Annotated in this window: 94 protein-coding genes, 1 tRNA gene, 2 pseudogenes and 2 riboswitches (2 of these 99 only partly in view); of the genes and pseudogenes, 58 read left to right on the forward strand and 39 right to left on the reverse strand. The window is 67.2% G+C overall.

Features of this window, described 5'->3' with window-relative positions; translation table 11 throughout:
- A protein-coding gene (locus CFB81_RS00290) for a sensor histidine kinase (protein ID WP_089434329.1) crosses the window boundary here: on the reverse strand, positions 1-16 show its 5' end (the start). 1,469 nt of this gene lie to the left of the window's left edge; only the first 16 of its 1,485 coding nucleotides appear in the window; its start codon is at positions 14-16; the stop codon falls past the left edge of the window.
- A 124-nt stretch (positions 17-140) separates the two neighbouring features.
- On the reverse strand, positions 141-833 hold the full coding sequence (locus tag CFB81_RS00295; protein WP_006401494.1) for a response regulator transcription factor: 693 nt from the start codon (positions 831-833) through the stop codon (positions 141-143).
- Positions 834-955: 122 nt separating this feature from the next.
- Here CFB81_RS00295 and CFB81_RS00300 point away from each other — a divergent pair, with 122 nt between their 5' ends.
- On the forward strand, positions 956-1,186 hold the full coding sequence (locus tag CFB81_RS00300; RefSeq protein ID WP_006401493.1) for a DUF3717 domain-containing protein: 231 nt from the start codon (positions 956-958) through the stop codon (positions 1,184-1,186).
- 92 nt (positions 1,187-1,278) lie between these two features.
- On the opposite strand, the gene CFB81_RS00305 is transcribed toward CFB81_RS00300, so the two are convergent.
- Both CFB81_RS00305 and phhA read right to left on the reverse strand, forming a co-directional pair.
- A complete protein-coding gene (locus tag CFB81_RS00305; protein WP_256122001.1) occupies positions 1,279-1,656 on the reverse strand; it encodes a 4a-hydroxytetrahydrobiopterin dehydratase in 378 nt (125 codons plus the stop codon).
- Between the two features lie 76 nt (positions 1,657-1,732).
- Positions 1,733-2,626, reverse strand: coding sequence for a phenylalanine 4-monooxygenase (gene phhA, locus CFB81_RS00310; protein ID WP_218829335.1), 894 nt, complete (start codon positions 2,624-2,626; stop codon positions 1,733-1,735).
- A gap of 138 nt (positions 2,627-2,764) precedes the next feature.
- On the opposite strand from phhA, the gene CFB81_RS00315 reads away from it, so the two are divergent.
- Positions 2,765-3,250: an Lrp/AsnC family transcriptional regulator gene (locus tag CFB81_RS00315; protein ID WP_006408082.1), complete on the forward strand. Its 486-nt coding sequence runs from the start codon at positions 2,765-2,767 to the stop codon at positions 3,248-3,250.
- Between the two features lie 66 nt (positions 3,251-3,316).
- On the opposite strand, the gene CFB81_RS00320 is transcribed toward CFB81_RS00315, so the two are convergent.
- From CFB81_RS00320 to CFB81_RS00340, 4 genes are all read right to left on the reverse strand, one after another.
- On the reverse strand, positions 3,317-3,850 hold the full coding sequence (locus tag CFB81_RS00320; protein WP_069618793.1) for a class IV adenylate cyclase: 534 nt from the start codon (positions 3,848-3,850) through the stop codon (positions 3,317-3,319).
- A 133-nt stretch (positions 3,851-3,983) separates the two neighbouring features.
- Positions 3,984-4,790: a hypothetical protein gene (locus tag CFB81_RS00325; RefSeq protein ID WP_179235890.1), complete on the reverse strand. Its 807-nt coding sequence runs from the start codon at positions 4,788-4,790 to the stop codon at positions 3,984-3,986.
- A gap of 1 nt (position 4,791) precedes the next feature.
- Positions 4,792-5,793, reverse strand: a complete 1,002-nt coding sequence (locus tag CFB81_RS35185; protein WP_143328552.1) for a hypothetical protein — start codon at positions 5,791-5,793, stop codon at positions 4,792-4,794.
- A 147-nt stretch (positions 5,794-5,940) separates the two neighbouring features.
- Positions 5,941-6,840, reverse strand: a complete 900-nt coding sequence (locus CFB81_RS00340) for a LysR family transcriptional regulator (RefSeq protein ID WP_089434333.1) — start codon at positions 6,838-6,840, stop codon at positions 5,941-5,943.
- A gap of 162 nt (positions 6,841-7,002) precedes the next feature.
- On the opposite strand from CFB81_RS00340, the gene CFB81_RS00345 reads away from it, so the two are divergent.
- From CFB81_RS00345 to CFB81_RS00470, 26 genes are all read left to right on the forward strand, one after another.
- Positions 7,003-8,688: a GMC family oxidoreductase gene (locus CFB81_RS00345; protein WP_089434334.1), complete on the forward strand. Its 1,686-nt coding sequence runs from the start codon at positions 7,003-7,005 to the stop codon at positions 8,686-8,688.
- Positions 8,689-9,118: 430 nt separating this feature from the next.
- Positions 9,119-9,898, forward strand: coding sequence for an ABC transporter ATP-binding protein (locus tag CFB81_RS00350; protein ID WP_006477266.1), 780 nt, complete (start codon positions 9,119-9,121; stop codon positions 9,896-9,898).
- Positions 9,895-10,650: an ABC transporter ATP-binding protein gene (locus CFB81_RS00355; protein ID WP_050015804.1), complete on the forward strand. Its 756-nt coding sequence runs from the start codon at positions 9,895-9,897 to the stop codon at positions 10,648-10,650. The genes CFB81_RS00350 and CFB81_RS00355 overlap by 4 nt, the downstream gene beginning before the upstream one ends.
- A 77-nt stretch (positions 10,651-10,727) precedes the next feature.
- Positions 10,728-11,927, forward strand: coding sequence for an ABC transporter substrate-binding protein (locus CFB81_RS00360; RefSeq protein ID WP_069618790.1), 1,200 nt, complete (start codon positions 10,728-10,730; stop codon positions 11,925-11,927).
- 129 nt (positions 11,928-12,056) lie between these two features.
- Complete coding sequence (locus CFB81_RS00365; RefSeq protein WP_089434335.1) at positions 12,057-12,941, forward strand: branched-chain amino acid ABC transporter permease; 885 nt, start codon at positions 12,057-12,059, stop codon at positions 12,939-12,941.
- Entirely contained in the window at positions 12,941-13,918 is a 978-nt protein-coding gene (locus tag CFB81_RS00370; RefSeq protein WP_069618788.1) for a branched-chain amino acid ABC transporter permease, read from the forward strand. The genes CFB81_RS00365 and CFB81_RS00370 overlap by 1 nt, the downstream gene beginning before the upstream one ends.
- A 792-nt stretch (positions 13,919-14,710) precedes the next feature.
- A complete protein-coding gene (locus CFB81_RS35980; protein ID WP_176730207.1) occupies positions 14,711-14,878 on the forward strand; it encodes a hypothetical protein in 168 nt (55 codons plus the stop codon).
- Between the two features lie 101 nt (positions 14,879-14,979).
- Positions 14,980-16,137: an ABC transporter substrate-binding protein gene (locus tag CFB81_RS00375; protein ID WP_069618787.1), complete on the forward strand. Its 1,158-nt coding sequence runs from the start codon at positions 14,980-14,982 to the stop codon at positions 16,135-16,137.
- Between the two features lie 170 nt (positions 16,138-16,307).
- Positions 16,308-17,363, forward strand: a complete 1,056-nt coding sequence (locus tag CFB81_RS00380; RefSeq protein WP_089434337.1) for a branched-chain amino acid ABC transporter permease — start codon at positions 16,308-16,310, stop codon at positions 17,361-17,363.
- A gap of 4 nt (positions 17,364-17,367) precedes the next feature.
- A complete protein-coding gene (locus tag CFB81_RS00385; protein ID WP_089434338.1) occupies positions 17,368-19,152 on the forward strand; it encodes an ATP-binding cassette domain-containing protein in 1,785 nt (594 codons plus the stop codon).
- Positions 19,152-19,907, forward strand: a complete 756-nt coding sequence (locus CFB81_RS00390) for an ABC transporter ATP-binding protein (RefSeq protein WP_089434339.1) — start codon at positions 19,152-19,154, stop codon at positions 19,905-19,907. Before CFB81_RS00385 ends, CFB81_RS00390 begins: the two co-directional genes overlap by 1 nt.
- 514 nt (positions 19,908-20,421) lie before the next feature.
- Positions 20,422-22,401, forward strand: a complete 1,980-nt coding sequence (gene mnmG / locus CFB81_RS00395) for a tRNA uridine-5-carboxymethylaminomethyl(34) synthesis enzyme MnmG (RefSeq protein WP_089434340.1) — start codon at positions 20,422-20,424, stop codon at positions 22,399-22,401.
- Entirely contained in the window at positions 22,398-23,084 is a 687-nt protein-coding gene (gene rsmG, locus CFB81_RS00400; RefSeq protein WP_089434341.1) for a 16S rRNA (guanine(527)-N(7))-methyltransferase RsmG, read from the forward strand. Before mnmG ends, rsmG begins: the two co-directional genes overlap by 4 nt.
- Positions 23,085-23,135: 51 nt before the next feature.
- Positions 23,136-23,915: a ParA family protein gene (locus tag CFB81_RS00405; RefSeq protein WP_050015824.1), complete on the forward strand. Its 780-nt coding sequence runs from the start codon at positions 23,136-23,138 to the stop codon at positions 23,913-23,915.
- Positions 23,916-23,946: 31 nt separating this feature from the next.
- Positions 23,947-24,840, forward strand: coding sequence for a ParB/RepB/Spo0J family partition protein (locus CFB81_RS00410; RefSeq protein ID WP_069618782.1), 894 nt, complete (start codon positions 23,947-23,949; stop codon positions 24,838-24,840).
- Between the two features lie 10 nt (positions 24,841-24,850).
- Positions 24,851-25,981 (forward strand): SLC13 family permease, encoded by a 1,131-nt coding sequence (locus CFB81_RS00415; protein ID WP_069618781.1) that lies wholly within the window; start codon positions 24,851-24,853, stop codon positions 25,979-25,981.
- Between the two features lie 568 nt (positions 25,982-26,549).
- A complete protein-coding gene (locus CFB81_RS00425) occupies positions 26,550-27,074 on the forward strand; it encodes an ATP synthase subunit I (protein ID WP_050015828.1) in 525 nt (174 codons plus the stop codon).
- Positions 27,075-27,184: 110 nt separating this feature from the next.
- Entirely contained in the window at positions 27,185-28,036 is an 852-nt protein-coding gene (gene atpB, locus CFB81_RS00430) for a F0F1 ATP synthase subunit A (protein WP_006477281.1), read from the forward strand.
- A gap of 75 nt (positions 28,037-28,111) precedes the next feature.
- Positions 28,112-28,381, forward strand: coding sequence for a F0F1 ATP synthase subunit C (gene atpE / locus CFB81_RS00435; RefSeq protein WP_006482730.1), 270 nt, complete (start codon positions 28,112-28,114; stop codon positions 28,379-28,381).
- A 129-nt stretch (positions 28,382-28,510) separates the two neighbouring features.
- Complete coding sequence (locus tag CFB81_RS00440) at positions 28,511-28,981, forward strand: F0F1 ATP synthase subunit B (protein WP_006477283.1); 471 nt, start codon at positions 28,511-28,513, stop codon at positions 28,979-28,981.
- Between the two features lie 2 nt (positions 28,982-28,983).
- Complete coding sequence (locus CFB81_RS00445) at positions 28,984-29,523, forward strand: F0F1 ATP synthase subunit delta (protein WP_014895498.1); 540 nt, start codon at positions 28,984-28,986, stop codon at positions 29,521-29,523.
- A gap of 44 nt (positions 29,524-29,567) precedes the next feature.
- Positions 29,568-31,109 carry a F0F1 ATP synthase subunit alpha gene (gene atpA / locus CFB81_RS00450; RefSeq protein ID WP_006756467.1) on the forward strand — a complete coding sequence of 514 codons (1,542 nt, stop codon included), beginning with the start codon at positions 29,568-29,570 and terminating at the stop codon, positions 31,107-31,109.
- Between the two features lie 118 nt (positions 31,110-31,227).
- Entirely contained in the window at positions 31,228-32,103 is an 876-nt protein-coding gene (atpG, locus tag CFB81_RS00455) for a F0F1 ATP synthase subunit gamma (RefSeq protein ID WP_034209645.1), read from the forward strand.
- A 66-nt stretch (positions 32,104-32,169) separates the two neighbouring features.
- Positions 32,170-33,564: a F0F1 ATP synthase subunit beta gene (gene atpD, locus CFB81_RS00460; RefSeq protein ID WP_034188169.1), complete on the forward strand. Its 1,395-nt coding sequence runs from the start codon at positions 32,170-32,172 to the stop codon at positions 33,562-33,564.
- A 121-nt stretch (positions 33,565-33,685) separates the two neighbouring features.
- Positions 33,686-34,111: a F0F1 ATP synthase subunit epsilon gene (locus CFB81_RS00465; protein ID WP_006477288.1), complete on the forward strand. Its 426-nt coding sequence runs from the start codon at positions 33,686-33,688 to the stop codon at positions 34,109-34,111.
- A 256-nt stretch (positions 34,112-34,367) separates the two neighbouring features.
- Positions 34,368-36,095, forward strand: coding sequence for an AMP-binding protein (locus CFB81_RS00470; RefSeq protein WP_089434342.1), 1,728 nt, complete (start codon positions 34,368-34,370; stop codon positions 36,093-36,095).
- A gap of 735 nt (positions 36,096-36,830) precedes the next feature.
- On the opposite strand, the gene CFB81_RS00485 is transcribed toward CFB81_RS00470, so the two are convergent.
- Positions 36,831-37,643: a transporter substrate-binding domain-containing protein gene (locus CFB81_RS00485; protein ID WP_089434344.1), complete on the reverse strand. Its 813-nt coding sequence runs from the start codon at positions 37,641-37,643 to the stop codon at positions 36,831-36,833.
- Between the two features lie 149 nt (positions 37,644-37,792).
- Here CFB81_RS00485 and hemE point away from each other — a divergent pair, with 149 nt between their 5' ends.
- From hemE to CFB81_RS00505, 4 genes are all read left to right on the forward strand, one after another.
- The gene (hemE, locus tag CFB81_RS00490; protein ID WP_306427145.1) at positions 37,793-38,887 is read left to right on the forward strand and encodes a uroporphyrinogen decarboxylase; all 1,095 of its coding nucleotides are present in this window, start codon (positions 37,793-37,795) and stop codon (positions 38,885-38,887) included.
- Between the two features lie 451 nt (positions 38,888-39,338).
- Positions 39,339-41,600: a primosomal protein N' gene (locus CFB81_RS00495; RefSeq protein ID WP_089434346.1), complete on the forward strand. Its 2,262-nt coding sequence runs from the start codon at positions 39,339-39,341 to the stop codon at positions 41,598-41,600.
- A gap of 431 nt (positions 41,601-42,031) precedes the next feature.
- The gene (putA, locus tag CFB81_RS00500; RefSeq protein WP_089434347.1) at positions 42,032-45,964 is read left to right on the forward strand and encodes a trifunctional transcriptional regulator/proline dehydrogenase/L-glutamate gamma-semialdehyde dehydrogenase; all 3,933 of its coding nucleotides are present in this window, start codon (positions 42,032-42,034) and stop codon (positions 45,962-45,964) included.
- Between the two features lie 84 nt (positions 45,965-46,048).
- Entirely contained in the window at positions 46,049-47,188 is a 1,140-nt protein-coding gene (locus CFB81_RS00505) for a branched-chain amino acid ABC transporter substrate-binding protein (RefSeq protein ID WP_050015844.1), read from the forward strand.
- 130 nt (positions 47,189-47,318) lie between these two features.
- Here CFB81_RS00505 and CFB81_RS00510 read toward each other — a convergent pair whose 3' ends face one another.
- Positions 47,319-48,827 (reverse strand): class I adenylate-forming enzyme family protein, encoded by a 1,509-nt coding sequence (locus CFB81_RS00510; RefSeq protein ID WP_089434348.1) that lies wholly within the window; start codon positions 48,825-48,827, stop codon positions 47,319-47,321.
- 50 nt (positions 48,828-48,877) lie between these two features.
- Positions 48,878-50,530 (reverse strand): acyl-CoA dehydrogenase family protein, encoded by a 1,653-nt coding sequence (locus CFB81_RS00515; RefSeq protein WP_089434349.1) that lies wholly within the window; start codon positions 50,528-50,530, stop codon positions 48,878-48,880.
- 121 nt (positions 50,531-50,651) lie between these two features.
- On the opposite strand from CFB81_RS00515, the gene CFB81_RS00520 reads away from it, so the two are divergent.
- From CFB81_RS00520 to CFB81_RS00535, 4 genes are all read left to right on the forward strand, one after another.
- The gene (locus tag CFB81_RS00520; RefSeq protein ID WP_069618773.1) at positions 50,652-51,320 is read left to right on the forward strand and encodes a TetR/AcrR family transcriptional regulator; all 669 of its coding nucleotides are present in this window, start codon (positions 50,652-50,654) and stop codon (positions 51,318-51,320) included.
- A 208-nt stretch (positions 51,321-51,528) separates the two neighbouring features.
- Positions 51,529-52,683, forward strand: coding sequence for a pyridoxal phosphate-dependent aminotransferase (locus tag CFB81_RS00525; protein WP_011694020.1), 1,155 nt, complete (start codon positions 51,529-51,531; stop codon positions 52,681-52,683).
- A gap of 49 nt (positions 52,684-52,732) precedes the next feature.
- Complete coding sequence (locus CFB81_RS00530) at positions 52,733-53,521, forward strand: ABC transporter substrate-binding protein (protein ID WP_089434426.1); 789 nt, start codon at positions 52,733-52,735, stop codon at positions 53,519-53,521.
- Between the two features lie 15 nt (positions 53,522-53,536).
- Complete coding sequence (locus CFB81_RS00535) at positions 53,537-54,967, forward strand: FAD-binding oxidoreductase (RefSeq protein ID WP_089434350.1); 1,431 nt, start codon at positions 53,537-53,539, stop codon at positions 54,965-54,967.
- A gap of 45 nt (positions 54,968-55,012) precedes the next feature.
- Here the strand turns inward: CFB81_RS00535 and CFB81_RS00540 are convergent, their stop codons facing one another.
- Entirely contained in the window at positions 55,013-55,585 is a 573-nt protein-coding gene (locus CFB81_RS00540; protein ID WP_069618771.1) for a PadR family transcriptional regulator, read from the reverse strand.
- Between the two features lie 68 nt (positions 55,586-55,653).
- Positions 55,654-56,085 (reverse strand): Cd(II)/Pb(II)-responsive transcriptional regulator, encoded by a 432-nt coding sequence (gene cadR / locus CFB81_RS00545; RefSeq protein ID WP_006477300.1) that lies wholly within the window; start codon positions 56,083-56,085, stop codon positions 55,654-55,656.
- Positions 56,086-56,167: 82 nt separating this feature from the next.
- On the opposite strand from cadR, the gene CFB81_RS00550 reads away from it, so the two are divergent.
- Both CFB81_RS00550 and CFB81_RS00555 read left to right on the forward strand, forming a co-directional pair.
- Positions 56,168-58,660 (forward strand): heavy metal translocating P-type ATPase, encoded by a 2,493-nt coding sequence (locus tag CFB81_RS00550; RefSeq protein WP_089434351.1) that lies wholly within the window; start codon positions 56,168-56,170, stop codon positions 58,658-58,660.
- 10 nt (positions 58,661-58,670) lie between these two features.
- Positions 58,671-59,033 carry a zinc ribbon domain-containing protein gene (locus CFB81_RS00555; protein WP_089434352.1) on the forward strand — a complete coding sequence of 121 codons (363 nt, stop codon included), beginning with the start codon at positions 58,671-58,673 and terminating at the stop codon, positions 59,031-59,033.
- 159 nt (positions 59,034-59,192) lie between these two features.
- Here the strand turns inward: CFB81_RS00555 and CFB81_RS00560 are convergent, their stop codons facing one another.
- A complete protein-coding gene (locus CFB81_RS00560; RefSeq protein WP_089434353.1) occupies positions 59,193-60,074 on the reverse strand; it encodes a GyrI-like domain-containing protein in 882 nt (293 codons plus the stop codon).
- A 275-nt stretch (positions 60,075-60,349) separates the two neighbouring features.
- On the opposite strand from CFB81_RS00560, the gene CFB81_RS00565 reads away from it, so the two are divergent.
- From CFB81_RS00565 to eutC, 4 genes are all read left to right on the forward strand, one after another.
- Positions 60,350-61,813: a mechanosensitive ion channel gene (locus CFB81_RS00565; RefSeq protein WP_069618768.1), complete on the forward strand. Its 1,464-nt coding sequence runs from the start codon at positions 60,350-60,352 to the stop codon at positions 61,811-61,813.
- A gap of 209 nt (positions 61,814-62,022) precedes the next feature.
- Positions 62,023-63,435: an ethanolamine permease gene (gene eat / locus CFB81_RS00570; RefSeq protein ID WP_089434354.1), complete on the forward strand. Its 1,413-nt coding sequence runs from the start codon at positions 62,023-62,025 to the stop codon at positions 63,433-63,435.
- Between the two features lie 100 nt (positions 63,436-63,535).
- Positions 63,536-64,933, forward strand: coding sequence for an ethanolamine ammonia-lyase subunit EutB (locus CFB81_RS00575; protein ID WP_069618766.1), 1,398 nt, complete (start codon positions 63,536-63,538; stop codon positions 64,931-64,933).
- Complete coding sequence (eutC, locus tag CFB81_RS00580) at positions 64,930-65,727, forward strand: ethanolamine ammonia-lyase subunit EutC (RefSeq protein ID WP_069618765.1); 798 nt, start codon at positions 64,930-64,932, stop codon at positions 65,725-65,727. Before CFB81_RS00575 ends, eutC begins: the two co-directional genes overlap by 4 nt.
- Here eutC and CFB81_RS00585 read toward each other — a convergent pair.
- Positions 65,720-66,604 (reverse strand): LysR family transcriptional regulator, encoded by an 885-nt coding sequence (locus tag CFB81_RS00585; RefSeq protein WP_069618838.1) that lies wholly within the window; start codon positions 66,602-66,604, stop codon positions 65,720-65,722. The two genes, eutC and CFB81_RS00585, sit on opposite strands and share 8 nt — an antisense overlap.
- Positions 66,605-66,761: 157 nt before the next feature.
- Here CFB81_RS00585 and CFB81_RS00590 point away from each other — a divergent pair, with 157 nt between their 5' ends.
- On the forward strand, positions 66,762-68,375 hold the full coding sequence (locus tag CFB81_RS00590; RefSeq protein ID WP_089434355.1) for an MFS transporter: 1,614 nt from the start codon (positions 66,762-66,764) through the stop codon (positions 68,373-68,375).
- Between the two features lie 218 nt (positions 68,376-68,593).
- Here CFB81_RS00590 and CFB81_RS00595 read toward each other — a convergent pair whose 3' ends face one another.
- Positions 68,594-69,022, reverse strand: coding sequence for a pyridoxamine 5'-phosphate oxidase family protein (locus CFB81_RS00595; RefSeq protein ID WP_089434428.1), 429 nt, complete (start codon positions 69,020-69,022; stop codon positions 68,594-68,596).
- A gap of 331 nt (positions 69,023-69,353) precedes the next feature.
- On the opposite strand from CFB81_RS00595, the gene CFB81_RS00600 reads away from it, so the two are divergent.
- The 3 genes from CFB81_RS00600 (at position 69,354) to CFB81_RS00610 (ending at position 72,834) form a co-directional block, all read left to right on the forward strand.
- Positions 69,354-70,880 carry an aldehyde dehydrogenase family protein gene (locus CFB81_RS00600; RefSeq protein WP_089434427.1) on the forward strand — a complete coding sequence of 509 codons (1,527 nt, stop codon included), beginning with the start codon at positions 69,354-69,356 and terminating at the stop codon, positions 70,878-70,880.
- A 180-nt stretch (positions 70,881-71,060) separates the two neighbouring features.
- Positions 71,061-71,612 (forward strand): hypothetical protein, encoded by a 552-nt coding sequence (locus tag CFB81_RS00605; protein ID WP_089434356.1) that lies wholly within the window; start codon positions 71,061-71,063, stop codon positions 71,610-71,612.
- Between the two features lie 205 nt (positions 71,613-71,817).
- A complete protein-coding gene (locus CFB81_RS00610; protein ID WP_069618761.1) occupies positions 71,818-72,834 on the forward strand; it encodes a helix-turn-helix domain-containing protein in 1,017 nt (338 codons plus the stop codon).
- A 196-nt stretch (positions 72,835-73,030) separates the two neighbouring features.
- Here the strand turns inward: CFB81_RS00610 and CFB81_RS00615 are convergent, their stop codons facing one another.
- Entirely contained in the window at positions 73,031-74,158 is a 1,128-nt protein-coding gene (locus CFB81_RS00615) for an ADP-heptose--LPS heptosyltransferase (protein ID WP_089434429.1), read from the reverse strand.
- A gap of 11 nt (positions 74,159-74,169) precedes the next feature.
- Positions 74,170-75,873 (reverse strand): thiamine pyrophosphate-binding protein, encoded by a 1,704-nt coding sequence (locus CFB81_RS00620; protein WP_089434357.1) that lies wholly within the window; start codon positions 75,871-75,873, stop codon positions 74,170-74,172.
- Between the two features lie 291 nt (positions 75,874-76,164).
- On the opposite strand from CFB81_RS00620, the gene CFB81_RS00625 reads away from it, so the two are divergent.
- From CFB81_RS00625 to CFB81_RS00640, 4 genes are all read left to right on the forward strand, one after another.
- A complete protein-coding gene (locus tag CFB81_RS00625) occupies positions 76,165-76,626 on the forward strand; it encodes a hypothetical protein (RefSeq protein ID WP_069618758.1) in 462 nt (153 codons plus the stop codon).
- On the forward strand, positions 76,623-76,907 hold the full coding sequence (locus CFB81_RS00630; protein WP_089434358.1) for a type II toxin-antitoxin system RelE/ParE family toxin: 285 nt from the start codon (positions 76,623-76,625) through the stop codon (positions 76,905-76,907). Before CFB81_RS00625 ends, CFB81_RS00630 begins: the two co-directional genes overlap by 4 nt.
- A gap of 119 nt (positions 76,908-77,026) precedes the next feature.
- Positions 77,027-77,263: a type II toxin-antitoxin system VapB family antitoxin gene (vapB, locus tag CFB81_RS00635; RefSeq protein WP_069618836.1), complete on the forward strand. Its 237-nt coding sequence runs from the start codon at positions 77,027-77,029 to the stop codon at positions 77,261-77,263.
- Complete coding sequence (locus CFB81_RS00640; protein WP_069618756.1) at positions 77,263-77,664, forward strand: type II toxin-antitoxin system VapC family toxin; 402 nt, start codon at positions 77,263-77,265, stop codon at positions 77,662-77,664. Before vapB ends, CFB81_RS00640 begins: the two co-directional genes overlap by 1 nt.
- A 67-nt stretch (positions 77,665-77,731) precedes the next feature.
- Here CFB81_RS00640 and CFB81_RS00645 read toward each other — a convergent pair whose 3' ends face one another.
- From CFB81_RS00645 to CFB81_RS00680, 8 genes and pseudogenes are all read right to left on the reverse strand, one after another.
- Positions 77,732-79,120, reverse strand: coding sequence for an L-serine ammonia-lyase (locus CFB81_RS00645; protein WP_069618755.1), 1,389 nt, complete (start codon positions 79,118-79,120; stop codon positions 77,732-77,734).
- 30 nt (positions 79,121-79,150) lie between these two features.
- Positions 79,151-80,293: an alginate lyase family protein gene (locus tag CFB81_RS00650; RefSeq protein ID WP_089434430.1), complete on the reverse strand. Its 1,143-nt coding sequence runs from the start codon at positions 80,291-80,293 to the stop codon at positions 79,151-79,153.
- A 154-nt stretch (positions 80,294-80,447) separates the two neighbouring features.
- Positions 80,448-83,375, reverse strand: coding sequence for an aminomethyl-transferring glycine dehydrogenase (gcvP, locus tag CFB81_RS00655; protein WP_089434359.1), 2,928 nt, complete (start codon positions 83,373-83,375; stop codon positions 80,448-80,450).
- 61 nt (positions 83,376-83,436) lie between these two features.
- Positions 83,437-83,817: a glycine cleavage system protein GcvH gene (gcvH, locus tag CFB81_RS00660; RefSeq protein WP_069618752.1), complete on the reverse strand. Its 381-nt coding sequence runs from the start codon at positions 83,815-83,817 to the stop codon at positions 83,437-83,439.
- Positions 83,818-83,941: 124 nt separating this feature from the next.
- Complete coding sequence (gcvT, locus tag CFB81_RS00665; RefSeq protein WP_069618751.1) at positions 83,942-85,060, reverse strand: glycine cleavage system aminomethyltransferase GcvT; 1,119 nt, start codon at positions 85,058-85,060, stop codon at positions 83,942-83,944.
- A gap of 83 nt (positions 85,061-85,143) precedes the next feature.
- Positions 85,144-85,277, reverse strand: a riboswitch (glycine riboswitch).
- 31 nt (positions 85,278-85,308) lie between these two features.
- Positions 85,309-85,412: riboswitch (glycine riboswitch) on the reverse strand.
- 114 nt (positions 85,413-85,526) lie between these two features.
- On the reverse strand, positions 85,527-85,892 hold the full coding sequence (locus CFB81_RS00670; protein ID WP_089434360.1) for a hypothetical protein: 366 nt from the start codon (positions 85,890-85,892) through the stop codon (positions 85,527-85,529).
- A gap of 277 nt (positions 85,893-86,169) precedes the next feature.
- Positions 86,170-87,222: an oxidoreductase gene (locus CFB81_RS00675; protein ID WP_069618750.1), complete on the reverse strand. Its 1,053-nt coding sequence runs from the start codon at positions 87,220-87,222 to the stop codon at positions 86,170-86,172.
- A 241-nt stretch (positions 87,223-87,463) separates the two neighbouring features.
- Positions 87,464-87,646 (reverse strand): annotated as a pseudogene (locus CFB81_RS00680) (SGNH/GDSL hydrolase family protein); the annotation flags it as partial.
- A gap of 311 nt (positions 87,647-87,957) precedes the next feature.
- Here CFB81_RS00680 and CFB81_RS00685 point away from each other — a divergent pair.
- A complete protein-coding gene (locus CFB81_RS00685) occupies positions 87,958-90,045 on the forward strand; it encodes a UvrD-helicase domain-containing protein (protein WP_034195655.1) in 2,088 nt (695 codons plus the stop codon).
- Positions 90,046-90,157: 112 nt separating this feature from the next.
- Here CFB81_RS00685 and CFB81_RS00690 read toward each other — a convergent pair whose 3' ends face one another.
- On the reverse strand, positions 90,158-91,045 hold the full coding sequence (locus CFB81_RS00690) for a cytochrome c5 family protein (protein WP_089434361.1): 888 nt from the start codon (positions 91,043-91,045) through the stop codon (positions 90,158-90,160).
- 251 nt (positions 91,046-91,296) lie between these two features.
- On the opposite strand from CFB81_RS00690, the gene CFB81_RS00695 reads away from it, so the two are divergent.
- A tRNA-Arg gene (locus tag CFB81_RS00695) sits at positions 91,297-91,372 on the forward strand.
- Between the two features lie 54 nt (positions 91,373-91,426).
- Here the strand turns inward: CFB81_RS00695 and CFB81_RS00700 are convergent.
- Positions 91,427-92,155, reverse strand: a pseudogene (locus tag CFB81_RS00700) (site-specific integrase); the annotation flags it as partial.
- 29 nt (positions 92,156-92,184) lie between these two features.
- On the opposite strand from CFB81_RS00700, the gene CFB81_RS00705 reads away from it, so the two are divergent.
- On the forward strand, positions 92,185-93,237 hold the full coding sequence (locus tag CFB81_RS00705; protein ID WP_089434362.1) for a phage portal protein: 1,053 nt from the start codon (positions 92,185-92,187) through the stop codon (positions 93,235-93,237).
- Between the two features lie 483 nt (positions 93,238-93,720).
- Positions 93,721-94,938, forward strand: a complete 1,218-nt coding sequence (locus CFB81_RS35195) for a PIN domain-containing protein (RefSeq protein ID WP_143328553.1) — start codon at positions 93,721-93,723, stop codon at positions 94,936-94,938.
- Positions 94,939-94,997: 59 nt separating this feature from the next.
- Here the strand turns inward: CFB81_RS35195 and CFB81_RS35985 are convergent, their stop codons facing one another.
- The 3 genes from CFB81_RS35985 to CFB81_RS00715 form a co-directional block, all read right to left on the reverse strand.
- Entirely contained in the window at positions 94,998-95,159 is a 162-nt protein-coding gene (locus CFB81_RS35985; RefSeq protein ID WP_179235884.1) for a hypothetical protein, read from the reverse strand.
- Positions 95,160-95,188: 29 nt separating this feature from the next.
- On the reverse strand, positions 95,189-95,806 hold the full coding sequence (locus CFB81_RS35200; RefSeq protein WP_143328554.1) for an HNH endonuclease: 618 nt from the start codon (positions 95,804-95,806) through the stop codon (positions 95,189-95,191).
- Positions 95,807-96,281: 475 nt separating this feature from the next.
- Entirely contained in the window at positions 96,282-97,082 is an 801-nt protein-coding gene (locus CFB81_RS00715) for a TIGR04255 family protein (RefSeq protein ID WP_143328555.1), read from the reverse strand.
- 534 nt (positions 97,083-97,616) lie between these two features.
- Here CFB81_RS00715 and CFB81_RS00720 point away from each other — a divergent pair.
- Entirely contained in the window at positions 97,617-99,164 is a 1,548-nt protein-coding gene (locus CFB81_RS00720) for a TIGR04222 domain-containing membrane protein (RefSeq protein ID WP_089434365.1), read from the forward strand.
- Between the two features lie 70 nt (positions 99,165-99,234).
- Here the strand turns inward: CFB81_RS00720 and CFB81_RS00725 are convergent, their stop codons facing one another.
- From CFB81_RS00725 to CFB81_RS00755, 7 genes are all read right to left on the reverse strand, one after another.
- On the reverse strand, positions 99,235-102,603 hold the full coding sequence (locus CFB81_RS00725; protein WP_089434366.1) for a glycosyltransferase: 3,369 nt from the start codon (positions 102,601-102,603) through the stop codon (positions 99,235-99,237).
- A 2-nt stretch (positions 102,604-102,605) separates the two neighbouring features.
- Complete coding sequence (rffA, locus tag CFB81_RS00730) at positions 102,606-103,763, reverse strand: dTDP-4-amino-4,6-dideoxygalactose transaminase (protein ID WP_089434367.1); 1,158 nt, start codon at positions 103,761-103,763, stop codon at positions 102,606-102,608.
- A gap of 56 nt (positions 103,764-103,819) precedes the next feature.
- Entirely contained in the window at positions 103,820-104,467 is a 648-nt protein-coding gene (locus CFB81_RS00735) for a class I SAM-dependent methyltransferase (RefSeq protein WP_089434368.1), read from the reverse strand.
- Positions 104,468-104,477: 10 nt separating this feature from the next.
- Positions 104,478-105,200 (reverse strand): WbqC family protein, encoded by a 723-nt coding sequence (locus tag CFB81_RS00740; RefSeq protein ID WP_089434369.1) that lies wholly within the window; start codon positions 105,198-105,200, stop codon positions 104,478-104,480.
- Positions 105,197-106,582, reverse strand: a complete 1,386-nt coding sequence (locus CFB81_RS00745) for an FAD-binding oxidoreductase (protein WP_089434370.1) — start codon at positions 106,580-106,582, stop codon at positions 105,197-105,199. Before CFB81_RS00745 ends, CFB81_RS00740 begins: the two co-directional genes overlap by 4 nt.
- The gene (locus CFB81_RS00750) at positions 106,579-107,364 is read right to left on the reverse strand and encodes a TylF/MycF/NovP-related O-methyltransferase (RefSeq protein WP_089434371.1); all 786 of its coding nucleotides are present in this window, start codon (positions 107,362-107,364) and stop codon (positions 106,579-106,581) included. Before CFB81_RS00750 ends, CFB81_RS00745 begins: the two co-directional genes overlap by 4 nt.
- Positions 107,365-107,508: 144 nt before the next feature.
- Entirely contained in the window at positions 107,509-107,772 is a 264-nt protein-coding gene (locus CFB81_RS00755; RefSeq protein WP_089434372.1) for a hypothetical protein, read from the reverse strand.
- Between CFB81_RS00755 and CFB81_RS00760 the strand changes: the two genes are divergently transcribed.
- From CFB81_RS00760 to CFB81_RS00770, 3 genes are all read left to right on the forward strand, one after another.
- The gene (locus tag CFB81_RS00760; protein WP_089434373.1) at positions 107,771-109,543 is read left to right on the forward strand and encodes a tetratricopeptide repeat protein; all 1,773 of its coding nucleotides are present in this window, start codon (positions 107,771-107,773) and stop codon (positions 109,541-109,543) included. The genes CFB81_RS00755 and CFB81_RS00760 overlap by 2 nt on opposite strands.
- 199 nt (positions 109,544-109,742) lie before the next feature.
- Entirely contained in the window at positions 109,743-111,941 is a 2,199-nt protein-coding gene (locus tag CFB81_RS00765) for a tetratricopeptide repeat protein (RefSeq protein WP_089434374.1), read from the forward strand.
- Positions 111,938-114,424, forward strand: a complete 2,487-nt coding sequence (locus tag CFB81_RS00770; protein ID WP_089434375.1) for a tetratricopeptide repeat protein — start codon at positions 111,938-111,940, stop codon at positions 114,422-114,424. Before CFB81_RS00765 ends, CFB81_RS00770 begins: the two co-directional genes overlap by 4 nt.
- Before the next feature lie 231 nt (positions 114,425-114,655).
- On the opposite strand, the gene CFB81_RS00775 is transcribed toward CFB81_RS00770, so the two are convergent.
- Positions 114,656-114,776, reverse strand: partial view of a flagellar protein FliT gene (locus tag CFB81_RS00775; RefSeq protein WP_069618713.1) — the final stretch only. Its footprint extends 176 nt past the window's final position; only the last 121 of its 297 coding nucleotides appear in the window; the start codon falls outside the window, past its right edge; its stop codon occupies positions 114,656-114,658.

Here is a 114,776-nt window from a genome sequence, read left to right on the forward strand (position 1 = left end):
CCGGATCAGAAGACATTTCGACGGGCAAAGGGATAAGCGCCGCTCACGGGGAGCGGCGCGGTCGTGCGCCGGGAACGGCAACGCGAAGCGGCGCGCATGGCGCCGGCGGCACGCGGCCGGCCGGCGCGGCGTCGCTCAGCTCAGACGCTCGCCGTCTGGCGGATTTCCTGCAGCAGGTAGCCGAAGCCGCGGACCGTGACGATTTCGACGCGGCACTGCTCGAGTTTCTTGCGGACGCGGTGTACGTAGACTTCGATCGCGGTGTCGCCGAGATCGCCGCCGAAGTGCGTGAGGTGATCCTGCAACTGCGCCTTGCTGACGACGCGGCCGTGACGCAGCAGCAGCATTTCCAGCACCGCGAATTCGCGCGGCGACAGTTCGAGCGGCTTGTCGTCGTTGAAGATGCGGCGGTCGACGCCCGACAGGCGGACGCCGCCGAGCGACACTTCGGGACGCGGCATGTCGCTGTGCGGGCCGCTGCGGCGCATCACCGCGCGGATGCGCGCCTCGAGCTCGGCCGGCTCGAACGGCTTGAGCATGTAATCGTCGGCGCCGGAGTTCAGGCCCTGGATCCGGTCGTTCAACTCGTCGCGGGCGGTCAGCACGATCACGGGCGTGTGGCGGTTGGTCTGGCGAAAGCGCGTGAGCAGCGTCATGCCGTCGATGCCCGGCAGGCCGAGGTCGAGGATCACGAGTTCGTGGCGGTTCTGTGCCAGCGCCTGTTCGGCAAAGATGCCGTCATGCACCATGTCGACGGTGAAGCCAGCCTGCTCGAGGCTGCTCTGGATACCGCGTGCGATGGGGCGGTCGTCTTCGATCAGAAGGAGTCGCATGAAGTTCGCTCAAGTACAATGGGTTGGCGGTTCAGGCACGCGGACAGCACGAAGCCGTTTCCACAGGAACGCCGCATCGCCTGACATCAAGCATGGCGGCCAGCGAACGATTAAATCCAATCATGTCCGATATTTCGATCCACGACCTCGAAGCCGCGATCAATTTCTGGCGCGCCCGCTCGCCGTCGAGCGGCGACGAACTCAAACTCTGCGAAGAGGCCAGCGCGCTCTCCAAGCCGTATGCGCTGCTGATTGTACAGCGCGAAAGCGCGCTGCAACTGGAAGGATTGGACCCCAAGGCGAGGAAAGCGTACGAGACTTACGTGCGCCTTAAGGATGGCTTGGAAAGCTGAAGGCTTTCGCTGAGTACATCCTAGAAAACGTTCAGCGAAATGAAAAGTTGACGCGCCGCGCACCGGAAGGCGCGCGGCGGCGAAGGCGGGACTCAGGCGCCCGGTTGCGCGTGCGCGGCGGCGCCGTCGATGAACCGCGCGAGTTCGATGTCGCGTTCGGTCAGGCCGTCGGCGTCGTGGGTCGACAGCGTGACGTCGACGCGGTTGTACACGTTGAACCATTCCGGATGGTGGTTCATCTCCTGCGCCTTGATCGCGACACGCGTCATGAAGCCGAATGCCTCGTTGAAATCGGCGAAGCGCAGGCGGCGCTGGATCGCGTCGCGGCCCGGCACGGCCGTCCACTGCGGCAGGCCTTCGAGCCGGGTCTTGCGTTCTTCGGATGTGAGCTTGTGGATCATCTTGCACCTCTCGTTCGGTAACGGCGCCCGCGCGCGGCTGCGCCGCGCGGCGAAGCCGGCATCGTTCATTGTTCCATAGTTGCGGAAAGGGCGACGGGCGGCCGGCCGACGGTCGTCGGCACCCCGTGCCGCGGCGCCCCGCGCGTTACGCGTCGGCGTCGTCGGGCCACCCTTCGCCCGTGCCGCGATGCAGCACACGATCGGTGTCGAGCACCGCGCCGGCCGCGAATTCGGGCAACCCCGCGAGCCGGTCGGCCAGCGCGCGGCCATCGACGTCGGCGAGCGCGAACAGCTGCGCGAAATCGTCGATCACGAAGTAGGTCTTCTGGAACGTGTCGATCCGGTACTTCGTGCGCATCACGCGCTCCAGGTCGAACCCGAGCCGGTTCGGCGCCGCGCTTTCGAGGCTGTACAGGCTTTCGCCCTTGCTCGACACGATCCCGGCGCCGTAGATCGACAGCCCGTTCGTGCCGCGCGGGTCGCGGATCAGCCCGAATTCCACCGTATACCAATAGAGGCGCGCGAGCCGCGCCAGCGCCGCTTCGTCGTCGGCGACCGCGAGCGCGGTGCGGCCGTACGCCTGCATGTAGTCGGCGAACACCGGATCGATCAGCAGCGGCACGTGGCCGAACAGGTCGTGGAAGCAGTCGGGTTCCTGCAGGTAGTCGAGCTGGTCGGGACGGCGCATCCACCAGGTGACCGGGAAACGCCGGTTCGCGAGATGCGCGAAGAACACGCGGTCTGGCACGAGGCCGGGCACCGCGACGATTTCCCAGCCGGTCGCGGGCTTCAACTGGCGATTCACGTCGGCGAACGACGGCACGCGATCGGCCGGCAGCGCGATCTTGCCGAGCCCGGCGACGAACGCGTCGCACGCGCGGCCGCGCAGCAGCGCCGACTGGCGCGCATAGAGCTGCTTCCACACCGCGTGGTCGACCTGGCCGTAGCGCTGCAGCGGCTGGTCGATGGTGAAATCGGCGCGGGTTTCGAGGCCCGCGTCGAACTGCTCCTGCAGTTTCGCGGTGACGACGGTGGACATGATCAGGCTCGGCACGCTGTGGTTGGGACCATGCAAGTGTAGAGCGGACGACGCGCGGATTGGGCGCATAGTTGGCATAAATTTGCTTTATGATGCGATAATCGCGCATCAAATCACGTATCAATGCGGAGAATGCTCATGCTGGAACTCGATCACTTCGATCTCGCGCTGCTGGACGTGCTGCAGCGCTTCGGTCGCGCGACGCATCAGCAGCTGGGCGAGGAGGTGCCGCTGTCGCCGTCGCAGATCGGTCGGCGGCTGCAGCGGCTGGAAGCGGCCGGCGTGATCGAAGGCTACCGCGTGATGCTGCGGCCCGAAAAACTCGGGCTCGGCGTGACCGCGTTCACGAGCCTGAAGCTCAAGCATCACGGCGATTCGATCATCGAGCAGTTCCAGCAGCAGATCGACGTGCTGCCCGAAGTGCTCGAATGCCATGCGGTGGTGGGCGATGCCGACTACCTGCTGCGGATCGTCGCGCCGGATCTGAACGCGCTGTCGCAGTTCGTGATGAAGAAGCTGATGCGCGTGCCGGGCGTCGACAGCGTGCGCTCGAACATCGTACTGACGACCTTCAAGCGCAACGGTGCGTTGCCGCTCGCGCATCTGGCGCCGGGCGCCGCGTGACGGGGAGGCGGCCACGGCATCGGCGCTGAAGGCGGCACGCGCGGTACCACCTTCGACGGGGCCGGATCAGGCCGTTTCGGGCTGGGCGTCGGCGTTCAACAGATCGACGTACGCGACCGCGACGAGATCGTCCTGCGCGACGCCGAGTTTCGCGAACACCTCGTGCGCTTCGGCTTCGCCGCCCGCTTCATCATCGTCGGGGCCGAGCACGACTTCGAGTTCGATGAAATCGCCGAGGCCGTCGACGCGGTCGAGGTGGATGCGCGTGCGGCCGGCGAGGTATACGTGCCGCTCCTTCGTCACGATCCCGCGGGTGGTCAGCGCGGTCGCGAGCAGCGAATGCATCGCGTCGGGGTTCGTCACCGGGCTGCGCGTGTAGTACGACGCCTTCGGGCCGTCGCGATCGTCGCGCTGGTAGAAGATCAGCTCGGCCGGCGTGCCGTCCTCGAAGCGGCGCAGCTTGAGCCGCCCGCGCGGCACGTCATAGAAGAAATCCTGCTGGCGGTAGAAGAGCGGGGCTTCGGTCGCGAGCTGGGCCGCCCGTTCGCGCAGGCGGTCGAATTCGCGGGCGCGGGCTTTGATCTCGATGTTGCGGGCCATGCGGGTCTCCTTTAATCGGGGTCTCGCGGTGTGCGAACGCACAATCTAGCAAAAAGCCTGCGGTGGTGGCGTGACGTGGGCGGCGAGTCGACTGGATGCGGGGGGCGCGACGCAATGCGCGTCGTGCAGGGGATCAGCGTGCGCGCCGAAACGATGCCAGTTTCGCCCACAAGCGGCACAGGAGGAAGGTGCGGCGGAGCGCCTGGGCTTTCTCGTATTCCTGGTTGACGAAACGTCGGCCGGTTTGGCGTTCATATCGGTACAACTCATACAGGTAGGCCAGTTTCGGCCCAACGAAGACGGCGGCGACGTAAGAAAATAACAGCGCGTACAGTGATGTCGCAATCAGAAGCGCGCTGCTATTTTTGCCGATGTAGGTATTCAGAGCAATCGGCAGGTTGACGGTCAGGGCGATGGTCGCCGGCGCGAGCGTGCTCGTGGGAACGGTCCTGCCGCAGTTGGGATCGATCGTGAACGAGCGGGTATCGGCCAGATATTCGTTATTTTTGAAACGGCGATCGGGATGGCGCCTCAGTTCGCGGAGTTTGAGGGCAAACGGCAACGCGAGTGAGGACAGCGCGGTGGCGTGATAAAGAAAAACAAAAAACAAGTATGGCTTGCTGGACGCTGGTTTTTCGATGAGCGACCACGCGCTCAATAGGGCGGTACCTGGCAGAAGTCCTGCCACGACTACGATATAGAACATGATCGCCGCCAGCGAGCGTACGGACAGCGTGGAGCGGTATTTGATGTGGTATCCGGCAGCCAGCCCAGCGACAAGGAGCGCAAGCATGGGCCAGCTCTTGAGCTGGAACGCGATGCCATTTGCGTCCGCGATGACGCTCAGGAAGAGGCCGAAGATCATGATGCTGCCGGGGCCAAGGCAAAGTGGGGCATGGCAGAGAAGCGGCCGGGCGCGCTCGAGGTCGGGAAACATCATGTTAGTTGTCCAGCAGGCGTTGAACCCGCGATTCTGCGAGGTTAGGACCAGTGGACATGTTCCAGGCTACTTGCGCGACGAATCCGGTTCCGAAGGCGATCAGGATGACTGGGAGGGCGTTAAGGCCACCCCAGAGCAGGCCTATGGACATAATCATCGAAACGCCAAACCCGATCGCATTCCCGCTTTGACTACGTGCAGACGCGAGCACGAACGCACGACTATCGAATCTCAACGCGCCCTGCGTATCCCGGCTGATACTGGCCGCCATGTCGAGTGCCAGACTCGGCGCGAACGTCAGAACGCCGCTGCCGATCAGGCTGCCGGCGTACAAGTGCCTCAGTGGCGAAATCCTGGGCGTCAGCTTTTTGAGATCCGCCGCCTTGAGCGCTGCGGTCGTGGTTTGCGTGCGCGGATTGTGCTTTGCATGGGGTCCGAGCGCCGGCTGGACGGTCTGAATCGGCATGTTGCTTATGCGCAGCTTCGGACGAGGTTTTCCCTTCCCCGTGGTGTTGCCGTCATAGAGCGTGACGTAATGGTTGATTCTCACGCTTGGCGAAGCGCGGCGAATCAACGTCTGCGCGCCCGCATCGATATTTCTTTGCAGGGAGAGCGCATGCGCCGCATGGGTGGCGCCGAGCCCGGTGTTGAGGTTTCCGATAATGCTTTCCGGGCCTACCAGGTTGTTGCGGCCTTCTTCGTAAAGACGGGCGAGCGTTCCTGGATCGCCGGAACGGCCGCGGTCTGCGAAGTCATGCACCCAGTCGGACGCGGAACACTGGCCCGATGTAACGAGTGCGCTCAGGAGCGGGTCCGCAAGATGCGGATCGATATCGAAATCGCCGCTGAAAGAATCGTCGCCGATCAGCCAACCGTTGCGCTGATGCGTGCGAATGCTTGTATGGGCGGGCGTATGGTCAGCGAGTGTGCGGCGATGGCGTCGCAATGCATCGCATACCGCGAAGCTTTGCGAGCGGGCGTGATCGGCGAGCGGACCGGTCATGTGTGGATTTCCCGTTTTCGATAGACGAATCAACGAGATTACAAACGTCTTTCAGCGACATCAATTGGACCGGAACGAAAGTTGAAAGGCCGGTCGATGCTCGCGCAATCTTTTCACCCGGCAGCCGGTCAGCACGATGAGCGCTGCTCATATCGCCCACTGCGCGTCGATCAACCGCAGCGCGGCCGCGATCGCCGGCTCGTCGCGCCGCTCGGCGAGCGTCACGAACGTCAGCTCGGTCGGCACCGTCACGCGTTCGACGATCGTCAGCGCATGCGCGTGCGCCTCGGCCAGCGCGATCGAATCGCGCGCGAGCGTCAACCCGATCCCCGATTTGACGAGGTCGAGCATCGATTGCTCCTGGTCGACCTCGGCGACCTTCATCGGCTGCGCGCCGGCCGTCGCGAAGCGGCGCGACAGCAGCCGATGGTGCGCGGACGCGGGCGGCGTCCAGATCCACGGCAGCGCGGCGAGCGCGCGCCAGTCGTGCGCGCGCTGTACGCGCTCCTTCCAGCCGGCCGGCGCGAGCACGCGGTATTCGAAGCGCGTGAGCGTGACGGTGTGGAACAGCGCGCCGTCGCGCGGCGAATCGTCGTCGGGCCGGCCGATGTAGTAGCCGACGTCGAGCGCCTGCGCGCGCACCTGTTCGAGCACCCAGCCCGACATCCCGTGGCGCAGCGCCGTTTCGATCTGCGGATGGGTCTCGACCAGCGCGCGCAGGAAGCCGCCGAGCCGCAGGAAACCGGGATCGAGGATCGTGCCGATCCGCAGCCGGCCGCGCACCTCGTGCCGCAGCGCGGCAGCGGCGCGCTGCACGTCGGCGGCCGCGGCGAGCGCGCGCTCCGCGTGCGGCAGCAGCGTCTGCCCGTCGCGCGTGAGCGCGAGCCCGCGCGACGTGCGCGTGAACAGCACGACGCCGAGCGTTTCCTGCAGATGCTTGATCTGCAGGCTGACGGCCGGCTGCGTCAGATGCAGCTGCACGGCGGCGCGCGTCAGGTTGCCTTCGCGGGCGACCGTCGCGAACGCGCGAAGCAGGGTGAGATCCATCGTCGTGATATGAGCGTGGCTTATAACGCGGTTCAGCATAACTCATTGGATCGGCGGCCGGGCGCGGGAGTACGCTGCTTCGATCGCGTCGTCCGCGACGCACTATGCTGAAAGCGACGCGCGGAATCGATGCGCGGTACACAACAAATCAGGAGACACGCCGTGAGTACTCAACGCACGCTCGAGGGCGAATTCGACTATGTGATCGTCGGCGCGGGCACCGCGGGCTGCGTGCTCGCGAACCGCCTGACCGAGGATCCCGACATCAGCGTGCTGCTGCTCGAAGCGGGCGGCAAGGACGACTATCACTGGATCCATATCCCGGTCGGCTATCTGTACTGCATCGGCAACCCGCGCACCGACTGGCTGTACAAGACGCAGCCCGAGGCGGCGCTCAACGGCCGCGCACTGTCGTATCCGCGCGGCCGCGTGCTCGGCGGCTGCTCGTCGATCAACGGGATGATCTACATGCGCGGCCAGCGCGAGGATTACGACAACTGGGCGCACGAAACCGGCGACGCCGGCTGGTCGTGGGACAGCGTACTGCCGATCTTCAAGCGCAGCGAGGATCACCATGCGGGCGCAAGCGATGCGCACGGCGCGGGCGGCTACTGGCGCGTCGAGAAGCAGCGGCTGCGCTGGGAGATTCTCGAATCGTTCGCGCAGGCCGCGCAGCAGACGGGCATTCCCGCCACCGACGATTTCAACCGCGGCGACAATGCCGGGGTCGGCTACTTCGAAGTGAACCAGAAGCGCGGCGTGCGCTGGAATACGTCGAAGGCGTTCCTGCGGCCCGCGATGGCGCGCCCGAACCTGACCGTGATCACCGGCGCGCATGCGCAGCGCGTGATCTTCGACGGGCGGCGCGCGGTCGGCGTCGAGTACCGCGGCGGCGGCGCCGATTACGTCGCGCGGGCACGTTCGGAAGTGCTGCTGACGTCGGGCGCGGTGAACTCGCCGCAACTGCTCGAACTGTCGGGTGTCGGCGACGGCCGGCGGCTGCAGGCGCTCGGCATCGACGTCGTGCAGGATCTGCCGGGCGTCGGCGAGAACCTGCAGGATCACCTGCAATTGCGGATGGCGTTTCGCGTCGACGGCGTGCGCACGCTCAACACCCTGTCCGCGCACTGGTGGGGCAAGCTGATGATCGGCGCCGAATATGCGCTGCTGCAGCGCGGTCCGATGTCGATGGCGCCGTCGCAGCTCGGCGCGTTCGCGAAATCGGATCCGGACGATCCCGCGCTCACGCGCCCCGATCTCCAGTACCACGTGCAGCCGCTGTCGCTCGAACGCTTTGGCGAGCCGCTGCACGGCTTCAACGCGTTTACGGCGTCGGTCTGCCATTTGCGGCCGACCTCGCGCGGCAGCGTGCACGTCACGAGCGCCGATCCGGGCAGCGCACCGACGATCGCGCCGAACTATCTGTCGACCGATCACGATCGTCACGTCGCCGCGAACGCGCTGCGCCTCACGCGCCGGATCGCATCCGCGCCGGCGCTCGCGCGCTATCGCCCCGAGGAAATCCTGCCGGGCCTGCAGTACCGGACCGAGGCCGAGCTGATCGACGCGGCCGGCGTCGTCGGCACGACGATCTTCCATCCGGTCGGCACGTGCCGTATGGGGCGGGCGGGGGATGAACGCGCGGTGGTCGACAGCCGGCTGCGCGTGCGCGGCATCGCGGGGTTGCGGATCGTCGATGCGTCGGTGATGCCGTTCATCACGTCGGGCAACACCAATTCGCCGACGCTGATGATCGCCGAGCGCGCGAGCGACATGATTCGCGCCGACCGCCGTGCGGCGCGCGAAACGACGTCGGTGCGAACCGAGGCCGCGGCGACGGCTGCATGACGGCTCGCTGACCCGCGCGCCAGCGGGCCGTCACGCGGATGCCCGCTGATTCGCTATGCGAAACAAGCTGCCGGCGCGTCCGCTCGAACGGCAAGATCCGTGCAAGCCGCGCCGTCGCGCGGCTTTTTTCATCGCGCGCGTGCCAGGCCATGCAGCAGTCAACGCGTGATGATGCACGTATCAAAAAAGCACGGTGAATGACCGCGCGCCGTCGCGTCCGATAGGGCGGCGACCCCTATAAGTGCAAATCCCGATGATTGCACTGCACCAACGGCGCGACAATGTTGCGCAATGTGCATACGCGTCGGCGCGGGAGACCACCCTCGAGGCGTACCACGGCGCCCGGAGCAGCCCGCTGATCCGCTGACCTGTTCGCGGCCGCTTGCGCCAGGCTTCCCGGTGCTTCGCCTGACTTCGTACGGAAGGGAACATGATTCTCGGCGACACGATTCTGGAAACACGCGGACTGACGAAGGAATTCAGGGGCTTTACCGCCGTGAACGGCGTCAACCTGCGTGTGCGTCGCGGCGCGATCCACGCATTGATCGGGCCGAACGGCGCGGGCAAGACCACCTGTTTCAACCTCCTCACCAAATTTCTGACGCCGACGGCCGGCCAGATCGTCTTCAACGGCATCGACATTACCGACGAGCGGCCCGCGCAGGTCGCGCGGCGCGGCATCATCCGCTCGTTCCAGATCTCGGCCGTGTTTCCGCACCTGACCGCGCTGCAGAACGTGCGCATCGGCCTGCAACGCGCGCTCGGCACCGAATTCCATTTCTGGCGCAGCGAACGCACGCTAAAGCGGCTCGACGATCGCGCGATGGACCTGCTCACGCAGGTCGGCCTCACCGATTTCGCGCACGTGCCGACCGTCGAGCTGGCCTACGGCCGCAAGCGCGCGCTCGAGATCGCGACGACGCTGGCGATGGAGCCCGAACTGATGCTGCTCGACGAGCCCACGCAGGGGATGGGCCACGAGGACGTCGACCGCGTGACCGCGCTGATCAAGAAGGTCGCGAGCGGCCGCACGATCCTGATGGTGGAACACAACATGAACGTGATCGCGGGGATCTCCGACACGATCACCGTCCTGCAACGCGGCGAGGTGCTGGCCGAAGGCTCGTATGCGGAAGTGTCGAAGAATCCGCTCGTCATCGAAGCCTACATGGGCAGCGCCGACGCGGCGCTCGCGGGGGCGCACGCATGAAGCACAGCGAACGGGAGGAACGCGAATTGAGCGGCGTCGAGAGCGGTACGCCTGCGCTGGAAATCACGGGCCTGGAGGCCTGGTACGGGGAATCCCACATATTGCACGGCGTCGACCTGACCGTGCATCGCGGCGAGGTCGTCACGCTGCTCGGCCGCAACGGCGCGGGCCGCACGACGACGCTGCGCGCGATCATGGGCCTCACGGGCCGCCGCAGCGGGTCGATCAAGGTCGCCGGGCACGAGACGATCGGCCTCGCGACGCATCGCATCGCGCATTACGGCATCGGCTATTGCCCGGAGGAGCGCGGGATCTTCTCGAGCCTGTCGTGCGAGGAGAACCTGATGCTGCCGCCGCTGATCGGGCCGCGCGAGCATTCGATGTCGCTCGACGAGATCTACGCGATGTTCCCGAACCTCGCGTCGCGCCGGCAGAGCCAGGGCACGCGGCTGTCCGGCGGCGAGCAGCAGATGCTCGCGGTCGCGCGAATTTTGCGCACCGGCGCGAACCTGCTGCTGCTCGACGAGATCTCCGAAGGCCTCGCGCCGGTGATCGTACAGGCGCTCGCACGGATGATCGTCGCGCTGAAGGCGCGCGGCTACACGATCGTGATGGTCGAACAGAATTTCCGCTTCGCCGCGCCGCTCGCCGACCGCTTCTACGTGATGGAGCACGGCAGCATCGTCGAGCATTTCCGCGCATCCGAACTGGAAGGCAAGATGCCGACCCTGCACGACCTGCTCGGAGTGTGACGCCGCGTCGTTTCCCTTGCCGCTAGCCGTGGCGGCCCTCGAACAACCACAACGCATCAGAACAACAGGAGACGTCAATGAAAATGAAGACCCTCGCACAGGCCTGTGTCGCGCTCGCGACCGCCGCGTTCGCCGCCGGCGCCGCGCACGCCGCGGATACCGTGAAGATCGGTTTCGTTACCGACATGTCGGGGCTTTATGCGGACATCGACGGCCAGGGCGGTCTCGAGGCGATCCGCATGGCGGTCGCCGACTTCGGCGGCAAGGTGCTCGGCAAGCCGATCGAGGTCGTGTACGCGGATCACCAGAACAAGGCGGACATTGCCGCGTCGAAGGCGCGCGAATGGATCGACCGCGGCGGGCTCGACCTGCTCGTCGGCGGCACGAATTCGGGGACGGCGCTGGCGATGGCCAAGCTCGCCGCGGAGAAGAAGAAGGTCTACATCAACATCGGTGCGGGCGCGGACACGCTGACGAACGAGGAGTGCACGCCGTATACGGTGCACTATGCGTACGACACGATGGCGCTCGCGAAAGGCACCGGCTCGGCGGTGGTGAAGCAGGGCGGCAAGACGTGGTTCTTCCTGACCGCGGACTACGCGTTCGGCAAGGCGCTCGAGAAGAACACGTCGGATGTCGTGAAGGCGAGCGGCGGGCAGGTGCTGGGCGCGGTGCGGCATCCGCTGTCCGCGTCGGATTTCTCGTCGTTCCTGCTGCAGGCGCAATCGTCGAAGGCGCAGATTCTCGGCCTCGCGAACGCGGGCGGCGACACGATCAACTCGATCAAGGCCGCGAAGGAATTCGGCATCACGAAGACGATGAAGCTCGCCGGGCTGCTGATGTTCATCAACGACGTGCACAGCCTCGGCCTCGAGACGACGCAGGGCCTCGTGCTGACCGACAGCTGGTACTGGAACCGCGATGCGGCATCGCGCCAGTGGGCGCAGCGCTACTTCGGCAAGATGAAGAAGATGCCGTCGAGCCTGCAGGCGGCCGACTACTCGTCGGTGACGACCTACCTGAAGGCCGTGCAGGCCGCCGGGACGACCGACTCCGACAAGGTGATGGCCGAGCTGAAGAAGATCAAGATCAGCGACTTCTATGCAAAGGGCTATATCCGCCAGGACGGCAGCATGATCCACGACATGTACCTGATGGAAGTGAAGAAGCCGTCGGAATCGAAGGAGCCGTGGGACTACTACAAGGTGCTCGCGACGATTCCGGGCGAGCAGGCGTTCGGCACCAAGCAGGAAACGCGCTGCGCGTTGTGGAAGTAAGCATCGGATAGCGGCGCGCTCCGGCGCGCCGCACGGTGGCGGTGGCAGCGATGTGCCCCGCTGCGCCGCCCGCGTGCGCGTGGCTCGAAAGTTGCGTACGCAACGAAACTCATTCTGACGGCTAAGTCGATGGAAATCTTTGGCATTCCGTTGCCGGCGATGCTGAGCCAGTTGCTGCTCGGGCTCGTCAACGGCTCGTTCTACGCGATCCTGAGCCTCGGGCTCGCGGTGATCTTCGGGCTGCTCAACGTGATCAACTTCGCGCACGGCGCGCTGTTCATGCTGGGCGCGATGCTCGCGTGGATGGGGCTGTCGTATTTCGCGCTGCCGTACTGGGCGATGCTCGTGCTCGCGCCGTTGATCGTCGGCGCGTTCGGGATCGCGATCGAGCGCTCGATGCTGCGCTGGCTGTACAAGCTCGATCACCTGTACGGGCTGCTGCTCACGTTCGGCCTGACGCTCGTCGTCGAAGGCGTGTTCCGCTCGATCTACGGCGCATCCGGCCAGCCGTACGACGTGCCGTCGCAGCTGTCCGGCGCGACCAACCTCGGCTTCATGTTCCTGCCGAACTATCGCGCGTGGGTCGTCATCGCGTCGCTCGCGGTGTGCCTCGCGACGTGGTTCGTGATCGAGAAGACGCGCCTCGGCGCGTACCTGCGCGCGGGTACCGAGAACCCGAAGCTCGTCGAGGCGTTCGGCGTGAACGTGCCGATGATGATCACGCTCACCTACGGCTTCGGCGTCGCGCTCGCCGCGTTCGCGGGCGTGCTGGCGGCGCCGGTGATCCAGGTGTCGCCGCTGATGGGCCAGCCGATGATCATCACCGTGTTCGCGGTGGTCGTGATCGGCGGAATGGGCTCGATCCTCGGATCGATCGTCACGGGCCTGCTGCTCGGCGTGATCGAGGGCTTCACGCGCGTGTTCTATCCCGAAGCGTCGGCCACCGTCGTGTTCGTGATCATGGCGATCGTGCTGCTGTTCCGCCCGGCGGGCCTCTTCGGCAAGGAAAAATGATGCAGAGAAAAGTGCTCTACGGCGTACTGCTCGCCGCACTGCTCGCCGCGCCGTTCATCGGCGCGTATCCGGTGTTCGTGATGAAGGTGCTCGCGTTCGCGCTGTTCGCGGCCGCGTTCAACCTGCTGATCGGCTATACGGGGCTGCTGTCGTTCGGCCATGCGATGTTCCTCGCGACGGCCGGCTATGCGACCGGCTATTCGATGCAGACGCTCGGTTTCACGCCGGAGCTCGGCGTGCTGGCCGGCACCGTCGCCGCGACGCTGCTCGGGCTCGTCGTCGGGCTGTTCGCGATCCGCCGGCAGGGCATCTACTTCGCGATGATCACGCTCGCGTTCGCGCAGATGGTCTACTTCATCTATCTGCAGGCGCCGTTCACGCACGGCGAGGACGGCCTGCAGGGCGTGCCGCGCGGCCGCCTGTTCGGGCTGCTCGACCTGTCGAACGACGTCACGCTGTACTACGTCGTGCTGGCGGCGGTCGTGGCCGCGTGCGCGTTCATCGTGCGGGTCGTCCATTCGCCGTTCGGCCAGGTGCTCGTCGCCATCAAGGAGAACGAAGCGCGCGCGATCTCGCTCGGCTACGACACCGACCGCTTCAAGCTGCTCGCGTTCGTCCTGTCGGCCGCGCTCGCGGGGCTGGCCGGCTCGTTGAAGGTACTGGTGCTCGGCTTCGAGACGCTGTCGGATGCGTACTGGACGATGTCGGGCCTCGTCGTGCTGATGACGCTCGTCGGCGGGATGGGCACGCTGTTCGGGCCGCTGCTCGGCGCCGCGCTGATCGTCGCGCTGGAAGACCGGCTCGGCGACATCGGCGAATGGCTCGCGTCGACGACCGGCGTCGCGTGGTTTCATTCGCTGGGCGAATCGACGACGATCGTCACCGGCCTGATCTTCATCGCATGCGTGCTGGCGTTCCGGCGCGGCATCGTCGGCGAGATGGTCGCGAGGATCAAGCCGCTCAGGGCGTCGTCGTGAGCATGCCGTGCGCGTCGCCCGCGTTGATGCGAAGCACCATCCGGCGCACGTCGGAAGGGCGTCGCCGCGGGCTCGGGCCATCGCCGCGCGGCAGGCTGGTGCCCCATTTTCGTGCGGCAATGCACCATAGGGGTAAATGCTAAGTTGTCGTGGTGCTTAAGCCTCTTTAAGATTCACCCTAGTTCTGATGCACCGCGAAACGAATTTGCAGGTGGAGAACGAGGAGACAATCGAGGCACAAAGTGCCCGGACCCCAAAGCGCTGTTGGACGGAATCCAACAGCGCTTTTTCATTTGCGTGCACGAATTCCCTCGATGGTGCATCGGCCCGCATGCCGGCCGATGGGGCTGCCTTCCGCGTTTGCATTCGCACCGCGTCTTTCCGCGCTTCGCCGCGTTCCTGTTGTTCCGTTTCCCGCGATCCGTTCGCAGATGATGCGCAATCCTGCACAGGCGCTCCGGGCTTACCCGGTTGGCGTGCGCGAAAGGCGTCCGTTACACTCGGCTTTCGCCGACCGTGCGGTCGGGAAAATCGGTCGGCAGTTCTCCTACAAGCAAAATGCAGAAGAGGGAGTACGGTTGGATGAGCAGCGCAGCACGGTGGACCGGGGCAGGAGACGCGGCGGGCGCCGTTCGTTGGTCATGGGTTGCCCGACGGGTCATCGGGGCATTTCCGAGCCGTTCCGCGGCCTGTATGCGCGTCCCGGCGCCATCGCGGGCCGTTGCGCTCGTGTCCGTCTCTGCATCCGTATGCGCAATCGCATGAGCGGCCGGCTTTCCGATATGTCATCGCTTGCCGCGCGTGCCGACCATCGATGCGCGCGCAACGAGCTTCCGCGCGCTTCCTCATTTCTTCGCTTTCTTCATCCTGACGACACCGCTGCTGCGCATCGTGACGGTCGAACGGCCGTTTCAATCGGCGCGCCGCGCATGGTGGCGTGTCGCGGGAAAACGAGCGTAGGCGCGGTCAGGCGAGATAGTTAAATTATTAACTTGTTTTGGGAACCGGGAGCCGCCCGAGCGACCCGTGGCTTTTTCGAGCAGCGTTTGGAGACAACGTAAATGAAGATGAATCGATGGATGGAGGCCCTGCTTGCCGCGGGCCTCGTGTGTGCGGCGGCCACGGCGTCGGCGCAGGTGAAGATCGGCGTGACGCTGTCGGCCACCGGGCCGGCCGCGTCGCTCGGGATTCCGGAAAAGAACACGATCGCGCTGCTGCCGAAGGAGATCGCGGGCAAGAGCGTGCAATACATCGTGCTGGACGACGCGTCCGACACGAGCCGTGCGGTGCAGAACGTGCGCAAGCTCATCGACGAGGACCACGTCGACGCGATCATCGGCTCGTCCGTCACGCCGAACTCGCTCGCGATGCTCGATCCGGTGTCGCAGGGCAAGACGCCGACGATCTCGCTCGCGGCGAGCGCGCAGATCATCGCGCCGATGGACGCGAAGCGCGCATGGATGTTCAAGGTGCCGCAGAACGACCAGTTGATGGCCGACGCGATCGCCGGCTACATGGCGAAGCACGGCGTGAAGACGGTCGGCTTCATCGGCTTCGCCGATGCGTACGGCGACAGCTGGTACAAGACGTTCGACGCGGCGGCCGCGAAGAACGGGCTGAAGCTCGTGTCGAACGAACGTTACAACCGGACCGACGCGTCGGTGATGGGACAGGTGCTGAAGCTGCTGGGCTCGAACCCGGACGCGGTGCTGATCGCCGGCTCCGGCACGCCGGCGGCGCTGCCGGCCAAGACGCTGAAGGAGCGCGGCTACAAGGGCAAGGTCTACCAGACGCACGGCGTCGCCAACAACGATTTCCTGCGCGTGTGCGGCAAGGATTGCGAAGGCGAGATCCTGCCGGCCGGCCCGGTGCTCGTGACCGACCAGCTGCCCGATTCGAATCCGGTGAAGAAGCCGGCGCTCGGCTACAAGGCCGCGTACGAGAAGGCTTACGGCGCGGGTTCGCTGTCGACCTTCGGCGGCCATGCGTGGGATGCGGGTCTGCTGCTGCAGCGGGCGATCCCGGACGCGCTGAAGAAGGGCCAGCCGGGCACCGAGGCGTTCCGCGAAGCGCTGCGCGCGTCGATCGAAAGCGTGAAGGACCTGCCCGTCTCGCACGGCGTGATCAACATGACGGCGACCGATCACAATGGCTTCGATACGCGTGCACGCGTGATGGTGCAGATCGTCGACGGCAAGTGGAAGTTGCAGGGCGAGTAAGCATCACGTGAAACCGGCACGCGGGGCGCGAACGGCGCCGCGCATGCCGTCGGCAGGGCGGCGCGCGTCACGGCCGCATCCTTGCCGCCTGGAACGGCCGGGGCCCGCCGCGCGCCACGGCCGTTTCCGCCTTTCGTTTCTCCGCAGCATTCTCTCGATACACGAAACGTATGGATCTCTCGATTGCGGCGATCCTCGCGCAAGACGGCATCACGACCGGCGCCATTTATGCATTGTTGTCGCTGGGGCTCGTGCTGGTGTTTTCCGTCACGCGGGTGATCTTCATTCCCCAGGGCGAATTCGTCGCCTACGGTGCGCTCACGCTGGCCGCGTTGCAGGCGCAGAAATTTCCCGCCACCTGCTGGCTGCTGTTCGTGATGGGCATCGCATGCTTCCTGCTCGAAGCCGGCGGCCTGATCCGGCATCGCGAACGCCGCCATCAGCTCGGCCGCACGCTCGCGACGCTCGGCAGCCGCTACATCCTGCTGCCGCTCGCGGTGTTCGCGATCACGCGCAGTTTTGCCGCGCAGCCGATGCCGATGCTCGCGCAGATCGCGCTGACGCTCGCGATCGTCGTGCCGATGGGGCCGTTCGTCTACCGGCTCGTGTACCAGCCGATCGCCGAAGGCACGACGCTGCTGCTGCTGATCGTGTCGGTCGCCGTCCATTTCGCGATGGTCGGCCTCGGCCTCGTGATGTTCGGCGCGGAAGGCTCGCGCACCAACGGGTTCTCGGACGCGTCGCTCGCGATCGGCAGCATGACGGTGTCGGTACAAAGCATCCTGGTCGTCGTCACGGCACTCGTGCTGATCGGCGCGCTCTACGTGTACTTCGGCCGCACGATCGCCGGCAAGGCACTGCGCGCGACGTCGGTGAACCGGCTCGGTGCACGGCTCGTCGGCATCGGCACGACCGAAGCCGGGCGGCTCGCGTTCACGTTCGCGGCGGGGCTCGGCGTGCTGTCCGGGATCCTCGTCGGCCCGCTGACGACGATCTACTACGATTCGGGCTTCTTGATCGGCCTGAAGGGCTTCGTCGGCGCGATCATCGGCGGGCTCGTCAGCTATCCGCTCGCGGCCGCCGGCTCGTTGCTCGTCGGCGTGCTCGAATCGTATTCGTCGTTCTGGGCGAGCGCCTACAAGGAGGTGATCGTGTTCACGCTGATCATTCCGGTGCTGCTGTGGCGGAGCTTCGTGACGCCGCATGCGGAAGAGGAAGAGGAGTGACGCGATGAAGACGATGGTACGCAACAAGACCTTCTGGCTGTTTCTCGTGGTGCTGTTCGCATTGCCGGTGCTGCCCGGCGCGCTGCAGGTGCCCGAATACTGGATCACGCTGCTGAACTACATCGGCTTGTACGCGATCGTCGCGATCGGGCTCGTGCTGCTGACGGGTGTCGGCGGGATGACGAGCTTCGGACAGGCCGCGTTCGTCGGCATCGGCGCGTATGCGACCGCGTTCCTGACGACGCGCTACGGCGTATCGCCGTGGCTCGCGCTGATCGTCGGCGTCGTGCTGACGGCGCTCGTCGCGCTCGTGCTCGGCGCGGTGACGATGCGGCTGTCCGGGCACTTCCTGCCGCTTGGCACGATCGCGTGGGGCCTTGCGCTGTTCTACCTGTTCGGCAACCTCGAACTGCTCGGCAAGTACGACGGGATCAACGGCATTCCGGCGCTGAACCTGTTCGGCATCGTGCTCGAAAGCGGCCGCAGCCTGTATTTCCTGATCTGGGTCGTGGTGCTGGCCGCGATCGTGTCGGTGCAGAACCTGCTCAACAGCAGGCCCGGCCGCGCGATCCGCGCGCTGCGCGGCGGCGGCGTGATGGCCGAGGCGATGGGCGTGAACACCGCGTGGATGCGCGTGGTGATCTTCGTCTACGCGGCCGTGCTCGCGGCGGTATCGGGCTTCCTGTACGCGCACCTGCAGCGCGCGGTGAACCCGACGCCGTTCGGCCTGAACCACGGGATCGAATTCCTGTTCATGGCCGTGGTGGGCGGCGTGTCGCACGTATGGGGCGCGGTGCTCGGCGCGGCGATCCTGACCGTGCTGCAGGATTACCTGCAGACGCTGCTGCCGAAGCTGCTCGGCTCGGAAGGCAACTTCGAGATCATCGTGTTCGGCGTGCTGATGGTGCTGCTGCTGCAGTACGCGCGCCAGGGCGTATGGTCGTTCGTCGCGAGGCTGTTCCCGCGCGGGCCGCGCGCGCATGTGCCGGAGCAGGCCGACCCGCTGCCGCAGCGCGCGAAGCCGGTGGCCGGCGAGCCGCTGCTCGTCGTCGACAACGCACGCAAGCAGTTCGGCGGCCTCGTGGCCGTGAACGATGTCAGCTTCGACGTGAAAGCCGGGCAGATCATCGGGTTGATCGGCCCGAACGGGGCGGGCAAGTCGACTACGTTCAACCTCGTGACCGGCGTGCTGAAGCCGACCGGTGGCGCAATCACGTTCCGCGGCGAGCGCATCGACGGGCTGACGTCGCGTCAGATCGTCCGCCGCGGCATCGGCCGCACGTTCCAGCACGTGAAGCTGCTGCCGCCGATGACGGTGCTCGAGAACGTCGCGATCGGTGCGCATCTGCGCGGTCATACCGGCGTGTGGCGCAGCATTGCGCGGCTCAATGCGCACGAGGAAGCGCAGCTGCTGGCCGAAGCCGCGCGCCAGATCCGCCGTGTCGGACTCGAGACGCACATGTACGACGAAGCGGGGAGTCTCGCGCTTGGTCAGCAGCGGATTCTCGAAATCGCGCGGGCGCTGTGCTGCGATCCGACGCTGCTGCTGCTCGACGAGCCGGCCGCAGGGCTGCGTTACCAGGAGAAGCAGCAACTCGCCGACCTGCTGCGGCGGCTGAAGGCCGAAGGGATGAGCGTGTTGCTCGTGGAACATGACATGGATTTCGTGATGAACCTCACCGATCGACTGGTGGTGATGGAGTTCGGCACGCGGATCGCGGAAGGGCTGCCACAGGATGTGCAGCAGGACCCGGCCGTGCTTGAAGCGTATCTGGGCGGGGTGGAGTGATGACGGACACGACGATGCCGATTCTCGAAGTGCGCGGGCTGGCGGTGCGGTACGGGAAGGTGGGAGCGCTGCACGGTGCGGCAATCAAGGTCGGGGCGGGGCAGATCGTCAGCGTGATTGGCCCGAACGGCGCCGGTAAATCGACGCTGCTGAACGCGATCATGGGGGCGCTGCCGGTCACGGGGCACGCGTCGGGCGCGGTCGTGTATCGCGGCAACGACGTCAGCGCGTTGCCGGTCGAGCAGCGCGTCGCGCGCGGGATGTGCCTCGTACCGGAAAAGCGCGAGCTGTTCAGCACGATGACGGTCGAAGACAACCTCGTGCTCGGCGCGTACCGACGCAAGCAGGCGGGGGAATCGAACTTCCTCGATCAGATCGATCACGTGTTCGCGCTGTTTCCGCGGCTCAAAGAGCGCCGCAGGCAGGCGGCTGGCACGCTGTCCGGTGGGGAACGGCAAATGCTGGCGGTCGGCCGTGCGCTGATGGGCAAGCCCGACCTGCTGATGCTCGACGAGCCGAGCCTCGGGCTGGCGCCGCTGATCGTGAAGGAGATCTTTCATATCATCAGCGCGTTGCGCGGCACCGGCGTGGCGACGCTGCTGATCGAGCAGAATGCACGGGCGGCGCTGCAAATCTCCGACTACGGCTATGTGCTGGAAACGGGCGAGTTTGCACTGGAAGGGCCGGCGGCCGAGCTTGCGCAGAATCCGCGTGTGATCGAGACGTATCTTGGGTTGGCGAAGAAGACGGCTTAATTGCTGGTGCGGTGGACGCAAAACGGGCGGCGTGTTTCACGTGAAACACGCCGTTTTTGTTTGCGAGCCGGGTGCAGTTTCGCGTCTACGGTTCAAGGCCGGGGATAAGTCGGGCGGGAACAGGTGGAAGCGCAGTGCGGTGCCGCGCAGACGGGTTCCACTGGTCGACGGTGCGCCGCACTTCTGTGGACAAGTGCCGGGACAAGCGACGGAAATGCTGTGTGGATAAGGGCACCGGGTCTCGGGTCCGGAGTGCGGGGCCGGCCCACAGACACTGGGCGGTTCGGCTGGGGCACACATGCTTTGCACAGGCTCGACGATGTGCGTTGAATCGTTCATCGGCCACGCTGAACCGGACCTGCGACGGCAAATTTGCGTGTTCCCGACTAAAAAATCGCCGAAATGCACAGGCCCTACCATTCGGACGGCCTTCGGGCGAAAAGCGAACCCGCTATAATTCGGCCCATACATTTCTCAGATAGGTTCGTGCGCAGCTCCGCGTACGGAATCCACCATGCTTTTTCCCACAGAATTTGACGTCATCGTCGTCGGTGGCGGCCATGCCGGCACGGAAGCCGCGCTGGCGTCCGCCCGTATGGGCGCAAAGACACTGCTGCTGACCCACAACATCGAAACGCTTGGGCAGATGAGCTGCAATCCGTCGATCGGCGGCATTGGCAAGGGCCATCTGGTCAAGGAAGTCGACGCGCTGGGCGGTGCAATGGCCGCCGCGACGGATGAAAGCGGTATTCAGTTCCGGATCCTCAATTCGTCGAAGGGGCCGGCCGTGCGCGCGACGCGTGCACAGGCCGATCGCATCCTGTACAAGGCCGCGATCCGCCACCGGCTCGAAAACCAGCCGAACCTGTGGCTGTTCCAGCAGGCCGTCGACGATCTGATGGTCGAAGGCGACCGCGTGGTTGGCGCCGTCACGCAAATCGGTATCCGCTTCCGCGCGCGTGCAGTCGTGCTGACGGCCGGTACGTTCCTCGACGGCAAGATCCACGTCGGCCTGAACAACTATACGGGCGGTCGCGCGGGCGATCCGGCGGCCGTGTCGCTGTCGTCGCGCCTGAAGGAGCTGAAGCTGCCACAGGGCCGGCTGAAGACCGGTACGCCGCCGCGTATCGACGGCCGCACGATCGACTTCTCGAAGCTCGACGAGCAGCCGGGCGACCTCGATCCGATTCCCGTGTTCTCGTTCCTGGGCCGCGCGGAGCAGCATCCGCAGCAGCTGCCGTGCTGGGTTACGCATACGAACGAGCGCACGCACGACATCATTCGCGGCGGTCTCGACCGTTCGCCGATGTACACAGGCGTGATCGAAGGCGTCGGGCCGCGCTATTGCCCGTCGATCGAGGACAAGATCCACCGGTTCGCATCGAAGGAATCGCACCAGATCTTCCTGGAACCGGAAGGGCTGACGACCAATGAGTTCTACCCGAACGGGATCTCGACGAGCTTGCCATTCGATGTTCAGTTGGAGCTCGTGCATTCGATGCGCGGCCTCGAAAACGCGCACATCCTGCGCCCCGGTTACGCGATCGAGTACGACTACTTCGACCCGCGTGCACTGAAGGCGTCGCTCGAGACGAAGGCGATCAACGGACTGTTCTTTGCGGGTCAGATCAACGGGACGACCGGCTACGAAGAAGCGGCGGCGCAGGGTCTGCTGGCCGGCCTTAATGCGGGCCGCTACGTGCAGGAAAAGGATGCGTGGTGCCCGCGTCGTGACCAGGCGTATCTGGGCGTGCTGGTCGACGATCTCGTCACGCGCGGCGTGGCGGAGCCGTACCGGATGTTCACGAGCCGGGCCGAGTATCGCCTGAGCCTGCGCGAAGACAATGCCGACATGCGCCTGACCGAAATCGGCCGCGAGCTTGGGCTGGTGGACGATGCACGTTGGGACGCCTTCAGCCGGAAGCGCGACGCTGTTTCACGTGAAACCGAACGCCTGAAGTCCACGTGGGTTACGCCGAAGACGCTGCCTGCCGAGGAGGCGACCGCGCTGCTCGGCAAGGCGATCGACCACGAATACAGCCTCGCCGAGCTGCTGCGCCGCCCCGGTGTGAGCTACGACGGCGTGTGCGGGCTGAAGGGCGGCGAGTGCGGCCCTGCGGAGCCGTTGACCGACGATCCGGTGCTGCTCGAGCAGATCAAGGAGCAGGTCGAGATCGGTATCAAGTATCAGGGCTATATCGAGCGCCAGGCATCGGAGATCGAGCGCAACGATGCGAACGAGAACACGCGCCTGCCGGACGGTATCGATTACCGCGAGGTTCGCGGTCTGTCGTTCGAGGTGAGTCAGAAGCTCAACGAGTTCCGGCCGGAAACGATCGGGCAGGCGTCCCGCATCTCGGGCGTCACGCCGGCGGCAATCTCGTTGCTGATGGTGCACCTGAAGCGTCGCGGCCTGGGCCGCCGTAGCGGCACGGCTGCAGAGGCCGCTACGGCCGCGGAGCAGGGGGACGACACCGTCCCGACGCAACAATGACGGCGCGTCGCGCGCCGGCGGTTAATCGGGACGTACTGGAACAGATGCTCGTCGAAGGTACGGCGGCACTCGACCTCACGCTGACGGATACGCAACGCAACCAGCTGCTCGACTATGTCGCGCTGCTCGGCAAGTGGAACGCGGTCTACAACCTGACTGCGATCCGCGATCCGAAGCAGATGCTGATCCAGCACATCCTCGATTCGCTTTCCATCGTTCCGCATCTGCGCGGCCGCGCGTCCGCGCGCGTGCTCGACGTCGGCTCGGGCGGCGGGCTGCCCGGTATCGTGCTGGCGATTGTCGAGCCGGGCTGGCAGGTCACGCTGAACGACATCGTGCAGAAGAAATCGGCGTTCCAGACGCAGATGCGCGCGGAGCTGAAGCTCGCGAACCTGTCGGTCGTTACCGGCCGGGTCGAATCGCTGCAGCCGGGTGTCGACGTGCCGGAAAAATTCGACATGATCGTATCGCGCGCTTTCGCGGACCTGTCCGACTTCGTTAAACTTGCTCGACATCTGGTCGCGCCAGGCGGATCGATCTGGGCGATGAAGGGCCTTCATCCGGACGACGAGATTGCACGGTTGCCGGAAGGCAGCCGCGTGAAGCAGACGATCCGGCTGGCGGTGCCGATGCTCGATGCGGAGCGGCATCTGTTCGAAGTGGCCGTCGACGACGCGAATTGAAGGCGCGCGGTAGCGCGCCGTTTGTTTGAAGGTAAAGGGAACACACCAACGATGGCAAAGATCTTCTGCGTTGCGAACCAGAAGGGGGGCGTCGGCAAGACGACGACATCGGTCAATCTCGCCGCAAGCCTTGCAGCGCAGGAGCAACGAGTCCTGTTGATCGATCTCGACCCTCAGGGCAACGCGACGATGGGCAGCGGGATCGACAAGGCCGCCTGCGAAGCAACCGTGTACGAAGTGCTGGTCGACGGCGTGTCGGTCACCGACGCGCGTGTGCGTCCCGAAGGCGTCACGTACGACGTGCTTCCTGCGAACCGCGAGCTGTCCGGCGCCGAGATCGAACTGATCAGTATCGACAACCGCGAGCGCCGGCTGAAGGCCGCGCTCGAGCACGTGGCCGACGACTATGATTTCGTGCTGATCGATTGCCCGCCGACGCTGTCGCTGCTGACGCTGAACGGCCTGTGCGCGGCGCATGGCGTCGTGATCCCGATGCAGTGCGAGTACTTCGCACTGGAAGGGTTGTCGGATCTCGTCAACACGATCAAGCAGGTTCACGCGAACATGAACCGCGACCTGAAGATCATCGGCTTGCTGCGCGTGATGTTCGATCCGCGCATCACGCTGCAGCAGCAAGTTTCCGATCAACTGAAAGCGCACTTCGGCGACAAGGTGTTCGACGCGGTGATTCCGCGCAACGTGCGCCTGGCGGAAGCGCCGAGTTACGGGTTGCCGGGCGTGGTGTTCGATCGCAGCTCGCGTGGCGCGCAGGCGTATATCCAGTTCGGTGCCGAGATGATCGAACGCGTGCGCGCGTTCGAGGTGTCGTGATCCGGACATGAGCGAAGCGAGGAAGAAAGACATGAACGCGGTACCAAAGAAGAAGGGCTTGGGACGTGGCCTCGAAGCGCTGCTCGGCGGCAGTGCCGATATCACCGAAGCGGTGAAGATCGAAGGCGCACCGAACACGCTCGCGCTCGGCAAGCTGCAAGCCGGCAAGTACCAGCCGCGTACGCGGATGGACGAGGGCAGCCTGCAGGAGCTCGCGGCAAGCATTCGCGCGCAGGGCGTGATGCAGCCGATCCTGGTACGGCCCATTTCATCAGACAAATACGAGATCATCGCGGGCGAGCGGCGGTTCCGCGCGGCGCGCCTGGCCGGCCTCGATGAAGTACCCGTGCTGGTGAAGGACGTATCCGATCAGGCCGCCGCCGCGATGGCGCTGATCGAGAACATCCAGCGCGAGGACCTGAATCCGCTTGAAGAGGCGCATGGCATCCAGCGCCTGCTCGACGAGTTCGGTTTCACGCACGAACAGGCCGCCGAATCGGTCGGACGCTCGCGCAGTGCGGTGTCGAACCTGCTGCGCCTGCTGAACCTCGCGTCGCCGGTGCAGACGATGCTGCTGGCCGGCGATCTCGACATGGGGCACGCACGCGCGCTGCTCGCCGTCGATGCGGCCACGCAGATCGCGCTCGCGCACCAGGTGGTCAACAAGCGCATGTCGGTGCGCGAGACCGAGAAGCTCGTCGCACACACGACGAAGGAAGCGCCGGCCGTGAAGGCGCGTGCGAAGGACGATGGCGGTCGCGATACGCGTCGCCTCGAAGAGGAGTTGTCCGACCTGCTCGCGTCGACGGTGAAGATCAAGCTCGGCCGCCGCGGGCGAGGGCAGGTGCTGATCGACTTCGGCAACCTCGATGCGCTCGAGGGCATTCTCGCGCGATTGCGCGGTAACGTCGCAACAGAAGAATAACGGGGCAGGTATGCAGGAAACGGGCGCACCGGCGCCGCGCCGGTGGCTCGGCTGGCTTGCGCAGGAACCGGTACTGGCGGTGCTCGCACTGGGGCTGATCGTGCTGCAATGGGTGCGTCCGCAACCATTTTCGGTCCTCGCCGAACGCGTCGACTGGCAGACGGTCGCGACGCTCGCGGGCTTGCTGATGTTGACGAAGGCGCTCGAGCTGTCCGGCTGCCTGATGTGGCTCGCGCATCGCATCGTGCATCACGTGCATTCCGAGCGCGGGCTCGCGATGCTGCTTGTCGGCTTCGCCGCGGTGTTGTCGATGTGGCTCACCAACGACGTCGCGCTGTTCGTCGTCGTGCCGTTGATGGTGTCGCTGCGCGCGCTGACGCCGCTGCCGTTCCGACGGCTCGTGATCGTCGTCGCGCTGGCCGTCAATGCGGGGTCCGTCGCGACACCGCTCGGCAATCCGCAGAATCTTTTCCTGTGGCAATTGAGCGGCGTGTCGTTCGGTCGCTTCGTCGTCACGCTCGGACCGCTCGCCGTCGCGCTGATGGCGCTGTTGCTGGCGCTGACCGCGGTGATGTTCCGCGCGAAGCCGCTGGACCTGTCCGGCGACGCGGCGGCCTTTCCCGTACAACGCATGCACGCGCTGATCGCGGCGGTGCTGTTCGCCGCGTTCGTGCTGCTCGCCGATGCGCATCATCCGCTGCCGGGCCTCGTCGGAGTCGCGATCGTGCTGCTCGCCGTCAAACGCGACGCAGTCCTGAAGATCGACTGGCTGCTGCTGCTGATCTTCGTGCTGATGTTCGTCGTGCTGCGCAGCGCGGCTGCGCTGCCCGTCGTGCACGACGCGATCGCGCACGCGCAGCTCGATTCGCCGCTGCGCGTCTATGCCGCCGGCGCCGTGCTGTCACAGGTGATCAGCAATGTGCCGGCCGCGATCCTGCTGTCGGAATTCACGCACGACTGGCGCGCGCTTGCCTTCGGCGTATCGGTCGGCGGCTTCGGTTTCGCGATCGGTTCGCTCGCGAACCTGATCGCGGTGCGTCTCGCGAAGGAGCCGCGCATGTGGCTGCCGTTCCACGTCGTTTCGATTCCGTTCGCGCTGGTGAGCGCGGCGCTCGGCGCGTGGCTGCTCATGCACGGTTGAGCGAGGCCGGTGCATGCGGCACAGGCGTGCCGTTCGGGTGCGGTGCGGGGCGCACAGCGTCCGTGGTGATCGAGCGTTGTGGACAAGTGTTGTCATCCACAGTCGAACGCCTGTGGCGGCGCGACAACTGATTGGATGAATCGATGCGCGAACATCCGGTCGAATTTCGCGCGTCGCGTGCGGTGATCCGGTCGCCGCGCGGTGCTTGTTCCGGAGCGTCGCGCCGAGTCGTTCCCGATTGCGGCATTGCACCGGATTCCCGGCGTCGATCGTGCGCGTCCTCCTGGCCCGCCTCGGGCATCGTTTCCCCGCCATTTGCCCCGTCGCCGGACTTTTTCGCGCAAGAAATACCGCTGCAAGAACCCGACCTTACAACTGTCATCGTACGTCGTCGAATCGGGCGTTTTTTCACATCATGAGGCGTCGTTTTACGTAGGTTTTTGTCGCGTCTAAAGCCTTGAATCACTTGCAACTATCGCTTACAATCGCCCGGATTTGTTAGCTAGGCACCCCTGAAAGCTTTCAGAAAGCTTGGGGTCGGGTTCAAGGATTTCAGCGGAAGATTGCGATGGCGGGTCAGGCGCCGGACGACAGGCACGATGATCAGCGCACGCAACGCACCGCTTCGGCGGCCGGCGAGCGGCGTGAATCCGACGATGACTGGGATGTCGAGCAGCAAGATAACAACATCGTTCCGCTGACGCGGGCCGAGGCCGAAAGGCTGTTCGGCCCGAACGTGAGCAAGCCCTCGCGCGTGACCCCCTACAAGGTGGTGTTCGCGCAAGTGGTCCTGTCCCTGGTTGCAACGCTGGCGTGGTGGCTGTTTTCGAAGTCGCCGGGCGCCGCTGCGCAATCCGCGTTTCTGGGCGGAGCGATCGGCTGGGTGCCCAGTGCGGTATTCGTGGCGCGACTGAAGGCAGGTGGCTCGGCCACCGTGATGAGCTGGGTGATGGGCGAAGCCCTGAAACTCGCTCTGACGATCGGGATGTTCACCGCGGTGGCGTTCGGCTGGGCCGGCGTGCACTGGGTGCCGTTCCTCGTCACGTACCTCGTCGTGCTGAAGACGTACTGGATCGCGCTGGCCTGGCGGTAAGGAACAAGCAGCGTGCGGTTTCGACAACGAACCGCACCGGCCCGTTCCCGCAATAGCGTGTTGCGGAACGGGGCAAAACGATTTTCGACAATTTGGGTGGCATTAACGATATGGCAGCTAGCGAAGGCACGCGCGGTCCGGATCCGTCCGAGTACATTGCGCACCACTTGCAGAATTTCTCCACCTCGCATCAGACGTCGATTTTCGACATCCACGTCTGGAATCTCGACACGCTGTTCTGGTCGATCGTTTGCGGCATCGTGACGATCGTCCTGCTGCGTCTGGCCGCCCGCAAGGCGACGTCGGGCGTGCCGGGCCGTTTCCAGTGCGCGATCGAAATGCTCGTCGAAATGGTCGAAGACCAGTCGAAGGCCATCGTCCACGGCAATCGCACCTTCATCGCGCCGCTCGCCCTCACGGTGTTCGTGTGGGTCGCGCTGATGAACTCCCTCGACTTCCTCCCGGTCGACCTGCCGGGCCGCGTGATCGGCCTGCTCGGTCTGTCGGACGTGATTTCCCACCATCGCATCGTCCCGACGGCCGACCTGAACGGCACGCTCGGCATCGCGCTCGGCGTGTTCGTCCTGATGATCTACTACAGCATCAAGATCAAGGGCGCGGGCGGCTTTGCGCATGAGCTGCTGTCGGCCCCGTTCGGCGGCCACCCGGCGCTGTGGATCCCGAACCTCGCGCTCAACATCGTCGAATACGTTGCAAAGACCGTTTCGCTCGGCATGCGGCTGTTCGGCAACATGTACGCGGGTGAGCTGTTGTTCCTGTTGATCGCCCTGCTCGGCAGCATGTGGAGCTTCGGTGGCGACGCAACGTTCCTCGGCTTCGTTGGTCATGTGATCGCGGGTAGCGTCTGGGCAATCTTCCACATCCTGATTGTTCTGTTGCAGGCATTCATTTTCATGATGCTGACGCTGGTGTATCTCGGCCAGGCGCACGACACGCACTAAGCGCGGCGTGCAACAAAGAGTCTTCGTTTTAGTTTTTTAAATCTCAGTTCCAAGTCTTTTCACAAAGGAGTGATCATGCAAGCTTACATCGCCAACATCCAGGGTCTGACCGCCATCGGTATCGGCATCATCATCGGCCTGGGTGCAATCGGCGCCTGTATCGGTATCGCGCTGATGGGTGGCAAGTACATCGAAGCCTGCGCACGTCAGCCGGAACTCATCAACCCGCTGCAAACGAAGATGTTCCTGCTGGCTGGTCTGATCGACGCTGCATTCCTGATCGGCGTTGGTGTCGCAATGCTGTTCGCGTTCGCGAACCCGCTCCTGTCGAAGCTCGCAGGCTAAGGTTCCTCGGAAATATGCGTCCGGCGTGAGCCGGCGCAGGGCGGAACGGAGACTTGGGGCGCTGATCGAATGCAACTCGATGAGCGCCTTACCGTTTCATTTTTCCGGAATAGCAGATAAGGAAACACCGTGAATCTCAACGCAACTCTGTTTGCGCAAATGGTCGTGTTCCTGGTCCTCGCGTGGTTCACGATGAAATTCGTGTGGCCGCCGTTGATCAACGCCCTCGACGAACGTTCGAAGAAGATCGCCGACGGCCTCGCCGCCGCGGAGAAGGGCAAGGCGGAACTCGACGCAGCGCACAAGCGCGTGGACCAGGAACTCGCGCAGGCCCGCAACGACGGCCAGCAGCGCATCGCCGACGCTGAAAAGCGTGCCCAGGCGGTCGCCGAGGAAATCAAGGCCAACGCCCAGGCTGAAGCCGCCCGCATCGTCGCCCAGGCGAAGGCGGAAGCAGAACAGCAAATCGTGAAGGCGCGCGAAGCGCTGCGTGGCGAAGTCGCCGCGCTGGCCGTGAAGGGCGCCGAGCAGATCCTGAAGCGCGAAGTCGATCAAACGGCCCACGCCCAACTGCTGAATCAACTGAAAGCCGAGCTCTGATCATGGCCGAACTTGCAACCATCGCCCGCCCTTACGCAGAAGCGCTGTTCCGCGTGGCCGAGGGCGGTGACATCGCCGCCTGGTCCACGCTCGTGCAAGAGCTGGCCCAGGTTGCGCGTCTGCCGGAAGTGCTGTCGGTCGCGTCGAGCCCGAAGGTGACGCGCACGCAAGTGGCCGAGCTGCTGCTTGCTGCGGTGAAGTCGCCCGTCGCGGCCGGCGCCGAAGCGAAGAACTTCGTGCAGATGCTGGTCGACAATCATCGCATCGCGCTGCTGCCGGAAATTGCCGAGCAGTTCGAGGCGCTCAAGAACGAACGTGAAGGTGCAGCCGACGCCGAGATCGTGAGCGCGTTCCCGCTGAACGGCGCGGATCTCGAAAGCCTCGTCTCGGGCCTCGAACGCAAGTTCAAGCGCAAGCTGAAACCGACGGTCGAAGTCGATTCGTCGCTGATCGGCGGCGTGCGCGTGACGGTCGGCGACGAAGTGCTCGACACCTCGGTTCGCGCGCGCCTCGCATCGATGCAGGCTGCCTTGACCGCCTGAGCGCCACGCCGGCACGCAACAGAATTGACTATCAGGAGCGAATAATGCAACTCAATCCCTCTGAGATCAGCGAGCTGATCAAGAGCCGGATCCAGGGCCTTGAAGCGAGCGCAGACGTTCGCAACCAGGGCACCGTGATCTCCGTGACCGACGGTATCGTGCGTATCCACGGCCTGTCGGACGTGATGCAGGGCGAAATGCTCGAGTTTCCGGGCAACACGTTCGGCCTCGCGCTGAACCTCGAGCGCGACTCGGTCGGCGCGGTGATTCTCGGCGAATACGAACACATCTCGGAAGGCGACATCGTCAAGACGACGGGCCGCATTCTCGAAGTCCCGGTTGGTCCGGAACTCGTCGGCCGCGTGGTCGACGCGCTCGGCAACCCGATCGACGGCAAGGGCCCGGTCAACGCGAAGCTGACCGACGCGATCGAAAAGATCGCCCCGGGCGTGATCTGGCGTAAGTCGGTGTCGCAGCCGGTGCAGACGGGCATCAAGTCGATCGACGCGATGGTGCCGATCGGCCGTGGCCAGCGTGAGCTGATCATCGGCGACCGTCAGTGCGGCAAGACCGCGGTGGCGCTCGACGCGATCATCAACCAGAAGGGCAAGGACCTGATCTGTATCTACGTCGCGATCGGCCAGAAGGCTTCGTCGATCATGAACGTGGTTCGCAAGCTCGAAGAAACGGGCGCGATGGAATACACGATCGTCGTCGCCGCTTCGGCATCGGATTCGGCTGCGATGCAGTACCTGGCACCGTACGCCGGCTGCACGATGGGCGAATACTTCCGCGACCGCGGCCAAGACGCGCTGATCATCTATGACGACTTGACCAAGCAGGCTTGGGCATACCGTCAGATCTCGCTGCTGCTGCGCCGCCCGCCGGGCCGTGAAGCATACCCGGGCGACGTGTTCTATCTGCACTCGCGTCTGCTCGAGCGTGCGGCTCGCGTGTCGGAAGAGTACGTCGAGAAGTTCACGAACGGCGAAGTGAAGGGCAAGAGCGGCTCGCTGACGGCGCTGCCGGTCATCGAAACGCAGGCAGGCGACGTGACCGCGTTCGTTCCGACGAACGTGATCTCGATTACCGACGGCCAGATCTTCCTGGAAACCGACCTGTTCAACGCAGGCATCCGCCCGGCAATCAACGCCGGCGTGTCGGTGTCGCGCGTCGGTGGCGCCGCTCAGACGAAGGTCGTGAAGAAGCTGTCGGGCGGTATCCGTACCGACCTCGCGCAGTACCGTGAACTGGCCGCGTTCGCGCAGTTCGCATCGGACCTCGACGAAGCGACCCGCAAGCAGCTCGAGCGCGGCCGCCGCGTGACGGAACTGCTGAAGCAGCCGCAGTACCAGCCGCTGCAGGTCTGGGAACTGGCCGTGTCGCTGTACGCCGCGAACAACGGCTACCTCGACGATCTCGACGTCAAGCAAGTGCTGTCGTTCGAGAAGGGCCTGCGCGACAACCTGAAGACCAGCCACGCTGACCTCATCAAGCGCATCGAAGACACCAAGGATCTCTCGAAGGACGACGAAGGCGCGCTGCGCGCGGCGATCGAATCCTTCAAGAAGTCCGGTGCCTATTGATCCGCGAGTGACACACCGAGGCCGCGCGGGGGCTGATGTGCCCGCGCCGCTTCGGTGAGCGATGCATGAGCCCCGAGTTAGCGCGAAAGCGCTAACTCGGGGCGCAAAGGAGCAAGCTATGGCTGGAATGAAGGAAATTCGCGGCAAGATCAAGAGCGTGCAGAACACGCGCAAGATCACGAAGGCGATGGAGATGGTCGCTGCATCGAAGATGCGTCGCGCGCAGGAACGCATGCGCGCCGCTCGTCCGTATGCAGACAAGGTCCGTGCCATCGCCGCGCACATGAGCCGTGCGAACCCGGAGTACCGCCACCCGTTCATGGTGGCGAACGACGGCGCGCAGACGGCCGGCATCATCCTCGTCACGACGGACAAGGGTCTGTGCGGTGGTCTGAACACCAACGTGCTGCGTGCGACGGTGCAGAAGTTCAAGGAGCTGGAAGAGAAGGGCCAGAAAGTCGAAGCCACCGCGATCGGCGGCAAGGGTCTCGGGTTCCTGAACCGCTTCGGCGCGAAGGTGATGTCGCAGGTCGTGCACCTCGGCGACACCCCGCACCTGGACAAGCTGATCGGCGCCGTGAAGACGCAGCTCGATCTGTACTCGGAAGGCAAGCTGTCGGCGGTTTATATCGCTTACACGCGCTTCGTCAACACGATGAAGCAGGAAGCCGTGATCGAGCAGCTGCTGCCGCTGTCGTCGGAACACTTCGAAGCCGATGACGGTACGCCGGCGACGTCGTGGGACTACATCTACGAGCCGGACGCGCAGGCAGTCGTCGACGAACTGCTCGTGCGTTACGTCGAGGCGCTGGTGTATCAGGCCGTCGCGGAAAACATGGCGTCCGAGCAATCGGCGCGCATGGTCGCGATGAAGGCCGCGTCCGACAACGCGAAGACGGTGATCAGCGAACTGCAGCTCGTATACAACAAGAGCCGTCAGGCCGCGATCACGAAAGAACTGTCGGAGATCGTCGGCGGCGCAGCCGCTGTTTAAGCGCGCGCCCGGGACGACAACTGCGCCTTTGCGCGAGTAAAGAATCAGGTATTTAAAGGAAAAGCGATGAGTACTGCTGCTTTGGTAGAAGGCAAGATCGTACAGTGCATCGGCGCCGTTATCGACGTGGAATTCCCGCGCGACAGCATGCCGAAGATCTACGACGCGCTCATTCTCGATGGCTCGGAACTGACGCTCGAAGTCCAGCAACAGCTGGGCGACGGCGTGGTCCGTACCATTTGTCTGGGTGCATCCGACGGCTTGCGCCGCGGCCTGACCGTGAAGAACACGGCAAAGCCGATTTCGGTGCCGGTCGGCAAGCCGACCCTCGGCCGAATCATGGACGTGCTCGGCCGTCCGATCGACGAAGCCGGCCCGATCGAAAGCGAACATACGCGCTCGATCCACCAGAAGGCACCGGCGTTCGACGAACTGTCGCCGTCGACCGAACTGCTCGAAACGGGTATCAAGGTCATCGACCTGATCTGCCCGTTCGCGAAGGGCGGCAAGGTTGGCCTGTTCGGCGGTGCCGGCGTGGGCAAGACCGTCAACATGATGGAGCTCATCAACAACATCGCGAAGGAACACGGCGGTTACTCCGTGTTCGCGGGCGTGGGCGAGCGTACCCGTGAAGGGAACGACTTCTACCACGAAATGAAGGACTCGAACGTTCTCGACAAGGTCGCGCTGGTGTACGGCCAGATGAACGAGCCGCCGGGCAACCGTCTGCGCGTCGCGCTGACCGGCCTGACGATGGCCGAGCACTTCCGTGACGAAGGCCTCGACGTGCTGTTCTTCGTCGACAACATCTACCGTTTCACGCTGGCCGGTACCGAAGTGTCGGCACTGCTCGGCCGTATGCCGTCGGCAGTGGGCTATCAGCCGACGCTGGCTGAAGAAATGGGCAAGCTGCAAGAGCGCATCACGTCGACCAAGAAGGGCTCGATTACGTCGGTCCAGGCCGTGTACGTCCCTGCGGACGACTTGACCGACCCGTCGCCGGCGACCACCTTCGGCCACCTGGACGCAACCGTCGTTCTGTCGCGTGACATCGCTTCGCTGGGTATCTACCCGGCGGTCGACCCGCTCGACTCGACGTCGCGCCAGATCGACCCGAACGTGATCGGTGAAGAGCACTACTCGATCACCCGTCGCGTTCAGCAGACGCTGCAGCGCTACAAGGAACTGCGCGACATCATCGCGATTCTGGGCATGGACGAACTGTCGCCGGAAGACAAGCTGTCGGTCGCACGTGCGCGTAAGATCCAGCGTTTCCTGTCGCAGCCGTTCCACGTCGCAGAAGTGTTCACGGGCTCGCCGGGCAAGTACGTGCCGCTGAAGGAAACGATCCGTGGCTTCAAGATGATCGTCGACGGCGAGTGCGACCACCTGCCGGAACAGGCGTTCTACATGGTCGGCACGATCGACGAAGCCTTCGAAAAGGCCAAGAAGATCCAGTAAGGGCTTGAGTGAGTCGCAAGCCGGCGTGTGCCGGCCGGAGCAATAAGTCAGCAATGACTTGTATGCCGGCCGCCCGCGTCGGCCGCAATACGCTCAACCTGTGGATGAGATTGGAGTCGATATGGCAACCATCAAAGTAGACGTCGTCAGCGCGGAAGAGCAGATCTTCTCGGGCGAGGCGAAATTCGTCGCGCTGCCGGGCGAAACGGGTGAGCTGGGTATTCTGCCGGGTCACACGCCACTGATCACGCGGATTCGTCCGGGTGCGGTGCGCATCGAAGTCGAGGGCGGCAACGACGAATTCGTGTTCGTCGCGGGCGGCATTCTCGAAGTGCAGCCGGGCGCCGTGACGGTGCTCGCCGATACCGCGATCCGCGGCAAGGACCTCGACGCGGCGAAAGCCGAGGAAGCGCGCAAGCGTGCCGAGGAAACGCTGCAGAACGCGAAGTCGGACCTCGACCTCGCAAAGGCGCAATCCGAGCTGGCGACCGCGATGGCGCAGCTCGAGGCGATCCAGCGTCTGGCGAAGATCCGCAGCCGGCACTAAGCCGCGCCGCGTATCCCGCGAAAGAAAGCAGCCTTCGGGCTGCTTTTTTTTCGCCCGTCGTTTTCGTCTGTTTTTTTGCGGGCCGGATCGTATCGTCCGGTCGTGCTATTTCACCCGGCCGCCGCGATTCGATGTCAGAGTGTCGTCAGCCGCGCACGGCATCATCCGCGGAGAGGCTATCCGTCGCGACGGCGGCGGAGCGGACCCGCGCGAGCCGCGTGTCGGGCCGATCAGACGAAAACGGACGGAGACATCGATGGCAGCAGACCTTGGCAAGGGGGCGCTGATCGCGCCCGAAAACGGACTGTCGTACGTGCGCGGCGCGACCGACGTGCCGCTATCCGAAGCGACGATCAGCCGGTTCCTGCTCGACACGGCCGGCCGTTTTCCCGATCGTCCGGCCGTCGTGTTCCGCGAACAGCAGATTCGCTGGACCTGGCGCGAATTCGCACGCGAGGTCGACGTGCTGGCCGCGGGGCTCGCCGCGCTCGGGATCGTGAAGGGCGACTGCGTCGGCATCTGGTCGCCGAATCGCAGCGAATGGCTGCTCACGCAGTTCGCGACCGCGCGGATCGGCGCGGTGCTCGTCAACATCAACCCGGCCTACCGGCTGTCGGAGCTCGAATACGCGCTGAACAAGGTCGGCTGCAAGGCCGTTATCGCGGCCGAGCGCTTCAAGCGTTCCGCATACGTCGAGATGCTGCAAACCATCGCGCCGGAGCTCGCGACCGCGACGCCGGGCGAGCTGCACGCGGCGCGCGTGCCGAGCCTGCGTACGATCGTGTCGATGGGCGAGACGGCGCCCGCCGGCATGTTCCGCTTCGCGGACGTGATGGCGCGCGGCCGCCGGGCCGTCGATCCGGCGCTGCTCGATGCGATCGGCGCGACGCTCGACGCCAACGATCCGATCAACATCCAGTTCACGAGCGGCACGACCGGCAGCCCGAAGGGCGCGACGCTCACGCACCGCAACGTCGTCAACAACGCGCGCTCGATCGCGATGGCGATGCGTTTCACCGAACAGGATTCGCTCTGCATCCCGGTGCCGCTCTATCACTGCTTCGGGATGGTGCTGGCCGTGCTCGCCTGCGTGTCGACGGGCGCCGCGATGGTGTTTCCCGGCGAAGCGTTCGACCCGGTCGCGACGCTCGCGGCGGTGGCCGAAGAACGCTGCACCGCGCTGCATGGCGTGCCGACGATGTTCATCGCGGAGCTCGATCACCCGGAATTCGCGACATTCGACCTGTCGACGCTGCGCACCGGGATCATGGCCGGCTCGCCGTGCCCGATCGAGACGATGAAGCGCGTGGTGGCGCAGATGCATCTGTCCGAAATCACGATCGCGTACGGGATGACGGAAACGAGCCCCGTGTCGTTCCAGAGCTCGACCGACGATCCGCTTGAAAAGCGCACGACGACGGTCGGCCGCATCCAGCCGCATCTCGAAGTGAAGATCATCGATCCGAGCGGCAACATCGTGCCGGTCGGCGCGACGGGCGAGCTGTGCACGAAGGGCTATTCGGTGATGCTCGGCTACTGGGACGACGACGCGAAGACGCGCGAGGTGCTGGTCGACGGCTGGATGCATACGGGCGACCTCGCGACGCTCGACGAGGACGGCTATTGCAACATCGTCGGCCGCCTGAAGGACATGGTGATTCGCGGCGGCGAGAACGTCTATCCGCGCGAGATCGAGGAATTCCTGTTTCGGCATCCGAAGATCCAGAGCGCGCAGGTATTCGGCGTGCCCGATGCGAAGTACGGCGAGGAGCTGTGCGCGTGGATCGTGCTGCGCGCTGACGAGCAGATGACCGAGGACGACGTGCGCGCGTTCTGCAACGGGCAGATCGCGCACTACAAGATTCCGCGCTATATCCGCTTCGTCGACGAACTGCCGATGACGGTGACGGGCAAGGTGCAGAAGTTCGTGATGCGCGAGCGGATGATCGAGGAACTGAAGCTCGACGTGCAGAAGACCGCTTGAAGCGGGACAGCGCGGGAAAACGTGGCGGCCCGCGGGCCGTCCCGTGTAGCCGGCTACGTTTTCGACGGACGAAAAAAAGCGGGCTTATTAGCCCGCTAAAAACCACACGCTACGGGGTTAGCGCGAGGAGACCAAAGATGAAACCGGATCCGGCGGGGGGCCGGAAACGACTCCAACAGGGATGCCCCTCGGAAGGGCTTCGGTACGTGACCGACTGGCTCGCAGCGCTTCGCGTCCGCTCACACTTGGCACACGAGACCGCATCCGTGTTGAAACCGTTGAGGCCCATTGTGGGCGAATTAATGACCCGTGGCGGTAACAAAGTGTTTCAGGTTGTAACGCCCGCCAGATAAGGCTTTCCGGGATTTTTTGCTGTTTTCGGGGTCCTGAAAAAGGTCATATTTACCCATCTTTTCCGCTGCGTTTTCAAGGTATGCGCGCGATGCGTTTTTCACGCGTATCGGGCGCGATGAATTGCCGATTTTCACGCGAGAAAGTGCATGGCGCGACCGATACCGCGCATGACGATTCATTCGTCAGAAAGATTTTGAAACGTGATCGGAATGCGTGGAAGTCGGCCATTCGGCCAATTCGGCGGGTTTTGCGCCGCCGGAAGGCCCGGCGCAGCGACGGCAATGTGTAACGGCGGCATGCCGACCGCCGCTCCATGCGGAATGTCGGGACCCAGCGGCCGCGGGGCGATGCCCGTGATCGGCCGCCGTGGCGCGGGTCCGCTTACTTCAGCCACTTGTCGGCAATTGCCTGGTATTCACCCGTCGACAGCGCGAGATGCAGCCACTGGTCGACGTATTGCTGGAACACGACGTCGCCGCGCGGCACCATGTACGCCTTCTCGCCGAACTGGAACGGTTTGTCCGGATGCACCGAGCAGAGGCCCGGATTCAGCTTTTGCTGCAGCAGCGTCTCGGACGCATCCGTCACCATCACGTCGGCCTTGCCCGCGAGGATCTGCTTGAAGATCGTCACGTTGTCCGGATAGACGCTCAGGTTCGCATGCGTGAAGAACTGCTTCGCGAAGCGCTCGTTGGTGCCGCCCGGATTCACGATCACGCGCGTGTCGGGCCGGTCGATCTGCGCGACGGTCTGGTACTTGTCCGCATCCGCGCAGCGCACGATCGGCGTCTTGCCGTCGACCACGTACGGCTGCGTGAAGAACACGCGCTTCTGGCGCTCGAGCGTCGTCGACACGCCGCCCACCGCGATGTCGCACTTCGCGACGAAGTCGTGGGTGAGGTTCGGCCAGCTCGTCTTCACGTAGTCGGTCTTCACGCCGAGCGATTTCGCGAGCGATTCCGCCATGTCGATGTCGATGCCCTCGAAGCGGCCGTCCGCGCGGTAGTACGAATACGGCTTGTAGTCGCCCGTCGTGCACACGCGCAGCGTGCCGCGCGCGAGTACGTTGTCGAGCCGCGAGCCGGCGGCCGCGGCGCTCGCGGGCGTGGCTGGGGTCGCCCCCTGCGCGTGCGCGGCAGCGCAGCAAAACGCGGCGGCAGTGGCGAGCGCGGCAAGCGTGGCGAATGTCTTCATCGGTCTCCTCCTTCGTTTCGTTCGATATGAGCGTCCGATCATAACGGAGCCATCGCGCGCGTCATATGGCCGCCATCGCATCGGCATGCGCAGCCCGAGCACGGCTGTCCGGTAAAATGCCGGTTTGCCTTCGCATCGTCGCTCCTACCGTGGCCCATAACCTGCTCAACGACACCTTCCTGCGTGCGCTTCTGCGCGAGCCGACCGACTACACGCCGATCTGGCTGATGCGCCAGGCGGGCCGCTACCTGCCCGAGTACAACGCGACGCGCGCGCGCGCCGGCAGCTTCCTCGGTCTCGCGAAGAATCCCGACTACGCGACCGAAGTGACGTTGCAGCCGCTCGAGCGCTTCCCGCTCGACGCCGCGATCCTGTTCTCGGACATCCTGACGATTCCCGACGCGATGGGGCTCGGCCTCGACTTCCAGGCCGGCGAAGGGCCGAAGTTCGCGCATCCGGTGCGCACCGAGGCCGACGTCGCGAAGCTCGCGGTGCCGGACATCGAGGAGACGCTCGGCTACGTGACCGGCGCCGTGCGCGAGATCCGCCGCGCGCTCACCGACGGCCAGGGCCGTCAGCGCGTGCCGCTGATCGGCTTCTCGGGCAGCCCGTGGACGCTCGCGTGCTACATGGTCGAAGGCGGCGGCTCGGACGATTTCCGGACGGTGAAGTCGATGGCGTATTCGCGCCCGGACCTGATGCACCGGATTCTCGACGTGAACGCGCAGGCGGTGGCCGCGTACCTGAATGCGCAGATCGAAGCGGGCGCGCAGGCGGTGATGATCTTCGATACGTGGGGCGGCGCGCTGGCCGACGGCGCGTACCAGCGCTTCTCGCTCGACTATATCCGCCGCGTGGTGTCGCAGCTCAAGCGCGAGCACGACGGCGAGCGCGTGCCGGTGATCACGTTCACGAAGGGCGGCGGGCTGTGGCTCGAAGAGATCGCGGCGACCGGCGTCGACGCGGTCGGGCTCGACTGGACCGTCAACCTCGGCGCCGCGCGCGAGCGCGTCGCGGGGCGCGTCGCGCTGCAGGGCAATCTCGACCCGACGATCCTGTTTGCGCCGCCGGCCGCGGTGCGCGAACAGGCGCGCGCGGTGCTCGACAGCTACGGCAACCATCCGGGCCACGTGTTCAACCTGGGGCACGGCATTTCGCAATTCACGTCGCCCGATCACGTCGCCGAACTCGTCGACGAAGTACATACCCACAGCCGCGCGATCCGTAGCGGAGCGGCGCGCTGAACGCAAGCGCCGTCATGTTGCACTGCGGGATGGCGATGTTTCGTTTTTGAAACTAAACAGGACGCAACCCCGCTCCCCTTGGCGATTCGGTGCTTGTCAAGACTTGACTTATACACATTTTCCACGTTGCAGCGCGGTAGAGCCCCGTATCGGTCAATTTGTCTCGCTATGGTGGGGTAATTTGAATAGCAGCCTTATGGAATAAGGCTTCGCGGGGCACCGCCGGAAGCGGCGAAAAACAGCGGAAAGCACGGCCCGGCGCGCGTTGCGGCCATTGAGCGGCGAGTTCTCAACAAAGTTATCCACAGGCTGGGCAGGGTATACGGCGATTCCTAATGCGAATCCAAAACTTAGCGCCGAATCTGACGTTTTACTTTAAGTTCGCCGTCGCGATACGGGCGCGGCTGCAGGTCGTCCGTATGCTGCGGACCGCCGCCGCCGGAGCGCGTGGATGAGCGACACCTACCTGCGCGTGGCGCTCGACCATCCGCTCGCGACCCTGTTCGACTATCGCTGCGACGCGCAGCCGGCGCCCGTGCCCGGCACGCTCGTGCAGGTGCCGTTCGGCAAACGGCAGGCCGTCGGGCTCGTCTGTGAAGTCACCACTCATACCGATGTACCGCCGTCGCGGCTGCGCGCGGTCGATACGATCTGCACGGAGCTGCCGCCGCTGTCGGCGGACTGGCTCGCGCTCGTGTCGTTTGCCGCCGACTACTATCAGCGCGGGCGCGGCGAAGTCGCATTACCGGCGCTGCCGCAGGCGCTGCGCGATGCCGGGCGCTGGGGGCGGCTGCTCGCGCCGGAAGTGCGCTACCGGCCGACCGAAGCCGGCCGCGCGGCGCTGCCCGACGCATTGCCCGCGCGCGGCGCCGCGCTGCGCCGGCTCGCGCAGGCGCTGGTCGATACCGGTTCGCTGGCGTTGCCCGACGCGCGTGCGCTGCATCCGAAGGCGGCCGCGACGCTCGACGACTGGGCGGCGCGCGGCTGGGTCGACGTCGAGGAGATCGGCTGGGCCGATGCGCCTGTGGTCAACCCGGTGGATAACCTGTCGACAAGCAGTGGGCGCGCTGTGCCGCCGCCGTTGACGGACCAGCAGGCCGAAGCGCTCGATGCGATCCGCGCGGCGCAGGGCTTCGCGCCGTTCCTGCTGCACGGCGTGACGGGCAGCGGCAAGACCGAGGTCTATCTGCATGCGCTTGCGTCGCTGCTCGACGCGCGGCCGAATGCGCAGGCGCTCGTGCTCGTGCCGGAAATCAACCTGACGCCGCAGTTCGAGGCCGCGTTTCGCGCGCGCTTCGCGGGCGCGCTCGCCGACGATGCGATCGTCACGCTGCACAGCGGGCTCGCCGAGGGCGAGCGGGCGCGCAACTGGCTCGCCGCGCACACGGGCCGCGCGCGGATCGTGCTCGGCACGCGGCTCGCGGTGCTCGCGTCGATGCCGACGCTCGCGCTGATCGTCGTCGACGAGGAACACGAGCCCGCGTACAAGCAGCAGGAAGGATTGCGCTATTCGGCGCGTGACCTGGCGGTGTGGCGCGCGAAGCAGCTCGGCATCACTATCGTGCTCGGCTCGGCCACGCCGTCGCTCGAAAGCTGGTGGCAGGCCGAGCAGGGCCGCTACACGCGGCTCACGCTGTCGCGCCGCGCGGTGGCCGACGCGACGCTGCCGACCGTGCGGCTGATCGATCTCGAAGAGGAGCGGCGGCGCGGGCGCGCGTCGATGGGCGGGCTGTCGGGGCCGCTCGTCGCGGCGCTGAAGGCGCGGCTCGAACGCGGCGAACAGAGCCTCGTGTTCCTGAACCGACGCGGTTACGCGCCGCAACTCGCGTGCGACGCATGCGGGTGGGTGGCCGGTTGCCCGCGCTGCAGCGCGTACGTCGTGCTGCACAAGCCCGAGCATGCGCTGCGCTGCCATCACTGCGGCTGGGAAGCGCGGATTCCGCGCTCGTGTCCCGAGTGCGGGAACGTCGACATCGCGCCGCTCGGGCGCGGCACCCAGCGCATCGAGGAGGCGCTCGCGGAGGCCGTGCCGGGCGCGCGGATCCTGCGGATCGACGCGGACAGCACGCGCCGCAAGGGCAGCGCGCAGGCGCTTTTTTCCGACGTGCACGCGGGCGAGGTCGACATCCTGGTCGGCACGCAGATGATCGCGAAGGGGCACGACTTTCAGCGCGTGTCGCTCGTCGGCGTGCTCAATGCCGATACCGCGCTGTTCTCGCACGACTTCCGCGCGAGCGAGCGGCTGTTCGCGCAGCTGATGCAGGTGAGCGGCCGCGCGGGGCGCGCCGGCCTGCCGGGCGAGGTGATGGTGCAGACGCGCTACCCGCGCCACGCGCTGTACCACGCGCTCGGACGGCAGGACTATGTGGGCTTCGCGAATTCGCAGCTCGGCGAGCGTCGCGACGCCCACCTGCCGCCGTTCGTCTACCAGGCGCTGCTGCGCGCCGAAGGGCGCACGCTCGATGCGGCGCTCGCGTTCCTGCTGCAGGCCGCGGCCGCATTGCCGGGGTTGCCCGGCGCCGATCGCGTGACCGTGTACGACGCCGTGCCGATGACGATCGTCAAGGTAGCGAACGTCCACCGCGCGCAGTTGCTGCTCGAAAGCGCGTCGCGGGCGGCGTTGCAGCATGCGCTGCGCGCATGGCAGCCGGAGCTGCGCGCGCTGAAGGGCGTGCTGCGGTGGAGCGTCGAGGTCGATCCGCTGGATATCTGAGCGGCGCCCGCGCGGCCGTCGCACGGCGTCGCCGGATATCGGGCCGCCGGATAGCCGAACCCTCGCCCGGCGCGCAAACGTCCGGCGCGTGCCGGATCGGGGCCGCCGGCGCCGTCGGTGCCCAACCTTTCTCCCCGTCGCGTACCCGCCGCCGGCACCTCGCTACGTCACCCCAGTGCAACCCATTTTCGGCCGCTTCCACGCATGCCGAGGGTTGCACGCGCGTGCCGGGCCGGCCGATCAGGGAAAACACCGAGCCCTCGACCACGGGCAACCCCTAGGTTGCAACCTCATAAGTGACTGATTATATTGACTAACTTTTGGGTGCAACCCATCTCTCAATTTGGTTGCACCTTTTTATTGCGTGCCGTAGGATTTCGCGCATCCTCTTACACCACACTGCCGGGCTCGCACCGGCGCACGAACCCACCATGGCAAGCACGACTCTCGGCGTCAAAGTCGACGACCTTCTCCGCTCGCGCCTGAAAGACGCGGCAACGCGTCTCGAGCGCACTCCCCACTGGCTGATCAAGCAGGCGATCTTCGCGTATCTCGAGCGGATCGAGCACGGCCAGTTGCCGCCCGAGCTGTCGGGCCACAGCGGCGTGACGGAGCTCGCCGACGGTCAGGCCGCGGACGGCGACGACGACAACTCGCCGCATCCGTTCCTCGAGTTCGCGCAGAACGTGCAGCCGCAATCGGTGCTGCGCGCGGCGATCACGGCCGCATACCGCCGTCCGGAACCGGAATGCGTGCCGTTCCTGCTCGGCCAGGCGCGTTTGCCGGCGAACCTGCAGGCGGACGTGCAGGCGCTCGCGACGAAGCTGGTCGAGGCGCTGCGCGAGAAGAGTTCGGGCGGCGGCGTCGAAGGACTGATTCACGAGTTCTCGCTGTCGAGCCAGGAAGGCGTCGCGCTGATGTGCCTCGCCGAAGCGCTGCTGCGCATTCCCGACCGCGCGACGCGCGACGCGCTGATCCGCGACAAGATCAGCAAGGGCGACTGGCGCTCGCACGTCGGCCACGCGCCGTCGCTGTTCGTGAACGCGGCGACCTGGGGGCTGATGATCACCGGCAAGCTGGTGACGACCAACAGCGAAGCCGGCCTGTCGTCGGCGCTCACGCGCCTGATCGGCCGCGGCGGCGAGCCGCTGATCCGCAAGGGCGTCGACATGGCGATGCGCCTGATGGGCGAGCAGTTCGTCACCGGCGAAACGATTTCCGAAGCGCTCGCGAACAGCCGCAAGTACGAAGCGCGCGGCTTTCGCTACTCGTACGACATGCTCGGCGAAGCGGCGACGACCGAAGAGGACGCGCAGCGTTACTACGCATCGTACGAACAGGCGATCCACGCGATCGGCAAGGCGGCCGGCGGCCGCGGCATCTACGAAGGCCCGGGCATCTCGATCAAGCTGTCGGCGCTGCATGCGCGCTACTCGCGCTCGCAGCAGGACCGCACGATGAGCGAGCTGCTGCCGCGCGTGCGCGCGCTGGCGTTGCTCGCGCGCCGCTACGACATCGGCCTGAACATCGACGCGGAGGAAGCCGACCGTCTCGAACTGTCGCTCGACCTGCTGGAAGCGCTGTGCTTCGACCCGGATCTCGCGGGCTGGAACGGCATCGGCTTCGTCGTGCAGGGCTACCAGAAGCGCTGCCCGTTCGTGATCGACTACCTGATCGATCTCGCGCGCCGCAGCCGTCACCGCCTGATGATCCGCCTCGTGAAGGGCGCGTACTGGGATACCGAGATCAAGCGGGCGCAGGTCGACGGCCTCGAAGGCTATCCGGTCTACACGCGCAAGATCTACACCGACGTGTCGTACCTCGCGTGCGCGAAGAAGCTGCTCGCGGCGCCTGACGCCGTGTATCCGCAGTTCGCGACGCACAACGCGTACACGCTGGCCGCGATCTATCACCTGGCCGGCCAGAACTACTACCCGGGCCAGTACGAATTCCAGTGCCTGCACGGAATGGGCGAGCCGCTGTACGAGGAAGTCACCGGCCGCGACAAGCTGAACCGTCCGTGCCGCGTGTACGCGCCGGTCGGCACGCACGAGACGCTGCTCGCATACCTCGTGCGCCGCCTGCTGGAAAACGGCGCGAACACGTCGTTCGTGAACCGCATCGCCGATAAGACCGTGTCGGTGAAGGAACTGGTCGCCGATCCGGTCGACGAAGCGTCGAAGGTCGTGCCGCTCGGCGCGCCGCATGCGAAGATCCCGCTGCCGCGCAACCTGTACGGCGACGAGCGTCCCAATTCGATGGGCCTCGACCTGTCGAACGAACACCGTCTCGCGTCGCTGTCGTCCGCGCTGCTCGCGAGCGCGCACCACCCGTGGCGCGCGGCGCCGATGCTCGCCGACGACGCGCTCGCCGACGCCGCGGCGCGCGACGTGCGCAACCCGGCCGACCAGCGCGACGTGGTCGGCACGGTCAGCGAAGCGACGGCCGAACACGTGAGCGCGGCGCTCGCGCACGCGGTGGCTGCCGCGCCGATCTGGCAGGCGACGCCGGTCGATGCGCGCGCCGATTGCCTGGTGCGCGCGGCCGACCTGCTCGAAGCGCAGATGCACACGCTGATGGGCCTGATCGTGCGCGAAGCCGGCAAGTCGCTGCCGAACGCGATCGCCGAGATCCGCGAAGCGGTCGACTTCCTGCGCTACTACGCGGCGCAGATCCGCGGCGAATTCTCGAACGACACGCACCGTCCGCTCGGCCCCGTGGTCTGTATCAGCCCGTGGAACTTCCCGCTCGCGATCTTCATGGGCCAGGTGGCCGCGGCGCTCGCCGCCGGCAACACGGTGCTCGCGAAGCCGGCCGAACAGACGCCGCTGATCGCCGCGCAGGCCGTGCGCCTCTTGCGCGAGGCCGGCGTGCCGGCCGGCGCGGTGCAACTGCTGCCGGGCACGGGCGAAACCGTCGGCGCGGCGCTGGTCGCCGATCCGCGCACGCGTGCGGTGATGTTCACGGGCTCGACCGAAGTCGCGCGCCTGATCAACAAGACGCTGTCCGCACGCCTCGATCCGGACGGCAAGCCGATTCCGCTGATCGCCGAAACGGGCGGCCAGAACGCGATGATCGTCGACTCGTCGGCGCTCGCGGAGCAAGTGGTCGCGGACGTGATGCAGTCGTCGTTCGACTCGGCCGGTCAACGGTGTTCGGCGCTGCGCGTTCTGTGTCTGCAGGACGACGTCGCGGACCGCACGCTGACGATGTTGAAGGGCGCGATGCACGAGCTCGCGCTCGGCAACCCGGACCGGCTGTCGACCGACGTCGGCCCGGTGATCGACGCGGAAGCGAAGCAGACGATCGACACGCACGTCGCGGCGATGAAGGACAAGGGCCATGCGGTCACGCGACTGCCGATGCCCGACGCATGCGCGCACGGCACGTTCGTGCCGCCGACGCTGATCGAGATCGGCAGTATCGACGAGTTGAAGCGTGAAGTGTTCGGCCCGGTGCTGCACGTGGTGCGCTACCGCCGCAGCCAGCTGGACAAGCTGCTCGAACAGATCCGCGCGACCGGCTACGGGCTGACGCTCGGCATCCACACGCGGATCGACGAGACGATCGCGCACGTGATCTCGAATGCGCACGTGGGCAACATCTACGTGAACCGCAACGTGATCGGCGCGGTGGTCGGCGTGCAGCCGTTCGGCGGCGAAGGGCTGTCGGGCACGGGCCCGAAGGCCGGCGGCGCGCTGTACCTGCAGCGGCTGCTCGCGACGCGTCCGTCGGGCCTGCCGCGCTCGCTCGCGCAGTCGCTGGTGGCGGACGGCGCGACCGAAAGCGATGCGCGCGGCAACCCGGCGGCGGCGCTCACGACGCTGCGCGACTGGCTGATCGAGCAGCGCGAGCCGGCGCTGGCCGCACGCTGCGACGGCTACCTCGCACAGGTGCCGGCCGGCGCGACCGCGGTGCTGACCGGCCCGACGGGCGAGCGAAACACGTATACACTCGGCCCGCGCGGCACCGTGCTGTGTGTCGCGGCCACGCCGGGCGGCGCGCGTGCGCAGTTCGCGGCGGTGCTGGCGACGGGCAACCGCGCATTGTTCGCCGGCGCGGCGGGCGAGGCGCTGGTGGCCGCACTGCCGGCGTCGCTGAAGGTGCACGCGGCCGTGCGCAAGCAGGCCGATGCACCGTTCGACGCGGTGCTGTTCGAGGGCGACAGCGACGAGCTGCAGACGCTCGTGAAGGACGTCGCGCAGCGCCCGGGCCCGATCGTATCGGTGCAGGGCGTGTCGGCGGGCGCGTTCGAGAACGGCGACGCGGAAGACTACGCGCTCGAGCGGTTGCTGACGGAGCGCTCGGTGAGCGTGAATACGGCCGCGGCGGGCGGCAATGCGAATTTGATGACGATCGGCTGATCATCCTTGCCGTTCGGATCAAACAAAGGAAGCGGCCAGGCGATCCCGAAGCCGCTCCATTTACCCTGGTACCAAGGAGATGCTATGCAACACACGATGAAAAAAGTGGCAGGCGCGACGTTCGTCGCGGTCATGTCGCTGGCGGGGACGGCCCATGCGGACGACGTGAAGATTGGTTACGCAGGGCCGATGACGGGCGCGCAGGCGCACTACGGCAAGGATATGCAGAACGGGATCGTGCTCGCGCTGGAAGACTTCAACGCGACGAACCCGAAGATCGGCGGCAAGGCCGTGAAGTTCGTGCTCGACACGCAGGACGACCAGGCCGACCCGCGCACGGGTACGACGGTCGCCCAGAAGCTGGTCGACGACGGCATCAAGGGCATGCTCGGCCACTTCAACTCGGGCACGACGATTCCCGCTTCGCGCATCTACGCGAACGCGGGCATTCCGGAAATCGCGATGGCGACGGCGCCGGAATACACGCAGCAGGGTTACAAGACGACCTTCCGCATGATGACGTCCGACACGCAGCAGGGCTCGGTGGCCGGCACGTTCGCGTCGAAGGATCTCGGGATGAAGAAGATCGCGATCGTCGACGACCGCACGGCCTACGGCCAGGGTCTCGCCGACCAGTTCGAGAAGGCCGCGAAGGCCGGCGGCGCGACGATCGTCGACCGTGAATTCACGAACGACAAGGCTGTCGACTTCAAGGCGATCCTGACGAAGCTGAAGGCGGCGAAGCCGGACCTCGTCTACTACGGTGGCGCGGATTCGCAGGCAGCGCCGATGGTCAAGCAGATGAAGGCGCTCGGCATCACCGCACCGCTAATGAGCGGCGAAATGGTGAAGACGCCGACGTTCCTGAAGATCGCGGGCAACGCGGCCGAAGGCACGATCGCCTCGCTGGCCGGCCTCCCGCTGGAAGAAATGCCGGGCGGCAAGGCGTACGCGGACAAGTACAAGAAGCGCTTCGGCGAAGACGTGCAGACGTACTCGCCGTACGCGTACGACGGCGCGATGGCGATGCTGAACGCGATGAAGAAGGCCGATTCGACCGATCCGGCGAAGTACCTGCCGGTGCTCGCGAAGACCGACATGGCCGGCGTCACGTCGACGCACGTCGCGTACGACGCGAAGGGCGACCTGAAGAACGGCGGCATCACGATGTACAAGGTCGAGAAGGGCGACTGGAAGCCGTTGAAGAGCATCGGCGGGAAGTAAGCAGCCTGGCGTGACGTGACGCATCGGCGGCGGCGAAGATCGTTGTCCGGCCGATCGTGCATGCAGATAAAGCCATCGGGCCGTCGCGGCCCGGTGGTTTTTTTATTGGCGTTGACCCATGACCGGGGCGCTACTCGCTGCGCCCGCGCAGCAGAAACTTCTGCAACTTGCCCGTCGGCGTGCGCGGCAACGCCTGCACGAACGTGAATTCGCGCGGGACCTTGTACGCGGCGAGCCGCTCGCCGCAGAACGCGCGCAGCGCATCCGCATCGGGCGCCGCGTTCGCCCGCATCACCACGTGCGCGACGACCGTCTCGCCCCAGTCCGGATGCGCGACGCCGACCACGGCCGCCTCGGCGATGTCCGGGTGCGCGCCGAGCACGTCCTCCACTTCCTTCGAATAAACGTTCTCGCCGCCGGTGACGATCATGTCCTTCAGCCGGTCGACGATGAACAGATAGCCATCCTGATCGATCCGCGCGAGGTCGCCGGTGCGATACCAGCCGCCCGGCGCGAACGCGGCGCGCGTCGCGGCCGCGTCGTCGAGATAGCCGAGCATCATGCTGCCGGTCTTCAGCCAGATCTCGCCGGTTTCGCCCGGCAGCGCGTCGACGCCGTCCGTCCGCACGACCCGCAGGTCGACGCCCGGGCCGCCGTGACGGCCGATCGAGCCGGCCTTCGCGATCTGCTCGTCCGGATACAGCGTCGTGCCGGCCGGCCCGGTTTCGGTCATCCCGTACACCTGGAAGAACGCGCGGCTGCGATACGCCCGCGCAAGCCGTTCGGCCTGTGCGGCGCCGATCGGGCCGCCGCCGTACAGCCACGCGCGCACGCTCGACAGGTCGAACGCCGCGAAGCCGTCGACCGTGTCGAGCGGCAGCGTGTACGACACCGGCGCGCCGAAATACAGCGTCACGCGCTCGCGTTCGACGGTCTGCAGGAAGCGCAACGGATGGTAGTCGCGCAGCAGCACGACGGTGCCGCCCGCGACCAGCGTGCCGCCGAACCAGTTGTTCAGCGGCGACGAATGCCAGATCGGCATCGCCATCAGCGTGCGCTCGTTGCGGTCGATCCCGCTCGCGAGCGCCGCCTGCATCGCGGCGAGCGTCACCGTGCGATGACTGTGCACGCAACCCTTCGGGCGGCCGGTCGTGCCGGACGTATAGAGGATCTGCGCGACGTCGTCGTCGGCCGGTTCGATGCCCGCGAGGCCGTCCATCGTCGCGCACATCGTGTCGAAGTTCGGCACGCCGTCGAGTTCGCCTTCGGTCACGAGCCGCCGCGCCGGATGCACGATCCGCTCGACCACCGGTGCGAGCGCCACGTCGAACAGCAGCGCGGTGCTGCCGCTGTGTTCGAGCACGTAGTCGACTTCCGGCGCCTGCAGCTTGTGGTTGACCGGCACGAACGCCGCGCCGAGGCGCCATGCGCCGAACATCAGGTCGACGAAGGCCGGCGTGTTGAAGCACATCGCGGCGACGCGGTCGCCGGCCGCGACGCCGAGCGCGCTCAGCACGGCCGCCGCGCGGTGCGAACGCAGGCGCGCGGCCGCATACGTGATCGTCGCGGATTCGCTGACGAGGAACGGTTTGTCGGGCGTCGCACGGGCGGCGCGGTCGAGGGCGGCGACGAGGTTCATCGAGGCTCCGGGCGGGCGAACGAACGGGGATTCGGGTGAACGGGCCGGCGTCAGGCCGGGTACGCGCGCTGCAGCAGCGCGGCCACGTCGATCGCGCGCGGATCGAAGCCGCCCGCGATACGGCCCCAGTCGGGCGCGGCGAGTCGCGTCGCGACGAACGCGTCGGCGACCGCTGCCGGCGCATCGCGACGCAGCAGGCACGCCTGCGCGACGAGCGCGAGCCGCTGCGCGAACACGCGGCCCGACGCTTCGAGCGTGTCGGCCGGGGTGGCGAGCATCGCGCGCAACGCGTCGAGCGCCGCGCGGATGCGCGGCTCGCCCGCGCCGAGGTCGGCGAGTTCGTCGAACAGCGCGGCGGCCGCGTCGGGCTCGCGCGACACCGCGCGCAGCACGTCGAGACACATCACGTTGCCCGAGCCTTCCCAGATCGAGTTGACGGGCGCCTCGCGGAACAGGCGCGCGATCGGGCCGTCGTCGACGTAGCCGTTGCCGCCGAACACTTCCATTACCTCGCCGGTCAGCTCGACCGCGCGCTTGCAGACCCAGAATTTCGCGGCGGGCGTGACGATCCGCTTCCATGCGCGCTCGCGCGGCGAGTCGTCGCGCTCGAACGCGTCGGCGAGCCGCATCGCGAGCGACAGCGCCGCCTCGCTTTCGAGCGCGAGATCGGCGAGCACGGTGCGCATCAGCGGCTGCTCGGCGAGCGCGCGGCCGAATGCGTGGCGCTGGCGCGTGTAGGCGATCGCCTGCACGACGCCCTGGCGCAGCATCGCCGCGCTGCCGAGCACGCAGTTCAGCCGCGTGTAGGTGGCCATCTCGATGATGGTCGGAATGCCGCGGCCTTCGTCGCCGAGCATGATCCCCCACGCGTCGTTCAGCTCGATCTCGCTGCTCGAGTTGCTGCGGTTGCCGACCTTGTTCTTCAGCCGCTGGATCTCGACCGCGTTCTTCGTGCCGTCCGGCCGCCAGCGCGGCACGTAGAAGCACGACGGGCCGCCGGCTTCGGTGCGCGCGACGACGAGGTGCGCGTCGCACATCGGCGCCGAGAAGAACCACTTGTGGCCGCGCAGCCGGTATTCGCCGCCGCGGCCGCCCGCGCCGGCCGGCGTGGCGAGCGTCGTGTTCGCGCGCACGTCGGAGCCGCCCTGTTTCTCGGTCATGCCCATGCCGAACCAGATCGCGCGCTTATCGGCGATCGGCACGTCGCGCGGGTCGTAGTCGTCGCTGTAGAGCTTGTCGCGCAGCAGCTCCCACAGCGCGGGCTCCTTCTGCAGCACGGGAATCGCGGCCTGCGTCATCGTCGCCGGGCACAGCGTGCCGGCCTCGATCTGGCCGTGCAGGTAGAAGCCGGCGGCCGTCGCGGCCCAGCGGCCGCGGCGCGACTCGCGGAACGCGAGCGACACGAAGCCTTCGTGGCGATACTGGCCGAGCAGCGCGTGCCAGGCAGGATGGAAATCGACGCGGTCGATGCGCCGGCCGCGCCGGTCGAACGCGTTCAGTTCCGGTGTGTGGCGGTTCGCTTCGTCGGCGAGCCGCGCGGTGTCGGCGCTGCCGAGCCGCGCGCCGTACGCGTCCAGCTGCGGCACGGCCCAGTCGGCGCCCGCCCGGGCGAGCGCGTCGCGCAGCGCGAGATCCGTCGCGAAGAGGTTATAGTCGACGAGTTCGTCGAACTGGTTCGTGACGGCGTGAGTCGAGTCGGTCATCGCGGTTGTCTCCGGTCTCGTGCTGCGCGGTCAGCCGGCGTCATGCCGCGCGGAAGGGCGCGTCGGCGCGGGTTCCGGCTTCCGGTAAAACGTATTCCCTGCTGAATTCAGAGTAGCAAATATGCCGCCGCGACATGTTCAGGTTCCGGCGCCGCCCGGCTCGCCGGCGGCGCAACCCGCGCCCGCGTTGCGCCGCCGGCCGCGCCAGTCGCGCGCGCAGGCGAGCTCCGACGCGCTGCAACAGGCGTTCGTTCAGCTTTTGCTCGAACGCGGCTACGCGAAGGCGACGATCCGCGAGATCGCGGCCGTCGCGGGCGTCAGCATCGGCACCTTCTACGAGTATTTCGGCGACAAGCAGAGCCTCGCGGCGCTCTGCATCCACCGCCGCGTGCTGGCGCTGGCCGACCGGCTGCGCGACACGGTGCAGCGGTTGCGCGGCGCGCCGCGGGCCGCGCTCGCCGGCGCGCTGGTCGATCTGCAGGTCGATACGATCGCCGCCGACGCGGCGCTGTGGGGCGCGCTGTTCGCACTGGAGCGGCAGGTGTCGCCGCTGGCCGCCTATCGCCGGCATTACGACGCCTATGTCGCGCTGTGGCGCGACGCGCTGGCCCACGCGGCCGATCCGCCGCCGGCCGCGCGGCTCGACGGGCTCGCGCGGATGGCCCACACGATCTGCTACGGCGGACTGTCGCAGGCGCTGCTGACGCTCGGGCCCGCGCTCGATTTCGCCGCGCAACGCCGCGAATTGCGGGCCGTGCTGCTCGCGTACCTCGCGGCGGCGGACGCCTAGCCTTTCGTAGGGAAAATGCCCGATTTGCATGCCGGCCGGTCTAGCCGGCCTTGCCGTGGCGTGCTTCTCCCGGCGTGTCATGAGAAAAATGCATGGCCGCCATGACGAACTTTCGATTGTCCGCCGATATTGGCTCGGGCTAAATCATGCGGCAGATGCAGGGTTGCGCAGGGCGCGGCCCGCCCGAAGGACATTAGGAGGAGGAGTCATGCGAAGCGCCACCGCGCCCCGTTCGAAACTGCCCGACGTCGGGACGACGATCTTCACGGTGATCGGCCAACTGGCTGCTCAACACGACGCGCTGAACCTGTCGCAGGGCGCGCCGAACTTCGCGCCCGATCCGGCGCTCGTCGAAGGCGTCGCGCGCGCGATGCGCGACGGTCACAACCAGTACGCGCCGATGGCCGGCGTGATCGCGCTGCGCGAGCGGCTCGCCGAGAAGACGGAGGCGCTGTACGGCGCGCGCTACGATCCGGCGACCGAGATCACGGTGATCGCGAGCGCGAGCGAGGGGCTGTATGCGGCGATCAGCGCGCTCGTGCATCCGGGCGACGAGGTGATCTATTTCGAGCCGTCGTTCGACAGCTATGCGCCGATCGTGCGGCTGCAGGGCGCGACGCCGGTCGCGATCAAGCTGTCGCCCGAGCATTTCCGCGTGAACTGGGACGAGGTGGCCGCGGCCATCACGCCGCGCACGCGGATGATCATCGTCAACACGCCGCACAACCCGACCGCGACGGTGTTCTCCGCCGACGATCTCGAGCGGCTCGCGCAGCTCACGCGCGACACGGGCATCGTGGTGCTGTCCGACGAAGTCTACGAGCACGTCGTGTTCGACGGCGCGCAGCACCAGAGCGTCGCGCGCCACCGCGAGCTGGCCGAGCGCAGCGTGATCGTGTCGTCGTTCGGCAAGTCGTTCCACGTGACCGGCTGGCGGGTCGGCCATTGCCTCGCGCCGGCCGAACTGATGGACGAGATCCGCAAGGTGCACCAGTTCATGGTGTTCTCGGCCGACACGCCGATGCAGGTCGCGTTCGCGGAGATCCTCGCGCGGCCCGACAGCTATCTCGGCCTGTCGGCGTTCTACCAGGCCAAGCGCGACCTGCTCGCGCGCGAGCTGGCCGATTCGCGTTTCGAGCTGCTGCCGAGCGAAGGCTCGTTCTTCATGCTCGCGCGCTTTCGCCACTTCTCGGACGAAAGCGACAGCGATTTCGTGCTGCGCCTGATCCGCGACGCGCGTGTCGCGACGATTCCGCTGTCGGCGTTCTATACCGACGGCACCGACGCCGGCGTGATCCGGCTCAGTTTTTCGAAGGACGACGCGACGCTGGTCGAAGGCGCGCGGCGGCTGCGTTCGCTGTAAGACAACCGGCGACGGGGACGTCGCATCGACCGGACACTTGGAGATCACGATGAAACACACGGCTACCCTGAAACTCGCGTTCGCACTCGCGTGCGCGATCGGCGCCGGCGCGGCGCTCGCCGATGCGCCGACGCTGCGCTTCGGCCTCGAAGCGCAATACCCGCCGTTCGAATCGAAGGCGCCGAACGGCGACCTGCAGGGCTTCGACATCGACGTCGGCAATGCCGTCTGCCAGACGGCGAAGCTGTCGTGCAAATGGGTCGAGACGTCGTTCGACGGGCTGATTCCGGCACTGAAGGGCCGCAAGTTCGACGCGATCAACTCGGCGATGAATGCGACCGAGCAGCGGCGCCAGGCGATCGACTTCACGACGATCATCTATCGCGTGCCGACCCAGCTGATCGCGCGCACGGGCAGCGGGCTGCTGCCGACGCCCGAATCGCTGAAGGGCAAGCGCGTGGGCGTGCTGCAGGCGTCGATCCAGGAAACCTTCGCGAAGGCGCACTGGGAGCCGGCCGGCGTCGCGGTCGTGCCGTACCAGGACCAGAACCAGGCGTATGCGGATCTGGTCGCGGGCCGCCTCGACGCGACGCTCGTGCTCGCGCCGTCCGGCCAGCGCGGCTTCCTGTCGCGCCCGGACGGCAAGGGCTTCTCGTTCGTCGGCCAGCCGGTGCACGACGACAAGATCCTCGGCAGCGGCATCGCGTTCGGCCTGCGCAAGGGCGACGACGCGCTGAAGGCGAAGCTCGACGCGGCGATCGACAAGCTGAAGGCGGACGGCACGGTGAAGTCGCTCGGCCTGAAGTATTTCGGCGATATCGACATCTCGACGAAGTAAGCGGGGCCGCGCACGATGCCGACCCCGAACCCGAGCGCCGCAGGCAGCGAACCGGGCGGCAGGCCGCTGCCGGACGATGCCGTCGATGCCGTGCTGGCCGCCGAACTGGGCGATGCGCTCGTCACGCGCGCGGCCGATATCGATCCGCGTTACTTCACCGCGTACAACGAGCCGGCCGGCGTGCGGCCGCGTGCGCTGGTGCGTCCGCGCAGCGTCGACGACGTGTCGCGCACGCTCGCGTTATGCATGCGGCTCGGTCAGCCGGTCGTGCCGCAAGGCGGACTGACGGGGCTCGCGCGCGGCGCGGTCGCGCTGGGCGGCGAGGTCGTGCTGTCGATGGAGCGCTTCGCGGGCATCGAGGCGCTCGACGCGGCGGCCGGCACGATCACCGTGCGCGCGGGCACGCCGCTGCAGGCGGTGCAGGAAGCCGCGGGAGCGGCGGGCTTCACGTTCGGCGTCGATCTCGGCGCGCGCGGCTCGTGCCAGATCGGCGGCATGCTCGCGACCAACGCGGGCGGCACGCGCGCGATCCGCTACGGGATGATGCGCGAGCAGGTGCTCGGGCTCGAGGCCGTGCTCGCGGACGGCACGGTCGTGTCGTCGATGAACCGGATGCTGAAGAACAACGCGGGCTACGACCTGAAGCAGCTCTTCATCGGCAGCGAAGGGACGCTCGGCGTCGTCACGCGCGCGGTGCTGCGGCTGCATCCGTTGCTCGCGGCGCCGGCCACGGCGCTCTGCCGCGTGCGCGACTACGACGCGGTGGTCGCGCTGTGGAACCGCGTGCGCATGCTGCCGGAAGTCGTCAGCTTCGAGGCGATGTGGCCGGCGTTCTACGACTATGTCGCGCGCCATACGCCCGGCGTGTCTGCGCCATTTGTCGGCGATGGCGGTTTCGCGGTGTTGATCGAATGCGCGACGAGCGCGCCGGGCGGCGATGCGCACCGGGCGCTGGAAACGGAGCTGGCCGCCGGATTCGATGCTGCGCTCGTCGACGATGCGGTGCTCGCGACCTCCGAGCGGCAGGCGCGCGATTTGTGGACGCTGCGCGAAGGGCTTGCGATCGATGCGCTGCCCCATCTCGTCAACTTCGACGTGAGTCTGCCGACGGGCGAACTCGGCGCGTTCGCCGAACGCTGCGAGGCGGCGTTGCGGGCGCGCTGGCCGGCGCTCGCGTGCCTGTTCTTCGGCCATGTCGGCGACGGCAACGTGCACATCGGCGTGTCGCTGGCCGGGATGACCGACGCGGATGCCGATGCGCTCGATCGCTGCGTGTATGCGGTGGTGCGCGACATGGGCGGCTCGGTGTCGGCCGAGCACGGGATCGGCGTACTCAAACGTCCTTATCTGGCGCACACGCGCAGCGACGCGGAAATCGGGTTGATGCGGCGCCTGAAGGACGCGCTGGACCCGCGCGGCATCCTGAATCCCGGCAAGGTGCTTTGACGCGACCGACGCCCGTCGCCGACGGGAAACGGCCGGCGCGATGCATCAGCCGTCCACCCAGCGCAGCGCGCCGATCTTCAGGTGTTCGACGACGCTGCGCGCCCAGTCGAGCTCCGCATTGAGCAGCACGAGCGCATATTCGTTCTGCAGCAGGAACAGGCGCGGCACCTGGTCGGCCTGCGCGGTGGCGCGCAGCGCTTCGAGCCGCTCGCGCTCGGCGTCGAGCCGTGCGATGCGCAGCTCGAGCTGGCGACGCGCATCTTCCGCATCGAGCAGCGGCAGGAACGCGAGGCCGGCGCCGAACGCCGGAAATTCACGCGCGGGCTCCGCGAGCAGCGCATGCAGCCACGCCTGCCCCGCCGTGTGCCCGGCTTCCGTCAGCGCATACAGCGTGCGCTCCGGAAACGCGCCGTCGCGCTCGGTGTCGTGCACGACGATCAGCCCGTCGCGCAGCAGCCTGTCGATCGTCTGGTAGAGGCTCGTGCGCTGCCGCACGTTGACGACTTCGTCGTAGCCGCGGGCCTTCAGTTGCTGCAGCATCCCGTACGGATGCATCGGCGTTTCGGTGAGCGTCGCGAGGACGGCCAGCGCGAGCGGGGACGGGCGGCTCGTAGACATGAATAGTTAAAATATACCTAGTAATAATATAACTATTCTCGACCAGACTATCTTGTTTGACAAGGTTTTCAGCCGAGATGCGAGCGCTTCGCGGCCGGGGCGACGGTTTCCATCGTCGCAAGACCGTGCACGATGCCGCAATCCTCGACCGAGTGCTCGCCGACGCACTGGCGGCGCAATTCAGTCAGCTGGTCGCGCAGATGCGTGAGTTCCGCGAGGCGCGCATCGACGTGTCCGATGTGATCGTCGAGCAGCGAATTGATCGAATCGCAGCGGTCGGCCGGCGTGTCGGTGAGCCGCAGCAGCGCGCGGATTTCGTCGTGCGCCATGTCGAGCGCGCGGCAATTGCGGATGAAGCGCAGCCGTTCGACGTGCACGTCGGTGTAGTTGCGATAGTTCGAATCGGTGCGCTCCGCATCGGGCATCAGTCCCTCTTTCTCGTAGAAACGGATCGTCTCGGGCGTGCAGCGGGCTGCTTTGGCCAGTTCGCCGATCTTCATGTCGTGCTCCCGTGTAAGGGTTGACCTTGTAGTGGCTTCAGGGTGTTAACTCTACACCGTCAAGCCACAAAAGGAGGTTGTCATGACCGACGCCCAGCGTCCCCACGACCCACGACACCGTCATGCCGGCGGCGCCGATGCCTGCTGCGCCGATGCGCGCGACACGCAGACGGTGACCGTGGCCGATGCGGCGCCGGCGGCCGGCGAGCGCGCGCACGGCCATGATCATGACCACGATCACGACGAAGCTGGCGGCGATACGCATCGCCATGGCGCCGCGTGTTCGCCCGACCATGCCGACCACGACCACGACCACGACCACGACCACGACCACGACCACGACCACGACCACGCGGCCGGCGACTGCTGCGCGCCCGCCGCGCTGACGCTCGCGCCGCTGCCGGTCGCGCAGGCGACCGCGTCTGGCCACGTGCGCTCCGCGTTCCGGATCATGCAGATGGACTGTCCGACCGAGGAAACGCTGATCCGCAAGAAGCTCGGCGGCATGCAGCAGGTATCGGCGCTCGAATTCAACCTGATGCAGCGGATGCTGACCGTCGAGCACGTGGCCGGCGCGCAGCCGGCGATCGAAAGCGCGATCCGCACGCTCGGGATGACGCCGGAGGCCGCCACGACGGCCACGGCCGGCGGCCCGGCGGCGCGCGTCGCCGACGCGCCGGCCAAACCGTGGTGGCCGCTGGCGCTCGCCGGCGTCGCCGCGATCGCGTCCGAAGGCGCGACCTGGGCCGGGCTGCCTGTGTGGCTGTCGGCGGCGCTCGCGCTCGCCGCGGTGCTCGCGTGCGGGCTGACGACGTACAAGAAAGGCTGGATCGCGATCCGCAACGGCAACCTGAACATCAACGCGCTGATGAGCATCGCGGTGACGGGCGCGATGGCGATCGGCCAGTGGCCGGAAGCCGCGATGGTGATGGTGCTGTTCACGATCGCCGAGCTGATCGAGGCGAAGTCGCTCGACCGCGCGCGCAATGCGATCCAGGGGCTGATGCAGCTCGCGCCGGACACCGCGACCGTGCAGCAGGCCGACGGCGCGTGGCGCACGATCGAGGCCGCGCAGGTCGCGCTCGGCGCGGTCGTGCGCGTGAAGCCGGGCGAGCGGATCGGGCTGGACGGCGAAGTCGTCGCCGGCCGCTCGACGGTCAACCAGGCGCCGATCACCGGCGAGAGCCTGCCCGTCGAAAAGGCGAGCGGCGACGCCGTGTACGCGGGCACGATCAACGAATCGGGTTCGTTCGAATACCGCGTGACGGCCGTCGCGGCGAACTCGACGCTCGCGCGGATCATCCACGCGGTCGAGGAAGCGCAGGGCGCGAAGGCGCCGACGCAGCGCTTCGTCGACCAGTTCGCCCGCGTGTATACGCCGATCGTGTTCGCGGTCGCGCTGCTGGTCGCGGTGGTGCCGCCGCTCGCGATGGGCGGCGCGTGGCACGACTGGATCTACCGCGCGCTCGTGCTGCTCGTGATCGCGTGCCCGTGCGCGCTCGTGATCTCGACGCCCGTGACCATCGTGTCGGGGCTCGCGGCCGCGGCGCGGCGCGGGATTCTCGTGAAGGGCGGCGTCTATCTGGAAGAAGGGCGCAAGCTCGCGTGGCTCGCACTCGACAAGACCGGCACGATCACGCACGGCAAGCCGGTGCAGACCGACTTCGACGTGCATGCGGACGACGCCGATGCGGCGCGCGTGCGGCACCTCGGCGCGAGCCTCGCGGCGCGCTCCGATCACCCGGTGTCGCAGGCGATTGCCGGGGCGGCCCGCGACGCCGGCACGACGGCATTCGCCGACGTGCAGGACTTCGAAGCGATTGTCGGGCGCGGCGTGCGCGGCACGATCGACGGCACGCGTTACTGGCTCGGCAATCACCGGCTCGTCGAGGAGCTGCAGCGCTGCTCGGCGGCGCTCGAGGCGAAGCTCGACGCGCTGGAGCGGCAGGGCAAGAGCGTCGTCGTGCTGGTCGACGCAACGCGCGTGCTCGGCATCTTCGCGGTGGCCGACACGATCAAGGACACGAGCCGCGATGCGATCGCCGACCTGCATGCGCTCGGCATCCGCACCGCGATGCTGACGGGCGACAACCCGCATACCGCGCAGGCGATCGCGCGGCAGGCCGGCATCGACGATGCGCGCGGCAACCAGTTGCCGGAAGACAAGCTCGCGGCGGTCGACGAACTGTCGGCGGGCGGCGCGGGCGCGGTCGGGATGGTCGGCGACGGGATCAACGATGCGCCGGCGCTCGCGCGCGCCGACATCGGCTTCGCGATGGGCGCGATGGGCACCGACACCGCGATCGAGACGGCCGACGTCGCGCTGATGGACGACGACCTGCGCAAGATTCCCGCGTTCGTGCGGCTGTCGCGCGCGACGCACCGCGTGCTGGTGCAGAACATCGGTTTCGCGCTCGGCGTGAAGGTCGTGTTCCTCGGCCTCACGGTCGCGGGGCTCGGCACGATGTGGATGGCTGTCTTCGCCGACGCGGGCGCGAGCCTGATCGTCGTGGCCAACGGCTTGCGGCTGCTGTCGTCCTCCGGCGCGTTCGGTGGCGCCCAGGCCACGCGTTGAGGAGCGGGCGATGAGCTTTCTGAAACGGATTCTCGGCGGCCACGGCGGCGGCCATGGCAGCGGGCACGGCAATAGCGGGAACGGCGGCCACGGCGGCGGGCATCACGGCGGCCCGCGCCAGGGCGGGCACGGCTGCCGCGATCGCCACGGCTGGGGCCGGCAGGCGCCGGCCGACGCGGGCAACGGTGGTCAGGGCGGCAAGCTGGCGCCGAGCCAGCTCGCGTGCGCGGGCTGCGGCGCACTCTACGTGGCCGATGCACGCTTCTGCGCGCAGTGCGGCGCGGCGCAACGCGGCAAGGCCTGCAGCCGCTGCCACGCGGCGCTGGCGGCCGACGCGCGGTTCTGTCCCGGCTGCGGAACGCAGGCGGCTTGAAGCTATCCGCGTGTTCGTGCCGGCTGCGCATCAGCATAGGCCGGCACGCTTCGCTCGACGGCCGGCGCACCGGCATGCCCGATGCCGTCCCGGGCATGCTCGCACCGGCAATATCGTCGCGGTCCGTCCAGATACACGGCGCCGCGACACACCCGTCGCTCAGCGCAGCGGCAGGTGAATTTCGGTGCGCAGGTCGGCCGGCGCCGTATCCATCGGCGTATTGAGGTACAGCTCGAACGGCGGCGCGTCGGCGGCTTCGCGGCCCGAGTGACGCAGCCAGTCGCCGTAGAGCCACTGGTAGGCCGTCTTCAGGTCCGCATACGGCCCGGTATGCAGCAGCACCGCGTAGTCGCCGCCTGCGATCGTCGCACGCTCGACCGGCGGCGCGGGCGCGACGTCCGGCGCGCCGTCGGCCGGCATGATGCACGCTTTCGCGCGCAACTGCGCTTCGGGCGTCGTGTCCGGATCGTCGTAGAAAATCCCGATCATCTTCGCGCCCGGGCCGAACAGCCCGTTCTGCGCGGCCCACGCGCCGATCCGGCCGAACGCGTCGCCCACCTTCAGGTATGCGCCGGTATGCGTCACCGCGTAGCCGCGCAGTTCCGGCAGGCGCCGGATCTCGACCTCGTGCTTGAACATGTCTTCCTCTCCTCGCTGTAGTGGATAAATCGGCCGGTGGACGCCCGTGCGCCGGTGCTGCGCGGGCAGCACGCCGTACGCGTCGCGAAACGCCCGCGCGAACGCGTGCGTCGAACCGTAGCCCGCGCGCCGCGCGATCTCGCCGAGCGGCCGCGTGGTACAGACCAGATCCTCGGACGCCCGCACGATCCGCATCCGCCGCACCGTCAGCACGATCGATTCGCCGTACAGCGCGCGGTAGACGCGCTGCCAGTGATACGGCGACAGGCACGCGACTTCGGCGAGCCGGTTCAGATCGAGCGGGCCGTCGAGATGCGCGCCGATGTACGCATGGACGCGCGCCACGCTGGCCGCGTAGCGCGCCCATGCGGGCGGGTCGGGTTTCGTTTCGGCTGGGGGCATCGACGTGTCCGGGCTGGAACCGACGCCACGGTAGCACGGGCCGAATGGACAAATCTTGCGGAAATGCCGGACACCCGACGATCAGCCCCTTTTTGATTTCAACGAAATGGGGTCTTGCCCCTCCGGGATCTCGGACTAAAGTTAAAGACGGTGAAATCGGGTGAACGCGTCATTTTTCTCGGGTAAGTTGCTCGGACGGGGCAGCACGCATTTCGAATTACGCAGGTCGTTCGTCGATGTTCAATCGCCACACCACGTTTTCGGGAGAAGAAGAAATGGATGCTTCCAGCTTCATCACGTCGCTGCAGGCCACGCTAGGCGGATACCTGCCCAAGATCGCCGGCGCGATCGGCATCCTGGTGATCGGCTGGCTGATCGCCGTTGCGGTGCGGGCCGGCGCGCTCCGGCTGCTCAGTGCACTGAAGGTCGATCAGCGGATCACCGACAGCACGGGCCAGGGCGCGTGCGTCGAACGCATCATCGCCGGCGGCCTGTTCTGGCTCGTGCTGCTCGTCACCGCGGTGGGCATCTTCAACGTGCTCAACCTGTACGCGGTCTCCAATCCGTTCTCGCTGCTCGTCACGCACATCGTCAACTACCTGCCGAACCTGATCGGCGGCGCGGCGCTGACGCTGATCGCGTGGCTGATCGCGTCGCTGCTGCGCAGCCTCGCGAACCGCGCGCTGAAGGCGAGCAAGGTCGACGCCACGCTGTCCGAAAGCGCCGGCATGCAGCCGATGAGCGGCTATCTCGGCGACGTGCTGTTCTGGCTCGTGATCCTGATGTTCCTGCCGGCGATCCTCGCGTCGTTCGCGCTGTCGGGCCTGCTCTCGCCGGTGCAGGGCATGGTCGACAAGCTGCTCGCGATCGTGCCGAACCTCTTCGCGGCCGCGGTGATCGGCTTCGTCGGCTGGGTCGTCGCGCGCGTGCTGCGCGGCCTCGTGACGAACCTGCTGGTCGCCGCCGGCGCCGATCGCCTCACGCAGGGCATCGACAGCCCGACGCCGGTGCGTGTGTCGAGCCTGGTCGGCACGATCGTCTACGTGTTCGTGTTCGTGCCGACGCTGATCTCCGCGCTCGACGCGCTGAAGATCGACGCGATCTCGATCCCCGCGACCAACATGCTGAACCAGTTCCTCGGCGCGGTGCCGGACATCGTCGCGGCGATCGTGATCGTGCTCGTCACGTTCTACTTCGCGCGCTTCGTCGCGTCGCTCGCGCAGAAGCTGCTGGAAGCCGCCGGCGTCGACGGGCTGCCGGCCGTGCTCGGCGTCGAGCGCGTGTTCTCGGGCATCCTGCAGCCGTCGGTGCTGGTCGCGCGGTTGATCGTGTTCTTCGCGATGCTGTTCGCGTCGGTCGAGGCCGCGAACCGGCTCGGCTTCACGCAGGTGCGCGACGTCGTCACGCTGTTCATCGAATTCGGCGGCCACGTGCTGATGGGCGGCGTGATCCTCGTGATCGGCGTGTGGCTCGCGGGCCTCGCGCGCCGCGTGATCGAGCAGGCCGACCGCGAGCACAGCGTGCTGTTCGCGCGCATCGCGCAATTCGCGATCCTCGGCCTCGTGTTCGCGATGGGGCTGCGCGCGATGGGCATCGCGAACGAAATCGTCCAGCTCGCGTTCGGCCTCGTGCTCGGCGCGATCGCGGTGGCCGTCGCGCTGTCGTTCGGCCTCGGCGGCCGGGAAGCGGCCGGCAAGCTGCTCGACCGCTGGTTCAACCAGCGCGGCGGCGGCCAGTAACGCCGGCCGGTACGGCCGCTCCGGCCCGCATCGCGCGGGCCGGAGCGGCGTGGCAACGCGCGCGGCCGGCGTCGCCGCGAGCGTTTCCGCAAGCGAAATGTCAGCCGCGATCTTTGCCGAATTTCGATAACACGTCGTTTAATGACTCTCTAGCATCGATTCTCAGTCGCGCGGGCCCGCAGGTCCGGCGCCTTTGAGGAGAGAGTCCGATGAAAGCAGAGTCGAATGGCCGGCCCGCCGCCGGCGTCAAGTCCTCCGGCCAGCCCGCGCTGCAGCAGACGCTCGGGACCTGGCAACTGTGGGGCATCGCGGTCGGCCTCGTGATTTCCGGCGAATACTTCGGCTGGAGCTACGGCTGGGCCAGCGCGGGCACGCTGGGTTTCGTGATCACCGCGCTGTTCGTCGCGGCGATGTACACCACCTTCATCTTCAGTTTCACCGAGCTGACGACGTCGATTCCGCACGCGGGCGGCCCGTTCGCGTATGCGCGCCGCGCGTTCGGCCCGACCGGCGGTTATCTGGCCGGCGCCGCGACGCTGGTCGAGTTCGTGTTCGCGCCGCCCGCGATCGCGCTCGCGATCGGCGCGTACCTGCACGTGCAGTTTCCGGGGCTCGAACCGAAACACGCGGCGATGGGCGCGTATCTCGTGTTCATGGCGCTGAACATCGTCGGCGTGCAGATCGCGGCGACCTTCGAGCTCGTCGTCACGCTGCTCGCGATCTTCGAGCTGCTGGTGTTCATGGGCGTCGTGTCGCCGGGCTTCACGTGGAGCAACTTCACGAAGGGCGGCTGGTCGGGCGCCGATCACTTCAGCATGGGCGCGTTCCACGGGATGTTCGCGGCGATTCCGTTCGCGATCTGGTTCTTCCTCGCGATCGAAGGTGTCGCGATGGCCGCCGAGGAAGCGAAGAACCCGAAGCGCTCGATTCCGATCGCGTACGTGGCCGGGATCCTGACCCTCGTCGCGCTCGCGATCGGCGTGATGGTGTTCGCCGGCGGCGCGGGCGACTGGACCAAGCTCGCGAACATCAACGATCCGCTGCCGCAGGCGATGAAGTACATCGTCGGCGCGAACAGCGGCTGGATGCACATGCTCGTGTGGCTCGGGCTGTTCGGGCTCGTCGCGTCGTTCCACGGGATCATCCTCGGCTATTCGCGCCAGATCTTCGCGCTGGCCCGCGAAGGCTACCTGCCCGAATGGCTCGGCAAGGTGCATCCGCGCTTCAAGACCCCGCATCGCGCGATTCTCGCGGGCGGCGTGGTCGGGATTGCCGCGATCTACAGCGACGAGCTGATCCAGTTCGGCGGCCAGACGCTCACCGCGAATATCGTGACGATGTCGGTATTCGGTGCGATCGTGATGTATATCGTCAGCATGGCGGCGCTGTTCAAGCTGCGTCGCTCGCAGCCGAACATGGCGCGGCCGTTCCGCGCGCCGCTGTACCCGATCTTCCCGGCCTTCGCGATCCTGGCGGCGCTCGTCTGCCTCGGTACGATGGTGGTTTTCAACGGGCTGGTCGCGCTGGTGTTCGTCGGCTTCCTCGCGGTCGGCTACGCGTACTTCCTCGCGACCCGTTCGCAGCGCGCGAGCGCGCCCGGCGACGCGCTGCTGGAGGAGTAAGCAGGGTGACGGCGGTGAACGAGAAAGGCCGTTCCTGACGGCATCCGGCGCGCCCCGTCGAACGGGCGCGCCGTCGGCTTTTGGCAAGGAGATTCGCACGATGTCCTATACGGAGACGATCGGTCCGCGCACGTACCGCTTCGCGGACCTGAAGACGCTGCTCGCGAAGGCGAGCCCGCTGCGTTCCGGCGACCAGCTCGCCGGCGTCGCGGCGGCGAGCGAGGAGGAGCGCGTCGCCGCGAAGATCGCGCTCGCGGGCGTGCCGCTGAAGGCGTTCCTGAACGAAGCGGTGATCCCGTATGAAGACGACGAGGTCACGCGCCTCATCATCGACGATCACGACGCGCACGCGTTCGCGGAGATCTCGCACCTCACCGTCGGCGATTTCCGCAACTGGCTGCTGTCGCCCGCGGCCGACGGCGCGGCGCTCGAACGGATCGCGCCCGGCCTCACGCCCGAGATGGTCGCGGCCGTGTCCAAGCTGATGCGCAACCAGGACCTGATCGCGGCCGCGCGCAAGCGCCGCGTGGTCACGCGCTTTCGCAACACGGTCGGGCTGGCCGGCCGGATGTCGGTGCGGCTGCAGCCGAACCACCCGACCGACGACGTGAAGGGCATCGCCGCGTCGATGCTCGACGGGCTGATGTACGGCTGCGGCGACGCGATGATCGGCATCAACCCGGCCACCGACAGCCTCGCGGCGATCGTGAAGCTGCTCGCGATGATCGACGGCTTCCGCGAGCGCTACGGCGTGCCGACGCAGTCGTGCGTGCTCACCCACGTGACCAACACGATCGCGGCGATCGAGAAGGGCGCGCCGGTCGATCTCGTGTTCCAGTCGATCGCGGGCACCGAGAAGGCGAACGCGAGCTTCGGGATCTCGCTCGCGCTGCTCGCCGAGGCGCGCGAGGCCGCGCTGGCGCTGAAGCGCGGCACGGTCGGCGACAACCTGATGTATTTCGAGACGGGCCAGGGCAGCGCGCTGTCGGCGAACGCGCACTTCGGCGTCGATCAGCAGACCTGCGAAGTACGCGCGTATGCGGTCGCGCGCAAGTTCGAGCCGTTTCTCGTGAACACGGTGGTCGGCTTCATCGGGCCCGAATACCTGTACGACGGCAAGCAGATCATCCGCGCAGGGCTCGAGGATCACTTCTGCGGCAAGCTGCTCGGCGTGCCGATGGGCTGCGACATCTGCTACACGAACCACGCGGAAGCCGACCAGGACGACATGGACACGCTGCTGACGCTGCTGGGGGCGGCCGGCATCAACTTCATCATGGGGATTCCGGGCGCGGACGACGTGATGCTCAACTATCAGAGCACGTCGTTCCACGACCAGCTCTACGTCCGCGAGGTGCTCGGCCTGCGCCGCGCGCCGGAATTCGAGGAATGGCTGGAGACGATGGAGATCGCCGACGCGCACGGCGCGCTGCGCGCGGCGTCGGCACGCGTGCCGCTGCTCGCGGGCGCGAACGACTGGATGGGGATTTCCGCATGAGCGACGCCGTCGAGAAGAATCCGTGGGGGCAGCTGAAGTCGTTCACGAACGCGCGGATCGCGCTCGGCCGCGCGGGCAACAGCCTGCCGACCGCGCCGCTGCTGGCCTTCAACCTGTCGCATGCGCAAGCGCGCGACGCGGTGCACCAGCCGCTCGACGCGGATGCGCTGCGGCGCGAGATCGAGGCGGCCGGCATGCTGCCGACGCTGCGTGTGCAGAGCGCCGCGCCCGACCGCGACCACTACCTGCGCCGGCCCGATCTCGGCCGCAAGCTGTCGGACGACAGCCGCGGGCTGCTGGCCGGTTACGGGGCGGCGCTCGACGACGCGCCCGATGTCGTGTTCGTGGTCGGCGACGGGCTGTCGGCGTTCGCGGCCGCGAAGCAGGCGCTGCCGCTGTTGCAGGCCGTGCGGCCGCGGCTCGACGCGGACGGCTGGCGGATCGGCCCGGTGGTGGTCGCGACGCAGGCGCGCGTCGCGCTCGGCGACGAGATCGGCGAGCTGCTGCGCGCGAAGGTGGTCGCGATGCTGATCGGCGAACGGCCGGGGCTCAGTTCGCCGGACAGCCTCGGCGTGTACCTGACGTGGGCGCCGAAGGTCGGCTGTCACGACGCGCTGCGCAACTGCATCTCGAACGTGCGGCCCGAAGGGCTGCCGCACGCGGCCGCCGCGCACAAGCTGCATTACCTGATGACGCACGCGCGCCGTCTCGGGCTGACGGGCGTCGGGCTGAAGGACGACAGCGACGCGCTGCTGCCGCCGGCGGAAGCGGAGCGGATCGGCGCGACTACGTGAACAGCCGTTCGCACAGGAAATCGACGAACACGCGCAGCTTCGGCGACAACTGCCGGCTCGACGGCCACACGATCGAGAATTGCCCCGGCGCGATCCGGTAGGCGTCGAGCACGGTGACGAGCGCGCCGTGTTCGAGCGCGTCGCGCGCGAGGAAGTCGGGCATGTAGCCGATGCCGAGCCCCGCGAGCACGGCGCCGCGCAGCGCTTCCATGTTGTTGCAGGTCATCGCGGTGCGCAGCGTGAGCGGCGTGCCGTCGTCGGCCGCGAGCGCCCAGTCTTGCAGCTTGCCGGTGGTCGGGAAGCAGTAGCGCACGCAGTCGTGCGCTTCGAGTTCGCGCGGCGTGCGCGGCGTGCCGGCCCGCGCGAGATACGCGGGCGTCGCGCACAGCACGAACGCGAACGGGCCGAGCCGCCGCGACATCAGGCTCGAATCGGACAGCGGGCCGCTGCGGATGACCGCGTCGAAGCCGCCTTCGACGACATCGACCATCCGGTCGTTGAAATCGAGATCGAGCTCGACGTCCGGATAGCGCTGCCGGAACTCGGGCAGCACCGGCAGCAGGAAGCGGTAGCCGATCACCGGCAGGCTCACGCGCAGCTTGCCGCGCGGGCGCTGCGCGGAGGCCGTCACGGTCGCCTCCGCGTCGCGGAAATCCTCCAGGATCCGCTGGCAGCGCTCGTAGAAATGCCGCCCCTCGTCGGTGAGCGTCACGCGCCGCGTCGTGCGGTTGAACAGGCGCACGCCGAGCGACTGCTCGAGTTTCGCGATCGTCTTGCCGACCGCCGACGCCGAGATGCCGAGCGTGCGGCCGGCCGCGACGAAGCTCAGCGCTTCGGCGGTGCGGACGAACGCGACGATGCCGGTGAGGTTTTCCATCGAATTGAACGGCGCGCGGGCGACGCACGCTGGCGGGGTAATTGCGGAATTTTAGTCCGTTATATGCGGAGCTTCGCGTGGTTTTTCGCGGATTGAATCCGATTTATCTTCTGTCGCTCTGATGGCGCATCCGCGCCGGCTTTTTCGAGGAGCGATGATGGATCACCCTGTTTCAGCCGTTTCTGCCCACGCGGCGCGCCGGCGCGCATGGGTGCTGGCCGCCGTCTGCATGGCCGCCGTCGCGCTGCCGCTGTCGTTTTCGGGCGGCGCGGTCGCGACGCCGGCGATCGGCCGCGACCTGCACGGCAGCCCGGTCGCGATGAACTGGATCACCAACGCGTTCATGCTCGCGTTCGGCAGCTTCCTGATGGCGTCGGGCGCGCTGGCCGACCAGTTCGGCCGCAAGCGCCTGTTCGCGATCGGCGTCGGCGGCTTCACGCTGATGTCGGTCGCGCTCGCGTTCGCGCCGTCGATACTCGCGGTCGATCTGCTGCGCGCCGCGCAAGGGCTCGCGGCGGCCGCGGCGCTCGCCGGCGGCACGGCCGCGCTCGCGCAGGAATTCGACGGCCCGGCGCGCACGCGTGCGTTCAGCCTGCTCGGCACGACGTTCGGGATCGGGCTCGCGTTCGGGCCCGTGCTCGCCGGTGGGCTGATCGGGCATTACGGCTGGCGTGCGATCTTCGTGACGAGCGCGGTGGCCGGCGTGCTGTCGCTCGCGTTCGGGCTGCCGCGCATGCACGAGTCGCGCGATCCGCACGCGACGGGGCTCGACTGGCCCGGCACGGCCGCGTTCACGGCCGCGCTGACGCTGTTCACGTTCGGTGTGATCGAGGCGCCCGCGCGCGGCTGGTCGAGCCCGCTCGTGATCGCGCTGCTGGCCGGCGCGGCGCTCGGCGCGTGCGCGTTCGTGACGATCGAGACGCGCGTCGCGCGGCCGATGCTCGACCTGTCGCTGTTTCGCATCGCGCGCTTCGTCGGCGTCCAGGTGCTGCCGGTGTCGACCTGTTGCTGCTACATCGTGCTGCTCGTCGTGCTGCCGCTGCGCTTCATCGGCATCGACGGCTTCAGCGAGATCGACGCCGGCTGGCTGATGCTCGCGATCTCCGCGCCGATGCTGGTCGTGCCGCTCGTCGCGGCGACGCTCACGCGCTGGCTGTCGGCCGGCGTGATTTCCGGGCTTGGGTTGCTGGTCGCCGCGGCGGGGCTCGTGTGGCTCGGCATCGCGTTGCGCGGCGGCGCGGGGCCGGCGGCGATCGCGCCGATGCTCGCGATCGGCGTCGGCGCCGGCATGCCGTGGGGGTTGATGGACGGGCTGTCGGTGAGCGTCGTGCCGAAGGAGCGCGCGGGGATGGCGACGGGCATTTTCAGCACGACGCGCGTGGCCGGCGAAGGGATTGCGCTCGCGATCGTCGGCGCGGTGCTGGCCGCGCTCGCGCAAACGGGGCTGGCGCGGGCGGTGGGGGCCGCCGGCACGCCGGACGCGACGCTGCGGGCCGCCGCGCGGCTCGCGACCGGCGATCTCGCGGGCGCGGCTGCCGCGTTGCCGGGCGTCGGCCGTGCGGCGTTGATCGCGAGCTACGCGCACGCGTTCGACCGGCTGTTGATCGCGCTGGCCGTCGTCACGGTGCTGTGCGCGGTGGTGGTGTTCGGGTTTCTCGGCGGGCGGGCGGCCGTCGACGAAGCGGGCGACGAGATGGACGGCCACGCGCAGGCCGATACGTCGGTGCGCAGCCGGAGCGAACCGGCGTGTGCGGAGATGCACGGGCGCTGAGGCGAACGGGCATGCGCAAGCCGATGCGTCGGCGGGCAGTCGGCGTGAACCGGCGTGTGTGGAGACGCACGGGCGTCGAGCATTGCATCGTGGCGCTCGGGTGCTTCGATGTTTGCGGTGCTCGGTGCTCGGTGCTTGGTGCTTGGGTACTTCGGTATTTCGGACGACGCAGCCTCCGTGCCGCGTGGTCCGCTCGTTAAAGCCTCACCCGCCGCGCGTCACGCCAGCACGAGCGGCGGCAGCCCCGCCTCCGCGCGCGCTTCTGCGCATTCCACATCGATCACCAAATAGCGCAACGCATCCGGCCACAGGTGGGTACGCGCTTGCGCATCCTCGTCCAGCGTCGCACGCCCCTGCACGTGCCAGGTCGTCTGACGCACGAAATCGACGAACAGCAGCGCGACGGCCGGATTCACGAGCAGGTTGCCGATCGTGTTGAGCAGGTTGTTGCCCGCGAAGTCGGGCAGCACCAGCGTGCGGCGGTCCGGGATATCGACGAGCGGCGCGAACGAGCCATCGGCGCGCGGCTGGCGGCCGCGGTACGAACAGTCGGCGTTGCCGGCTGCATCGGCGGTCGCGACGATCAGGAAAGCCTGTTCGCGGATGAATGCGATGGCGTCGTCGGTCAGCGGGCCGCGATCGTTCATGGTGTCGGTCGGCGCGTTCGCCGTGGCGTGTGGATCCGCGATTCGCACGCAAGCGACATGCCACGCGGCGCGGCGCGCGTTCGCGGGCAGCGCGGCGGCGCGCACTGTGGAAATTCCGAACACCGGCCCCATTGCTGCGCACTCGCGGTGTTCAGAATCGGTACACCGGCCGTGTTGCGGGCGTGAACACCGCACGGTGCGAACCCGCGCCGGCCGCGATCGACGTGCGCCCGCTCCCGCCCGTTCCGTTTGGCACGCATGTTGCATGAACGGGATCAGCGCATTCCAACCGGCGCTGTACTCACACAAGCACGATGAACAGGAGACATGTATGAACCCGTTTGACCTGAAACAACTGGGCCTCGACGTCGAATACCCGTACCGTCAGCAATACGACAACTACATCGGCGGCAAGTGGGTTCCTCCGGTGAAGGGCGAGTATTTCGAGAACGTGTCGCCGATCAACGGCCAGCCGTTCTGCCGCATCCCGCGCTCCGGCGCCGACGATATCGAGCTGGCGCTCGACGCCGCGCATGCCGCGCGCCGCAAGTGGGGCAAGACGTCCGTGGCCGAGCGCTCGAACCTGCTGCTCGCCGCCGCCGACCGGATGGAAAAGAACCTGAAGCTGCTGGCCGTGGCCGAGACGATCGACAACGGCAAGCCGCTGCGCGAGACGATGGCGGCCGACCTGCCGCTCGCGGTCGACCACTTCCGCTACTTCGCGGGCTGCATCCGTGCGCAGGAAGGCGGCATCTCCGAGATCGACGACAACACCGTCGCGTACCACTTCCACGAGCCGCTCGGCGTGGTCGGCCAGATCATCCCGTGGAACTTCCCGCTGCTGATGGCCGCGTGGAAGCTCGCACCGGCGCTCGCGGCCGGCTGCTGCGTGGTGATGAAGCCGGCCGAGCAGACGCCCGCGTCGGTGCTCGTGCTGATGGAGCTGATCGGCGACCTGTTCCCGGCCGGCACGATCAACATCGTGAACGGCTTCGGCAAGGAAGCGGGCGAAGCGCTCGCGACCAGCAAGCGGATCGCGAAGATCGCGTTCACGGGCTCGACGCCGGTCGGCAAGCACATCCTGCGCGCGGCGGCCGACAACCTGATTCCGTCGACGGTCGAACTGGGCGGCAAGAGCCCGAACATCTTCTTCGCCGACGTGCTCGACCAGGACGACGCGTACCTCGACAAGGCGCTCGAAGGGCTCGCGATGTTCGCGCTGAACCAGGGCGAGGTGTGCACGTGCCCGTCGCGGATCCTGATCCAGGAATCGATCTACGAACGCTTCATCGAGAAGGCCGTCGCGCGTGTCGAGCGCATCAAGTCCGGCCACCCGCTCGACCTGCAGACGATGATCGGCGCGCAGGCGTCGCAGCAGCAGCTCGACAAGATCCTGTCGTACATCGACATCGGCCGCGGCGAAGGCGCGCAATGCCTGACGGGCGGCGAGCGTACGGCGCCGGCCGCCGACCTCGGCACGGGCTACTACGTGAAGCCGACGATGCTGCTCGGCAACAACAAGATGCGCGTGTTCCAGGAAGAGATCTTCGGGCCGGTCGCGTCGGTGATGACGTTCAAGGACGAGCAGGAAGCGATCGAACTCGCGAACGACACGTTCTACGGGCTCGGCGCGGGCGTGTGGACGCGCAGCGGCACGCGCGCGTACCGGATGGGCCGCGAGATCGAGGCCGGCCGCGTGTGGACCAACTGCTACCACCTGTACCCCGCGCATGCGGCGTTCGGCGGTTACAAGCAGTCGGGGATCGGCCGCGAGACGCACAAGATGGCGCTGTCGAACTATCAGCAGACGAAGTGCCTGCTGGTCAGCTACCAGGCCGAGGCGCTCGGGTTCTTCTGATCGCCGAAGCCGGGGCGACGTGCCGGGGCCGGTTGGGCCCGGCACGTCGCCCGGTTCGATTTCCCTGTTCGACAGCCGGCGCCGGTCGCGCGTTCTTGCGCAGCAGGCGCCGGCAACGCTGCCGGCCGCCGCGCACGCGTGGCGGCACGGCGCGCCGATGCGTGCGACGCCCCCCTCAGCATGGCAGAACCGCCCCGATCCTTTCCGCGTCACCCGGTCTTCCATCCGGGCGAACTCGACGCGCAACACCGCTTCGGCGTCGCCGACGAAGCCGAGCGCATGAGCGACGTCGTGACGACCCGATTGAGCGTCGGTGTGCGGCAGTTCGTCGAATCGCAGCCGTTCATGTTCGTCGGCATGGCATCCGCCGCGGGTGCCTCGATGACCTGCGACATCGTGCAGAGCCGGCGCGACGCGAACGGTGATCTGCTGCCCGTGGTGCGCGTGATCGATACGAAGACGCTGCGGTTCGCGTTGCCGGCCGCGCCTGACGGCGGCGGCGGCGGCCGGATCGACGCGGCCGCCTGCGACGGCCGTGGCGTCGGATTGCTGTTCGTCGATGTCGTGCGCGGCCTGCGCTACCGGATCAACGGTCGCGCCACGCTGCGCGCCGATCTGCCGGAAGCGGACGCGGCGCCGTGGGCAGCGGGCAGCGCGATCGTCGAACTGGCGATCGCGCAGGCATACGGCAATTGCGGCACGCGGGTCGTGCGGCTGAAGCCGGCCCGGTAGCCGGTATCCGGGCGCGGGCGGCGGCGCGCATGCGCGCTCGCCGCGCGGATCGCACCGGCGGCGTGCGCGGCATGCCGCCTTCGGGTGCGCCCGCATGGCGCGCATCGGCCGGACAGCGTGCAATGGCGGCTTGCTCGCCGGGCCGTGCGGTTCGGCACGGGACTTGCGTGATACGCAGGGTTCCGCGCAGGTGAGGGAGGACACGATGAATCAACACGTGGCGTATACGGAAGAACCGACCGCCGAGGACACGCGGCGCAGCGCGCTGGGCGACGACGCGTTCGCCGGGCAGGCCGTCGTCAGCGTCGCGCACGATGCGGACGAGCAGGCGCGCAACCTGATCGGCTGGCGGCAAACCTACGACCAGCTCGCGGCCGGCCGCTTCGTCGGCACGCTGACCGAGCTGCCGCTCGATACGATGAAGCTGTTTCGCGAATCGACCAGCCACCTGCTGCGCCAGGCGTGCGAAGTGCGCGGCGACGCGTACTGGTTCGGCATCCCGCTCGTGTGCGACGGCTCGGCGCGCGTCGATGCATGCCGCATCGGCCCCGGCGCGCTCGCGTTCCGGCCCGGCAACGTCGAATTCGAACTCGTGACGCCCGCGCAGTTCTCGATCTACGGGGTCGTCGTGCGCGGCGACGTGCTGCGCCGCTACGCGGAGGAAGTCGAGCACCGCGCGCTCGACGAGCGGCTGTTCACGCAGCGCGTGATGCAGGTCGGCGACGCGCGGCTCGCGCGCCTGTGCGCGCTGCTCGGCCGCCGGCTCGACGGCGCGGTGGCGATGGCCGGCCCGCTGCCCGATGCGCAGCGCGACGACCTGCAGGCCGAAGTGCTGGCCGCGCTGTTCGATGCGTGCGCGCAACCGGCCGACGACGGCGGCGGCGCGGCGCCGTCGACGCGCCGCTGGATCGTCGACCAGGCGCGCGACTACGTGCTCGCGCACCGCACGCGGCCGGTCGGCGTGCCCGAGCTGTGCGAGCAGTTGCACGTGAGCCGGCGCACGCTGCAGTACTGCTTCCAGGACGTGCTCGGGATGGCGCCCGCGACCTACCTGCGCACGCTGCGGCTGAACGGCGCGCGGCGCGACCTGTGCGGGCGCGCGGCCGGCTCGGTGCAGGACGTCGCGGAGGCGTGGGGCTTCTGGCATCTGAGCCAGTTCGCGACCGATTACCGGCGCCTGTTCGGCAAGCGGCCGTCGGAGACGCTGCGCGATCGCGCGTGAGGGGCGCGGCGCGGTGAGCCGGGCGGCCGGAGCGGCGTTGGCGGTTCGACCGTTCCGCTTGCCGCCGCGCCGGCTTCGCTCGCGTGGCCGGTAAAAGCCTGGCGGGATCAGGCGGGTAGCCGAAGCGGCACCGGTGCCGGCGCGGCGTGCGGGCTGCCGCCGGTTCGATCGTCGCGCCTGCGCCGCGCCGCTTTGCTCAGATGATTGGCGCTGCCCCGTCGCGCGGGGCGGGCCACGCCAGCGCGTCCCAGTCGATTGCGCGGTACGCGGCTTCGACCGCCGCGAGATCGTTCGGCCGCTCGCTGCGATGCAGCCCGTGCAACGCGGCCGGCACGTCGAGCGTAACCGGCACGCAATGCGGATAGTCGCGCACGCGCAAGGCCGGCCCGATCGTCGTGAAGCATGCGATTGTCGGCACGTCGAAACCGTCGGCGAGGTGCACGGCCGCCGTGTCCGGCGCGAACAGCAGGCTCGCGCCCTTGACCCACGCGATGAAGCGCGCGGTGTCGGTCGCGTCGCGGCTCACATCCACGTAAGCGGGATGCGCGATCGGGCCGAACCCCACCACCGGCAGCCCGTAACGCCGCGCGAGCCGTTCCACGAACGCGACGCGCAGCGCGGGCGGCACGCTGCGCACCGCGGTGCTCGCATTCGGGCAGAACAGCACGTACGGCCGCTGCCACCCGGCCGGCAGCGCGGGCAGCGATAGCCGCGCAAGCCAGCGATTGCGCTTCGCGGCGGCCGGCACGGCGTCTGGATCGACGCCGAGCGCGTCGAGGAAGAAATCGATCATCGGCAGCCGCGCGAACGCGGGCCAGTACAGGTGATTGCCGACGTCGATGCAGTGCGCGTCGGCGGGCAGCGCGTCGGCGGGGCACGGCAATGCGCGTGACGGCGCGACCACGTCGGCCGCGAGCGCATACAGCGCATCGACGTAGCGCGGCGCGCGCGCCGGCCGGTACAGCGTGAAGCGGAGATCCGCATGGGTCGCACGCAGCGCGGCGACGGCCGTCAGCCCGATCACCGAATCGCCGAGCGCGACACCCATCCCGTTGATCACGTGCACGTGCCGCTTATCGCCGTGATCGAGCCGGAACGGCCGGTGCGCGGCGTGCAGCAGGCCGAGCGCCGGCGCCGCCGCCACGTAGCCTTCGGCGCGCACGTCGCCGTATTCGAGGTCGTACGGCGCGACGAGCGTGCCGTCGGGCGCGAGCAGCGTGCCGGGGCAGGCCAGCGCGTCGTCGTGCGACAGCGCGGCGACGGGCGGCGCGGCGACGGGCGGCGCGGCGACGGGCGGCGCGGCGACGGGCGGCGCGGCGTGCATGTTCACCATCGTCATGCGCCGCGCGCGCGGCGGCCCTGCTCGCGGATCTGCTCGAGCGTCGCGGCCGGCGTGCTGGCGTCTTGCGGGATGCGGATCTCGATCACCGCGGGCAGTCCGCAGGTCAGCGCGCGTTCGAGCGCGGGCGCGAAATCGGCGGTGCGCTCGACCGTCTCGCCATGCGCGCCGAACGCACGCGCATATGCGGCGAAATCCGGATTCGTGAGCCCCGTGCCGTGCACGCGGCCCGGGTAATTGCGCTCCTGATGCATGCGGATCGTGCCGAAATGGCCGTTGTTGACGACGATCGCGACGATGTTCAGCCCGTATTGCATCGCGGTCGCGAGCTCGTTGCCGGCCATCATGAAGCAGCCGTCGCCGGCGAGCGCGACGACGGCGCGCTGCGGATACAGCGATTTCGCGGCGAGCGCGGCCGGCAGCCCGTAGCCCATCGCGCCGCTCGTCGGCGCGAGCTGCGAGCGGAAATGCCGGTACGCGAAGTGGCGATGCAGCCAGATCGCATAGTTGCCCGCGCCGTTGGTCAGGATCGCGTCGTGCGGCAGGCGCTCGCGCAACTGCACCATCACGTCGCCGAGCTGCACGTCGCCGGGCATCGGCAGCGGCGCATGCCATTCGCGGTACGCGCGGTGCGCGTCGGCGGCCGCGCCGGCCCATGCAGGCCGCTCGGGCGGTTCGAGCGCGGCCAGCGGCGCGGCGATCTCGGGCATGCCCGACACGATCGGCAGGTCGGCGGCGTACACGCGGCCGAGCTCGTCCGCGCCCTGATGCACGTGGATCAGCGTCTGGCGCGTTTTCGGGATGTCGAGCAGCGTGTAGCCGCCCGTCGTCGCTTCGCCGAGGCGCGGCCCGATCACGAGCAGCAGGTCGGCGTCGCGGATGCGTTTCGCGAGCGCGGGGTTGATCCCGAGCCCGACGTCGCCCGCGTAGTTCGGGTGCGCGTTGTCGATCGTGTCCTGGAAGCGGAACGCGCATGCGACCGGCAATTGCCAGCGTTCGACGAAGGTGCGCAGGTTAGCGCACGCGTCCGGCGTCCAGCCGCTGCCGCCGACGATCGCGAACGGCCGCTCCGCGCGCGCGAGCCGCTCGCGCAGCTCGTCGAGCTGCGCGGCCGACGGCGCGGCCGCGATGCGTTTCGCGGCCGGCACGACGGGCTGCGGCGCGCATGCGTTGGACAGCACGTCCTCGGGCAACGCGAGCACGACCGGGCCGGGCCGGCCGGACGTCGCGACGTGGAACGCGTGGCTCAGGTATTCGGGGATACGGCGCGGGTCGTCGATCTGCGCGACCCATTTGGCCATCTGGCCGAACATCCGGCGGTAGTCGATTTCCTGGAACGCTTCGCGGTCGAGGTGTTCGCGTGCGCACTGGCCGACGAACAGGATCATCGGCGTCGAATCCTGGAACGCGGTGTGCACGCCGATCGACGCATGGGTCGCGCCGGGCCCGCGCGTGACGAACGCGATGCCGGGGCGGCCGGTCAGCTTGCCGACCGCTTCGGCCATGTTCGCGGCGGCCGCCTCGTGGCGGCAGACGACCGTCTGGATGCGGGCGGTGTCGTCCGCGAGCGCATCGAGCACGGCGAGGAAGCTCTCGCCCGGCACGCAGAACACGCGTTCCACGTGATTGGCGAGCAACGCATCGACGAGCAGTCGCGCACCGGTGGTGGCGCGCGGCTCGAGATCCTTGGAATGCGACATGGGCTGCCGTCTCCCTGGGTAGCGGGACGTACAGCTTACGCCGGTTGGCTGCGGGCCGGTGCGACGGCGGCTGAAAAGTGTCGGAACGCTGGGCGGTTCGGGGATTGCGTGCTGGCTTCGGTTGGCCATCCGGCCAGCTTGTGCATGCTTGTGCGAAGACGGAAAGTGAGCGCTATGGATGGCGGGCTGGCGCTTGTCTCGATCCGAAAAGAGGGCATCCCAAATAACAATAAAGTGGGGTGCCGTTCAATAGTAAAATTTCAGCGAACGAGTGGAGAAGGGGCGAGAGCCATGACGACCGAAACGATCGATCAAAAGACGCTGACGGAGCTGATCGAAGCCGGCGCGGTGCGTGCGGCCCGCGTGGTCGGTTGCGGCAACGGCTGGGCGCTGTCGGCCCGGTGCGGCGCGCACGAGCGCTTCCTGTCGGCCAAGCGCGGCGACGTGCGGGTGTTTCGCCGTTTTGAAACGCTGGTCGGCTTTCTGCGCGACATTGGCATCAACCGGTTCGATGTGGATGCGTCGGCATTCGACCCGGACGCGGCCGGGCGGGCGACCCGACCCGATCGTGCGGCGGCGTTGAAGGCGGCACACGAGGCGGTGGCTCACGATCGCTGGTTTCGCGAGCAGGTGCAGCAGGCGCTGGATGACCCGCGTGCGTCGATTCCGGACGCCGAAGTCAGCGCCGACTTCGCATCGCGCCGTGCGGCGTTGCGTGAGCGGCTTGCGGGCAAGCGCGGGGATGCTTCTTGACCCTCGCGTTGCACTGGAATCCGAAGGCGTACGAGGATCGCGCCGCGATCATGGAATACATCGCCGAGGACGACCCGCTGGTCGCGCTCGAACTCGACGAACTGCTGGAAGAAAGGGCGGCGGCGCTACCGGCCCATACCGAGTTGTATCGGCAAGGGCGGGTGGCCGGCACGCGCGAGCTGGTGATCGCGCCGAACTATGTGCTCGTCTATCGCCTCCGGCCGGCCGAGGGCATCGTGGAGATTCTCCGCGTGCTGCATGCGCGGCGGCAGTGGCCGTGATGTGCGTATTCATTGCCGGCGCGTCAGCCGAAGGAGTACCTGTTATGTACACACATGGATTTACATCTCGGCCCGCATCGGATAATGTACATACAATGTACATCCGATCGGAGATCGACATGCATACCACGAGGGTATTCAGGAACGGCAACTCGCAGGCCGTGCGTATTCCTGCGGACCTTGCCTATGAGCGCAGCGATATCGAACTGGAAATCGAGCGCGTCGGTGACGAAATCCGCATTCGGCCGATGCGGCGGCCTTTGACTCAGGTACTGGAGAAGTTCGCGAAATTCGGGCCGGACTTCATGACAGAAGGACGCGGCGACCAGGAGCAGGCCGAACGCGAGGGTTTGTGATGCCGCGCTTCATGCTCGACACCAACATGTGCATCTATCTGATGAAAAATCAGCCGGAGCAGGTCGCGAGACGATTTGCGCAGTGCTACACGGGCGACGTCGTCATGTCGGCGATCACCTATGCGGAACTCGAGTACGGCGTGACCGCATGTGCGAGCCCCACCCGGGAGCGCCGCAATCTCGCCGCATTGATCGAGGACATTCCCGTCGCGCCTTTCGACGCCCCGGCAGCGCAAGCGTATGGTCCGATCCGGGAGGCGACTCGCGAGCGGAAGAAGGATCACCTCGACAAATTGATCGCCGCGCATGCGGTGTCGCTCGATGTCGTCCTCGTCACCAACAACGAGCGGGATTTCGTCAGCTATCCGGGGTTGCGACTGGAGAACTGGCTGAACGACTAGCGTCGGGCGCCATGCCCGGCGGCAATGCGGGGTATCGATCCACCCCGCGCCACCGCCGGGCCGGACATCAGCACTCGACGATATTCACCGCCAGCCCGCCGCGCGACGTTTCCTTGTACTTGGTCTTCATGTCGGCGCCCGTCTCGCGCATGGTCTTGATCACGGAGTCGAGCGACACGTAGTGCGAGCCGTCGCCGCGCAGCGCCATGCGCGCCGCGTTGACGGCCTTCACCGACGCCATCGCGTTGCGCTCGATGCACGGGATCTGCACCATCCCGCCGACCGGGTCGCAGGTCAGGCCGAGGTTGTGTTCCATCCCGATCTCGGCCGCGTTCTCGACCTGCTGCGGCGTGCCGCCGAGCACGGCCGCGAGCGCGCCGGCCGCCATCGAGCAGGCCACGCCCACTTCACCCTGGCAGCCTACTTCCGCGCCCGAGATCGATGCGTTGAGCTTGTAAAGGATGCCGATCGCGGCGGCCGTCAGCAGGAAGTCGATCACGCCCTGTTCGTTCGCGCCGGGCGTGAAGCGTGTGTAGTAGTGCAGCACGGCCGGGATGATGCCGGCCGCGCCGTTGGTCGGCGCGGTGACGACGCGGCCGCCGGCCGCGTTTTCCTCGTTGACCGCGATCGCGTACAGGTTGATCCAGTCGATCATCGACAGCGGGTCCTGCAGCGCGCGCTCCGGGCTGCCCGTCAGCGTGCGGTACAGCTGCGGCGCGCGGCGCTTGACCTGGAACGGGCCGGGCAGGTTGCCGTCGGCGTCGGGATTGCCGATCCCGCAGCCGCGCGACACGCACGACTGCATCACGGCCCAGATCTTCAGCAGCCCGTCGCGCGTTTCTTCGTCGGTGTGCCACGCGCGCTCGTTTTCCCACATCAGCTGCGCGATCGACTTGCCGGTCGACGCGGTCAGCGCGAGCAACTCCGCGCCGGTGCGGAACGGGTGCGTCATCTGCTCGGCCGCGCTCAGCACCTTGGTGTTCGGGGCGCCGGCCGTCACGACGAAGCCGCCGCCGACCGACAGGTAGGTGCGCTCGACCAGCACCGCGCCGTTCGCGTCGCTCGCGCGCAGCTTCATCGCGTTCGGGTGTTCGGGCAGCGCCTGGCGGTAAAACGCGATGTTCTCCTTCAGCACGAACGGCACCGGATGCGTGCCGAGCAGCGCGAGTTGCTTCGTCTTGCGGACATCGTCGAGCCGCGCGTCGATCGTGTCGGGATCGACGGTGTCGGGCGCGTCGCCGAGCAGGCCGAGCATCACGCCGCGGTCGGTGCCGTGGCCCTTGCCGGTGGCGCCCAGCGAGCCGTACAGCTCGACCTTCACGTGGGCCGTCGCGTCGAGCAGCCCGTCGCGCTCGAGGCCCTGGACGAACATCAGCGCCGCGCGCATCGGTCCCACCGTGTGCGAACTGGACGGACCGATGCCGATCTTGAAGAGGTCAAACACGCTGACTGCCATTTCGATACCTGCCTTGCTGTAAGAATGGTGCTAGCGCGCCTGCAATGGCAGGCACGCGGCGAGCCATGCGGGCGGCGTTGGGGAAAGCTGCTGCGCGACGCGGGCGTAGCGCCCGTCGAGCCGCGCGGCCAGATGAAAGAGTTCGGTGGCGTTTTTCGGGTCCCACTGCCCCGTGTAGCCCGGCAAGCCGGCCTCGCGGCGCTTCGCGTCGAACGGCACCGGCGAATTCACGAATTCCTCGTGGGTTTTCTCGCCGAGCGCGTACGGCACGAGCCAGTCGAGCGCGGCCGCGAGCGTCGCGCCGTTCGCGCCGCGCTCGCGCAGCCAGTTGCGGTTGAAGCGGCGCGCGGCGAGTGCGGCCGTCACCAGCGGCTGCAGATCGTAGACCGCGTAATGCAGCGCGTCGCGTTCCTCGAAATCCCAGGTCTTGCCGTCCGGGCCGATGTTGTCGGCGAGATGCTCGACGAACAGCCGCTGCGCGGCGTTCATCATCTTGCGGTCGCCGAGCGTGAACGCGGACAGCGCGATCAGCTTGATCCGGTGGCTCTGCCAGTTGTTGCGCCAGGTGCCGGTGAGCGGGCGCTTCTGCGCGTCGACCTGCGCGACATAGCCGGCGCCGAGCTTCGCGATGAACGCTGCCGTCGCGTTGCGCGTCTTCACCGGCAGCGCGCTCGCGGTCATGTCGTACGCGACGATCAGGCTGTCGAAGCGCGTCTCGTCGATCGGGTTGAAGCTCGGCTGGTAGGTCGAGACCCACGCGGACAGGAAGCGGTCGACGAGTAGCAGGTAGCGCGGCGCGTTCGTCACGCGCCACGCGAGCGCCGCATCGCGCATCAGGTCCATGTCCTTGAGCGCGGCTTCGCTCTGGTCGTAGATGCCTTCATGCGGCAGCGTGCCCTCGGTGTGCACGCGCGCCATCGCCTTCGGCTGCTCGCCGATACGCGCGTCGACGCTGCGAATCAGCGCCTGCACGCCTGGCTCGGCGTGCGTCGTCTCGCTCGACTGCAGCGCCGGCGCCGCGCAGAAATTCATCGCCGCGCGCGCACTGCCGGACATGCCGAGGCCGGCAGCGGCCAGCGACAGCGCGGCGACGAGCATCGGCACGTAGCGGCCTGCGCGCGGGCGCGGCCGCCGCGCCGCTGCACCTTGGCCCGGAAACATCGGACGCACCATGCGGAACTCCTTCATTGGCTGGATCGCGTGTGATGTTAGCCGGATTGGCGGGCGAGCGTGAAACGGTTGGCCGGGCGGCGAACGTAAAAACCGCACGCAACCGGCGGCTGCGTGCGGTGGGGGCACGGTCGGACGCTCCGGTGCGGGACGGGCGTTATGCGTAATCCGACATCGGCACGCACGAGCAGAACAGGTTGCGGTCGCCGTACGCGTTGTCCGCGCGGCCGACCGGCGGCCAGTACTTGTTCGTGCCGAGCGACGCGACCGGGTACGCGGCCTGCTCGCGCGAGTATGCGTGCGGCCATTCGTTCGCGGTGACGACGGCCGCCGTGTGCGGCGCGTGACGCAGCGGGTTGTCCTCGCGATCGGCCCGGCCTTCCTCGACCGCGCGGATTTCCTCGCGGATCGCGATCATCGCGGCGATGAAGCGGTCGAGTTCTTCCTGCGATTCCGATTCGGTCGGCTCGACCATCAGCGTGCCCGGCACCGGGAAGCTCATCGTCGGCGCGTGGAAGCCGTAGTCCATCAAGCGTTTCGCGACGTCGTCGACGCTGATGCCGCTCGTTTCCTTGATCGGACGCAGATCGAGAATGCACTCGTGCGCGACCAGCCCGCCCGGGCCCGAATACAGCACCGGATAGTGCGGCGCGAGGCGCTTCGCGATGTAGTTCGCGTTGAGGATCGCGGTTTCGGTCGCGGCGGTCAGGTTCTTCGCGCCCATCATCGCGATGTACATCCACGAGATCGGCAGGATCGACGCCGAGCCGTACGGCGCGGCCGACACCGCGCCGATGCCGTCTTCCGCCCGCGCGTAGCCGGTCGAGCGCTGGTTCGGCAGGAACTTCGCGAGGTGCGCGCCGACCGCGACCGGGCCGACACCCGGGCCGCCGCCGCCGTGCGGGATGCAGAAGGTCTTGTGCAGGTTCAGGTGCGACACGTCGCCGCCGAACTGGCCCGGCGCGGTCAGGCCGACCATCGCGTTCATGTTCGCGCCGTCGACGTACACCTGGCCGCCGTGCGCGTGGACGATCTCGCAGATCTCGCGGACGTTCTGCTCGAACACGCCATGCGTCGACGGATACGTGATCATGATCGCCGCGAGGTTCGCCGAATGCTGCTCGGCCTTCGCCTTCAGGTCGGCGATGTCGACGTTGCCCTGCGCGTCGCAGGCGACGACCACGACCTTCATGCCGGCCATGTGCGCGGACGCCGGGTTCGTGCCGTGCGCGGATGCGGGAATCAGGCACACGTCGCGATGGCCTTCGCCGCGCGATGCGTGGTACGCGTGAATGATCAACAGGCCCGCGTACTCGCCCTGCGAGCCCGCGTTCGGCTGCAGCGACACGGCCGCGTAGCCGGTGGCCGCGACGAGCATCTGTTCGAGCTGGTCGATCATTTCGCGGTAGCCGACGGTCTGCTCGGCCGGCGCGAACGGGTGGATGCCGCCGAACTCGGGCCACGTGACCGGCAGCATTTCCGACGTCGCGTTCAGCTTCATCGTGCACGAGCCGAGCGGGATCATCGAACGGTCGAGCGCGAGATCCTTGTCCGACAGGCTGCGCAGGTAGCGCAGCATTTCGGTTTCGGAATGGTGGCGGTTGAACACGGGGTGCGTCAGGTACGCGCTCGTGCGCTCGAGGCCGGCCGGCAGCGCGGCGACGCCGGCGAGGCCCGCGTCCAGCGCATCGACGGCCGGCGCGGTGCCGCCCGCGGCCTGCGCGAACACGTCGAGGAGATCGGCGAGGTCGTCGCGCGTCGTCGTTTCGTCGACCGATACGCCGACTTGCGTGTCGCTCACGCGGCGCAGGTTGATGCGCTTCGCCTTCGCGAATGCGTGAATCTGCGCGGTACGCGCGCCGGTATCGATCGTCAGCGTGTCGAAGAACGTGTCGTTGACGGTCGCGAAGCCGAGCTGCTTCACGCCGGCGGCGAACAGCGCCGCGATGCGGTTCACGCGCAGTGCGATCGTCTTCAGGCCGTGCGGGCCGTGGTAAACCGCGTACATGCTGGCCATGATCGCGAGCAGCGCCTGCGCGGTACACACGTTCGACGTCGCCTTCTCGCGGCGGATGTGCTGTTCGCGCGTCTGCAGCGCGAGACGCAGCGCGGGCTTGCCTTGCGCATCGACGGTCACGCCGACGAGGCGGCCCGGCATCTGGCGCTTGAATTCGTCGCGCACGGCCAGGTAAGCGGCGTGCGGGCCGCCGAAGCCCATCGGTACGCCAAAGCGCTGCGTGTTGCCGATCGCGACGTCCGCGCCCCATTCGCCGGGCGGCGTCAGCACGGTCAGCGCGAGCAGGTCGGCCGCGACGACCACGTGGCCGCCGGCCGCGTGGATCGCTTCGGTGAGCGCGCGGTAGTCGCGCACGTCGCCGTTCACGCCCGGGTACTGCAGCAGCACGCCGAATGCGTTCGCCTGTGCGGCGTCGGCGGCCGGGCCCGTCTTCACGTCGATGCCGATCGGCAGCGCGCGCGTACGGATCACTTCAAGGGTTTGCGGCAGCACGTCGTCGGCCACGTAGAACACGTTCGACTTCGGCTTGCCGGTGCGCTGCAGCAGCGTCATCGCTTCGGCCGCGGCGGTGGCTTCGTCGAGCAGCGATGCGTTCGAGATCGCGAGACCCGTCAGGTCGGCGACCATCTGCTGGAAGTTCAGGAGCGCCTCGAGGCGGCCCTGGGAAATTTCGGGCTGGTACGGCGTGTAGGCCGTGTACCACGCCGGGTTTTCGAGCACGTTGCGCAGGATCACGGCCGGCGTATGCGTGTCGTGATAGCCCTGGCCGATATACGAGCGGAACACCTGGTTCTTGTCCGCGAGCGCACGCAGCGCGGCGAGTGCTTCGGCCTCGCTCTTCGGCTGCGCGAACGGGCCGAGCGGCAGCGTTTCGGCGCGGCGGATCGAGGCCGGGATCACGGCGTCGATCAGCGCGGCGCGCGACGCGAAGCCGAGCGTGTCGAGCATGGCCTGCTGGCTGGCGGCGTCGGGGCCGATGTGGCGTTCTGCGAACGCGTCGTGCGTTTCGAGCGCGGCGAGCGAGAGGGGCGTGCGGTTCATCAGGCGGTCCGGGTGTTCGAGCTTCATGGCGTGACTCTGGTCCCGCGCGGGCCGGCTGCCCGGCCGCGCGCGGTTCGGGTAAGGAAAATTAGTCGATCAGCTTGCTGTACGCGTCGGCGTCGATCAGCTTGTCGGTCGACGCGCCGGCCGCGAGCTTGATCTTGAACAGCCACACGCCGTATGCGTCGCCGTTCACTTCTTCCGGCGCATCGGTGGCGGCTTCGTTGACGGCGACGATCTCGCCGGACACCGGCGAGTAGATATCGGATGCCGCCTTCACCGATTCGACGACGCCGACGGCGTCGCCCGCGGTCACCGACTTGCCGACTTCGGGCAGCTCGAGGAAGACGATGTCGCCGAGCGTGCTCTGCGCGTGATCGGTGATGCCGACCGTCAGCGTGCCGTCCGCCTCGGTGCGGATCCACTCGTGTTCGTCGGTGTACTTCAGATCGGCCGGGACGTTGCTCATCGGATGCTCCTGGATAAAAGGGTGTGTTCGTTTTGCTGGCGCGCCGCCATGGTGCGCCGGATGGGGTTGCGCCGGGCGCCATCTCCCGGCAGGCCGGGAGGCGGCGCCGGCCGCCTCCCGGTCGTTACGCAGCGAGGACCTTGCCGTTGCGCACGAACGGCAGTTTTACCACGCGCGCGGGAAGATTCTTGTCTCGAATTTGCACCTGGACGGTGTCGCCGATCTGGACGGCCGTCGGCACGCGCGCGAACGCGATCGATTCCTGCATCGACGGCGAGAACGTGCCGCTCGTGATCTCGCCTTCGCCGTGCGGCGTGACGACCTTCTGGTGCGCGCGCAGCACGCCGCCCGCCTTGCCGTTCTCCTTCTGCAGGATCAGGCCGACGAACGCGGCGCGCGTGCCGTTGGCTTCCAGCGCGGCGCGGCCGACGAAGTCGCGCGGCGCGGTGAGGTCGACCGTCCACGCGAGGCCCGCGTCGAGCGGGGAGACGGTGTCGTCCATGTCCTGGCCGTACAGGTTCATGCCCGCCTCGAGACGCAGCGTGTCGCGCGCGCCGAGCCCGCACGGACGCACGCCGTTTTGCCGCAGCGCATCCCACAGCGCGACGACGTGCACGGCCGGGACGATCACTTCGAAGCCGTCTTCGCCGGTGTAGCCGGTGCGTGCAACGGTGAGATCGCCGAACGGCGTGCCGGCGACCTGCGCGGCGTTGAACGGCTTGAGCTCGCTGGTGGCGGCGCGCGCGGCGGGCACCGTCGCCCAGACCTTTTCCCGGGCGTTCGGACCCTGGACGGCGACGATCGCGAAATCGCGGCGCGGCGCGATCGTCAGGCCGTAGCCGCCTTGCTCGTTCAGCTGGTTGAACCACGCGATGTCTTTCTCGGCGGTGCCGGCGTTGACGACCACGCGGAAGAATTCTTCGGTGAAGTAGTAGACGATCAGATCGTCGATGACGCCGCCCTGCGGGTTGAGCAGGCACGAGTAGAGCGCCTTGCCGGGCGTCTTGAGCTTGCCGACGTGGTTCGCGATCGCATGCTCGAAGAACGCGCGCACGCGGCTGCCGGTGAAATCGACGACGCACATGTGCGATACGTCGAACATGCCGGCGTCGGTGCGCACGGCAGCGTGTTCTTCGATCTGCGAGCCGTAGTTGACGGGCATGTCCCAGCCGCCGAAGTCGACCATGCGGGCATTGAGCGCGCGGTGCGCGGCGTTGAGCGGGGTGTGATTCAGTGCAGTCATCGAGGCCTCAGGCAAGGCGCTTGCGCGCGGATCAGAACGGCCATGTGCCGACCGCCGCGGCCGATGGCCTCGAGCGATCCGTTACATGCCCCTCTGTCCTCGATACCTGAGAGATTGCGCTGCGGGCAAAGCCCGGCGAACGCGCGCCCCTTCGGTGGGCAGCTTGCCCGCGCAGCCAATGCGCTGCGGGCTACTGCCGCTCTCCAGAGTGCGGGGAGCGTCGTGCGCGCAGTGCGCGGACGCGATTCCCCGACGCGGTCGGTCCTTTTGCCTGAGAGTTTGCGGGTGTGCCCCTTCGGCGGCGCAACCGGTGTCGGAACGACCCGGTCACACGCTCTCCCGACGCGTGCGGGCGACTGTACGCGAGCGGGTCGGCATTGTCAATTTGAGCAAAAGAATGTCGCTTCGCGACAAGCGGCGGCGGCCGGCGCCGCCGCTTCATCCGCCCCGGCAGGCGCCGGGCGCGTTACTCGCCGATCGCGCGCGCGGCCGTGTCGAGTTCCTGGTTCAGCACCCGCTGCTCGTCGCCGGACAGGCCGCCGTTGTGCTGGGCCGACATGTCGTTCGCTTCCTGGCGGATCACGTCGAGGCGGTGGTGAAGCTGCGCGCCGTACGGCGGCGGGTAGTAGCCGCCGTTCACGCGCGCGTCGATGCGGCGATGCAGATTGTCGATCCGGCCCTGGACCTCCTGCATGCGGTCGTTCGCGACGACCTGCGGATTCGGTCGCGGTGGCGGAGGCGCCTGCCGGGCCGGTCGCTGCGGCTGCACGATACACGCCGCGAGCGAGGAAACCAGGGCGCAGCATGCCGCTGCGCGAATCAACCGTTGCATCACATTCTCCTGACGGATAAGTGTCGAATCGACTTTTTGAGAAACGCGTCAGACCGGACGACCCCTGACTTTCGTTCCCGCACCATTTGTAACGGAATGTTGGGGGCTGGGCTGGGCTGGGCTGGGCTGGGCTGGGCTGGGCTGGGCTGGGCTGGGCTGGGCTGGGCTGGGCCGGGCCGGCCGGCGGTCGGTGTGGCGGCAGACCCGGCGCCGCCGCCGACGCGGGGCGGCGTGGCGCGGTGGGCGGCCGGGCCGACACCGACCCGGCCGGCGGCCATCAGACGGTACGGCGCACGAACGGCACCCGGCGGCCGTCGTGTTCGCTCTGCGCGGCGAGCTCGATGATCGTCATCACGTCGACCGCGTCCTGCGCGGTGACGGGGAACGGCGCGCCGTCGCGGATCGACGCGGCGAGCGCGCGGTAGAACTCCGCGTACTGGCCGTCGAGCGTCGGTACCGGACGTTCGACTTCAAGGTCGCCGTCGAGCACGCGCAGCAGGCCGGGCGGGTTGCCGCCGCCGAATTCGACGTCGTCCGCGGTGAGGCCGGCCTTGAGCTGGTCTTCCTGCGTGTCGAGCCCGAACTTCTGATAGCTGCCGCGCGTGCCGTGCAGCGTGAACCGCGCGGGCTCGATCGCCGACAGCGCGCTTGCATGCAGCGCGACGTCCTTGTCCGGATAGCCGAGCAGCAGGTGCACGAAATCGGGCGCCGTGCCGTTGTCGCGGCGCGTCTTGACGGTGGCGCTCACCGTGTCCGGTGTGCCGAACAGCGCGAGCGCCTGGTCGATCAGGTGCGGGCCGAGGTCGAGCAGCAGGCCGCCGCCGCGGGCCGGCTCCTCGCGCCAGCGCGTGCGCGGCGTCGGCCGGAAGCGGTCGAAGTGCGACGCGAAGTAGGTGACGCGGCCCAACTCGCCCGATTCGACGACGCGGCGCACGGTGAGGAAATCGCCGTCCCAGCGGCGGTTGTGGAACGGCGCGAACAGCCGGCTGCGCGCGTTCGCGAGCCGCGCGAGCGCGAGCGCCTCGTCGGCGGTGAGCGTGACCGGCTTGTCGACGACCACGTGGCGGCCCGCTTCGAGCACCTGGCGTGCGAGCGTGAAGTGCGTGTCGTTCGGCGTGGCGATCACCACGCACTCGATATCGTCGAGGCCGAGCAGCGTGTCGAGATCGGGGACGATGCGCGCGCCCGGATAAGCGGCGTGCGCGCGATCGGACTGACCCGTCGCGATCGCGGCGACTTCAGTGCGGCCGCTCGTGGCGATCACGGGCGCGTGGAACGTCGCGCCGGCGAAACCGAAACCCATCAAACCAATCCTGAGCAATGACGACATGGCAATTCCTGGCTGCGAAGGAAACTAAAGGATGGCGCGCCGGAGCGGCGCGAAGACGACCGGCTATTTTGGCATGGCGCCGCGGCTTGCACAGACGCGTCGGGCGAAACGCGCGAGGCGATGCGGCAACTGCGCAAGGGGTGCGGGCGTTTGCGCGGGACCGGGCGCCATGCGCGCGACTATCCGGCTTTCAGCTTTCGGCTTTCGGCCCTCGGCTCCGCTCGCGGCTTTCTGCGCCGCGCGCCGCGCGGCAAGCCGCGGCGGCCGAATCGCCGGCCGCCAGCACGCTCAGCGGCGGGCCGCCGCCGGCGACGCCGTCGCGCGGGCCGGCCGCCTCGGGCAGCCGCGGCGTGACGCGGCGCACGTAGCGCCCCTGCGCGAACAGCAGCGGGCCGAGGGCGGCGATGGCGAACGGGTATCCCATGAGGTCGATCCGGTGACGGTTCAGGCGAATTGAAGCGGGCCGGCGCGGGTGGTGCCGGGGGAGTGCGTATTGTGTCCGATCGCCGCGCGGACGGGGCCAGATTGGCCGAGCGGACAGGCACGACCCCGCCGAACGGACAGGGGGCGCCCGCCCGGCAAGCCTGCGCGCGCCCGTCCGGCCGCGCGCCCGAAACACGCGCCGCCGACGTGTTAACATGCGCGTCCTGCCCGCGTGTCCGCCTGCTTCGCCAGCCTGTCGCGTACGGCATCCTCCCGGCATTCCGCCGTCAACCAGCAACACCATCCGCCATCATGTCCGCAGGCCTCAATCCCGCTCAGAATGAAGCGGTGCGCTACCTCGACGGTCCCTGTCTCGTGCTCGCCGGCGCGGGCAGCGGCAAGACTCGCGTGATCACGCAGAAGATCGCGCACCTGATCGAAGCGAAAGGCTTCGAGCCGCGCCATATCGCCGCCGTCACGTTCACGAACAAGGCGGCCGCCGAAATGCGCGAGCGCGTGTCGAAGCTGCTGGAAGGCAAGACGCTCACCACGCCCGGCAAGGAAGGCCGCAAGGTGCCCGTCAACCAGCTCACCGTCTGCACGTTCCACTCGCTGGGCGTGCAGATCCTGCGCCAGGAGGCCGAGCACGTCGGCCTGAAGCCGCAGTTCTCGATCATGGATTCGGACGACTGCTTCGGGATGATCCAGGAGCAGCTCGGCACGACCGACAAGGGGCTGATCCGCAAGATCCAGAGCATCATCTCGCTGTGGAAGAACGGCCTGATCATGCCCGACGAGGCGATGGCGATCGCGGCCAACGAGGACGAGCACCAGGCCGCGCTGGTCTACCGCAACTACGTGGCGACGCTGCATGCGTACCAGGCGGTCGACTTCGACGACCTGATCCGCCTGCCCGCCGAGCTGTTCGCGAAGAACGAGCAGGTGCGCGACCGCTGGCAGAACAAGCTGCGCTACCTGCTGATCGACGAGTACCAGGACACCAATGCGTGCCAGTACGAGTTGCTGAAGCAGCTCGCGGGCCCGCGCGCCGCGTTCACGGCGGTCGGCGACGACGATCAGGCGATCTACGGCTGGCGCGGCGCGACGCTCGAGAACCTCGCGCAGCTGGGCAAGGATTTCCCGAAACTGCACGTGATCAAGCTCGAGCAGAACTACCGGTCGACGGTGCGGATCCTGACCGCCGCGAACAACGTGATCGCGAACAACCCGAAGCTGTTCGAGAAGAAGCTGTGGTCCGAGCACGGGATGGGCGACTCGATCACCGTCACGGCGTGCAACGACGAGGAGCACGAGGCCGAATCGGTCGTGTTCCGGCTGTCCGCGCACAAGTTCGAGCGGCGCGCGCAGTTCCGCGACTACGCGATCCTGTATCGCGGCAACTTCCAGGCACGCATCTTCGAGCAGGTGCTGCGGCGCGAGCGGATCCCGTACGTGCTGTCGGGCGGCCAGTCGTTCTTCGACAAGGCCGAGATCAAGGATCTGTGCGCGTACCTGCGGCTGATCGCGAACGCCGACGACGATCCCGCGTTCATCCGCGCCGTCACCACGCCGCGCCGCGGCATCGGCAACACGACACTCGAGGCGCTCGGCTCGTTCGCGGGGCAGGCGAAGGTGTCGCTGTTCGAGGCCGTGTACATGGGCGGCATCGAGGCGCGGCTGTCGGCGCGCCAGGTCGAGCCGCTGCGGATGTTCTGCGACTTCATCCAGCGCCTGACCGAGCGCGCGGACAAGGAGCCCGCGACCGTCGTGCTCGACGACATGATGGAGGCGATCCACTACGAGGCGTACCTGTACGACGCGTTCGACGAGCGGCAGGCGCAGTCGAAGTGGCAGAACGTGCTCGAATTCCTCGAATGGCTGAAGCGCAAGGGCACCAAGCCCGAGACGGAGGCCGTCGACGGCGAGGCCGACGGCTTCCACAACGCGGACGGGCTCGCCGATACGGGCAAGAACCTGCTCGGGCTGATCCAGACCGTCGCGCTGATGTCGATGCTCGAAGGCAAGGACGAGGATCCGGACGCCGTGCGGCTGTCGACCGTCCATGCGTCGAAGGGGCTCGAGTATCCGCACGTGTTCCTGGTCGGCGTCGAGGAAGGCATCATGCCGCACCGCGGCGGCAGCGAGGACGACGGCCCGATCGACAACGAGCGGATCGAGGAGGAGCGCCGGCTGATGTACGTCGCGATCACGCGTGCGCAGCGCAGCCTGCACCTGAACTGGTGCAAGAAGCGCAAGCGGGCGCGCGAGACGGTCGTGTGCGAACCGTCGCGCTTCATCCCGGAGATGGGGCTCGACGAAGCGCCGCCGCCGACGCCGGAAGAAGCGCCGATGTCGCCGAAGGACCGGCTCGCGAGCCTGAAGGCATTGCTGCAGAAGTGACGCGGCGGCGCTGCCGCGAGCACGATGGCGCGCCGAACCGGCAACCCCAAAACGAAACCCCCGCGATGCGCGTGCGTCGCGGGGGTTTTTTACGGACGGCCGTGCGGGCGCGTTACTTCGCCGCGTTGACCATGTAGTCGACGGCCGCCTTCACGTCGGCATCCGACGCGTTCGACCCGCCCTTCGGCGGCATCGCGCCCTTGCCGTGCAGCGCGTAGTTGTAGACCGTATCCATCGATTCCTTCAGGCGCGGCGCCCAGTCTTCCTTGCTGCCGAACTTCGGTGCGCCGAGCACGCCGGCCGCATGGCAGGCCTGGCAGGTCGACGCGTACAGCGCCTTGCCGGCCGTTGCCGCATCGGCGCCGGCCGGGGCGGCCGCGGGCTTTTCGCCGGCCTTCGGGATCGCGGCGATCGCGGCCATGGCCGCGGCGGCCTGCGCGTTCGATGCGTCGGCGCCCGACGCGGGCGCGCCGCTGGCGGGCTGCGCCGCGTTGGCGGCCGGCGCGGCCGGTTCGGGGAAGTTCGCGCCGTCGTTGTTCGCCATGTAGACGATCGCGCGGGCGATTTCATAGTCGCTGACGTCGTCGGGGCTCGTGCCGCCGCGCGCCGGCATCGCGCCCTTGCCCGCGAGGGCCGTCTTCAGCAGCGTGTCGAAGCCTTGCGAGATGCGCGGCGCCCAGTCGTCCTTGTTGCCGAACTTCGGCGCGCCGGCGGCGCCGGTGCCGTGGCAGGTCACGCAAACGGCCTTGTAGACTTCCTCGCCGGTCTTGTACGTGCGGGGCGCGTTGGCGTCCTTCACGTCGACCTTCGCGATCGGCGCGATACGGGCGGCGACCTGCTGGTCGGATAGCGCGTCGGTGCCGGCGCCGGAACGGAATGCATGGTTCGCGTAATTGGCGAACAGGATGATCAGGACGATCGGAATCGCGAACGACGCGATGATGACGGCAATCAGCTGCCCGGGGGTTTTGACGGGAGATTCGTGGGGTGCTTCGCTCATGCTTGCCTCGTCTCCGTGAATAGGAATTGTGAGCGCGGTGCAACGGCAAAATGGCAGTCCAATGAAGCACGGACGATTATAGACGGAACGTTTACATCACGGCGAGCGGCGCGATGGCGCGTGTTTACCCGCACGCAGGGCCGTCCTGCGGCGATTCGACGGGCAAGGTGGACGCTTCTCGGGAAACCGGGTATCCTTGCCGTCTTGCCAATCGTGGGCGGCCTGTATATGGGGTCGCTTCACTGTCTCACGCGCCCGTAGCTCAATGGATAGAGTACTGCCCTCCGAAGGCAGGGGTTGCTGGTTCGATCCCAGCCGGGCGCGCCAAGCCTATCAAGGCTCTCAGCGGTTTCCTCCCTTCGTCGGACAGACTCATTGCAGCTAAATTGCAGCTAGCACCGGTGCCGGCTCGGCCGTCAGCGGCGTGACCCAATGCGCCAGGTGATCGGCTGACAGGTGCGCGTACCGCTGCACCATTTCCAGCGTTTCCCAGCCGCCCAGCTCCTTCAACACCTGCAGCGGCGTGCCGCGTTGCACGTGCCAACTCGCCCAGGTGTGGCGCAGGTCGTGCCAGCGGAAATCGCTGATACGGGCACGCTTCAACGCCTTTCGCCAGGCTTCGGTCACGGTCTGATACACCGGCCGGCCGTGATAGACGAACACGCTGTCGACGAACTCGGGCGCTCGCCTCTTCCCGCGCTGGCGCAGAAGCACGGCGATCGCTGTATCGGACAACGGCACCGTGATGGCCTTCTTCGCTTTCGCCTGGTCCGGGTGGATCCAGGCGACGCGTCGCACGATGTCGACCTGCGACCACTGCAATCCGGTCACGTTCGAGCGACGCAGCCCTGTCTCGAGCGCGAAACGCGCCATGTCGGCCAGGTGCTCGGGCAACTCGGCGAGCAGACGTTCGGCTTCAGCCTGGGTCAGCCAGCGGATCCGCTTCTGCACGACTTTCGCGCGCTTCGTGACCGGCACCCGGTCCAACCATTCCCACTCGACGGCCCCGTTCAGCACCGCCTTCAACACGCCGATGAGGCGAGCCACGGCGACCTGGCCTGGGCGTGCATGCACGCGCTCGCGAATGAGCCGCTCGAGGGCGCGACGAGCACCAATACCGGATTTATGGAGCTTTTCTGATGTCACGCAAGATTCGACGCGGCGCTGGGCGCCGCACGCATGGCCGTGCCGAGCAGGCCGCCGAATCCACGCCGGCGCCGACGCCGCGCACGGAGGTGTTCTCGTTTGGTGATCCGATCGAGGTAATGGATCGGCGCGAGCTGCTCGAGTATGTTGAATGCATGCGGATGGGGAACTGGTACGAGCCGCCGCTGCCCCTAGACGGCCTCGCGCGATCGTTTCGGGCCGCGCCACACCACAGCTCGGCCATCTACGTGAAGCGCAATATCCTGGTGCAGTCGTACGTTGAGCATCCGCTGCTGTCGCGCGCGGACTTCAGCCGATTCGTGCTCGAGTACCTAGTCTTCGCGAACAGCTACCTCGAGCTGCGCACGAACCAGCTCGGCGCGCCGATGGCGTTGAAGTCGTCGCTCGCGAAGTACACGCGGGTCGGCGTCGAGCCGGGTCAATACTGGTTCGTCACGAACGTGCGGGAGCCGTACGAGTTCCCGAAGGGCTCGGTCTATCACCTGTACGAGCCGGACCTGAACCAGGAGATTTACGGGCTACCCGAATACCTGTCGGCGCTGAACTCGACCTGGCTGAACGAAAGCGCGACGCTGTTTCGCCGGCGCTACTACAAGAACGGGAGCCACGCCGGCTTCATCCTGTACATGACCGACGCGGCCGAGAAGCAGGAGGATGTCGATAACCTTCGCTCGGCGCCGAAGAACGCGAAGGGGCCGGGCAATTTCCGGAACCCGTTCATGTACGCGCCGAAAGGGAAGAAGGACGGCATCCAGCTCCTGCCGATCGGTGAGGTCGCGGCGAAGGACGAGTTCTGGAACATCAAAAAAGTGACGGTCGAGGACCAGCTCGCGGCGCACCGCGTGCCGCCGCAGTTGATGGGGATCATCCCGTCGAACGCGGGCGGGTTTGGCAACGTGCATGACGCGGCCGAGGTATTCAACGAGCTCGAAATCGAACCACTGAAGGCACGGCTGCGCGAGGTGAACGACTGGCTCGGCGTCGAGGTCGTGCGCTTCAAGGACTTCGAGACGCCGAACGGCTGACGCCCGAGCGCATACCTGGCACAGCAAAGCCGCCGGGCACTTCGGTGCCGGCGGCTTTTTTGCGTCTGCCGATCGTGCAGCGCCTCGGCGGATTAGGGCGCCTCAGAGCGGCTGCCGCCTGGATGCACCCCAGGGTCGGGCGAGCCTGCCGCAGGGCCGTGGCGGGTCCCCTGGCGCGTCGGGGGCGCCGTTCCAAGGGCCGGACCCTGTGTCTGGGATGACGATCACGACCCGGCGCGCGCAGTTGTGACCCCGCCCCACCTGCCCGCAAAAACGAACGGTTTTTATGCACTCATGCGCCCAGCGCTCGGAGCCGCTTGGCGCGGGCCGCGCGGCGGTCGGCGGGCCGATTCTTCTATGCAGTTTTATGCGCCTTGATTATGCAATCTCGTTGCCGGACTGTCTCAATGCAACTACCGGTGTCGGTTTCAGCCGGGGCGACTGCTATATGATTAGGCACACTCTATCCGCCGTGGGAAGGAAATGGACGGTCAGGCAAAGAAGGCGAAACTGCACGTAATGCTGGACACGAACGTGCTCTACCACGAGGGACGAGGCGATCAATTTTTCTCGCCTCGCATTTCGAGAGTAATTCGCGATCCGTTGCATGCCCAGTTAAACATCAGCTGGACCATCCCGCGTATGGTCCGGCTCGAACGCGAGTATCAACTCCGGCAGAAGGTGAAACATGTTGTCTCCACTGCGAAGGAGATGCCGACGCTTTTTTCGACTACTTGGGTCGGTGCGGAGGAGCATGTACACGCCGAGATTTCAAGGCTGGCTGAGAGTGCGCTGAGTGAGCTCAACGTCCAGGTTCTGGATTGTGACCCGTCACGGGTCGACTGGAACAGAATAATGAGTGCAGGAGGGTTGCGTCAGCCGCCATTCGATCCCGACGAGAAAAAGGAAAAAGGTTTCAAAGATGCAGTCGTCGCGGAAACATTTGTTCAGGTATGCGAGGGGTTTCCGGCTCATGGGACGGACACAGCCATACTCGTGACCAATGATGATCTGTTGACAGAATACGTAAAAGGGCGAGCTCCTAGCGCTAAGGTGCTCAAGAATGCGGACGCACTAGCAGGTGAATTGAACTTCCTCGCATCTGATATCCCTCCGGATGTCGCCGATCGACTTCCAATCGTTGCGTCCGGGTTGCTTGCACGTTCTACGGACTTTTGGAACAACGTTTGGCGAGTGGCTCTATCACAGCTGTCCGATCCTGCCGGCCCGCCAGTATTTGGACTATCAAATATCCAATTGCAGTCGCCGATTTATTGGCCTCCAATTTTCCTGCGCAAAGACCTGCGCCATCTGTACTTCGTCTGCAGATATCAGATTCCGAGGCAGGGACAGCAATGGTTGCCCACGATGTCGGTGCCACAGGGAGGGCTGCTGGGAGTGCTACAAGCGGGTTTACCGGTAGCGCCGCCGCCGCAATCGCCGATTGGCGGCCCCGCGGGTGGGATTGGGCCATTCGGAGGAGTACAGGGGTTACCGGGCATCTTGGCTGCGGAGAGCACACAGGGCGTGCCTCAAGAGCAATCCGCGCCAGGGCATTTCCAATCAATTGTGGCGCCAGCTCTAACGTTTGCAGTGGTTTGGCGAGCCGACTTCAATCTGGTCAGCCGCGAAGCGCAGGGTGCGCCGGAGCCGACGCTGGAGAATCCTTTCTTGGAATCTGTTGCGGTGGAGTCTTTTTGACGAGATGTCCCCGAAGAAGGGGCAGGACTGCTGCGTAGGCCGGTGGTGAATTGAGTGTTTTACTGACCGTGCAGTTTCGGCGTTTTGTGCAACTCCACCCAGTAGGCGTTGAGCTGGTCATCCGACACATCAAAGCGGTGCAGCCATCCTTCGGTCGCGACGACCGTATTGAGCAGCGGCGCAGTGCTATCGAGCGTCCCGTCTGGCAGGGTAGATTGCACTTCGCCCCGGTACCGGCTCGGCAGGCAACTTATCCGCCAAAGTGCTTGATGTTGGCTTCGAGCCCGGACGCGAGCGTTGTCAGTCGGTTCATTTCAGCATCGTGGTCCTGCTGGGAGATATTTCCAGATGCCACCTGCTGGGAGAGCCATGCCATTAATTTTTTCGCGTCCGACAACTGGCCTTCCAATCCGTTGATTGCGGCCTCAATTGCCTGACGGTGGGTGACGGCACCCGGGCTGTTCAAGTCGAGAACTTGACTAGCGAAGATTCCGGTCGGCGACTGTGCATAGACCTGCCCGCCCGAGTAGCGCAGGTGTGAAAACATAACGTGGTCGCACGGATTCGGAATGAATTCGCCGTTGAGCCGCTGACTCCGGGTCGGCCAGAAGGAGCCCTTGTGCGTATTGCATGCCGGGCAAGCGTAGTAGAGGTTCTTGTAGTCACACGCGAAAAGCGGAAACTTTTTTTTGGGGCGATAGTGCTCGACCGCGTAAGTATGTTTCAGGCCAAGATCCGGCGCGCAGCAATACACGCACTTGTTTCCGAACTCCTGGCGCAGGGCATCCTTATAAGACTGATACCGCTTGTATGGCCCAGGCGTCAGTGTCCGGTTATGCCTAACCTTGGGGTAGCTGAATGGACTCACGCGAGGCCGAGCCGCCTCTTCATAGCGTCGAGTTCCGCTGAAGCATTCTCGATTGTGTCGGCTGCCGATTTGAGCGCTTCCATCGATTCCGCGGTCACTCGAGGGGCAAGCCGACGTAGTCGGGCAGTCAGCAAGTGCAACCGCGCGTCGTCTTCATACGTCGTTTGGCCTTCAAACTTTGCCACGAGTAGATGCAAACGTCGGTCGCGAACTGTCTCGATTTCCGGAGAACCATTATCCGTAGCGGGTTCGACCGTAGAGTGATCGCTGCTGTCCGGCGCTCGTAGCTCATGTGACGTGAGCGACGTAGCCTGACGTCGCGCGGGCCGGGTAACGGTCTCGGAAGCTACGAACGGTGTGAGATCGACGTACGGAGCTCGTGGGCCGGTCGACTGCGGAATCGGTGCAGTGGTCGTCAAGTTCATTGCACGCGCTACATTGAGCGGGGTTTGATCACTTACCGAGTGCAAAGATGTCATTTCTGCGTCCCCTGGTCTGATTGTAAATATTGGCGTGCTTTGTCGCCGAGCGTCCAACTGAATAATGAGAATTCTAGATCGTGAAGCTTACGAACAGTGTCCATCGCTTCGGACACGTCTACGTCCTCACGATATAGGTCGAAGTCCAGGATATAGCGCCGGCGATCCTGATTTTTCGCATCCATAGCGATTCCATGCTGGAACAGGAATCCGCCCAGATTCGTCTCCCCCCGCGTCTGCTGCCAGTATTCGCTGACATCCCCGAATATGTTGTCTGCGAGGGGGCGTGCCAGCGAGGCATTCAGCCAGCCGTCAATCTGGTCGACTCCACACGGCAACGTGTTGATGTACCGCAGGCCAACACGCGTGAAAAAGTCGCTATCGATCGTACGCTCGGCCGCTTCGAGAACAATTTTCAACTGCTGCTCAAAGTCTTCGAAGGACGAATAGCGCGTCGTTTCGAGCGTTATCGCAGACGGACGCAGCACGGCGACCCATCGGTTTTGCTTGGATCGAAACTGGTGGGCACTTCCCTGCACAACGGAACTGGGGCCGACGTTCACGTTGTTGAGAACGTCGTGGAGCGGGAAGCTATGCTTGATGGCCTTCCAGAACGCTGCCGGCGGCTTCCTGTCCTCGATCTCGAAGATGGTGGGAAATCGGAGCTCGCAAACCGCTTGCCCGATCAGGTTGCGCGGAAAGTGCGTCTTGGGAGCAGGCGGGACGTTCAATATCCGCTTCCCGCCGGTTGCGTTCTGCAGATCGTCGATTTCTTCCACTGAGGAATCCTTGTTCATCGGCAACTGCACGATCAATCGTCGGGCAATTCTGCCACGTATCTACAGTGAACGAAATCTGCATCTTCCGCGAGCCGGACCTATCGATCGATCAATTAATGGGGCATGAACAGCGCTTGTGACCCGCTCGGCCTAGGCAACAAGAATCGTCCGAGGAGAACGACGGTGCAGCTAAATTGCAGCTTGGACGAGCTGGTTTGGCATTGATTGGCCTTGTGTAGCCTTGGTTTTGCAGTTTGCGAGTTGCGTAAGGCGTTGATTTAAAAGGACGTGTTGTGCGCCGGTAAAGCTCCGAAGGCAGGAGTTGCTGGTTCGATCCCAGCCGGGCGCGCCAAATAGCCTGATTCCAGGCGTCGAATTCCCCAATCCGTTTTCCTGAAATCGCCAAGCGTAGCGTCACCCCACGGTATCGCATCGCCATCTTCCGCACCGCTTCCCCCGCTATTCCCCCGCTTTCCCATTGTGCGAGAATCGCCCGCACCGACAACTCCAAGCGTCGATCGCGGCGGCCGTCCGCGCATCGCGCCGACTCCGATGGCTGCCATTCCATCCACCTCGACCGCAGTCGCTGCCTGCGCGCTGACCGATGCGCAGCAGGCGCTGCTCGCGCGTCTGCGCGCATATTCCCCCGACGATCCGCACGCGCCGCTGCCGTACAGCCGGCGTCTTGCCGAAGCCGAAGGCTGGTCGCATGACCACGCGCTGGCCGTATTCGACGAATACAAGCGCTTCGCGTTCCTCGCGCAGGTAACCGGCCATCCGGTCACGCCGTCGGTCGCGGTGGACGCCGCATGGCACCTGCACCTGCAATACACGCGCGAATACTGGGACGTGTTCTGTGCCGACGTGCTGCGCGCGCCGCTGCATCACGTGCCGGGCGCGGGCGCGCCCGGCGAGGCCGCGCGGTACGCGCGGCACTACCGGCAGACGCTCGACAGCTACCGCAGGCTGTTCGGCTGCGAGCCGCCCGAAGCGATATGGCCGCGCCCCGTGGCCGAGCCGGCCGTGCCCGCCGACGCCCCGGTGCAGCGCGCGGCACTGCGCGACGGCCCTTCGAGCGCGCCCGCCGCGCGCCCGCGACTCTGGCGGCGCTTCGCGAAGTTCGCGTGGCCAACGGCGGCGATCAGCGTCGCGGCGACCTGCGCGAGCGCGAGCGATTTCAATGTGCTGGACCTCTCTGGGCCGGACTTTCTCGGATTGTTCTACGTGCCGCTCTGCATCGCCGCGCTGCTGCTGATCGCCGGCCTGCAGTGGATCGAATACCGTCACCGTGCGTGGGGAACGCGTGCCCCCGAATCGTCGCCCGACCTGAGCGCGGAGGAAGCGGCGTATCTCGCGGGCGGCGGCGCGCGGATGGCGCAGGTCGCGATGCTGTCGCTCGCGCATGCCGGTGCGATCGAGCTGCGGATGAGCAAGGTCCACGGCGCGCGGGTGCGGATCGACGATCCGCGACATGCAGGCGCTTATGGCGCCGATTGGGAATGGCTGAGGAGGCAACCTGGCGGCGAGACGAGCTGCCACGCGTTCGGTCAGCGTCTCGCGTGGCGCGAAGCCGACTGCGCCGCAGCGTTGCAGCGCAAAGGCTGGCTCTGGGCGCCGGGCGAGATGCGGGCGACGCGGATGGCCGCGCACGCGATCCTGCTGCTCGTGTTCGGCGCGGGCGCGGCGAAGCTCGCGGTCGGCCTGACCCGCGGCCGGCCCGTGTTGCTGCTGATGATTTTCATGGCGGCGTTCATGGTCGCGTACCATTTCATGGTCGGACGCCTGCCGGGCTTCGGGCGCGGCGGCATGACGCGCGGCGGCGAGGCGGCGCTCGCCGCGCACCGCGACGAACGCCGGGGCGACCGCGCGACGCCGGACGGGCTCTTGTGGACGGCCGCGCTGTTCGGCGCCGGCGCGCTCGCCGGCACCGTGTGGGCCGCGCATTCGAAAGTGCTGATGGCGCCGCCGCCCGTCGCCGTGAACACCGGCGGGTCGAGCGGTTCGTCCGACTCCGGCGCCGGGGACGGCAGCAGTTCGAGTTCGTGCAGTTCGTCGAGCTCATGCAGCTCGAGCAGTTGCGGCGGCTGTTCGAGCAACTGAGCACCGGGCGCGCTGCCGGGATAGCGCGCCGGGCCGCCAGCGTCAGGCAAGCGGCACGGCGCGCGTCGAACTATGCGATCGCGGCATCGGCGGGCGTTCGTGCGTGCGCGGCACGCCCGTCGCCCGCCTCGACGATCAGCGTCCAGTCGAACGCCGGCAGTGCGCAGAGCTGCTCGACGGTGGCCGTGTATTCGTGCGCGGGCGCGTGCAGGTAGCGCACCTTGTCGGTCCATTCGGGCAGCGTCGCCTGCGACGTGGTCAGCACGACCGCCAGCAGATCCTGTTCCGGCCGCCTTGCGATTTCCTGCAGGCTCAGCCGGACCTTGTCGAGGTCACCCTCGGCGTCCAGGATCAGCGCGCCGGGGATCGGCGCATCCGGCCGGCCGGGCGGGTTGCCGACAGCGCCTTTGTCGATGCACTGCTGATACACATGGCGATAGCGCGGCAGCGCCTGCTGTAGCGCGTGATGCTTGCGGACCTTCGCCTGCGCCGTGCGCGCGAGCCCGCGGCGCAGCGCCGGGTTCGCGATCAGCCGGTCGAGCGCGTCGACCCAGGCCTGCGGCTCATCCGGGACCAGCAGGCCGTCGCAGCTGTCGTGCAGCGCGAGGCGATAGGCTGGCCGGTCGCTGACGATCGAGGCGATGCCGGCCGCCGCGTATTCCTGCCACTGGATCGTGCTCGTGCCGGCGTTGTAGTCGTGGTCGGCGAGCGGCAGTAGCGCGATGTCCCAGCACCGTTCCGGCAGGCGTTGTGCGTGCGCGTCGTAGTCGTGAAGCTCGGGCTCGCACCCGGCGTCCGGGTGGCCGGCCCAGCCTGGGGGGACGTCCGCGCCGACGAAACTCACCTTCACCTTGCCGGGATGGCGCGCGCAGATCGCCTGCAGCGCCGCGTCGACGAGCGCGAAGTTGTCGGCGCGCAGCGACGCGCCAGCGATGCCGATCGTCACGCAGTCGTCGCCGCGCGCCGTCACGGGGCGGTAGAACCGGTCGAAGTCCACGCTGTCGGGCAGCACGTGAACGCGCGGGTGCGACAGCCGGTAGCGGCTGGCGATGAACGGCGTGGATACGATCACGGCGTCCGCGTTGCGCAGCACGAGCTCGATCCCCGCGCGGGCCATCCCGCCTTGCGCGGCGAGCCGGTGCGCGGCCGGCAGGTCGGTCAGCAGGTCGTCGGTCTCGTAGATCACCGGCTTTTCATGCTTGAAGATCGTATACAGGTCGTTGCCGGTCAGGATGCCGGGCGTCAGCCGGTGCAGCAGGATGGCGTCGGCCGTGGCCAGCACGCTGCTGTCGATCTGGCCGTCCCGGATGCCCGGGACGAGTTCCCATTCGTCGTTCAGCAGACCGAACGGCAGCGTGAGGCGAATTCGCGATGACGCGCACGTGTCCGGATCGATCGAATACACGATCAGGCGCTTGCGGCGCGGTGCGGCGTCCGCAATCGCGGCGACGGGCGCCCGCGTCCGGTTCTCCGCGAGCAGCCGCGCGTACAGCACGCCGTGGCGCGCGGCGTTGCGGCCGATGTCGTGCTGCGCACGGATCGCATCCTGCGCGGCGGCGGCGAGTCGCGCGCGGGTTTGCGGATGCTCGATCAGGTGCGCGATCGCGTCGATCCACGCGTCGGCGGTGTCGGCGACGAGCCAGCCCGTGCGACCGTGGACAACCGAGCAACCTTCCACCGGCGTGGCGACGAGCACCGTGGCCGCGCCGGCCGCCGAGCATTCGAGCCATGCGCGCGGCGGCGCATCGTCGCGCAACGTGACCGGCGACGCGACCAGCGCGATGTCGAGGTCCGCGCGCTTCAGCGCGTCGGCGTAGCTGTCGTAAGGGGCAGGCTCCGCGATCAGCGTGACGTCCGGTTCGCGGTCCCAGCCGGCCGGCAGCGCCGCGCCGACAAACGACACCCGGAGCTTCCCCGGAAACCGGCGGCGGAGCTCGGCCAGCGCGTGGCGGACCTGCTCGAGACGCACGCGGTCGAGACCGGTGCCGGAAACCGCGAGGTTTACGTGGTCGCGCACGCCGGGCGCCGCGCGGTGCAGACGCTCGAGATCGACGCCGGTCGGCAGCACGTGGACCGATGCGTTGACATGACGGTACTGCCGCACCAGCGCTTCCGACGGCACGACGAGCGCATGCGCACGCTGCACGGCGCTGCGGATGCCGGCCTTGCGGCGCGCGTTGTCGGCCGCGCCGGGGATGTCGGCGAGCAGCGTGTCGAGCGGCGCGTCGATCTCGAGGACGACCGGCTTGCCGAGCGAGAACAGGTGTTCCAGCGTGGCGGGGGACAGCAGGCCCGGCGTGTCGCCCTGCAGCACGATCAGGTCAGCGCGCTGCAGCGCGTCGGGATCGATGCCGGCCGGCGTGACAGGGAACGTCAGTGCCCATTCGCGGTCCAGCCGCGCGAACGGCTGCGCGAAGCGCAGGCTGGTGCGCGCGTGGTCGGCCGGTTCGGCGGTGACGACCGCGATGCACGAGCGCGGCGCGGACGCGGGCTGTCCTTGGGCGGCGGCGCCCGTCGCGACGGCCTGCGCATCCAGCTTGTCCGCGTGTGCCTGGGTTCGCTCGACGAAGTTCTGCAGCTGCTGCCAGAACGCGTCCTCTTCCTTCAGGTAGACGCTGCGCGCTTCGTGAACGGTGGCCTTCGCGTGCGCGATCTCGTGTTCGTCGAGCCCCCACGCGATGCCCTTGCCGTCCATCACCCACCGGGTCGGCTCCGACAGCGACGCGTCATTCATGATGCACACGACCGGGCAGCCGCACAGCAGCGCTTCGAACACGGCGGTGGACCATTCGTACATGTACACGCACTCGACCTGTCGGAACAGCGCCGCGAGTTCGTGCGCCGAACGTTCCGGCACGCGGGTCGAGATTTCGATCGACTCGGCGGTGACCGGATGCAGCGTGCCGCCGCGCCGCAGGTGGCGATTGATGAAGACGGCCGTGCCGTTGCGGCGTGCGTCATCGACACCGTCGCTGTTGAAGATGCGCGTGTCGACCAGCGGTATGCGCAGCAGGTCCGCCTTCCATTCTTCGGGCACCAGCGACGGCCCGAACGTGAAGATGAGGTCGTTCGGCTGCAGGGTAATCGGTTCGCCGTTGATGCGGCCGGGCTCGGCCAGCAGATAGCGTACGACGCAGCGCGCGTTGAACGGATTGCCGGTGACGACGTCCGGGTAGACGACGATCGGGCTGCGATTCGCGCGGGCGTGCGCCTGCACGATGTTGTCGGTCAGCGGCGGCGTGCGCAGGTCAGGATGCACGACCGGCGTGCAGACGTACGCTTCCTGGCCGAGCAGGTTCAGCACGTGGCACAGATAGTGCATCGCGCGGATCCCGCCGGAGGTTTGCCGAAAATTCGGCGCGAGGATGTAGTACGGGTGGCCGAGTCGCGTAAAAATGCGCGAACCGCCGTGCGCCAGGCCGGGTTTGGGAGTCGTCATCGTTATCGGGTGCGGTAGAAATCGAAGACCACGTCGAGGATGCGATCCTGTTCGGCTTCGGTCATGTCGTGGTACAGCGGCAGCCGGACGAGCCGGTCGGCGACGAGGTCCGTCACCGCCATGCCGGACCCGCAGCGCCCATAGCGCTGCCCGGCCGGCGAACTGTGCAGCGGCACGTAGTGGAACACCGCGTTCACGCCCACCGCGCGGATCTGCTGCAGCAGCTCGGTGCGTTCGGCGAGGTCGCGTGCGAGGAAATAGAACATGTGGCCGTTGCCGCGCTCGGCGAGCGAAATCGCGGGCAACTCGATCAGCCCGTCCGCGTGCAGCGGCCGCAGCGCGTCCTGGTAGCGCTGCACGGTCGCGCGCCGCTGCGCGGTGATCACGTCCGCGTGCTCGAACTGCGCGTACAGGAACGCCGCGATCAGCTCGCCCGGCAGGAACGACGAGCCGACGTCGACCCATGTGTACTTGTCCACCTGCCCGCGGAAGAACTGACTGCGGTTGGTGCCCTTCTCGCGGATGATCTCCGCGCGCTCGACGAGGCGCGGGTCGTTGACCAGCAGCGCGCCGCCTTCGCCCGAGATCACGTTCTTGGTCTCGTGGAAGCTGAGGCACGCGAGGTGGCCGAGGCTGCCGAGCGGCTTGCCGTTCCACGACGACTGCAGCGCCTGAGCGGCATCCTCGATCACCCACAGGTCGTGGTCCGCCGCGAGCTGCCCGATCACGTCCATGTCGCATGCGACGCCCGCGTAGTGCACCGGCACGATCGCGCGCGTGCGCTTGGTGATCGCGGCGGCGATCTGCGTCTCGTCAAGGTTCAGCGTGTCGCGGCGGATGTCGACGAACACCGGCGTCGCGCCGCGCAGCACGAACGCGTTGGCGGTCGACACGAACGTGTAGGACGGCATGATCACTTCGTCGCCGGGCTGCACGTCGGCGAGGATCGCGGCCATCTCGAGCGCGGCCGTGCACGAGTGCGTGAGCAGCGCGCGCTGGCAGCCGATGCGCGCTTCCAGCCAGCGGTGGCAGAGCTTCGTGAACGCCTGGTCGCCGGCGAGGCCGCCCTGCTCGACCGCTTTCGCGATGTAGTAGAGCTCCTTGCCGACCACGAACGGGCGGCCGAACGGAATGACGTCGAGATTGGGTGGGCCGAACATGGTCAGGCTCCGCAGTAAGGGGGACGTTCGGCCGCGCGGCTCGCGCGCGGCGCCGCTCAGATGTCCTTGCGGACGAGAATCGTGAATTCGTACAGGCCGTAGTCGTGCAGCAGCGCGACGTGACGCGAATAGCGGCGCTTGCAGCGATCGAACAGCGCGCACGGATCCGCGTAGTACAGGAGGTCCGGGCGCATGAACGGCGGATCGGAATACGACGTCAGGCAGTTGAACGCGAAGCCCAGTCGGCTCGTCGCGTGCAGCGTGTCGAGCGTCGCGTGGATGTAGTCGAGCCATGCGTCGTCGCCGTGACCGCGCCTGACGTTGAAGATGCCGGATGCGATCCCGTAGTCCGACGCGGCCTGCGGCACCGCGCCGACATGAAATGCGACGTTCGCGTCTTCGCGATAGCGCTGCCGCGCGGCGTCGACCATATCGGACGAGATGTCGTAGCCCGCATACGCGAAGCCGTCCGGTAGCGCACGCGCCTTCAGGAAATCGACCAGCGCGCCGTAGCCGCAGCCGATGTCGTTTACCGAGTGGCCGCCGGGCTCGGGCAGGATCTTCGTCAGTTGTTCGAAGCGCAGGAACTGGCTGGTTTCGCCGTTCCAGTCGACGCCGCGCGCGGTCGCGCCGTGCTCCGCCAGCCGCGCGCTGTAGTACGCGGCCACTTCTTCCAGCAGGCTCGCATGCCGGGATTCGCTCATGGACATCGCCTCAGTCTTTCGAGGTCAGCGCGTACCGACGCGCTTCGGGACCGCAGTTGAACAGCACGTCGAGCACGGTCACGCCGTGGACGAAGTCGCCCCACTGCTGCGGATACTCGGGATAGCTCGGATAGTCGAACCAGCGCACCGCGACGCCGGCATCGGCGAACAGGTTCTCGTCGAGGTAGCTGCGCGCGGCCGGGCCGGACAGGTACTCGGACGCGCCCGCCTGCACGCACAGGTTCAGCAGCTTCTCGGTGCGGTCGCCGTGGAGCGCATAGTCCGACGTCGACGACACGCGCGTGCCGATCTCCAGTTGCCGCAGGACCCACGTCAGCATCGCGAAATTCAGCTCGCTCAGCATCCCGTAGGTGCGACCGGTGTAGAGCGCTTCGAGCTCGTCCGCATAGCGCGCGAAGTGCGGTGCGCGCGCGTAGTTCTGCTGCAGGGCCTTCCAGTGCAGCGGCGCCCAGTCGGCGCCGTCGATTTCGGTTTCGCGGATCGACTGGTGATACTTGCCCTTCACCTTCACCGGCACGCTCAGCCATTGCACGCCCTGCGGCGTCTTGATCTGGTTGCGGTTGCGCCAGTCGCGGCGCGTGTACTGCGCGTCGTCGTAGAGGATGAACTCGTCGCTGGCGGCGATCAGGTCGAAGTAGCCCTTCCACGGAATGTAGTTGGACTGCACGATCGCCACCCGCTTCGCGTCGCGGTTCATGGTCGCACCGCTCATGCCGGAATGTGACCGTACCGGTACATGTCGACGAGCTCGGGCGGAATGCCCCAGTCCGTTGCGCCCAGCTTGTCGTGCAGCGCCTCCAAATCCGCGCGCATCGCGTTCCGAAGCTGTTCGACCATGCGGTTGCGCGCCGGTACGAAGTCGTGCTGGTACGCGGCATTGATCTGATGGCGTACCGTCTTCGCGATCGCGGCCTCGCGCGTCATGTTGCGGATCAGCGGGCGTTCGGGCGCGAGTTCCGCGTAGCGCGGATCGATCGGCTCGCCGCGCATCGCCGCGACGAGATCGCGGCACAGCACCGGCGACAGGTGGAAACCGTCGCGCTTGGTGCCGCCGAGAATCCACAGGTCGCGCACGCTGGTTTCGCCGAACAGCGGATACAGGTCGGACGTCGTCGGTCGCCAGCCGACGTTGACGTTGACCAGGTTCGCGCGCGAGAAGCGGGTGTTGATCTGGTCCATCGCGGACTTGAGCAGCGTGTACGCGCTGCCGGCGTGGCCGTGCTCGTGCGGCACCGGGCTGATGTAGTTGCTGGCGCCGACGAGAGTCCGGTCAGGCCCGTACGGCGCCGAATACACACCGCACGCGAGGCCGCGGTTGGTCGTGCGCACGCAGTGCGTGTGCACGTTCTCCGTGCTCTGCAGTTCGATCGACATGCCGATGCCGTAGAACATCCGCTGCACCGGCAGATCGGGCAGGCTCGCCTGCAGCACGCGCGTCACGTTGGCGCCGTTGCAGAGAATGAAGCGGTCCGCGCCGAGCACGCTGCCATCGGACAGGCGCGCCCCGGTGACGCGTCCGGCCGCGGTGTCGAGCCGCTCGACCTCGGCGTCGATGAAGCGCACGTTGCCGGCTTGCGCGACCGACGCGCTCAGCGCGTCGAGAAACTGTTTCGGATTGACCCAGCCTTCGCGCTTCAGGAAGACCGCCTTCAGCGCGCGATAGCGCGGGTCCGGATGATAGTTCGGGATGCCTGACGGATCGACCGCCTCGCAGGGCTCCTCGAATTCGCGGCAGAACCGTTGCATGGCCGCGAAGTTCTCGTCGTCGAGCGCGTCGGTCGCCGCGTTGTTCAGCACGAAGGTGCCGAAGCCGTGCGCGACCGCGCGCTCGGGCGTGCAGATTTCAGCGAATACGGCGGGCCAGGCCGCCGTCGCGCCGCGGCTCAGCTCGAACTTGAAGCGGTCGATCGGCGTGCCGAGCGAGTCGCCTTCCAGCTCGGTGAACGAATTGAGCATCGCCGCCGCAGCGCGCGTGGCCGAGCCGGGCCGATGCGCGTGGCCGACGATCACGAGTTCGACGCCCGCGTCGGCCTGCTGCCATGCGCGGGCCGTCATCAGGCCGAGAATGCCGTTGCCGAGGATTGCGATTTTCATTTGCGTGTGCCCCCACCTTCCGGGAATGACAGGTAGCAGAGCGACGGATAGGCTGCAGCCTTGTGGATCTGGTGCGGACGGTTGCCGAGCAGGTCGCGCAGGTAATGGACGCCTTCCGCGGGCAGCTGGCCGCCGCGGGTGAGCTGCCAGAACGCGACGACGCCGCCGGGCACCAGCCGCTCCATCACCGCGTCGAACGCGTGCCGGGTCGGCTCGATCACGTTCAGGTCGAACCACGCGAGCGCGACCATCTCGCCGGGATGCGCTTCGTCGAACGCCGCCAGCGTGTCGCGGCAGTCGCCTTCCCACACGTGGTGCTTGTCATGCACGTGTCCCATCGCGTTGCTGCGCTCGTGCAGGTTCAGCAGCTTGCGCAGCAGGTCGGCGTACTCGCCGGACAGCGAGTACGTGCCGTCGGAGAACAGCTTGCGGTCGCGCGCGTCGTGCTCGGCGAAGCCCGTGTAGCCCGTGAACGTATCGAATGCGTGGATCCGGCGCTGGAAGTTCAGCGGCTCGAGAATCGCGCGGAAGTTCTCGCACAGCACGGCGGTCTGCCCGCGCCACGTGCCGAGATCGAGGATCGCGCCCGGCAGCGGCACGATTTTTTGATAAATCTCAAAGGTCGCGAGAATGCGTGCGAGGAGCGAGCCGCGCACGAACAGGCCGAGCGACCGTTCCAGTTCCTCGCGCGTCGCGGGGTAGGTCTGCATCAGGTCGAACAGTTCGCGGCGCGCCGCGAGCTGATCGCCATCTGCGTTGGTGATGATCGCTGATTCGTGCATACACAGGGCTCCAGGCACAAAGGGTGTGACCGGACGAGCGCGTGTCGGCGCGGTGGCATCGGAATGCGCAACCGTCCCGGCGTCGCAGGTCGGACATCTTTCTACGATCAAGTCTAGCGAGCGCCGCCAGGATCGAATGTCGGATTAGCGGGTGGTTTCACCCCGCATTTCGATGGATGCGCGCGTGTCCGGCGCGAATTCGAGGCGCCCGCGGGTGCGGCTTGCAGTCGTGGGAATAGCGACCAATTCCAGCATCTGCTCGCCAAATTGGAACGCGGCGTGCGCGTGGAGAATTCGGACACGTCGGAGACCGTCGGTGCGTGCGTCCGCGGGCGAAGGCGTGTGCCGACGCAGCGGCGCCGGCCGCGATTCGAATCCCGTATTGGCTACCAGGACGACATAGCTCATGATGCCCACCTCCCCCGCCGCCGCCACGATCGAACAGGCGCTGGCGCACCATCAGGCCGAACGGCTGGAAGAGGCCGAGACGCTGTACCGGCAGATCCTTGACACCGATCCCCGGCACGCGGACGCGCTTCACCTCCTCGGCCTGATCGGCCATCAGTACGGGCGCTATCAGGAGGCATCCGACCTGATCATGGCGGCGATCGAGATCCGGCCGGACGCGATGTACTACTACAACCTCGGCAACGTGATGCAGGCGGACAACCGTCACGCCGCCGCCGTCGAGTGCTTCCGTCTCGCAATCGAGCTGCGACCCGACTACGTCGATGCGTACAACAACCTCGGCAACGCGCTGCGGCTCGCCGGCGACGTCCGCGCGGCCGTCGATGCGTTCTGCCAGGCCATTGCGCTGAAGCCGGACAACGGCCAGGCCTACAACAATCTTGCGAATGCGCTGTTCGACCTGAACGAGATTCCGGCCGCGCTCGAGGCTTACCGGCACGCGGTCGCGCTGCGCCCCGAACTGCCGGAGCCGCGCAGCAACCTGCTGTTCGCGAGCCACTGCAGCGAAGCGTTCGACCACGACGCCTATCTCGCCGAGGCCGCGCGCTACGACGCACTCGTCACGCGGTGCGCGAAGCCGTGGACGGACTGGCTCGTCGACCTGGCTCCCCGGGTCGGGCGGCCGCTGAAGGTCGGCATCGTGTCGGGCGATCTGAAGTCGCATCCGGTCGGCTATTTCATCGAGAGCATGCTGAAGCATCTCGACGCGAACCGGATCGAGATGCATGCGTACCCGACGCGCGACGTCGAGGACGACGTGACCGCCCGCATCAAGCCGGCCTTCTCGACATGGACCAGCATCGCCGGCCTGAGCGACGAAGCGGCGGCTGCGCGTATCCGCGCGGACCGCATCGACGTGCTGCTCGACGCGGCGGGCCACACGGTCTACAACCGCCTGCCGCTGTTCGCGTGGAAGCCGGCGCCGCTGCAGGCGAGCTGGCCCGGTTATTTCGCGAGCACCGGCGTGGGCGCGATCGACTACGTGATCGGCGACCGTCACGTGCTGCCGCCCGCCGAGGCCGCGCATTTCACCGAACGGCCGTGGCATCTGCCGGACAGCTATCTGTGCTTCACGCCGCCGGCCGAGCCTGTCGACGTCGGCGCGCTGCCGATGCTCGCGAACGGCCATCCGACCTTCGGCTATTTCGGCAAGCTCGCGAAGATTACCGATCACGTCGTCGCGGTCTGGTCGCGCGTGCTGCAATCGGTCACGGGCGCGAAGCTGTTCGTGAAGGCCGAGCATCTCGACGATCCGCGCGAGCAGCAGGCGCTTGCCGCGCGCTTCGCGGCGCACGGCATCGACGCGCAGCGCCTGATCCTCGAAGGCCGCTCGCCGCGCGCCGAATACCTGGCCGCGTACGGGCGTGTCGACCTGATGCTGAGCCCGTTCCCGTATCCGGGCGGCACGACGACCGCCGAAGCGCTGTGGATGGGCGTGCCCGTGCTGTGCCGGCGCGGCGAGCGCTTCCTGTCGCACATCGCCGAGAGCCTGCTGCATTCGGCGCGGCTGCCCGAGTGGATCGCGGACGACGACGCCGCGTATGTCGCGAAGGCCGTCGCGCAGGTCGGCCAGCCCGCCGAGCTGGCGGCGCTGCGCACGACGCTGCGTGCGCAGGTGCTCGCGTCGCCGCTGTGCGACGCGCCCCGCTTCGCGCGCCACTTCGAGGACGCACTGCACGGCATGTGGGCGCAGCACGTCGCATCCGCGTGAGGCCGCTCACGACTTGACGTGCGTGGGCCTTTCCACGTTGGCGGCAAGCGGAACATGGCGCCCCTCGCGCTGAGCACCGCGCCGCCGTCGTCGGGATGGCGCGCGATGGGATTGCGGCGCCGGCCGTGATGATCGGGCACGGCGGCAGGCTGATCGACTTCCGACGCGAACCGCATCCCTATTGAGCAGGACAGACGAGATGGACGGAACAGGACAGGCATTGCAGGCGGCGCTCGCGCATCATCAGGCGGGGCGTCTCGCGGAAGCGAAGACGCTGTACGACGCGATCCTCACCGCGCAGCCGGGCCAGCCGGATGCACTGCATTTCCTCGGGCTGCTGGCATGCCAGCTGAAGCAGTACGACGCGGGGCTCGCGCTGATGGAGCAATCGCTCGTCGAGCGGCCGGATGCGTCGTACTTCAACAACCTGGGCAACATGCTGCGCGAAAGCGGCCGGCTCGACGACGCGATCGTGCACTACCGGCGCGCGGTGGGGCTGCGACCGGACTATCCGGAGGCGCACAACAACCTCGGCAACGCGTTGCGTGACGCACGCGAGCCGGCGGCCGCGATGCAGAGCTGCGCGCGCGCGATCGAGCTGCGCCCCGGTTACGCGGAGGCGTACAACAATCTCGGCAACGCGCTGCAGGACCTGGGTGACCTCGATGGCGCCGCCACGCATTACGGCCGCGCGATCGAGCTGGATGCGTCGATGGCGATGGCTCACGCGAACCTGAGCGCCGTGCGTCACAAGCAACTGCGCTGCGCGGAAGCGCTCGCGCATGCGCAGGACGCGATCCGGCTCGCGCCGAACCTCGGCGACGCACATAACCACGCAGGCAACGCGTATCACGGACTGAACCGGCTCGAGGATGCGCAAGCGAGCCATCGCATGGCCGTCGCGCTCAATCCGGCGGACGCCGGCGCATGCCACAACCTGTCCGTCGTGCTGCTGAAGCTGCAGCGGCTCGACGAGGCGCTCGTGTATTGCCGGCAGGCGTTGCAGGCCGGTCCGCCGGCCGTGTTGATGCACGTCAATCTCGGCGACATCCTGCGCGCGCAGGGCAACGTCGATGCCGCGGTCCAGGCCTATCGCGACGCGCTCGCGCTGGTGCGCGACGATGCCGACGACGTGGCGGCGACCGTGCTGAACCGGCTGCTGTTCAGCGCGGCGGCGTCCGCTTGCGTGAACCCCGCCGACTATCTGGCCGACGCGCGGCGCTACGGCCGGCACCTGGCCGGGCGTTCGACGCGCCATGTGCACGATCCGCGCGAGCGGGACGCGCGCGCGCAAGGGCGGCCGCTGCGCGTCGGCTTCGTGTCCGGCGACCTGCGCCTGCACCCGGTCGGGATCTTCCTGGAAAGCGTGCTCGCGCATCTCGAGCGCACGCGCATCGACCTGCGCGTGTACGTGACCACGGACGAGGAGGACGCGATCACCGCGAAACTGAAGCCGCACGCGAACGGCTGGCGCTCGATCGCCGCGCTGGGTCCGGACGTGGCCGCGCGGATGATTCACGACGACGAAGTCGACGTTCTCGTCGACCTCGCCGGCCATACGCAGTCGAGCGGGCTCCCGGTGTTCGGCTGGAAACCCGCGCCGGTGCAGGCGAGCTGGCTCGGTTTCTTCGCATCGACCGGCTGCGACGCGATCGACTACTTCATCGGCGACCGCTACACGCTGCCGGACGCCGAAGCGCATCACTTCGTCGAGAAGCCGTGGCGGCTGCCGGACAGCTTCCTGTGCTTCACGCCGCCGGCCTGCGACGTCGAGGTCGGCCCGTTGCCGATGGCGGCGAGCGGCCATCCGACGTTAGGTTGCTTCGGCCAGCTCGTGAAGATCGGCGACGACGTCGTGCGCGCATGGTCGCGCATCCTGCACGCGCTGCCGAACGCGCGGCTGCTGCTCAAGGCGCACGAACTTAGTCGCGAGGGCGTGCGCGACACGACCGCCGCGCGCTTCGCGCGGCATGGCATCGACGCGGACCGGCTGATCCTCGAGGGCGGTTCGCCGCGCGCGGAATACTTGGGCGCATACAACCGCATCGACGTCGCGCTGAGCCCGTTCCCGTACCCGGGCGGCACGACCACGGCCGAAGCGCTGTGGATGGGTGTGCCGGTGCTCGGCATGAAGGGCGGGCGCTTTGTCACGCACATCTGCGAAAGCGTGCTGCACGCGGCGGGCATGGGCGAATGGGTCGCTGACGGCGAGGACGGCTATGTCGCGAAGGCGATCGCGGCAGTGCACGATCGCGAGCGCCTCGCGGCGCTGCGCGCGAGCCTGCGTGCGCAGCTGCTCGCGTCGCCGTTGTGCGACGCGCGCCGGTTCGCGGCGCATCTCGAAGCGGCGTTCCTCGCCATGTGGCAACGCTATACGAACCCGGAGCAGGAAGCATGAACGATATCCACGACACGCTGCAGTCCGCGCTCGCGCATCATCAGGCGGGGCGTCTCGCGGAAGCGAAGACACTGTACGACGCGATCCTCACCGCGCAGCCGGGCCAGCCGGATGCACTGCATTTCCTCGGGCTGCTGGCATGCCAGCTGAAGCAGTACGACGCGGGGCTCGCGCTGATGGAGCAATCGCTCGTCGAGCGGCCGGATGCGTCGTACTTCAACAACCTGGGCAACATGCTGCGCGAAAGCGGCCGGCTCGACGACGCGATCGTGCACTACCGGCGCGCGGTGGGGCTGCGACCGGACTATCCGGAGGCGCACAACAACCTCGGCAACGCGTTGCGTGACGCACGCGAGCCGGCGGCCGCGATGCAGAGCTGCGCGCGCGCGATCGAGCTGCGCCCCGGTTACGCGGAGGCGTACAACAATCTCGGCAACGCGCTGCAGGACCTGGGCGAGCACGAAGCGGCGGCCGCGAGCTACGCCAAGGCCGTCGCGCACCAGCCGCAGTACGCGGATGCGTACTGCAATCTCGGCAACGCGCTGCATGCGCAGGAGAAATTCGACGATGCTGCGGATGCCTATCGTCGCGCCATCGCGCTGCAACCGGGCTTCCGTGTCGCGCACCGGGGGCTGAGCGCGACGCTGCGCGCGGCCGGCGATCTGCAAGGCGCGATCGACCATGCGCGCGAGGGGCTCGATCCGGGCGACGCGGACGCGCACTGCGTGCTGGCAAGGTTGCTGCAGCGCATCGGCGATTTCGACAAGGCGCTCGAACTGCTCGAGCAGGCGGTCGCGATCGACCCCGCGCATGCACAGGCATGGGCGTGGCTCGGCGATTTGCGCAACCAGCAGGGCGAATACGGGCAGGCGGTGAAGGTGTGCCGGCGTGCGATCGAGCTCGATCCCGAACTGGCCGACGCATACAACTTCCTTGGCTTCGCGTATCACAACCTCAACTTGCTGGCCGCCGCGGAGTTGAGCCACCGGCATGCGATCGACTTGAACCCGGACGATGCCGACGCGCATCACAACCTCGCCGCCGCGCTGTTTCGGCTCGAGAAGCTCGACGAGGCGATGAAGCACACCGAGATCGCGAGGGCGCTCGGCATCGATCCGCTGAAGGTCCAGATGACGCTCGGCGACATCCTGTGGGCGAAAGGGGATCTCGCCGGCGCGCTGGATGCGTTCCGCTCGGCGATCCGGCACGACCTGCATCGCGCGTACTCGCGGATGCTGTTCAACATGTCGAGCTCACCCGCGTTCGAGCCGCAGGAGTGGGTCGCTGAAGCGCGCCGCTACGGCGAGCATCTCGAGCGCGACGCGCATCCGTTCGAGCACGACCGCGCGCAGCGCGTCGCGCAGGCGCAGGGGCGGCCGCTGCGCGTCGGCTTCGTGTCGGGCGACCTGCGGCAGCACCCGGTCGGCATCTTCCTTGAAAGCGTGCTCGCGCGGATCGACCGGTCGCGCATCGAGCCGCATGCCTATGTGACCTTCGTCGGCGAGGACGACGTGACCGCGCGGCTCAGGCCGAACTTCGCGAGCTGGAAGAAGGTGGTCAGCCTGGGCCGCGAGGAGGCCGCGCAACTGATTCGCGACGACGGCATCGACATCCTGATCGATATGGCAGGCCATACCAACTGGAGCGGCTTGCCGATCTTCGGGCACAAGCCCGCGCCGGTGCAGGCGAGCTGGCTCGGTTTCTTCGCGACGACCGGTTGCCGCGCGATCGACTATTTCATCGGCGATGCGCATACGCTACCGGCCGACGAGGCGCATCACTTCACCGAGCGGCCGTGGCGGCTGCCCGACAGCTACCTGTGCTTCACGCCGCCGCCGTACGATGTCGCGGTCGGCCCGCTGCCGATGGGGGCTCATGGCGGCGTCACGTTCGGCTGCTTCGGCAAGCTGATCAAGATCAGCGACGAGGTCGTCGCGCTGTGGTCGCGCATCCTGCACGCACTGCCGGACGCACGCCTGCTGCTGAAGGCCCATGAGCTCGGTGCCGGCGACGTGAACCAGGCGACGCTCGAGCGCTTCGCGCGGCACGGCATCGGCGCGGATCGGCTGATGCTCGAAGGCGGTTCGCCGCGTGCGGAGTACTTCGCCGCGTATAACCGCATCGACATCGCGCTGAGCCCGTTTCCGTACCCGGGCGGCACGACCACGGCCGAAGCGCTGTGGATGGGCGTGCCGGTGCTCGGGATGAAGGGCAGCCGGTTCGTCACGCACATTTGCGAAAGCCTGCTGCACGCGGCGGGCATGGGCGACTGGATCGCGGAAGACGAGGATGCGTACCTCGCGAAGGCCGTCGCGTTCGCGCGCGACCGCGACGGGCTGGCGACGCTGCGTGCAACGCTGCGCGAACGCGCGCTGGCGTCGCCGCTGTGCGATGCGTCGCGCTTCGCACGCAACCTCGAGGACGCGCTGCACGGCATGTGGGCCCGCTACGCGGCCGGCGAGACGGCACCCCGGGACGCGTGACGAGCGGGATCGCGCCACGGATGGAAGCCGCGCTCGCGCATCGTCGGGCCGGCCGCCCGAGATGATCGACGCGGCCGTCGAGCGGGCGACGCGGGCGTAGCCGGCGCGCGCTCCCGCCTGCAGGCGAAAAAAAAGCCGCATTGAAGCGGCTCGACGGTACGGCGACAACGGACCGCTCGACTGGCGGCGTCTTTTAATTCGAAATGCGCGGCGGGCGAGACGCCCGGCCGGTCACAGCATGCCGGCTTTCTGGTACTGGCTCGCGGCCTCGATCCGCTCCCGGGACTGCGCAAATTCCGCGGCCAGGCGGTCACGGTCCGTCTGCGCATGCTCCGTGATCGACGCGTCGATC

Source organism: Burkholderia sp. AU28863, from assembly GCF_002223195.1.
Taxonomy (GTDB): Bacteria; Pseudomonadota; Gammaproteobacteria; order Burkholderiales; family Burkholderiaceae; genus Burkholderia; species Burkholderia sola.

Bases quoted from the DNA above. Each gene is read 5' to 3' on its own strand.
- CFB81_RS00295 (WP_006401494.1), bottom strand. From the start codon at position 833: ATGCGACTCCTTCTGATCGAAGACGACCGCCCCATCGCACGCGGTATC.
- CFB81_RS00300 (WP_006401493.1), top strand. From the start codon at position 956: ATGTCCGATATTTCGATCCACGACCTCGAAGCCGCGATCAATTTCTGG.
- CFB81_RS00305 (WP_256122001.1), bottom strand. From the start codon at position 1,656: ATGAACGATGCCGGCTTCGCCGCGCGGCGCAGCCGCGCGCGGGCGCCG.
- phhA (WP_218829335.1), bottom strand. From the start codon at position 2,626: ATGTCCACCGTCGTCACCGCGAAACTGCAGGAGCAGTTCGACGCGGGC.
- CFB81_RS00315 (WP_006408082.1), top strand. From the start codon at position 2,765: ATGCTGGAACTCGATCACTTCGATCTCGCGCTGCTGGACGTGCTGCAG.
- CFB81_RS00320 (WP_069618793.1), bottom strand. From the start codon at position 3,850: ATGGCCCGCAACATCGAGATCAAAGCCCGCGCCCGCGAATTCGACCGC.
- CFB81_RS00325 (WP_179235890.1), bottom strand. From the start codon at position 4,790: ATGATGTTTCCCGACCTCGAGCGCGCCCGGCCGCTTCTCTGCCATGCC.
- CFB81_RS35185 (WP_143328552.1), bottom strand. From the start codon at position 5,793: ATGACCGGTCCGCTCGCCGATCACGCCCGCTCGCAAAGCTTCGCGGTA.
- CFB81_RS00340 (WP_089434333.1), bottom strand. From the start codon at position 6,840: ATGGATCTCACCCTGCTTCGCGCGTTCGCGACGGTCGCCCGCGAAGGC.
- CFB81_RS00350 (WP_006477266.1), top strand. From the start codon at position 9,119: ATGATTCTCGGCGACACGATTCTGGAAACACGCGGACTGACGAAGGAA.
- CFB81_RS00355 (WP_050015804.1), top strand. From the start codon at position 9,895: ATGAAGCACAGCGAACGGGAGGAACGCGAATTGAGCGGCGTCGAGAGC.
- CFB81_RS00360 (WP_069618790.1), top strand. From the start codon at position 10,728: ATGAAAATGAAGACCCTCGCACAGGCCTGTGTCGCGCTCGCGACCGCC.
- CFB81_RS00365 (WP_089434335.1), top strand. From the start codon at position 12,057: ATGGAAATCTTTGGCATTCCGTTGCCGGCGATGCTGAGCCAGTTGCTG.
- CFB81_RS00370 (WP_069618788.1), top strand. From the start codon at position 12,941: ATGCAGAGAAAAGTGCTCTACGGCGTACTGCTCGCCGCACTGCTCGCC.
- CFB81_RS00375 (WP_069618787.1), top strand. From the start codon at position 14,980: ATGAAGATGAATCGATGGATGGAGGCCCTGCTTGCCGCGGGCCTCGTG.
- CFB81_RS00380 (WP_089434337.1), top strand. From the start codon at position 16,308: ATGGATCTCTCGATTGCGGCGATCCTCGCGCAAGACGGCATCACGACC.
- CFB81_RS00385 (WP_089434338.1), top strand. From the start codon at position 17,368: ATGAAGACGATGGTACGCAACAAGACCTTCTGGCTGTTTCTCGTGGTG.
- CFB81_RS00390 (WP_089434339.1), top strand. From the start codon at position 19,152: ATGACGGACACGACGATGCCGATTCTCGAAGTGCGCGGGCTGGCGGTG.
- mnmG (WP_089434340.1), top strand. From the start codon at position 20,422: ATGCTTTTTCCCACAGAATTTGACGTCATCGTCGTCGGTGGCGGCCAT.
- rsmG (WP_089434341.1), top strand. From the start codon at position 22,398: ATGACGGCGCGTCGCGCGCCGGCGGTTAATCGGGACGTACTGGAACAG.
- CFB81_RS00405 (WP_050015824.1), top strand. From the start codon at position 23,136: ATGGCAAAGATCTTCTGCGTTGCGAACCAGAAGGGGGGCGTCGGCAAG.
- CFB81_RS00410 (WP_069618782.1), top strand. From the start codon at position 23,947: ATGAACGCGGTACCAAAGAAGAAGGGCTTGGGACGTGGCCTCGAAGCG.
- CFB81_RS00415 (WP_069618781.1), top strand. From the start codon at position 24,851: ATGCAGGAAACGGGCGCACCGGCGCCGCGCCGGTGGCTCGGCTGGCTT.
- CFB81_RS00425 (WP_050015828.1), top strand. From the start codon at position 26,550: ATGGCGGGTCAGGCGCCGGACGACAGGCACGATGATCAGCGCACGCAA.
- atpB (WP_006477281.1), top strand. From the start codon at position 27,185: ATGGCAGCTAGCGAAGGCACGCGCGGTCCGGATCCGTCCGAGTACATT.
- atpE (WP_006482730.1), top strand. From the start codon at position 28,112: ATGCAAGCTTACATCGCCAACATCCAGGGTCTGACCGCCATCGGTATC.
- CFB81_RS00445 (WP_014895498.1), top strand. From the start codon at position 28,984: ATGGCCGAACTTGCAACCATCGCCCGCCCTTACGCAGAAGCGCTGTTC.
- atpA (WP_006756467.1), top strand. From the start codon at position 29,568: ATGCAACTCAATCCCTCTGAGATCAGCGAGCTGATCAAGAGCCGGATC.
- atpG (WP_034209645.1), top strand. From the start codon at position 31,228: ATGGCTGGAATGAAGGAAATTCGCGGCAAGATCAAGAGCGTGCAGAAC.
- atpD (WP_034188169.1), top strand. From the start codon at position 32,170: ATGAGTACTGCTGCTTTGGTAGAAGGCAAGATCGTACAGTGCATCGGC.
- CFB81_RS00465 (WP_006477288.1), top strand. From the start codon at position 33,686: ATGGCAACCATCAAAGTAGACGTCGTCAGCGCGGAAGAGCAGATCTTC.
- CFB81_RS00470 (WP_089434342.1), top strand. From the start codon at position 34,368: ATGGCAGCAGACCTTGGCAAGGGGGCGCTGATCGCGCCCGAAAACGGA.
- CFB81_RS00485 (WP_089434344.1), bottom strand. From the start codon at position 37,643: ATGAAGACATTCGCCACGCTTGCCGCGCTCGCCACTGCCGCCGCGTTT.
- CFB81_RS00495 (WP_089434346.1), top strand. From the start codon at position 39,339: ATGAGCGACACCTACCTGCGCGTGGCGCTCGACCATCCGCTCGCGACC.
- putA (WP_089434347.1), top strand. From the start codon at position 42,032: ATGGCAAGCACGACTCTCGGCGTCAAAGTCGACGACCTTCTCCGCTCG.
- CFB81_RS00505 (WP_050015844.1), top strand. From the start codon at position 46,049: ATGCAACACACGATGAAAAAAGTGGCAGGCGCGACGTTCGTCGCGGTC.
- CFB81_RS00510 (WP_089434348.1), bottom strand. From the start codon at position 48,827: ATGAACCTCGTCGCCGCCCTCGACCGCGCCGCCCGTGCGACGCCCGAC.
- CFB81_RS00515 (WP_089434349.1), bottom strand. From the start codon at position 50,530: ATGACCGACTCGACTCACGCCGTCACGAACCAGTTCGACGAACTCGTC.
- CFB81_RS00520 (WP_069618773.1), top strand. From the start codon at position 50,652: ATGCCGCCGCGACATGTTCAGGTTCCGGCGCCGCCCGGCTCGCCGGCG.
- CFB81_RS00525 (WP_011694020.1), top strand. From the start codon at position 51,529: ATGCGAAGCGCCACCGCGCCCCGTTCGAAACTGCCCGACGTCGGGACG.
- CFB81_RS00530 (WP_089434426.1), top strand. From the start codon at position 52,733: ATGAAACACACGGCTACCCTGAAACTCGCGTTCGCACTCGCGTGCGCG.
- CFB81_RS00535 (WP_089434350.1), top strand. From the start codon at position 53,537: ATGCCGACCCCGAACCCGAGCGCCGCAGGCAGCGAACCGGGCGGCAGG.
- CFB81_RS00540 (WP_069618771.1), bottom strand. From the start codon at position 55,585: ATGTCTACGAGCCGCCCGTCCCCGCTCGCGCTGGCCGTCCTCGCGACG.
- cadR (WP_006477300.1), bottom strand. From the start codon at position 56,085: ATGAAGATCGGCGAACTGGCCAAAGCAGCCCGCTGCACGCCCGAGACG.
- CFB81_RS00550 (WP_089434351.1), top strand. From the start codon at position 56,168: ATGACCGACGCCCAGCGTCCCCACGACCCACGACACCGTCATGCCGGC.
- CFB81_RS00555 (WP_089434352.1), top strand. From the start codon at position 58,671: ATGAGCTTTCTGAAACGGATTCTCGGCGGCCACGGCGGCGGCCATGGC.
- CFB81_RS00560 (WP_089434353.1), bottom strand. From the start codon at position 60,074: ATGCCCCCAGCCGAAACGAAACCCGACCCGCCCGCATGGGCGCGCTAC.
- CFB81_RS00565 (WP_069618768.1), top strand. From the start codon at position 60,350: ATGGATGCTTCCAGCTTCATCACGTCGCTGCAGGCCACGCTAGGCGGA.
- eat (WP_089434354.1), top strand. From the start codon at position 62,023: ATGAAAGCAGAGTCGAATGGCCGGCCCGCCGCCGGCGTCAAGTCCTCC.
- CFB81_RS00575 (WP_069618766.1), top strand. From the start codon at position 63,536: ATGTCCTATACGGAGACGATCGGTCCGCGCACGTACCGCTTCGCGGAC.
- eutC (WP_069618765.1), top strand. From the start codon at position 64,930: ATGAGCGACGCCGTCGAGAAGAATCCGTGGGGGCAGCTGAAGTCGTTC.
- CFB81_RS00585 (WP_069618838.1), bottom strand. From the start codon at position 66,604: ATGGAAAACCTCACCGGCATCGTCGCGTTCGTCCGCACCGCCGAAGCG.
- CFB81_RS00590 (WP_089434355.1), top strand. From the start codon at position 66,762: ATGGATCACCCTGTTTCAGCCGTTTCTGCCCACGCGGCGCGCCGGCGC.
- CFB81_RS00595 (WP_089434428.1), bottom strand. From the start codon at position 69,022: ATGAACGATCGCGGCCCGCTGACCGACGACGCCATCGCATTCATCCGC.
- CFB81_RS00600 (WP_089434427.1), top strand. From the start codon at position 69,354: ATGAACCCGTTTGACCTGAAACAACTGGGCCTCGACGTCGAATACCCG.
- CFB81_RS00605 (WP_089434356.1), top strand. From the start codon at position 71,061: ATGGCAGAACCGCCCCGATCCTTTCCGCGTCACCCGGTCTTCCATCCG.
- CFB81_RS00610 (WP_069618761.1), top strand. From the start codon at position 71,818: ATGAATCAACACGTGGCGTATACGGAAGAACCGACCGCCGAGGACACG.
- CFB81_RS00615 (WP_089434429.1), bottom strand. From the start codon at position 74,158: ATGCACGCCGCGCCGCCCGTCGCCGCGCCGCCCGTCGCCGCGCCGCCC.
- CFB81_RS00620 (WP_089434357.1), bottom strand. From the start codon at position 75,873: ATGTCGCATTCCAAGGATCTCGAGCCGCGCGCCACCACCGGTGCGCGA.
- CFB81_RS00625 (WP_069618758.1), top strand. From the start codon at position 76,165: ATGACGACCGAAACGATCGATCAAAAGACGCTGACGGAGCTGATCGAA.
- vapB (WP_069618836.1), top strand. From the start codon at position 77,027: ATGCATACCACGAGGGTATTCAGGAACGGCAACTCGCAGGCCGTGCGT.
- CFB81_RS00640 (WP_069618756.1), top strand. From the start codon at position 77,263: ATGCCGCGCTTCATGCTCGACACCAACATGTGCATCTATCTGATGAAA.
- CFB81_RS00645 (WP_069618755.1), bottom strand. From the start codon at position 79,120: ATGGCAGTCAGCGTGTTTGACCTCTTCAAGATCGGCATCGGTCCGTCC.
- CFB81_RS00650 (WP_089434430.1), bottom strand. From the start codon at position 80,293: ATGGTGCGTCCGATGTTTCCGGGCCAAGGTGCAGCGGCGCGGCGGCCG.
- gcvP (WP_089434359.1), bottom strand. From the start codon at position 83,375: ATGAAGCTCGAACACCCGGACCGCCTGATGAACCGCACGCCCCTCTCG.
- gcvH (WP_069618752.1), bottom strand. From the start codon at position 83,817: ATGAGCAACGTCCCGGCCGATCTGAAGTACACCGACGAACACGAGTGG.
- gcvT (WP_069618751.1), bottom strand. From the start codon at position 85,060: ATGACTGCACTGAATCACACCCCGCTCAACGCCGCGCACCGCGCGCTC.
- CFB81_RS00670 (WP_089434360.1), bottom strand. From the start codon at position 85,892: ATGCAACGGTTGATTCGCGCAGCGGCATGCTGCGCCCTGGTTTCCTCG.
- CFB81_RS00675 (WP_069618750.1), bottom strand. From the start codon at position 87,222: ATGTCGTCATTGCTCAGGATTGGTTTGATGGGTTTCGGTTTCGCCGGC.
- CFB81_RS00685 (WP_034195655.1), top strand. From the start codon at position 87,958: ATGTCCGCAGGCCTCAATCCCGCTCAGAATGAAGCGGTGCGCTACCTC.
- CFB81_RS00690 (WP_089434361.1), bottom strand. From the start codon at position 91,045: ATGAGCGAAGCACCCCACGAATCTCCCGTCAAAACCCCCGGGCAGCTG.
- CFB81_RS00705 (WP_089434362.1), top strand. From the start codon at position 92,185: ATGTCACGCAAGATTCGACGCGGCGCTGGGCGCCGCACGCATGGCCGT.
- CFB81_RS35195 (WP_143328553.1), top strand. From the start codon at position 93,721: ATGGACGGTCAGGCAAAGAAGGCGAAACTGCACGTAATGCTGGACACG.
- CFB81_RS00715 (WP_143328555.1), bottom strand. From the start codon at position 97,082: ATGAACAAGGATTCCTCAGTGGAAGAAATCGACGATCTGCAGAACGCA.
- CFB81_RS00720 (WP_089434365.1), top strand. From the start codon at position 97,617: ATGGCTGCCATTCCATCCACCTCGACCGCAGTCGCTGCCTGCGCGCTG.
- CFB81_RS00725 (WP_089434366.1), bottom strand. From the start codon at position 102,603: ATGACGACTCCCAAACCCGGCCTGGCGCACGGCGGTTCGCGCATTTTT.
- rffA (WP_089434367.1), bottom strand. From the start codon at position 103,763: ATGTTCGGCCCACCCAATCTCGACGTCATTCCGTTCGGCCGCCCGTTC.
- CFB81_RS00735 (WP_089434368.1), bottom strand. From the start codon at position 104,467: ATGAGCGAATCCCGGCATGCGAGCCTGCTGGAAGAAGTGGCCGCGTAC.
- CFB81_RS00740 (WP_089434369.1), bottom strand. From the start codon at position 105,200: ATGAGCGGTGCGACCATGAACCGCGACGCGAAGCGGGTGGCGATCGTG.
- CFB81_RS00745 (WP_089434370.1), bottom strand. From the start codon at position 106,582: ATGAAAATCGCAATCCTCGGCAACGGCATTCTCGGCCTGATGACGGCC.
- CFB81_RS00750 (WP_089434371.1), bottom strand. From the start codon at position 107,364: ATGCACGAATCAGCGATCATCACCAACGCAGATGGCGATCAGCTCGCG.
- CFB81_RS00760 (WP_089434373.1), top strand. From the start codon at position 107,771: ATGATGCCCACCTCCCCCGCCGCCGCCACGATCGAACAGGCGCTGGCG.
- CFB81_RS00755 (WP_089434372.1), bottom strand. From the start codon at position 107,772: ATGAGCTATGTCGTCCTGGTAGCCAATACGGGATTCGAATCGCGGCCG.
- CFB81_RS00765 (WP_089434374.1), top strand. From the start codon at position 109,743: ATGGACGGAACAGGACAGGCATTGCAGGCGGCGCTCGCGCATCATCAG.
- CFB81_RS00770 (WP_089434375.1), top strand. From the start codon at position 111,938: ATGAACGATATCCACGACACGCTGCAGTCCGCGCTCGCGCATCATCAG.